The organism is Aeromonas sp. R7-4 (assembly GCF_040908055.1).
Classification (GTDB): domain Bacteria; phylum Pseudomonadota; class Gammaproteobacteria; order Enterobacterales; family Aeromonadaceae; genus Aeromonas; species Aeromonas sanarellii.
In genome coordinates this window covers 1-91,970 of record NZ_JBFODA010000004.1, presented here as the reverse complement: position 1 = coordinate 91,970, position 91,970 = coordinate 1, and the positions used below count along the sequence as shown (strand labels likewise).

Genomic DNA, 91,970 nt, shown 5'->3' with positions numbered 1-91,970 from the left:
GAGGGGTTCCCGAGCGGCCAAAGGGATCAGACTGTAAATCTGACGGCTCTGCCTTCGAAGGTTCGAATCCTTCTCCCTCCACCATTCAAGTGCGCACCATCAGGCAATGCCCCGTGGAGGGGTTCCCGAGCGGCCAAAGGGATCAGACTGTAAATCTGACGGCTCTGCCTTCGAAGGTTCGAATCCTTCTCCCTCCACCACTCTTCCAGAAAACCCGGCCTCGCGCCGGGTTTTCGCTTTTCCGGCTCCCCGCTCCCGACCGCGTCTCCCTCCCCGGGCAATAAAAAACGGGAGGCCCCTGGCCTCCCGTCTTCGCATCCCGCGTCCTCACAGGGTGAAGCGATAGAAGATGTCCACCGCCTGGGCCACCCCGCTCATGGCCTGCAGGTAGAGCCTGGGCATCAGCTCGTAGCGCAGCTTGAACTCGGCGATGGGGCTGAACACCCCGACCCCGTACTGGAACTGCAGGCCGGGCAGCAGGTAGGCCGACAGGGTGACCTGGGTATCGTCTCCGCTGCCGGCGGTGTCGAGGGCCACGTCGCTCATGCCGAGGGACTCCCCTATGCTGGAGACCACGCCACTCGCCTGGCTCACGGCCCCCGCCACCAGCAGGCCATTGAAGCCGCCATCCTCGCCGCTGGTCTGCAGCCCCTTGCCGCGCAGCAGGTAGGAGAGCTGCTCGGACTGCGCCATCTGCGGCTCGGAATAGACGGTGATCTTCGGCTTGGCGGCCGGCCCGGTCACCCGCACCCCGACGGTGACGTTGTCCTCTATGGTATCGGGATCCCGGTAGGTCTCGATGTTGAGATAGGGCTGATCGATGGGGCCGGAGAAGAGGATACGCCCCTCCTTGATGATGAGGTTCTGGCCATAGGCCTTGAAGCGCCCGTCTTTCAGCTCCAGCTGTCCATTGCCCGCCAAGGGTTTGGACGGATCCTGGCGAATGTTGAGCGCCCCCGTCACCTTGGTCTTGAGCCCCATGGCCTCCAGCCGGACATCGTCCCCGAGCCGTACGGCGAGCCTGATCTCCATGGGCAGCGGCGCCGCCTTGGGCACGGGAGGCAGATCGTCGTAGATGACGGTCACGTCATCGGACACCGCCACCGCGCTCTCGGGCAGGGTCTTGACCAGGATCCGCGACCAGGGGATGTCCACCTGGCCGGTGACCCGGGTCTCCTCACCCAGGGAGATGGCGATATCCGGTGTCACCCGCACCCGGCCCATGCCCGGATACTGGGCCTCCAGATCCTTGCCCTGGATGGTAAGACTGCCGGTGACGGGCTGCCGGGCCCAGCTCAGCCAGCCTCCCAGCGCCAGGGGCCCCTTGCCCACCAGCATGGAGCCGTCGAGTTCGGCGCGGTTGCCATCGATCTTGAGGCGGGTCACCAGCCTGGAGAGGGTCACCATGTCGGAGTGGGTTTGCACCTCCCCTTCCCGCAGATCCAGCTCGCCGTACAGCAGGGGCGCGGCCAGGGTGCCGTCGAAACGGGCATCCGCCGAGATGATCCCCTGCAGGGAGCGCACCTCGGGGATGAGGGGGGCGAAGGTGGTCAGCTTGAGATCGTCAAACCTGAGCTGGCCCGACAGCTGACCGCGACCGGCGGGCTCCCTGATCAGCAGATCGGTGTCGATATTGCCGATCTGTTGGGACGCGAAGTCGACCCGGATGGCGGCCTGCTGGCGCTCGAAGTCCACCCCCAGCTCCAGGCGCTGGTAGTCGGTCTTGAGCTCGTCGGCGACGAAGGTGCCCGGCGTGGTGCGCACCGTGGCGTGCAGGGTCGGCTGGCTGCCGCGCCAGCTGGCGCGCCCGTCCGCCGACAGCACCGCCTGCCAGCGGAAGTTGTCCGGCAGCCAGGGGCGCAGCCGCTTGAGATCGAACTGGCTCAGGGCAAACTCCAGGCTGCCCTGGGCCGGGGAGATGCGGCTGCCCTTGACGCAGAGGCTGGCCTTCTGGGACCCCAGGCAGAGATCCCCCATGGTCAGCTGCTGGCTCGGCAGATCCAGGTCCAGCGCCCAGGGGGCGGTCAGGGACCAGCGCTTGAGGGGGGTCTTCAGCCTAAGCTCTGAGAGGGCGCCACGCCAGCGATCCCCGCGCAGACTGCCATTCAGGCGCAGATCGGCGGCCACCGGCTCCCCCTTCATGGTCAGGGTCAGATCGTGTCGATTGAGATCGCCGCTCAGGTTCAGGGCGATCTGGGAGAGCGCGGTCGCCCCCTGCGCCAGGCTCGCCACCGTCACGCCCAGTTCGCCCGCAGGCTTGTCCCCCACCAGGGCATTGCCCCGGATGGCCGTCTCCTTGAGCACTGTCCCCGCATAGGAGAGGCGGCTCGACGCCAGATCCACGTTCACCCTTGGCGCCTGCTGGCTGCCGGTGACGCGCACCTGTCCCTTGAGATCGCCGCCAAGGCCGGGATAGATGCCGCCTAGCTTGGGGGCGTCGATCTGCGCATCCAGCTTCCAGGCCTGGGTCGTGAGGGAGCCCTTCGCCTGCAACTGGTTGGGGCCGCTTTGCAGCGCCAGGGCCGGGATGGTCCACTCCATCTTGTCGTTGCCGCTGAGGGCTCCCTTGAGCGCCAGAGGATACTGGTTGAGCTTGCCGTCAACCTTGAGCTCCGGCAGCGCCAGCTGCCAGTGGCCCGCCTCGTCCAGCTCGAAGCGGCTCGCAATCCTGCCCGCCAGCGTCCCCTTGATCTCCGGCACCAGCTCGGCCGGGTTGATCCCCTTGAAGTCCGTGGTGCCCTGCCACTGCACCCCCTTGTTCCAGGCCAGCTTGCCGTCGAGCCTGAGCTCCCCCTTGAGGGCACCCAGCAGCAGCTCGATGCTGCTGAGCTGGCCGAGATCCCCCTTGCCCGACAGGGCCACCTTGAAGGGCGGCACATCGGTGCCCTTGCCGGCGGTCTTCAGCACAAACTGGTAGCCGGAGAGCTTGCCCTTGGCGCTCAGGGTGCCCTTGTCCAGCCGGTAGCTGGGTTCATCCTTGGCAGGCTTGTGCAGCGGCCAGGCGAGGCTCTTCCACTCCAGCGCCAGATCAAACGGCAGATCCGGCTCGAGGGCCGAGAGCGATCCCTTGAGATTGGCGGTGACCGGCCCCTTGGCCTTGAGCGCCAGCCCCAGCTTGCCCACGGACCCCGCCAGAGTCAGGTTAGCCTGCTCCCCCTTGAGCTGGTTCTCCAGCAGCCCCTTGCGGGCCTTGGCATCCAGAGTCAGGGCGAGGGGATAATCCTCGACCAGGCGCACATGGCCGCTCAAGGCCAGATCCGCCATGGCGTGGCGCAGGGAGAGCTCCCGCACGTCGATGCGCTCATCCTGGGCCTTGGCCGACAGCAGCAGAGTGTCGAGCCCCTCGACGAGCTCCCCCTGCTGGTAGCGCAACCTGGTGGCGTTCAGGCCTTCCAGCTGGATGGGGAAAGGCAGGCGGATCTCGGGCAGCACTATGGGCTCGGGCTTGTTCGCGGCCTTGCCCTTGCCGCCCTTGTCAGCCTGGCGCCCCTCGGACGCCTTGGCCGCCACCTCCTTCGCCTTCTGCGGTTCGCCCTTGCCCTGCCCCTGCTTGGCGGGCTTCTTCCCCTTGTCGGCGGGGGGCTTGCTGCCGGCCTCCTTGGGGGCATCCGCCAGCACGATGTCGAGGCTATCGAGCACGGGACCGCGCACCATGAGCCCCTTGCGATCCAGGGTGGCGCCAATCTCCAGATCCTTGAGGGTCACCGCCACGCCGGGCACGGCCAGATCGAGGCCGGCCACCCTGAGGCTGTCCACCTGGATCTTGAGCGGCAGCGGGTGCCAGACGAAGGGCTCCGACGGCGCTTCCGGCACAGGTTCGGATTCGGCCACCCGGACCACGGGACGGGTGACCGCGAGAGACTTGATCCAGAGCTTGCCCTGCAAGAGCTTGCCGAGATCCCAGTCCAGCACCGCCCGCTCCACGGTGACATCCACCAGCTCGTCCTGCCAGCCGACCCCTTCCAGGGTCCAGCCATAGCCGAGCTGACCCGCCACCAGCTCCCCCTTGAGGGAGGGCAGCGCGCTCCTGGCCTGCTGCCACAGCCACTTGTTGCCTTGGTGGGTGAAGCCCAGCAGGCTGACGCCGATGAGCAGCAGGAAGAAGAGGCCCATGAGCCACAGGAAGATGCGTTTTACCCAGATCACGATGCAGACCCCTGCAAGGAGAGCAGCCGCAGCGGCCAGAAAAGAGAGCGAAGAGGACGAAGGCGTTCAGACCGGATCATAGCTCTGGCCCCAGCGCGAAATGCAGCCGCAGCGGCTTGTCTTCTTCGGAGATGCCCACCGCCAAGTCCAGCCTGACCTGACCGATGGGGGTCACCCAGCGCACCCCGACCCCGGTGCCTATCTTCCAGGCCTCGCTGTAGTCGACGGTGGCGGTACCGCCATCCACGAACAGGGCGCCGAGCCACTTGTCGCTGAAGCGGTAGTTGTATTCCAGGCTGCCCACGCTGGTGTAACGGCCCCCGGTGAGCTTGCCCTCCTCGTCCCTCGGCGAGACGGTCTCATAGCCGTAGCCGCGGATGGTCTGATCGCCGCCGGTGAAGAAACGCAGGGAGGGGGGCACCAAGGAGAAGTCATCCCCGACGATGGCCCCCTGCTCGACCCGCATCAGGAAGCGGTGATCCTCCCCCAGGGTGCGCAGCCACTTGCTGCGTCCCCACACCCGCATGAAGTTGATGTCGGAGCCCCAGTAGGGACTGGAGAATTCCATCGTCAGCTGCTGGCGATCCCCCCAGTCCGGCACCAGGCCGCCGCGCACCCGCAGCCGCGACCAGGAGACCCCGGGGATCAGCAGCAGGCTGTTCCCCTCGTCGTTGCCCTGCACATAGCGCTCGTTCTCCAGCCGCACGAAGACATCCCTGTCCCAGCTATCGGGTCGCCGCTTCCAGCGGTGCACGCCGAAGGTGGCCAGATCGGAACGGGTGTCGTTGTTGTCGGTGTACTGGTAGCCGGCCTGCAGGGAGTAGTAGTCCCGCAGCGGGTTGCCGACCGGGATCTGGTAGTCGAAGCTCAGCTCCGCCTCAGGGGCCGAGATCTTGGCGGTGCTGGAGAGGCTGTGACCGTAGCGGTTGACCCAGGGCTTCTCCCAGGTGGCGCTCAGGCGCGGCCCCACGTCGGTGGCATAGCCGATACCCGTCTCTATCTCGTGGTCGACCCGGTTGGAGAGGGTCACCTGCACCGGCACCCGGTTGTCCTCGGCCTGGCTGATCAGGGGCTTGATGTCCACCTGCTTGAACAGCTTGGTGGAGGAGACGTCCTGGGACATCTCGGCCAGCCGGATCGCCAGATAGGGGTCGCCAGTCTGGATGTTGATGAGCGGCCGGATGAGGCGCAGCGCCTCCGGCGTCGCGTCGTAGCGGATTTCGCCGAAGTGATAGCGGGGGCCGGAGCGAAACAGGATGTAGATCTCCGCCTTGCCCTGATCCGGGAAGACCTTGACCTGGCTCTTGCTGATCTTGGCGTCGAAGTAGCCCCGCGCCAGCCCCAGGCTGCCGAGATCCGCCTTGATGGATTCGTACTTGCCGTGGTTGAGGGGATCCCCCTCCTTCAGGGGCAGCTTGTCCAGCAGCTCGCTGTAGACCTCGTCGCTGCCCGCATCCCCCTCCAGCAGGATGTCGAGGCGCGAGATGATCACGGGCTCTCCCCGCTCGATCTCGATGACGACCCTGGCCGGGGATTTCTTGTCGCGGGTGAGGGTGATCTTCGGCTGGTAGTAGCCGTAGACCTGCAGGGCCTTCTGCACGCTCTCGGTGATCTTGGCGCGGGCGGGGCGGTACTGGCGCTCCTGGTAGACCGGCAGGGCATTGAGATAGGCCTCGACGTTATCCTTCTGCTCCCCCTTGACCCCCTTGATCTGATAGGTCAGCTTGGCCGCCATGGCGGGGGTGGCCAGCAACCAGAGGGCGAGGAGCAGCAGCAAGGTGCCGGGCCCGGGGCGACGGGATCGCCCGGATGAAGTGCTCCCGGCTGGAAAAGTAGGATAGCATCCTGTCAAACGTCAATTTCCCCGAATAACATGATTGAAAAGTTGTTCTATTCAGAACGATACCGGGACTCACCCCGGCCAAATGCCGCCCATCCTAGCACAATCCCCGTCGCGAGATCCCCCGATCGGGCCCAGTCCTGACCATGATGCCCGCCCCCGGGCCGCGACCCGAACGACGGCCATCGGGCTCGCCTCCCTGCCAGAGCGACCAGACTGCGCACTCTCTCGGCGAGGGTCGTACAAAAAACCGTCTCTTCAAACGTCCGCCGCCTGCCCGCACTCAGTGCCGTCTCCTGTACGCCGCCTCCCTCCGAGCGACAGTTCCTGTCGAATCACACCGGACTTTGCGAGGGGGGACGACCCGGCCGACTTGACGTCATCGTCTGGCTCCGCCGCCTTCCTGCCGGCGATTGCACCAGAAAATAAGTTTAAATCAATAACTTGATAGGAAGCACTAAAGCTTCGTTCAATTCAATCGATTTATCCCGCTGCCACTGATCTCCCGCCTGCCTCACACTGACTCCATTCATCGCAGGAGAGCTTCCATGACCTTACGCAGCGAACAACTGGCTGACTACATCGCCGACCGGCTCGAATTCATCACCTTCCTGGCCTGCTGCAGCGCCTTGCTGGCCCTGCTGACCGGGATGAACGGCCAGCAGGCCCTGGCCTTCACCGCCCTCAACCTGCCCTTCGGCCTCGCCCTGCTGCTGGGCATGGCCCTGCTGGCCCCGCTGCCGGCCCACTGGCGCCTGCCCGGGATCGTGCTGCTGCTGGTCGGCGGCGCCCTGCTGACACTGCAGCTGGGCGGCGACTGGCTCAATCCCCTAGCCATCTGGTGCCTCTACGCCCTGCTGGGGCTGGAGATCCTCTGGCAGTCACGCCCCAGGGGCCGCCTGGCAACCCATCCCCGCGGCTGAGCCTGCCAGCCATCTGCCGACGGCCAGGAGGACGCGCCATCAGGCTACCCCCGCAAGGGGCTGACCAATCAGGCTGCGCCCTCAAGGGGCTGACGCAGGGGCGCAATTGGAGTAATCTTGCGCCCCTTTACCGCCACCGAGGAGCGCCCCGATGAAAAAAGCCTGTGCCCAGCACATCCTGGTCAAGACCGAGAAACAGTGCCTCGAGATCAAGGAGAAGCTCGCCAAGGGCGCCGACTTCGGCCAGATGGCCAGGCGCTTCTCCACCTGCCCCTCCGGCAAGCGCGGCGGCGACCTGGGGGAGTTCTCCAAGGGGGACATGGTCAAGGCCTTCGACGATGCCGTATTCAAGGGGGAGCTGCTGACCGTGCTGGGGCCGGTGCGCACCAAGTTCGGCTTCCATCTCATCAAGGTGCTCTATCGCAGCTGAGGGCTGCTGCCCGGGGTCGGCCCCAGGTTCCCGGCCCCTGCAACCCAAAGACGCAACGATAATTTACTAACGTTATCAGGCAATTAAGTTTATCCTTCTGGGCATAGTTCCATCCTGACCAGTGGATCCGTCTTATGCACAGCTCTTTGTGGTGGCCCCTGCTGGCCTGGCTGCTGCCCCTGGGGGGCGCCCTCGGCAGCCGCGCCCACCTCTGGCCCTGGTGGCTCGGTTTCGCCCTCTGCATCGTGAGCGCCCTGATCGGCCTCTGGCTCCTGCTGCGCCTGCCCTGGCGCTATCGCAACGCCCCCACCCTGTGGCCCGACATCTGGGGCATAGCCCCCCTGGTGCTGCCCCTGCTGTTCCTCGTCCAGGCGCTGCGCTCGCCGCTCACCAACGACGTCAGCACGGATCCCCATCATCCTCCCCGCCTCCAGTGGGCCGAGCAGTTGAGAACGACAGAGGATCTCCCCGTCACCACCCCGCCCCTGCAAGTATTTCCCGGCAACCCCGGTCCTCTCTATACCTACGCCTCCCCCGCCGAGGTGCTCGCCGAAGCGGACGAGCTGATGACGGAGCTGGGCTGGCGGGTGCACCCGAGCCCGAATGGCCTCGAGGCGGTCGTCACCACCGGCTGGTTCGGCTTTCAGGATGACGTGGCGCTGCGGGTCTTCGCCGGGCCGAAAGAGACCCGGATCGACATGCGCTCCGCCTCCCGCCAGGGGCGCAGCGATCTGGGGGTCAACCGGGCGCGGATCCTGGACTTCCTGAACCGGCTGAACGAACGGCTGGGGGGCGCCTACAAGCCCAAGAGGCAGAAACTCGACGAGGAACAACATGCGCATTGAGGTCAAACCGGATCGAGCCTACGCCTGGTTCATCCGCCCCTTCTTCTGGCTGCAGCAACGCAACTACGGCCAGGTGCTGATCCCCGGCAAGTGCTGGGGCCGCTCTCCGCGCCTGTTCGCCGCCGTCGCCACCCTCTACGGTGTCATCAACCGCAGGCGCTCCCCCGTCGATCCCGTGCTGCGCTCCCTGGTGACGGTGCGGGTCTCCCAGCTCAACTGGTGCCGCTTCTGCGTCGACATCAACGCCATGACCCTGATCCAGCGGGCGGGGTCGAGCGACAAGGTGGAGGCGCTCGCCCAGTGGCGCACCAGCCCCCTGTTCGACGAGCGGGAGCGGGCCGTGCTCGATTACGCCGAGGCCATGACCGGCCTCGACGGGGTGAGTGACGAGCAGGTCGCCCGCCTCAAGCCCTGGTTCGATGACGACGCCCTGGTGGAGCTCACCGGCCTCATCGCCTTCCAGAACATGTCCGCCAAGTTCAACGCCGCCCTCGACATCCCGCCCCAGGGGTTCTGCCAGCTGCCGGTGCAGCCCGAGCGCCCCGCCAAACGGGATCGCCAATGACCAGGGCACGCCTCCTTCTGCTGCTGGTGATGGGCACCCTTGTCGGCGCCTTCTTCGCCCTGGATCTCGACGGTTACTTAAGCCTCGCCCAACTGCAGGCGCGGCAGGCCCAGGTCTCGGCCTGGGTGCAGGCGCACTTCGCCGCGGCAGCCCTCGCCTTCATGCTGATCTACGTGATCACCACCGCCCTCTCCCTGCCCGGTGCCAGCCTGCTGACCCTGGCGGGCAGCGCCGTCTTCGGCATCCCGTGGGGACTCTTGCTGGTCTCCTTTGCCAGCACCCTGGGGGCCACCCTGGCCTTTCTCAGCGCCCGCTTCCTGCTGCGGGACTGGGTAGCCGGGCGCTTTGGCGACAAGCTCGCCAGCGTTCAGGCCGGCATGGCGAAAGATGGCGCCTTCTACCTGCTGAGCCTGCGCCTCATCCCCCTCTTCCCCTTCTTCCTGGTCAACCTGGTGATGGGGCTCACCCCCATCCGGGTCAGCACTTACTACTGGGTCAGCCAGCTCGGCATGCTGCCGGGCACCTTCGTCTACGTGCTGGCGGGCAGCGAGCTCGCCACCCTCACCAGCACCGGCAACATCCTCTCCCCCGGGCTGGTGGCGGCCCTGACCCTGCTCGGCCTGATGCCCTGGCTGATGCGCTGGCTGCAGCGCCGTCTCGCCCTGCGCCGCCTGCACGCCCCCTATCGCAAACCCGCGCGCTTTGACTACAACCTCCTGGTGATCGGCGCCGGGGCCGGGGGGCTGGTCACCAGCTATCTTGCCGCGGCGATGAAGGCCAGGGTGGCGCTCATCGAGCAGCACAGGATGGGGGGGGATTGCCTCAACACCGGCTGCGTCCCCTCCAAGGCGCTGATCCGAAGCGCCCGCTTCGCGGCCGAGCAGCGCAGGGCCGGGGAGCTCGGATTCAGCCAGGGCACTTCCCGCGCCGACTTCGCCGTCGTGATGGAGCGAGTGGCTGCGGTGATCAGGGAGGTTGCGCCCCACGACTCCATCGAGCGCTATCAGGCCCTGGGGGTGGAGTGTATCCAGGGGCGGGCCCGCCTCGTCTCCCCCTGGGAGGTGGAGGTGAACGGCAGGCGCCTGTCGAGCCGCCACCTGGTGATCGCCACCGGCGCAAGGCCCCTGGTGCCCGAGCTGCCGGGGCTCGGTGACGTGCCCTACCTCACCTCCGACACCCTCTGGCAGCTGCGCGAGCCCCCCCGCCACCTGCTGGTGCTCGGCGGCGGCCCTATCGGCTGCGAACTGGCCCAGAGCCTGGCCCTGCTCGGCATCCCGGTCACCCTGGTGGAGCTGGCCGATCAGCTGCTGCCCCGGGAGGAGCGCGACGTGGCCGAGGCGCTGGCGGCGCAGCTTGCCCGCGACGGCGTACAAGTGCTCACCGGCTGGCGCGCCGAGCGGGTCGATGCCAGGCCGGTGGAGGAAGGCCTGCCCATCCGGCTGCACCTGCGCCGGGGCGACGAGGCCCGGGCCATCGAGGGGGATCAGCTGCTGCTGGCGCTGGGCCGGGTGGCCAACGTGAGCGGCTTCGGCCTCGAGGAGCTGGGGGTGGAACTCGCCCCGCGCGGTACCCTCAAGGTCGACGGCTTCCTCGCCACCAACTACCCCAGCATACTGGCGGTGGGGGACGTCGCGGGCCCCTACCAGCTCACCCACTTCGCCGCCCACCAGGGCTGGTATGCCGCCGTCAACGCGCTCTTCGGCCCCTTCAAGCGCTTTCGCGCGGACTACCGGGTGATCCCGGCCGCCATCTACACCAGCCCGGAAATCGCCCGGGTCGGCCTCAACCAGAGAGAGGCCGGGGCCCGGGGCATCCCCTTCGAGGTGACCCGCTTCGAGATGGCCGAGCTGGATCGCGCCATCGCCGACGGGGAGACCGGCGGCTTTATCGAGGTGCTCACCGCCCCCGGCAAGGATCAGATCCTGGGAGCGACCCTGGTGGGCGCTCACGCCGGCGAGCGGATCGCCGAGTTCGTGCTCGCCATGCGCCACCGGCTCGGCCTTGGCAAGATCCTCGCCACCGTCCACCCCTATCCCACCCTGACGGAGGGGAACAAGTACGTGGCCGGCGCCTGGCGCCGCGCCCGCCAGCCCGGACGCCTGCTGGCGCTGCTGGCCCGTTACCACGGTTGGCGCCGTGGCGCCTGACCCTTCACGAGATGAACACCATGATCAAGACCCGGCTTCGCGCCCTGCTCCGTTCCCTGCTCGCCGCCGCTCCCCTGCTGCTGGCGGCCCAGCCCCACGCCGCCGAGACGCCGTGGCAGCAGACCCTCGCCGAGGCGAAGGGCCAGACCGTCTATTTCAACGCCTGGGGCGGCAGCCCGGAGATCAACGCCTACCTGGTGTGGGCGGGGCAGGAGCTCGAGCGGCAGTACGGGGTCAGGCTGGTGCAGGTGAAGGTGGATGACATCGCCCAGAGCGTCAGCCAGCTGCTGGCCGCCAAACAGGCCGGCAAGCGAGACGGCGGCCCCATCGACCTGCTCTGGGTCAACGGCGAGAACTTCAAGGCGCTCAAGGAGCAGGGGCTGCTCGGCGCGCCCTTTACCCGGGAGCTGCCGAACATGGCGCTGGTGGACGGCACCCTGCCGGTGAGCGAGGACTTCACCGTGCCGGTGGAAGGGCTGGAGGCCCCCTGGGGCATAGGCCAGCTCAACCTCATGGTGGACGGCGACCAGGTCGAGACCCCGCCCGCCTCCGCAGCGGCCCTGCTCGCCTGGGTTCAGGCACACCCCGGCCGCTTCACCTATCCCAAGCCGCCCCAGTTTCACGGCTCCAGCTTCCTCAAGCAGATCCTGCTGGAACTGACCCCGGATCCCGCCCCCCTCTATCGGGAGGCCACCGATGCCGAGTTTGCCAAGGTGACAGCCCCGCTCTGGGCCTGGCTGGAACAACTGCACCCCGCACTCTGGCGCAAGGGCAAGCTGTTTCCCACCGGCGCCGCCGAGACCAGACAGCTGCTGGACGACGGCGAGCTCGCCATGGCCATCAGCTTCAATCCGGGAGAGGCCCAAAGCGCGGTGCAGAACGGCACCCTGCCCCCCTCGGTGAGGGCGGTGGCCATGAGCAAGGGGGCGCTCACCAACAGCCATTTCCTCGCCATTCCCTTCAATGCCAGCGCCCAGGCCGGGGCCAAGGTGGCGGCCAACTTCCTGCTGAGCCCGGCGGCCCAGGCCCGCAAGGCCGATCCCGCCTTCTGGGGCGATCCCAGCGTGCTGCGCCAGGAGGCCCTGCCGGGGGCGAGCCGGCCAGCCCTGCGCTTCAAGGCCAAGCCCGAGCCCCACCCCAGCTGGCAGCTCAGGCTGGAAGCGGCCTGGGCCGAGCGCTACGGCCACTGATCCATGCAGGCCAAGGCACGCCTCCTCGTCCTGCTGACGTGCGCCTGCCTGCTGGGCGCACCGCTCGCCGGCGGCCTGCTGCTGCTGGCGCGGGAGGGCATCGCTTCGGCCAATCTCGGCCTGCTGCTCGCCCAGCCGGGGCTCTGGCGCTCCGCGGGCCTTAGCCTCTGGGTGGCGGGGGCCTCCACCCTGGGGGCCCTGGCGTTCACCGCCCTGCTGCTCGCCCTGGGCAGCGGGCGCCCCTGGATGCGCAGGCTGCACCGTCTGCTCTCCCCCCTGCTGGCCCTGCCCCACGTCGCCTTCGCCATCGGCTTTGCCTTTCTGCTCGCCCCCTCCGGCTGGCTGCTGCGCCTCTTCGCTCCCCTGCTCGGCGTCGGCGACCTGCCGCCGGACTGGCAGACCCTGAGAGATCCCTGGGGGCTCGGCCTCATTGTGGCCCTCATCCTCAAGGAGACGCCGTTCCTGCTGCTGATGGCCCTGGCGGCGCAGGATCCCGCCAGGGTGGCGCGCCAGCAGTGGCTGGGGGAGAGCCTCGGGTTCAGCGGGCCCCAGTTGTGGTGGCGCCTGCTGCTGCCGGCGCTCTGGCCCGCCCTGCGCCTGCCCCTCTATGCGGTCGCCGCCTATGGCCTGGCGGTGGTGGATCTCGCCCTGCTGCTGGGCCCCGATGCCCCGCCCCCCCTGGCGGTGCGCCTCTGGCTCTGGTATCAGGACGCGGATCTGCGCTGGCGCGGCGCGAGCAGCAGCGGCGCCCTGCTGCTGCTCGCGCTCAACCTGCTGCTGCTTGCCGCCCTGCGGCTGCTGGAGTGGGGTCACGTGAACCTCGGCAAGGTCCGCTGGCTGGACGGCAAGCGCGCCGTGCCCTCCCCCTGGCCAGAGCGCTTCATCCGGGCCGGGGTCTGGGCCCTGCTCGCCATCAACCTGCTGGTGCTCGCCTCCCTGCTGCTCTGGTCCCTGGCCAGGCGCTGGTCCTTCCCCGCCCTCTGGCCGAGCGAATGGAGCGACCGCCACTGGCTGGCGCTGCTGCCCACCCTGGGACCCCTGCTGTGGCAGAGCCTGTGGCTGGCCCTGCTCTGCGCCGCCCTGTCGCTCCTGCTGGCGGTGCTCTGCCTGGAGGCGCAGCCGGGGCGCGGCCCCCGGGGAGCCTCCTGGTCCCTCTGGCTCGTCTGCCTGCCCCTGCTGCTGCCCCAGGCCAGCCTGCTGTTCGGGCTGCGCCTGCAGATAGACGGCCTCGGGCTCAGCGGCATAGGCCCGGGCTGGGTGCTCTGGAGCCAACTGGTGTTCGTGTTTCCCTACGTCTATCTCTGCCTGCACGGCCCCTATCGCCAGTTCGACGATCGCCTCACCAGGGTGGCCCTCAGCCTGGGCACCGGCCCCTGGCGAGCCTGGTGGCGGGTGAAGGGTCCCCTGCTGGCCCGCCCCCTGCTGTTCGCCTTCGGCGTCGGCGCCGCGGTGAGCCTGGCCCAATACCTGCCCACCCTGCTGTTTGGCGCGGGCAGGGTGGTCACCATCACCACGGAGGCGGTGGCCATCGGCAGCGGCCTCAACCGGCGGCTGGCGGGGCTCTACGGCTTGCTGCAACTGCTGCTGCCGCTTTTCATCTACGGTCTGGTACTCTGGCTGCCGCGCCGCATCAACCCCGCCTTGAGGCCCTGAACATGCTCCACACCACCCCGCTTTGCCTCTCTCTGGACGAGCGCCCCCTGCTGACGCTGCCCCCCCTGGCGGTGGCCCCAGGCGAAGTGCTGACCCTGATGGGCCCGAGCGGCTGCGGCAAGAGCTCATTGCTGGCGGCCCTGGCCGGGGTACTGCCCGGCGTGAGGGGAAGAGGCCGGTTCCGGCTGGAGGGAGAGCTTCGTCTGGATGGGCGCCGGCTCACCTCCCTGCCCCCCCAGGAACGGCAGATCGGCATCCTGTTCCAGGATGATCTGCTGTTTGCCCACCTGACGGTGGCCGAGAACCTGATGTTCGGCATGCCGGCCAGCGTCAGGGGTGCGGCGGCCAGAAGGGCGAAGGCGCTGGCGGCCTTGACCGAGGTGGGCCTGGCGAGTCAGGGGGACAAGCGTCCAGACCAGCTCTCCGGCGGCCAGAAGGCGCGGGTCGGCCTGCTGCGGGCCCTGCTCGCCGAGCCCCACGCCCTGCTGCTGGACGAGCCCTTCTCGCGCCTCGACAAGCCGCTGCGCTCGGCGTTTCGCACCCTGGTGTTCGCCCGCATAAAGGCGCTGGGCATCCCCGCCATTCTGGTGACCCACGACGAGGAGGATGCGCCGGGCGCCATACTGCATCTGATCCCACCCGCCACCGACGAAGAGGAGAGCGACCTTGTTTGACCGCCACCTGATCCCCCTTGTCCGCCGCCCCCTCGCCACCCTAGCGCGGCCCCTGTGCCGGGCCGGGATCAGCGCCAACCAGATAAGCCTCGCCGGCTTTGCCATCGGCATGCTGGCGCTGCCGCTGCTGGCCCTGGGGGCTCATGGCTGGGCGCTCGCCACCATCCTCTGCAACCGGCTGCTGGACGGGCTGGACGGCGCCGTGGCGCGAGAAACCGGGATCACCGACTGCGGCGGCTTCCTCGACATCACCCTCGACTTCATTTTCTATGCCGCCGTGGTGCTGGGCTTCGCCCTCGCCGACCCCGCCAACGCGCTGCCCGCCGCCACCCTGCTGTTCGCCTTCATGGGCACGGGCTCGAGCTTTCTGGCGTTTGCCGTCATGGCAGGCAAGCGGGGCATAGAGAGCCCCGTCTACCACCACAAGTCCCTCTATTATCTGGGCGGCCTCACCGAAGGGAGCGAGACCATAGCGCTCTTCGTGCTGATGTGCCTCTGGCCTGCCGCCTTCGTTCCCCTGGCCTACGGCTTCGCCCTGCTCTGCGCCATCACCACCCTGACCCGGGTCTGGAGCGGTTATCACACCCTGCGCTGACGGGTGTCGCGGGGAGCCGGCCCGGTACGGAACACTTGCGCATGGACGTCAATGTTTTACCATGACGGCACTCTTTTTCAGGCTCACGAGAACCCTATGCGTCGCCTTGTCTGTGTCCTCTCCCTGTTTCCCCTGCTCTATGGCTGCAGCAGCACGCCGGCGCCCAAGCCCGTGGTCAAACCCCAGCCCAACAGCGCCTTCATCAACCAGGCGCCTCCCGCCAAGCCGGTCTACCAGAGCGGGGGCGGTCTTGGCGTCAGCAAGGGGGATTTTTCCAACCGCAGCAACGTAGACAGGTTCGTGCAGCGCATGGTCGACAAGCACGGTTTCAACGGCGCCGAGCTGCACCAGCTGCTGGCCCAGGCCGAGCGCTATGACTGGATCATCCGGCTGATGGATGCCCAGGCGCCCACCCGCACGCCCCCCACCGGGCCCACCGGCGCCTGGAACCGCTACCGCGCCAAGTTCATCACCCCGGACAACGTGCAAAACGGCGTCAGCTTCTGGCGCGAGTACGAGGGCGAGCTCAACCGGGCGCAGCAGATCTACGGCGTGCCGCCCGAGATCATCGTCGGCATCATAGGGGTGGAGACCCGCTGGGGCCGGGTGATGGGCAAGACCCGCATCCTGGATGCCCTGGCGACCCTGGCCTTTGACTACCCGCGCCGCGCCGAGTTCTTCACCAGCGAACTGGAGGCCTTCCTGGTGATGACCCGGGACGAGGGGATGGATCCCACCGAACCCAAGGGCTCCTACGCCGGCGCCATGGGCTACGGCCAGTTCATGCCCTCCAGCTTCCAGCGCTACGCGGTGGACTTCGACGGCAACGGCCACACCAATCTGTGGGATCCGGTGGATGCCATCGGCAGCGTGGCCAACTACTTCAAGGCCCACGGCTGGGAGAAGGGGCAACCGGTGGCGGTGCGCGGTCAGGGGCAACTGCCGGGCTATGAGCACGGCTTCCAGACCCGCTATCCGGTCACCACCCTGCGCGGTGCCGGACTGGCCCCCATCGCCTCCCTTGGCAACCACAAGGAGGCGAGCCTGCTGCGCCTGGACGTGGGCACGGGCTACCAGTACTGGTACGGCCTGCCGAACTTCTACGCCATCACCCGCTACAACCACAGCACCCACTACGCCATGGCGGTGTGGCAGCTCGGCCTTGCCGTCAGGGATGCCCGCGGCGGTTACTGAGCCAGGCATACAGCCAACAAAAACGGGCCCGCGGGCCCGTTTTGCTATTCGTTTTCCAGCAGCCAGCGCTTGAGCAGGGCCGCCAGCTGCGCCTGCTCCTCCCCCGTCAGCGGGGCCAGCAGGCGGCGCTCATTGGCCAGGTGCCGCTCCACCGCCTCGTCCACCAGGGCCAGGCCCGCGTCGGTCAGGTTGACCAGCAGGCTGCGCCTGTCATCTGGGGCCGCCTGACGAGTGATCAGGCCGCGCTGCTCCAGCTTGTCGAGCCGGGCCGTCATGGCCCCCGAGCTCAGCATGGCGGATTGGTAGAGGGCGGTCGGGGTCAGGGGCTCACCGGCCCGGCGCAGGGTCGCCAGGATATCGAAATCCGAGCCGAGCAGGCCGCACTCCTTGAGCTCCTCGCTCACCTCGCGCCCGGCGATGGCCGCCATGCGCGCCACCCGTCCCAGCACCCCCATGGGCGAGCAGTCGAGATCCGGGCGCTGCCGCGCCCACTGGGCCAGCAGCAGGTCAACGTGATCACTGTCCATTCGGGCTCCCTTTTTATCTTTATAGAAAGATACTTGATAATAAACCAACTCGCGGCTAATTTATCTTTACTTAAAGATACTTGTTTGTGAGACAACCATGCCGCTGCTGATCGCCCTGCTCGCCCCCCTGCTGTGGGGCAGCACCTATGCCGTCGTCAGTCTCTACCTGACCGACTACTCCCCCTACTGGGTGGCCGTGTGGCGAGCCCTGCCCGCCGGCGTGCTGCTGCTGTTGATCCATCCCCGCTGGCCGCCGCTGACCTGGAATCGCCAGTGCCTGCTGGCGTTTTGCAACATCACCGCCTTCTTCGCCCTGCTGTTCGTGGCCGCCTTCCGCCTGCCGGGCGCCGTGGCGGGCACCCTGGGCGCCACCCTGCCGCTGGTCTTGATGGCGCTGGCCTGGTTGCAGGATGGCGTCAGGCCGTCCCTGAAATGGCTGCTGCTGGGGCTGATGGGGCTCGCCGGGGTGCTCCTGCTGCTCAACCCCTCCGCCAACCTGGACCCCGTCGGCGTGGCGTGCGCCCTGCTGGCCACCGTGCTCATCGGCCAGTCCAGCCGCTGGATGCAGCGCTGGCCGGTCAGCGATCTGCTGGCGCTCACCGCCTGGCAACTGCTGCTGGGCGGCCTGATGCTGATCCCGCTCGCCTGGTGGTTGGCGGGCCCCATGCCTGTGCCGCAACTGGCGAGTGCCCCCGCCTTTGGCTGGCTCATCCTGCTCAACACCGCGCTCGCCTACTGGGCCTGGCTGTGGGGGCTCAAGCGCCACGGTCCCGAGGTGATGGGCATGCTGGCCCTCACCAACCCCATGGTGGCGGTCTCCCTCGGCGTGCTGCTGGTGGGCGAGGCGCTGGACGGCCGCCAGTGGCTCGGCATCGGGGTGATCCTGCTCTCCCTCTTCCTGATGAAGCTGCCGGCCCGCCCCTTCTTCAAGCGCTGGCAGGCCCGCAAGGCTTGCCCCGAACACCCGGGAAACGGCTGATCGGTCGACCGACAGAAAAGCAAAGAGGAGCCGATACGGCTCCTCTTTTCCTGATGACGACGTCAGGCTGGCGCGGGCTCAGACGCCGGCTTTTGCCAGGGCGGCGGAGACGATCTGCTGGGCCTCCTGCTGGATGAGGTCCAGGTGTGCCTCCCCCTTGAAGCTCTCCATGTAGATCTTGTAGATGGACTCGGTGCCGGACGGGCGCGCCGCGAACCAGCCGTGCTCGGTCACGACCTTCAAACCGCCGATGGCGGCATCGTTGCCGGGGGCGCGGGTCAGCTTGGCGGTGATGGGGTCACCCGCCAGCATGGAGGCCTCCACCAGCGCCTGATCCAGCTTGGAGAGCACCGTCTTCTGTGCACTGTTGGCCGGGGCGTCGATGCGACGGTAGCTGGAGCGGCCGAACTTGGCCTCCAGGGCGTCGTAGTGAGCCTGGGGATCCTTGCCGGTGACGGCCAGGATCTCGGCCGCCAGCAGCGCCAGGATGAAGCCATCCTTGTCTGTGGTCCAGACGGTGCCATCCTTGCGCAGGAAGGAGGCGCCCGCGCTCTCCTCGCCGCCAAAGCCGAACTCGCCGCTATGGAGGCCATCCACGAACCACTTGAAGCCGACCGGCACCTCCTTGAGGGTGCGGCCGATCTCGCCAGCGACCCGGTCGATCATGGAGGAAGAGACCAGCGTCTTGCCGACGGCGGCCTTCTTCGCCCAACCGGTGCGGTGGGTGAACAGGTACTGGATGGCCACCGCTAGGTAGTGGTTCGGGTTCATCAGCCCCGCCTTGGTGACGATGCCGTGACGGTCGTAGTCGGGGTCATTGCCGAGCGCGATGTCAAACTTGTCCTTGAGCGCAATCAGGCTCGCCATGGCGAACGGGCTGGAGCAATCCATCCGGATCTTGCCGTCCTTGTCCAGGGTCATGAAGGAGAAGGTCGGGTCGACCTTGTAGTTGACCACCTCGATGTCGAGGCCGTAACGCTTGGCGATGACGTCCCAGTAGGCGACGCCGGAGCCGCCCAGCGGATCCACCCCGATCTTGATGCCGGCCTGCTTGATGGCGGCCAGGTCCAGCACGTTTTCGAGATCGTCCACATAGGGGGTGACATAGTCGTGTTCCACCACAAACTCGCTGGCCAGGGCCTCGGCGAACGGCATGCGCTTCACACCGACCAGGTTCGCTTCCAGAATCGCGTTGGCGCGGTCTTCCACCCACTTGGTGATCTCGCCCTCGGCGGGGCCGCCGTGGGGGGGATTGTACTTGAAGCCGCCATCTTCCGGCGGGTTGTGGGACGGGGTGATCACCACGCCGTCCGCCAGGGCAGCGGGTTTGCCTGCGTTGTGGCGCAGGATGGCGTGGGAGATGACCGGGGTCGGCGTGAAGCCAAGACCGGCCTGGATGCGGGTCTCGACGCCGTTGGCCGCCAGCACTTCCACCGCGCTGGCAAAGGCGGATTCAGAGAGGGCGTGGGTATCCATGCCGACGAACAGCGGGCCCGTGATGCCGGCCTGCTGGCGATACTCCACCAGGGCCTGGGTCACCGCCAGGATATGGGACTCGGTAAAGGCGCTGTGCAGGGCGCTGCCACGGTGGCCCGAGGTGCCGAAGGCAACCCGCTGTTCGGGGCGGCTCATGTCCGGCTTGTTGAGGTAGTAGGCGCTGACCAGACGGGGGATGTTGGTCAAATCGCAGAGACGAGCCGGCTGACCGGCGTGGGAATGCTGTGCCATGGCGTTTTCCTTGAGCTGAGCCTTGCCCGGCAAGGCCTTGAGTCGTTGATGCGTTAAACGGCGCCGCACACCCGAGCCGTCAGATCCTCGTCATAACCCATGCTGGTCATCAGCTGGGCCACCATGTTCTGCTTGCGACTGGTGTTGGTATTGGTGATCACCCAGAACGGGGTATCCGGCACCGGCTTGGGCTTGGTGGTGCTGCCACTGGCACGCAGCGCCTCGGGATCCCGGGAGAAATAGACGCGCTTGCGCCCCTTGATCTCGGTCGCCTGAGTGAAGCCCTCCGGGTTGTCCCGGTACAGGGTGCTCAATACCAGCATGAAGCGGTTGATGGACTTCTCTTCCTTCTGCAGCTCGCCGGAATCCAGCAGGGCCTCCAGCCCCAGCGCATCGGCCACCGGCTGGGGCTGAGACTGGGTCGGTGCCGCGACAGGGGCGACCGGGGTCAGCTGACCGGGTTGCTCCAGCAGACGGCGCAGGATATCGGACGCACTCTCGCCGATGTGCCGGGTCTGGCTCGCGATAAAGAGGTAGAGATCGTCATCAAGCTCGATGGTTTTCATAGGGATGCGCTGGACTCGTCGAAATTCGGATGCGGCGATTATACATAGGCAGACCCGGCAGCCCAAGGGAGGGGCTGGCAGATGTGCATGAATCTCCCCGAGAATACGGCATAATGGCGGGCCAAGTGTGTGATCCCCCGCACTGATAGCCGATCCCGGGGCGCTTTTTTTGGAAAAAAACCACAAAAAAATGCCCCATCAGGAATGAAATCCTTTTCTTTCAGTGTGTTAAAAAACCTGGCGACACAGCCCACGACCGACAAGGTGTCATTTTGCAACAAAACTCATTATTGAATTTCAAGGAGCAGGGCCAGGGGGCCCCCGTCGTGCTGATCCACGGCCTGTTCGGCAGCCTGGACAACCTCGGCCTGCTGGCGCGCCCGCTCGGCGAGCAATACAGGGTCATCAGCGTCGATCTGCGCAATCACGGCGCCTCCTTTCACTCGGACGAGATGAGCTACCCGGCCCAGGCGGCGGATGTCCTCGCCCTGCTGGACCACCTTGGGCTCGATCGGGTGGCCCTGGTGGGTCACTCCATGGGGGGCAAGGCCGCCATGCAGCTCGCCAAGCAGGCACCGGAACGGGTCAGCCAGCTGGTGGTGGCCGACATCGCCCCCGTGGCCTATCCCCACGCCCGCCACAAGAACGTCTTCGCCGGGCTCAACGCCACGCTCGAGCACGCTCCCCAAAGCCGCAGCGAGGCGGAAGCCATGCTGGCGGAGCACATCGAGATCGCCGGGGTGCGCCAGTTCCTGCTCAAATCCTTCGCCAAAGGGGAGTCAGGGTGGGGGTGGCGTTTCAACGTGCCGGCCCTCGAGCGCAACTACGCCAACATCATGGGCTGGCCAGATGACGAGCGCCGTTTCGAGGGGCCGACGCTCTTCATCAAGGGAGGAGAGTCGGACTACATGTTGCCCCCATACAGCGAGACGGCCCTGGCCCAGTTCCCGGCGGCCAGGGTGCGGGTGATCGCCGGAACCGGCCACTGGCTGCACGCGGAAAAGCCGGTTTTGTTCAACAAACTGGTTGTGGATTTCCTGTCGACAGGCGGTTAACAGTTTCAAATCCTTTGTGATATAGTGCGCCCGTCTTAAGGAGTGCGCGCAATCCATGCTGAGTGAACACATCGATCTCATCGAGAGTCTGGGCCTGAAGCTGTTCTTCGTGGCCATCTTCCTGCTGATTGGCCTGGCCATTCAGGATGTGCTCAAACGCGGCAACGTGCCCCGTTTTGGCCGCTTCGTCGTCTGGCTGGTGCTGTTTCTGGGTTGCGCGGGTTTTGTCGCCAAGGGGCTGATCGAAATGGGCTGGGAAGGCTCAGGGATCGGCTAACTACTTTTCATCTGTGATGTATGGCCAAACAGCAAACTGATCGAACAACACTGGATCTGTTCGCAACTGAGAAGCGCCCCGGCAGGCCAAAGACCAACCCACTCCCCCGTGAGACCCAGCTCAAGATCAACAAGCGCAACCAGCTCAAGCGCGATCGGGAGAACGGGCTGAAGCGGGTCGAGTTGAAGGTGGAAGCCGAGTTGCTGGAGCGCCTGAACCAACTTGCGCTGCAACAGAACGTCAGCCGAGCCGAGCTGATCCAATCTATCCTGAAGCAACAGATCGAGTCTGCTCGTGCAGCAGGCATCGCAATCTGAACCGTTAAGCATCAACACCAGATACGGGTAACTAAACACTATGGCTAGTGTAGGTCTGTTTTTCGGCAGCGATACCGGTAATACCGAAGCTGTCGCCAAGATGATCCAGAAAGAACTGGGCAAGCAACTGATTGAAGTCCGTGACATTGCCAAGAGCAGCAAGGCCGACATCGACAGCTTCGATCTGCTGATGTTCGGTATCCCGACTTGGTACTACGGCGAGGCCCAGGCCGATTGGGACGACTTCTTCCCCGAGCTCGAAGAGATCGACTTCACCAACAAGCTGGTCGCCATCTTCGGATGCGGCGATCAGGAAGACTATGCCGAGTACTTCCTCGACGCCATGGGCACCCTGCGTGACATCGTCGAAGCCAAGGGCGCCATCATCATAGGTCACTGGCCGACCGCCGGTTACGAGTTCGAAGCCTCCAAGGCCCTGGTGGATGACAAGCACTTCGTGGGTCTGGGCATCGACGAGGATCGCCAGCCGGAGCTGACCGCAGAGCGCGTCAAGGGCTGGTGCAAGCAACTGCACGAAGAGATGTGCCTGAGCGAGCTGGAGTGATCTCCCTCCCCTTTCCATGCAACAAGGGCCCCGACGGGGCCCTTGTTGCATCTGTCTTCCGCACTCAGCCGCCCCTGTGCTGGGGCTTGGATCTGACATAGAGGGTGCGCTTCACCTGGGCCACCAGCTCGCCCTGGCTGTCCTGCACCAGCACCTCGAACTCGGGGAAGTGCTTGTCTCCCCCCTCGGTCGCCGCCACGATCGACGCCAGCTTGCCGTCGGTCAGGGTGAACTCGGCCACCAGCTTGCCCTTGCCAGGCTTGATGAAGTTGATGCTGCCCGCCTTGTCCCAGACGTAATAGCGGTTCTTGAAATGACCCATCAGCATCAGCGGATAGATGGGATCCGTCATGGCGAACATGCTGCCACCGAACTGGGTGCGGTTGGCATTCTTGTTCCACCAGCGGGACTTGAGGGTCACCCGGCAGAAGCGAAAATCGGAACTCAATGTCTCTATCTTGATGCCGGCGCCCCAGAACGGGGGCCAGGCGTTGAGGGCACAGCGCACCCAGGCCGCGTTGCCAAAAAGCCAATCCATGGATCTCATCCGACCAGACTATGAAGAGATCACATAGTATCAACATTCTCTCGTGGAGCAAGCGGGCCGGATTAATCTTCCAGTGGGGTAAATGTACTAAACCCATTGAATTGCTGGGTTTATTTTTAACTTGGCTACGACCTATAATGACAGGCCAAGCGAGTTCGTGGTTGCCATTCCAGCGGCAGTCAATCAGAATAACCACACCTTCGAGAATGCGAATAAATAGAATATGGCAGACAACAACCAAGCGTTAAAAAAGGCCGGGCTCAAGATCACCTTGCCCCGCGTCAAGATCCTGGAAATCCTGCAACAGCCGGACTGCCAGCACACCAGTGCGGAAGATCTGTACAAACGGCTGATCGATCAGGGTGAGGAGATTGGTCTCGCCACCGTCTATCGCGTTCTCAACCAGTTTGATGATGCCGGTATCGTCACCCGTCACCACTTCGAAGGGGGCAAGTCGGTGTTCGAGCTGGCGACTCAGGAGCATCACGACCACCTGGTCTGCCTGGACTGCGGCAAGGTGATCGAGTTCTCCGACGAGGTGATCGAACAGCGTCAGCGCGACATCGCCAAGGCGCACAACATCCGCCTGACCAACCACAGCCTCTACCTGTATGGCCACTGCGCCAACGGTGACTGCAAGCACGACGAATAACCGCTTCGCCGCGCGTGTCATGAAAAAAGCCAGCATCACGCTGGCTTTTTTGTGTCCGTCATTTAGAACCCATTTACGGTCTTACTGCGAGGCCGTGATCAAGCCTCATGTGCTGCTCGGAATCCTCATGTGTACTTACACACTCCGGTTCCTGTGCTGCTCTTCACCTTGCTGACGACCTCTCCTCACAGATCGTAAACTGGTTCTCAGAGCAAAAGTGGCAGGGTCTCCCCTGCCCTCTCATATCAGGCCTCGGCCTTGCCCCAGACGTCCCGCAGGGCCACGGTGCGGTTGAACACCAGGTGCTCGGCGCTGGAGAGCTTGTTGTCGGCGCAGAAGTACCCTTCGCGTTCGAACTGGTAGGCAAACTCCGGCCTGGCGTCCTTCAGGGAAGCCTCCACTCGGGCCCCCTCGATGATCACCAGGGATTCCGGGTTCAGGGCCGCCTCGAAGTCATCCTCGGCGCCCGGGTTAGGCACCTTGAACAGACGGTCGTAGAGACGCACTTCGGCCGGCAGGGAGTGACTGGCGCTGACCCAATGGATCACCCCTTTCACCTTGCGGCCGTCCGCCGGATCCTTGCCCAGGGTCTCGGGATCGTAAGAGCAGTAGATGCAGGTGACCTTGCCGTCCGCATCCTTCTCGACCCGTTCGGCCTTGATGACGTAGGCGTTGCGCAGACGCACTTCCTTGCCCAGCACCAGACGTTTGAACTGCTTGTTCGCTTCCTCTTTGAAGTCCGCCTCGTCGATGAAGATCTCGCGGGAGAAATGCAGCTCACGGCTGCCCATCTCCGGCTTGTTCGGGTGCGCAGGCGCCGTCAGCACCTCGTCGGCCGCCAGGTTCTCGATCACCACCTTCACCGGGTGCAGCACGGCCATGGCGCGCGGGGCGTTCTCGTTGAGATCGTCGCGGATACAGGCTTCCAGCATGCTCATCTCGACGATGTTGTCCTGCTTGGTCACGCCGATGCGCTTGCAGAACTCGCGGATGGAAGCCGGGGTGTAGCCACGACGGCGCAGACCGGAGACGGTCAGCATGCGGGGGTCATCCCAGCCGCTGACGTGCCCCTCGGTCACCAGCAGGTTCAGCTTGCGCTTGGACATGACGGTGTATTCGAGGTTCAGACGGGAGAACTCGTACTGACGGGGGTGGCAATCGATGCTGATGTTGTCCAGCACCCAGTCGTACAGGCGGCGGTTGTCCTGGAACTCCAGGGTGCACAGGGAGTGGGTGATCCCCTCCAGGGCGTCCGAGATGCAGTGGGTGAAGTCATACATCGGGTAGATGCACCACTCGTCACCGGTCTGGTGGTGGTGGGCAAACTTGATGCGATAAATGACGGGATCGCGCATCACGATGAAGGGGGATGCCATGTCGATCTTGGCGCGCAGGCAGGCGCTGCCTTCGGCCATCTCGCCGTTCTTCATCTTGGCGAACAGGGCCAGGTTCTCTTCCACGCTGCGATCGCGGAACGGGCTGTTCTTGCCCGGCGCGGTCAGGGTGCCGCGGTATTCGCGCATCTGCTCCGGGGAGAGCTCGTCCACATAGGCCAGCCCCTTCTCGATGAGCTCGATGGCATAGCCGTGCAGCTTGTGGAAATAGTCGGAGGAGTAGCAGATCTCGCCGCTCCACTGGAAGCCGAGCCACTGCACGTCCTGCTTGATGGACTCCACGAACTCGATGTCTTCCTTCGCCGGGTTGGTGTCATCGAAGCGCAGGTTGCACTGGCCCTGGTAGTCGCGGGCGATGCCGAAGTTCAGGCAGATGGATTTGGCGTGGCCGATATGGAGATAACCGTTCGGCTCCGGCGGGAAACGGGTATGCACGCGGTTGTGCTTACCGCTGGCCAGATCTTCATCAATGATCTGACGAATAAAGTTAGTTGGGCTGTTCGCCTGACTCATGGCTCACCTCAAAAATGCGTCACTGGCGGACGTTGTGCCGGCTGGCACCCTCATACCCCCGCCGTCAAGCCGGGTATGATCCCTCATTACGCGCCCTGCCTCAACCTGAATTTGGCCAATTCGGGTCATTGGCGCACCAAAAACGGCGAAACGGGAGAAATTGCAGAGATCCTGGTCAAAAAAAGCCCCGCACGGGGCGGGGTCTCAAGTGATGAAAAACAGACAAAACACACACAACAAAGGTTCACACGCAGAGTCAACCTTTCCCAAGCCCGATGGCCTATCGCCCTTGGGAAAGGCGGGTCTTGCGACCCACCTTGCGTTATGGATTGAAGGCTAGCTATCAGTTCAGCTCGGTGACGCGGCTGGTGCGCTTACCATCGAAGCTGGTGGTGCGCAGGTAGACCTTGCCATCCACGCTCGGCTTGGCGGCGGCGTCATAGGCGGTCCAGGTGGTGCCGTCCAGGCTGTACTGGATGGGCAGACCCGGCAGATCCACGTTCGCTTCAAGCACACCGTTCACCACCTTGGCACCCGGTACGGAGAGGCGGTATTCCACCCCGGCCTGGTCGAGTTTGGGCAGCACGCGCTGACCCAGCACGTTGGCAAACTGGTTCCACTCCTTGTTCAGGGTGGTCTTGTTCACGTGCTTGGTGGTGCCGGAGAACTCGCGACCCTTCACGTAGTCGAGCTCGAAGCCGCCCTTGTGCCAGGCGCGCTCGGCCACGGAGAAGATGCGCGGATAGACCATGTACTCGTACTGGGCATCGGTGCGCACGGTTTCACTCCATTGCTGACCGGAGATCCCCTTGAACTTGACCGGATCCTGGTCACCCTTGGCCACGAAGGCGTTGCCGTCGCGGTCAACCGAGGTCTCGGCGTTCTGCGGCAGGTTTTCCGGGGCGAAGGCGAACACCTTGCGGGTGTCGTTGAAGCGGGTTGCCCAGTAGTAGCCGCGCTCGGCCGGGTGTACCTCGTTCGGGAAGTCGAAGTAGAGGTAATCCGGGTTGGAGAGCACCACCTCATAGCCCTTGTGCGCCCACTTCATCGCCTCGTTGAAACCACCCCAATAGAGGGTTTCCCAGAAGTTGACCCGGGTCTTGTCGGTGGCGAATACGCTGGCATCTGTGGCGTACTTCAGGCCATCTTCCCACGCCTGCAGGGTGGAGAAGCCGTGGCCCTTGACCATCTCGCTCACTTCCTTGGCAAAATGGACCGGCAGCTCGGCCACGTCCTTGATCTTGCCATCGTCGATCATCTTCTGGCACATCGGCGACTTGCCGAACGGCTTGTCCTGCTTGCTGGAGTCGACGTTGCCCTTCCAGGCCACCAGATCTTCTTTCTTGGTGACGGCCGGATCCTGGTAACCACCGCCCTGCATGATGTTCTTCGCCTCGTCACCACCGTAGTGCCAGGCGGTCAGCGGCTGGCCGGCGGCCTGGTGCATCTGGGCCACTTCGTCCATCACCTTGGCAACGAAGGTGGCGGCACCCGGCTGGCAGGGGTTGATGAAGGACATCTTGTCGTAGAACTGCACCGAGGTGACGTTGGAGGTATCGGCCGGGTCAGTCAGACGGAACTGGTTGGCCTCGGCTTCTTTGCCCTCGCTCATCAGACGCTTGTAGCGCGCCTCCATGGAGACCACGGCGGCACGGGCGTGGGCCGGCATGTTGATCTCGGGGATCACGGTCACACCGCGGGCCTTGGCATAGCGTACCAGGTCGATGTAGTCCGCCTTGCTGTAGAAACCGGAGCCCTGGTTGTCGCTGGTGGGGCCGGAGCCAAGCTGCGGCATCAGGCACTTGGTTTCGGACTCGTCGTGGCAACGCTGGCTGCCGACGTCGGTCAGCTCCGGCAGGCCCGGGATCTCCAGACGCCAGCCTTCATCGTTGGTCAGCCCCAGGTGCAGCACGTTGAGCTTCATGGCGGACATCTGGTCCACCAGCTTCTTCATGGTCTCCGGGCTTCTGAAGTGACGGGCCACGTCGGTCTGCATGCCCCGGTATTCAAAGCGCGGCGCATCCTCGACGCTCATCTGGCTCACCAGCTTGTCGTCAACCCCCAGCAGAGAGATCAGGGACTGGGCGCCCCAGAAGGCGCCGTCAACGTCGTGCCCCTGAATGACGGTGCCCTTCTGGCCTATGGTCATGTCGTAGCCTTCGGCCTGCTTGAGCTTGCTGCCGAGCTTGATGGTGACCGGGTAGCCGGTGTCGGAGAGGGTAACACCCAGCTTGGTCAGTTGCGCCTTCAGGGCCTCGACGCGATCGCTCGGCAGGTCAAGGGCATTGAGCTTGATGGTGGAGAAGTCGATTTGCGGGCCGGCCTTGACCACCTGCTTCATCGGGCTCGGCAGGATGCGGTCGTCAATCTTGCCGGCAGGCAGCAGGGTGCTGGTCTGGTTCGCGGCGAAACGGGTCTCGCTGTTCATCAGGATGTTGTTGTCATCCTTGGTGCGCTTCCAGCCGTCGGCCGGCATCGGCTTCTCGTAGGTGCTGGCATCGTCGATGTTGCTCATGCTGGCCAGCACTTTCGGCTCGGCCCCTTCGCTGGCGACATACCAGTTCGGCATGATGTCAGATTCGAACAGTACCCAGTATTCCACCACCAGGGGCACCTCGACCGTGGCGTCCTTGGCAAAGCCCTGGAACTTCTCGGTCGGCGTCAAACGATAGAGGTCGCCGGTCAGGTGGGTGATGGTGAACTGGTCGTTGTCCACCCGCTGGATGCGGCGGATGGAAGAGACATAGATGCTCCAGTCCTTGGAGGTGACGTCGGCCCCGGTATTGGTCAGGTGCAGCTTGGCAACGCCGCAGCTCGCCCACTCTGAGCCCAGTGCCTGGCAGTCGAGGCCGGCGCCGGCACCGTCATTGGTGACGACTTCGTACTTGACGACGAGGTTGCTGGCGAGGGCATCGACCACGGCTTGCTTGGCGGCATCGGCTGCCAGTGCTGGGCCGGCGAAAACGGTAGACATGGCAATGGCTAACAGAGAATGTTTCAAGTTCATAACTGCTGCTCTCGTTTGAAGTAAAGGTTGGATTTTCTTGGCTTTTTTTATATGGGGCCCCGAGGCGGGGCCCTTAGTTATGTCAACAATGGACTTAGACTTGAGGTGAGCGAGTCGCTCGATTAACGCAGGGCTTTCATCTCACCGGCGATGATCTCGGCCAATGGGCCCAGAATCACCTGCAGGTTCTGCTCACCGAGCTTGACCACACCGGCCGCGCCCAGGGCTTTGAGCTTGCGCTCGTCGACGATGCTGCGGTCTTTCAGGGTCAGACGCAGACGGGTGATGCAGGCGTCGATGGTCACCAGGTTGTCCTGGCCGCCCAGCACTTCCAGATACTGCTTGGCCAGCTCGGTGCGGTCGGTAGTTTGAGCCTGTACCGGCACGGCTTCGTCGTCTTCACGACCCGGGGTCTTCAGGTTGAACTTGGCGATCACGGCGCGGAAGACCACGTAGTAGAGGCCGAAGAACACCAGACCCTGTACCAGCAGCATGTACCACTGGGTGGCCAGCGGGTTGCGGCTGGAGAGCACCATGTCCACCAGACCGGCGCTGAAGCCGAAGCCGGCGATCCAGTGCATGCTGGAGGCGATGAACACGGACAGGCCGGTCAGCAGGGCGTGGATGACGTACAGTACCGGTGCCACGAACATGAAGGAGAACTCGAGCGGCTCGGTCACCCCGGTGAAGAAGGCGGCAAAGGCGGCGGCGATCATGATGGACGCAACCTTCTCTTTGTTCTCTTTCTTCGCGCTGTGGTAGATGGCCAGCGCGGCACCCGGCAGACCGAACATCATGATGGGGAAGAAGCCGGCCTGGTACATGCCGGTCACGCCCACGACGGCCTTGCCGGCGTCGATGGAGGATTGGCCACCCAGGAAGTTCGGGATGTCGTTGATGCCGGCCACGTCGAACCAGAACACGGAGTTCAGGGCGTGGTGCAGACCGACCGGGATCAGCAGGCGGTTGAAGAAGGCGTAGATGCCGGCACCGGTGGAGCCCAGGCTCACGATGGATTCACCGAAGGAGACCAGGCCACCGTAGATGACCGGCCAGACCGCCATCAGGATGAAGGAGACGACGATCATCACCACGGAGGTCACGATCGGCACCAGACGACGGCCGGAGAAGAAGGCCAGCGCCTTGTGCAGCTCCACGCTGCTGAAGCGGTTGTACAGCTCGGCCGCGATGACACCGCACAGGATGCCGACGAACTGGTTGCTGATCTTGGCGAAGGCTGCCGGTACCTGGTCGGCCGGGATGCCCTTGATCTGGGCCACGGCGCCCGGGCTCAGCAGGGTGGTGACCACCAGGAAGCCGACCAGACCGGCCAGCGCGGCGGAGCCGTCTTTATCCTTGGACATGCCATAGGCGACGCCCACGGCGAACAGAATGGGCATGCTGTCGATGATGGCGGCGCCCGCCTTGATCAGAAACGCAGCCAGAGGGCTTCCGCCACCCCAACCGTTCGGGTCAATCCAGTAGCCAATCCCCATCAGAATCGCTGCGGCAGGCAATACCGCCACCGGCACCATCAGGGCACGGCCGATCTTTTGCAAATAACCGAGAATGTTCACGGTTCCTCTCCTTAGTTGGTGTTTTTCTAGAAATTAAGTGCTTATCACGTTCGACGCATAAGCCATCAAGGCTTGATTGGCAGTCTAGGGCTTTTATTTCGCTGCGCAAATTAATAAACCCACATTCGTGATCATTATCACTCATCAGACATAAAGGTAGCGGATAGATGTGGCTTAGTTCGCAATCTTTATTTACGCTATAAAACAACTTGGATGTGTCTTTTAGTCTTGCCGTCAATAGACAGCTGCAACCCGTACAGAGGTATATAGAATGCGCCTGATCCCGTTGAAGTCTGCCAGCCAGGTGGGTCTCTGGTCCGCCCGTTACATCGTCGACCGCATCAATGCGTTCAAACCGACCAGCGATCGCCCCTTCGTGCTGGGTCTGCCCACCGGTGGCACGCCGCTCAACACCTACAAGCGCCTGATTGAACTGCACAAGGCCGGCGAGGTGAGCTTCCAGAACGTGGTCACCTTCAACATGGACGAGTACGTGGGGCTGCCCAAGGAGCACCCGGAGAGCTACCACAGCTTCATGTACAACAACTTCTTCAACCACGTCGACATTCGCCCGGAAAACATCAACATCCTCAACGGCAACGCGCCGGATCTGGTAGCCGAGTGCCAGCGCTACGAGGACAAGATCAAGTCCTACGGCAAGATCAACCTGTTCATGGGCGGGGTCGGCAACGACGGCCACATCGCCTTCAACGAGCCGGCCTCATCCCTGGCTTCCCGCACCCGGGTCAAGACCCTGACCGAGGACACCCGGATCGCGAACTCCCGCTTCTTCGGTGGCGACATGGAGCAGGTGCCCAAGCTGGCGCTGACCGTGGGCGTGGGCACCCTGATGGATGCCGAAGAGATCCTGATCCTGGTGATCGGTCATGCCAAGGCCCAGGCCCTGCAGGCCACGGTGGAAGGCAGCGTCAACCACATGTGGACCATCTCCACCCTGCAGCTGCATCCGAAAGGCATCGTCGTGTGTGACGAGCCCTCCACCATGGAGCTGAAGGTCAAGACGGTGCGCTACTTCCAGCAGCTGGAAGCCGACAACATCAAGCACCTCTGAGGAGCCGCCATGTACGCTCTGACTAATTGCACTATCTACACCGGCAGCTGCGTGCTGACCGGTTATGGCGTGGTGATCGATGGCGACCAGATCGTCGCCATCTCACGCCGGGCCGAGCTGCCCGCCGGCATCGAGCAGATCGACCTCAAGGGCGCCAACCTCAGCGCCGGCTTCATCGACGTCCAGCTCAACGGCTGCGGCGGCGTCATGTTCAACGGTCACATCACCGCTCAGACCCTGGCCACCATGCAGGCGGCCAACCTGAAATCCGGCACCACCAGCTTCCTGCCTACCCTGATCACCAGCCCGGATGCGGACATGAAGCAGGCCGTCGCCGTCACCCGCGACTACATGGCCGCCCACCCCAACGAGGTGCTGGGTGTCCACCTGGAAGGGCCCTACACCAACCTCAAGCGCAAGGGCATTCACCCGGCCGAGCAGATCCGCCAGCCCGCCGACGAGATGATCGACTTCTTCTGCGACAACGCGGACGCCATCGCCAAGATCACCCTGGCGCCGGAGCGCAACAAGCCCGAGCACATCCGCCGCCTGGTGGAGGCCGGCATCCTGGTCTCCGCCGGCCACACCGCCGCCAACTACGACCAGGCCATGGCCGGCTTTGACAACGGCATGCGCTTTGCGACCCACCTCTACAACGCCATGACCCCGACCCTGAACGGTCGCGAGCCCGGCGTGGTCGGGGCCATCTATGATCGCAAGGATGTCTATGCCGGCATCATCGTCGACGGCCACCACGTGCATTGGGCCAACGTGCGCCTGGCGCACAGGATGCTGGGGGAGCGGCTGGTGCTGGTCACCGATGCCACCGCCGCGGCCGGGGCACCGGAAGGCTTTGAGCAGTTTGATTTTTGTGGCGCAACCGTCTATTTCCGCGATGGTCAGTGCGTCGACGAGAATGGTACACTCGGCGGCTCCGCCCTCACCATGATCGAAGGGGTGGAAAATCTGGTCAAACAGGTCGGATTGCCGCTCGACGAAGCACTGAGAATGGCCACCCTTTACCCCGCGCGCGCCATTGGATGGGACTCACGTCTCGGTAGTATCCAGGTCGGAAAAATTGCCAACCTCACCGTCTTTGATCAGGCCTTCACGGTCTGCGGGACCGTGGTTAACGGACACTACACAACACAGTGACACTATGACTGGCGGACAAATAGCAAACGTAGATCTTATCAAGCAGGTGAACAGTGCGGTCGTCTATCGGCTCATCGACCTGCAGGGGCCCATCTCGCGGGTCAAAATTGCCGAGTTGAGTCAGCTGGCCCCGGCCAGCGTGACCAAGATCACCCGGCAACTGATCGAGCATGGCCTCATCAGGGAGACGTCACCCCAGGCATCGACCGGCGGACGGCGCGCCATCTCCCTGACCACCATCAAGCATCGCTTTCATTTTGTCTCCGCCAAGCTCGGTCGCGGCTATCTGCAGCTCTCCTTGTACGATCTCGACGGCAAGGAGCTCGATCAGCACGTCACCCAGGTGACCGAGATAGAGCAGCAACCCGTGATCGACATGCTGCTGCGGGAGATCGGCGCCTTCATCGACGCCAACAACGACCGCAGCCGCAACCTCATCAGCATCGCGCTCACCATGCCGGGCCTGGTCAACCCGGAATCCGGCATGGTCATCTACACCCCCACCTACCAGATCCGCAATCTGGGGTTGGCCAAGCTCCTGGAGCACCACTTCAACCTCCCCTGCTACGTGGGCAACGACACCCGCTCCCTGGCGCTGGCAGAGCACTTCTTCGGCGAGTCCCGCGACTGCATGGACTCCATCCTGGTGAGCGTCCATCAGGGGACGGGATCGGGCATCATCACCAAGGGCAAGGTGTTCCTCGGCCAGAACCGCAACGTCGGCGAGATCGGCCACATCCAGGTCGAGCCCCTCGGCAAGCGCTGCCACTGCGGCAACTTCGGCTGCCTGGAGACCATCGCCTCCAACGAGGCCATCGTCGACAAGGTGAAGGAGCTCATCAGCCGCGGTCACCTGAGCTCGCTGCAGGAGAAGCACATCACCATCCAGGAGGTGTGCAAGGCGGCCCTGGCCGGGGACGAGCTGGCCCGCAGCGTGATCGAGAACGTGGGGGAACACCTGGGCCGCGCCATCGCCATCACGGTCAACCTGTTCAACCCGCAGAAGGTGCTGATCGCCGGCGAAATCACCGCCGCCGAGGAGATCCTGATCCCGGCCATCCGCCGCTGTGTCGAGCACCAGTCCCTGCCAAGCTTCCACCGCGGCCTGCCCATCGTAAAGGCGCGCTTCCAGAATCAGCCCACCATCGGCGGCTTCGCCCTGGTCAAGCGCTCCCTGCTGGAAGGGGATCTGCTGCAGATCATCATGGAGCAGAAGTAAGGCTTCACCTTGCAAACCAAAACGGCAGCCAGTGGCTGCCGTTTTTTATTGATGGATGCTTCGAGCGTAGGTTCGATTAGCCGCGTAGCGGCGTAATCGGACGCCGTGGCTCACCCCGCCCGGCACGGCTTGAACAGATCCAGCTTGCCGTTACAGGCCTCGGTCTGCACATTCAGGATGCCGAGCATGGTGCGGGGCAACTGGTTGTCGTGTTCCATCCATCCGACTCACCCCGCTCTACATGGCTTGAACAGATCCAGCTTGCCGTCATACACCTGGGTCTGCACGTCCATGATGCCGAGCATGGTGCGGGGCAACTGGTTGTCGTGTTTCATCCATCCGACTCACCCCGCTCTACATGGCTTGAACAGATCCAGCTTGCCGTCATACACCCGGGTCTGCACATCCATGATCCCCAGAATTGAATGGAACAGGTTGTCGTGGGAGAAGCGCTTGCTGCTCGCCTCCTGCTGCAGGCAGTCCAGGTTCAGCTGGCGATCCGCCTGCAACTGGGGGGAGAACCAGGTCAGGAGCGGCACCCGGGTCTGATCGTCCGGCGCAAACTTGTAGGGAGTGCCGTGCAGGTAGAGCCCCATGGCCCCGAGGGATTCACCGTGATCCGACAGATAGACCAGGCCCACATCGTATTGGTCTTCCAGGGTCTTGAGCTTGTCGATCAGCTGGGCCAGCACCTTGTCGGTGTAGCGTATGGTGTTGTCATAGGTGTTCACCAGCTCCTCGTTGCTGCAGTTCTCGATGTCGCTGCGCGGACAGTCCGGCAGGAAGGCGCGGTCGGCGGCCGGGTAGCGTCGATAGTAGGTCGGACCGTGGCTGCCCATCAGGTGGAAGGCCACCAGCTTGCCGCCCTGCCCGCCCCGCATCCCGGCGATCTGCTCATCCAGCCCCTGCAGCAGGACCTCGTCATGGCAGGCATCCCCCTCGCAATATTGCGGGAAGGCCTTGGGCTCGATCTCTATGGTGGGCACATGCTTGCACACCCCCTTGCAGCCGCCGTCGTTCTCCTTCCAGAGCACGGAGACGCCGGCGTGTTGCAACACGTCCAGCAGGCCGTCCCTGGACTTGGCCAGGGTCTCGTCATAGCCGCGCCGCGTCAGGTTGGAGAACATGCAGGGCACCGAAACCGCGGTGGCGGTGCCGCAGGAGCGCACGTTGCGAAACGAGACCATGCCCGATTCCCTCGCGGTGAAGCTGTTGGTGGCCTTGCCGTAACCGTTGAGGGAGTAGTTCTGGCTGCGGGCCGTCTCCCCCACCACCAGGAACATCAGGGTCGGCTTGCCGCCCCTGGCCGTGATCCTGGCGTCGGTACCAATCTGCTCATAGGGAATGGGGGTCGCGAAGAGGATGTCCCTGGCATAGCGATAGACGCCGCGCACATAGTTGGAGGGCACTATCTCTTTGACGATGTTGTGGTTGTTGCGCCCGACCGAGGCGTAATCCTGATAGTAGAGGGCGGCGACCCCGAGCAGGAACAGCAGGGAGAGGCTGATGCCCCCGAGGCGCATGCCCAACCCCTTGTACCAGCGGCTCGGGTACTCCACCCGGATCCAGAGCAGGCAGAGCACCGGCAGCACGCCGGTGAGCAGGAACCAGAGCACCACGGAGCCGTTGAGGTAGGAGCCCGCCTCCCCGCTGTTGGTCTCGACCACGTTCTGCACCATGCCCACATCGAAGATGATCCCGTATTTGAGCATGGCGTAGCTGGCCAGGGAGCCGGTCAGGATCAGCAGGGTGAAGAAGGGCTTGAGCAGATACTTGAAGGTGAACGGCAGGAAGACGGCGTTGAGCGCGGCGATCAGCACGAAGGGAATGGAGAGCGCGAAGCCCGCCTTCACATGCTCGAGGGCGCTGAGGATCCGGTAAAAGTGCAGAAAGATGGGCCAGTTGAACACCAGTGCAAACAGCAGCACCAGCAACAGATTGACCTTGATCACTCCCAGAGTGGGACGCATAGAGAGACTCCGACAAACCAGTGATTCCTGAAGCCTTGCAAGGAGGCTCCGTTGTGCGCATCCCCTCCCTCTTCCCGAGCGGAGTGATGACCGGAGCGGCCAGGATGCAAGCTGATCCTAGAGGGGCAAACTTAAGCGGACATTAAGGGGGGGCGCGAAGCAAAGCGGGCGTTGGCAGAGTCTGGCGGATAAAAAAACGGCAGCCGGTGGCTGCCGTTGTTGGTGCAGGTTGCGAGGCCGGCGCTCAGGGGCGTTGCCGCCTCGCCGAAGGAGGATGCCGCCATTGCGGCCCTCCAGGGCGGGTTTACAGGGTTGCCGCCACTTCGTCGGAGATGGAGCCGTTGTGGTACACCTCCTGCACGTCGTCCAGATCTTCCAGCATGTCGATGAGGCGCATCAGCTTGGGGGCGGTCTCGGCATCCAGCTCAGCCTCGGTGGAGGCGATCATGGTCACTTCGGCGCTCTCGGGTTTGAAGCCGGCGGCTTCCAGACCGTCCAGCACGGTGCCGAAGTCGTTCGGGGTGGTGTACACCTCTATGGTGCCATCCTCTTCGGTCACCACGTCGTCGGCACCCGCCTCCAGGGCGGCATCCATCAGGGCGTCTTCATCGGCGCCCACGAAGGTCAGTACGCCCTTCTTGGTGAACAGGTAGGCCACGGAGCCATCGGTCCCCAGGTTGCCGCCGCACTTGCTGAAGGCGTGACGCACTTCGGCCACGGTGCGGTTGCGGTTGTCGGTCAGGCACTCCACCATGACGGCGGAACCGGCCGGGCCGTACCCTTCGTAGACGATGGTCTCGAGCTGTTCGCCGTCACCACCGCCGGCGCCACGCTGGATGGCACGGTTGATGGTGTCGCGGGTCATGTTGCTGGTCAGGGCCGCCGCCACCGCCGCACGCAGGCGCGGGTTGTTGGCAGGATCCGCATCACCCAGACGCGCGGAGGTGGTGATTTCGCGGATCAGCTTGGTGAAGATCTTGCCGCGCTTGGCGTCTTGCGCCGCCTTGCGGTGTTTGATGTTGGCCCATTTACTGTGACCTGCCATAGGGACTCTCCGTTATAGTTTGAAATTTCAGTAACACAGGTTGCGACTGCGCGAGGGAAAACGGGAAAGGCCGCATCGCTGCGGCCTTCGGTGCCTGTGAAGGCTTATTCGTCACCCTTGACGGTGGTCGCAATCGCCAGCTCGCCCAGTTGGGCCGGGTTGGCAAAGCTCGGGGCGTCCGTCATCAGACAGGCGGCCGCGGTGGTTTTCGGGAAGGCGATGACATCCCGAATGTTGTCGGTGCCGGTCAGCAGCATGCTGAGGCGATCCAGACCGAACGCCAGGCCGGCGTGAGGCGGGGTGCCGTATTTGAGGGCATCCAGCAGGAAGCCGAACTTCAGGCGCTGCTCGTCCGGGGTGATCCCCAGGATGTCGAACACGGTGGCCTGCATCTCGCTGTTGTGGATACGCACTGAACCGCCACCCACTTCGTAGCCGTTGATCACCATGTCGTAGGCGTTCGCGTAGGCACCCAGGGGGTTGGCCTTGAGCTCGCTCGGGCCCAGGTTGCTCGGCGCGGTGAAGGGGTGGTGCATGGCCGCCAGACCGCCTTCGCCGTCTTCCTCGAACATGGGGAAGTCGATGACCCAGAGCGGCTTCCAGACGTTTTCCACCAGACCCAGATCGCGGCCCACCTTGAGGCGCAGGGCGCCCATGGCGTCGCACACCACTTTCTTGGAGTCGGCGCCGAAGAAGAGGATGTCGCCGTCGGCCGCGCCGGTGCGGGCCAGGATCTCGCGCACGATGGCGTCGGAGAGGAACTTGGCCACCGGGGACTGCACGCCCTCGAGGCCGCTGGCCGCGTCGTTGACCTTCATCCAGGCCAGGCCCTTGGCACCGTAGATGCCGACGAACTTGGTGTACTCGTCGATCTGCTTGCGGGACAGCTCCGCGCCGCCCGGGACTTTCAGGGCTGCGACGCGGCCTTTCGGATCCTTGGCGGGGCCCGCGAACACGGCGAACTCCACCTCGGTCAAGAGGTCTGCCACGTCCACCAGCTCCATGGGCAGGCGCAGGTCCGGCTTGTCGGAGCCGAAGCGGCGCATGGCCTCGTCGAAGGTCATGATGGGGAAGTCGCCCAGATCCACGTTCAGGATGTGCAGCCAGAGCTTGCGGATCATCTCTTCCATGATCTCACGCACCTGGGGCGCGGTCATGAAGGAGGTCTCCACGTCGATCTGGGTGAATTCCGGCTGGCGGTCGGCACGCAAGTCTTCATCGCGGAAGCACTTGACGATCTGGTAGTAGCGGTCGAAGCCGGACATCATCAGCAGCTGCTTGAACAGCTGGGGGGACTGCGGCAGGGCGTAGAACTTGCCCTTGTGCACGCGGCTCGGCACCAGGTAGTCGCGGGCCCCTTCCGGGGTCGCCTTGGTCAGCATGGGGGTCTCGATGTCGAGGAAGCCGTGCTCGTCCATGAAGCGGCGCACGAAGGCACTGGCCTTGGCGCGGGTCTTCAGGTATTTGGCCATCTCGGGACGGCGCAGGTCCAGGTAGCGGTACTTGAGGCTCACCTCTTCGCTGTTGACCTGGTTGAAGTCCAGCGGCAGCGGCTCGGCACGGTTGATGATGGTGAGCTCGTGAGCGAACACCTCGATGGCACCTGTGGCCATGTCGCTGTTGCGCTGGGACTCGGGACGGGTGCGCACCACGCCGGTCACCTGGATGCAGAACTCGCCGCGCAGCTCGGAGGCCAGGGCGAAGGCGTCCGGCTTGTCCGGATCGAAGAACACCTGCACGATGCCCTCGCGGTCGCGCATGTCGATAAAGATGAGGCCGCCGAGATCGCGACGACGATGGACCCAACCGCACAATGTAATGGTCTGCCCGGCATGGGCCTCATTGACCTGTCCGCAATAGATAGAGCGCATGGACTTCTTCCTTCGAAATGGTAGAGAGACGGTTCATCTTGAGTCGCCGGGCACGACTGGCAAGCACCGTCCGTATCACAGCTGGCCAGATCCTGCTTCTTGCCCGGTTTGAAATCAGTCTCGTGTCATCCGGCTTCCCTGAGCCGGAATCTGGCCGCCAAGGCAGGCTGGTCCCCCGCTCCCGGCAGGGATGACGAGTGGGCGAGAAGCCATCGGCAAGCGTCGTTGTCTGGCCACTGCCGGGCCGCGATCACCGTCACCCGAGGGGCACGGTCGCGCGCATCACGACAATCTGGCAAACAAAAGGGTTGGCATTATAGAGGAAAACCTCCATTTGGGTAAAATGGCCCGCAGCCCCCTTTACCCTGTTTTTTGTTGTTCTGGCGCAAAAAGGGGGGATAAACGTGCGCCAAGCTGCCGACAGGAACCATCATGAGCCTCTATTTGGGCCTGCCCCAGTGGTCGCATCCGGCCTGGCCCGGTCAACTGCTGGGGATGGGCGCCAGGCCCGTCGAGCACCTCGCCCACTACGCCCGGGTGTTCAACACAGTGGAGGGCAACACCACCTTCTACGCCTCGCCGACCACCGAGACGGTGCGGCGCTGGGCCGATGCGGTGCCTGACCACTTTCGCTTCAGCTTCAAGTTTCCGAAAGAAATCAGCCACCAGAGCGATCTGGTGAGCGCGGACAAACAGGTGGTGGCCTTTATCCGCCTGCTCGAACCACTGCACCCCAAGCTCGGGCTACTCAAGCTGCAGCTGCCCGCCCGTTTCGGGCCCGACGGGCTTGCCCGCCTGACCGCCTTCCTCGAGCGGCTGCCGAAAGACTTCAGCTATGCCCTCGAGGTGCGCCACCCCGATTTCTTCGCCAAGGGGGAGGCGGAGCGCGCCCTCAACCGGATGCTGATGGAGAAGGGGGTGAACCGCATCATGCTCGACAGCCGCCCGCTCTTCTCGGTGCCCGCCACCTCGGCCGCCCTGGTGGACGCCCAGGGCAAGAAACCCAGGTTGCCGGTCCACCTGCTGGCCACGGCAAACAACCCTGTAGTGCGCCTGATAGGTCTGCCTCAACCCGAGGACAATCACCCCTTTTTGCCGTCCTGGTTGCCCCATTGGCAACAATGGCTCCGGGAGGGCAAGGATCTCTACCTCTTTGTCCACACCGCCGACAACGCCCGGGCCCCCGAACTCGCACGGCAGATCAGCCGCCTGCTCGGCCAGGAGATGGCCCCCTGGCCAGGAGAAAACGATCGCGCGCACCAGGGTGTGCTGCCCTTTTGAGCGGCGCTCTCCCCGCCCCTTCCCCGACGCTAAAAAAAGCCGTTTTTTTGTGGCCCCACGGGGCTTGGCGTCAAGACAAACGCCGACCTTTCCTCTACACTAGCGCCCCAAGTAAGGTCCCGGCCCTGGGTGCAGGCAATGCGCTGCCCACCAGTGCCCGGCACCAAGGCAGGGCCCGGACCATGGCCCGTTGCGAGCAGGGCAAGCCCGAAGGATCCCGGAGCAAGCCACCCCGTTCGTCAACCGGTGACGACGCCATTTCGATGCCCGTCTACCCAAGATTCAATTGAACAAAGCAGCCGTGGACCCCACCGGCTGCCAGGTTGCGTCAGCATGCACGATCAGATTTTTGCCGCCCCCATCGCCCGTCTGGGAGACTTCTGCTTTGACGAGCAGGTCGTCGACGTCTTCCCCGACATGATCCAGCGCTCGGTGCCCGGTTACAGCAACATCATCTCCGCCATCGGCATGATGGCCGCCCGCTACGCCCAGCCCCAGAGCCGCCTCTATGACCTCGGCTGCTCCCTGGGCGCCGCGACCCAGGCCATGCGCCGTCACGTCAATCAGCCCGGCTGCCGCATCACGGCGGTGGATCTCTCCCACCCCATGATAGAGCGGGCCCGCGCCCACCTCTCCGGCTTCAAGTCCGAGGTACCGGTGGAGCTCATCGAGGCGGACATCTGCGACATCGCCATCGAGAACGCCTCCGTGGTGGTGCTCAACTTTACCCTGCAGTTCGTCGCGCCCGAGAAGCGGGCCGCCCTGATCCAGCGCATCTTTGACGGCCTGCGCCCCGGCGGCATCCTCATCCTGAGCGAGAAGTTCCGCTTCGATGACGAGCAGGTCAACGAGTTGCTCATCGACCTGCACCTCGACTTCAAGCGGGCCAACGGCTACAGCGAGCTGGAGATCAGCCAGAAGCGCACCGCCCTTGAGAACGTGATGCGCACCGACACCCTGGCGGTCCATCAGGCGCGCCTGCGGGACGCCGGTTTCACCCATCAGGATCTCTGGTTCCAGTGCTTCAACTTCGGCTCCATGATCGCCATCAAAGCCAGCGACCCGACCCAGCCATGATCGACTTCGCCAACTTCTATCAACTGATCGCCAAGAACCGGCTGAGCCACTGGCTGCACACCCTGCCAGCCCAGCTGCACGCCTGGCAGCACGACAACCAGCACGGGGATCTGCCGCGCTGGAGCCGCGCCCTTGCCAAGTTGCCGATCATGCCCCCCGGACAGATCGAACTCAAAGAGCGGGTCGCCATCGGCGGGGCCGAGAGCCTGGGCGAGGGGGAGCGCAAGAAGACCGAGAGCCTGCTGCGCCAGCTCATGCCCTGGCGCAAGGGCCCCTTCCATGTGCACGGTATCCACATCGACACCGAGTGGCGCTCCGACTGGAAGTGGGATCGGGTGCTGCCCCACATCAGCCCCCTCGAGGGGCGCTATGTGCTGGACGTGGGCTGCGGCAGCGGCTATCACCTCTGGCGCATGGTGGGGGAAGGGGCGAAACTGGCTGTCGGCATAGACCCCAGCCCGCTCTTCCTCTGCCAGTTCGAGGCCATTCGCCACTTCGCCGGCAACGACCAGCGCGCCCACCTGCTGCCCCTCGGCATCCAGGAGCTGCCGGCACTGCGGGCGTTTGACACCGTCTTCTCCATGGGGGTGCTCTATCACCGCAAGTCCCCCATCGAGCACATCGAACAGCTGCGCAACCAGCTGAAAGACGATGGCGAGCTGGTGCTGGAGACGCTGGTGGTGGACGGCGACGAGAACGAGGTGCTGGTGCCCGCGGATCGCTACGGCAAGATGCGCAACGTCTGGTTCCTCCCCTCGAGCGCCGCCCTCAAGCGCTGGGTCGAGCGCTGCGGCTTCACCGAGGTGCGCATCGTCGACGAGAATATGACCAGCATCGACGAACAGCGTCGTACCGACTGGATGATTAACGAATCCCTGAGTGATTATCTGGACCCAGACAATCCCGCACTCACGGTCGAAGGATACCCGGCACCCAAGCGTGCCGTACTGATCGCCAGAAAGGCCAAAGACTAGCCGATGGCGGCTGTGGAAGTTACACTGACCCAATTCCAGGAAGCACAGTTAAATGAATGACATGAAAAGCAAATTAAAAGGAATGACCCTGCTCTCCCTGCTCAGTCTCGGCGGGTGTGTCAGTATGGAAAAAGCCCCCCCGGTCCCGACCCTGACGCTGGCCGAGCTGCGCAACGAGATTGCCCTGAGCGAGCAACGCCTGCAAACATCCATGGAACAGCAACAGAAGCAGTACGTGCAGCAACAGCACCTGCTGGTTCAGCTCAACACCGATGTCACCAACATGAAAGAGTCCGTGAACAAAGTCGACAGCAAGCTCGATCAACTGCCGCCAGAGCCGCCCAAGGCCATGCCCATCCCCACCGAGAAGTGCCCAGCCCCGAGCCAGGGTCACACGGTAGACGGCAAGCTGCTGGTGGGTGAAGCCGAGTGGATCTGGGTTGACGCCGCCAACGACGCCTTCCAGGCGCGGGTCGATACCGGTGCCACCACCTCCTCCATCAGCGCCCAGGAGATCACCATCTTCGAGCGCAACGGCAAGAACTGGGTGCGCTTCTTCCTGAGCCACCAGGAGATGGACGACAAGATCCAGATCGAGGCGCCCCTGGTGCGCCACGTGCGGGTGCGCCAGGCCTCCGCCGACGACCTCGACCGCCGTCCCGTGGTGCGCCTCACCGTGCGCATCGGCGACATGACCGAGAAGGCCGAGTTTACCCTGAAAGACCGCAGCGACATGACCTTCCCCGTGCTGCTGGGCCGTGAGTTCCTCAAAGACATCGCCGTGGTCGACGTGGCCCGCGAATATATCCAACCCAAACCCAAGCTCAAGGATGTGAAATAATCCATGGTTTCCCGTAAGCCGTTCTATCTGCTGGTCGCCCTGTTGTTCATCGTCGGCCTGGGAATGACGTTTTATCACCATGTCGCCCTGGACGTGCCCCTCACGCCCGGTGAAAAACGTCAGATCTGGTCCATCGAGGCCAAGCTCGAGTTCGAGGCGACCGGCGAGCCCGTCATCGCCTCCCTGGCCATTCCGGGCACCCAGCCCGGCTTCACCCTGATGAACGAGAACGCCGCGAGCCCGGGTTATGGCCTGTCGTTCGTGGAAAAGGACGGGGATGCCCGCGCCGAGTGGTCCATCCGCAGTGCCTCCGGCCGCCAGGAGCTCTACTACCGCGTCGACATGATGGCGGATGCCCACGCCAAGCCGGCCGCAAATCCGCAGCCGCCCGCCATCGAGAAGCAGATCGAGAGCGAGCCTTACGCCACCGCCATGAAGCAAATCCTGGAGCGCGCCCAGGAGCGTTCCGCCGACGGCTACACCCTGACCCGCGAGATCATCAAGGAGATCGAGAAGCAGGAGCAGAACGCCGAGCTGCTGAAATCCCACAAGAGCCGTGCCAACCTGATCGCCGAGCTGCTGAACAACGCCGACGTCCCGGCCCGCGTCGTCCATGCCCTGAGCCTGGAAGATGGCCGCCGCCGTCAGGAGCTGGTGGACTACCTTCAGGTGTTCAACAGCCCAACCGACTACAAGCTGTTCAACCCGCAAAGCGGTGAACAGGGTCAACCGGCCAACCTGCTGCTGTGGGAGTACAACTCCGGTGCCCTCTTGGACGTTACCGGCGGCCACAACTCCCGCGTCACCTTCTCGATGATCGAGCAGGAGCAGCCGGTGAACGTGGCCCTGGCCCAGAAGTTTGAAAAATCGGAGATGATGAACTTCTCCATCCACAGCCTGCCCCTGGAAGAGCAGGCCCTGTTCAAGGGGCTGCTGCTGATCCCCATCGGCGTGTTGATGGTGGTGTTCCTGCGGGTCATCGTGGGGATCAAGACCTCGGGCACCTTCATGCCGGTGCTGATCGCGGTCGCCTTCATCCAGACCTCCCTAGTCACAGGTCTCATCGGCTTCCTGCTGATCGTCGGCACGGGTCTGGTGATCCGCTCCTACCTCTCGCGGCTCAACCTGCTCCTGGTGGCGCGGATATCGGCGATCATCATCATGGTGATCTCGATGATCGGCATCTTCTCGGCCTTCGCCTTCAAGCTGGGGCTGACCGACGGCATGAAGATCACCTTCTTCCCGATGATCATCCTCTCCTGGACCATAGAGCGCATGTCCATCCTGTGGGAGGAAGAGGGCCCGAAAGAGGTGTTCCGCCAGGGCGGCGGCTCCCTGCTGGTGGCCGTCATCGCCTACCTCGCCATGGACAACGAGCTCATCCGTCACCTCACCTTCAACTTCCTCGGCCTGCAGCTGGTGCTGATGGCGACCGTGCTGTTGATGGGCAACTACACCGGCTACAAGCTGAGCGAACTCAAGCGCTTCAAGCCGCTGGTGGACGAGATGAAGTCTGGTGCCACCCCGGGTAAGGACAAGTAACAGATGTGGTTCTGGCAGAAATACACCAGTCCGTGGAGCCTGTCCCAGGCAGGCATCCTCGGCATGAACAAGCGCAACCACTCCTACATCAGCCGCTACAACCCGCGCCGTCTCTACCCGCTGGTGGATGACAAGCTCAAGACCAAGCGCATCGCGCTGGACGCCGGGGTGACGGTGCCGGAACTGATCGGCACCATCCGCGAGCAGCACGACGTGGGCCGCATCACGGCGCTGGTCAAGGAGTGGCCGGGCTTCTGCATCAAGCCGGCCCGCGGCTCCGGCGGCAAGGGGATCCTGGTGATCCTGCGCCAGGAGGACGGCCTCTTCTACAAGCCCAACGGCAGCGCCTGCAACGGCCAGGATCTGGAGCGCCATGTCTCCAACATACTGGCGGGCCTCTATTCCCTGGGCGGCAAGCCCGACGTGGCGCTGGTGGAAGGGCTCATCAACTTCGATGACGTGTTCGACGGCTACTCCTTCGAAGGGGTGCCCGATGCCCGGGTGATCATCTTCAAGGGGTTCCCGGTGATGGCCATGATGCGCCTCTCCACCTCGGCCTCCGACGGCAAGGCGAACCTGCACCAGGGCGCCGTGGGGGTGGGTCTGTGCCTGCGCACCGGCCGCGCCCTGCGGGCGGTGCAGTTTGGCAATCCGCTGCGCCACCACCCGGACACCGGCCTGGATCTCTACGAGCTCAAGGTGCCCCACTGGGACACCCTGCTGACGCTCGCAGCCTCTTGCTACGAGATGTCGGGCCTGGGCTACATCGGCACCGACATGGTGCTGGACAAGTTCCGCGGCCCCATGCTGCTGGAGCTCAACGCCCGCCCAGGCCTCGCCATCCAGATCGCCAACGGCCGCGGCCTGGTGCCGAACCTCAAGACCATAGAGAAGCTGGGCCAGGTCAAGATGAACGTGGAGCAGCGGGTCAACTTCGCCAAGGATCACTTCGGCATCTTCGACGAGTAGGCGATGACATCGTCCTTCCCTTGCAAAAACGCGCCCCTGGCGCGTTTTTTATGGCCGCTCCGCACCGGAGCCGGGGAAGGCCGATCCCCGTCACATCCCGTGGCGGCGCCCCTTCAACGACACGGCGCGAGGGGATAAGCTCCAGACGGGGGTAGCTGCCACGACCGCCCCGGGCGGGCGCCATCCCCCAGTTCCGTGAGGCACTGCGCCTGCCAGGAGGGTACCTAATGTCGGCGACAAAGCGGTCTCTCGATGGTAGATTAATCAAATCAAATAGATAGCATCGATCGGGTTTCTCCTATGCAACGTTGGCCCAGCCTGAAACAGCTGCAATATCTGGTCGCTCTGGACGAGCACAAGAACTTCAACCGCGCCGCCAAGGCCTGTCATGTCAGCCAGTCCACCCTGAGTACCGGGATCCAGACCCTGGAGGACATGATGAACCTGCAGCTGGTGGAGCGGGATCACAAGAGCTTCATCATGACGCCAGTCGGCATGGAGATAGTGGCGCGGGCGCGCAACCTGCTCTCCGACGCCCGGGATCTGATGGAGCTGGGGCAGCAGCAGGGGGGCGTCATGCACGGTACCGTCCGGCTCGGCTGCATCCCCACCATAGCCCCCTTCCTGCTGAGCAAGCTGCTGCAGGTGTGCGGCAAGGCCTATCCGGATCTGGAGCTGCTGCTGCGGGAAGACACCACCACCAACCTGCTCAAGCAGCTGGAGCAGGGCCAGCTCGACCTGCTGATCCTCGCCCTGCCGGTGGAGATCGGCGGCTTCCACAGCAAGATGGTGGGCATAGATCCCTTCCATATGGTGATGCCCTCCCACATGGCGGCGGGGCTGCACATGCCGTTCGACTACAAGGAGCTGCCCAACCAGAGCATCTTCCTGCTGGAGCGGGAGCACTGCCTGACCGAGCACGCGGTGAGCGCCTGCCGGCTGAGGGACAAGAGCAAGATCAACCCCTTCGCCGCCACCAGCCTGCACACCCTGGTGCAGATGGTGGGCGCGGGCCTTGGCACCACCTTCCTGCCCCAGATGGCCATAGATGCCGGCATCCTCGACAACTCGGATCTGGTGGCCATCCCCCTGCCCGGGGAGAAGCCCTATCGGGAGATAGGCCTGGTGTGGCGCCCCAGCACCACCCGGGTGCAGACCTTCTACAAGATTGCCGAACTGCTCACCCCCCTCATCAGCCCCAAGGCGGCGAGCTGAGGCCGGGATTGCCGGCGCCCCCTGCTAGGGGCGCCAATCCGCTATGCAGCCGTCATTCAGGTTCCAGGCAGGATCATCGTCTATGATGAATCCCGAACCCTATCAAGGAGTTGAGATGTTTCGCACCTTGCTGCTGTCCCTGCTGGCCCTGCTTGTCACCGCCTGCTCCAGCACGCCGGAGCCGCCCCCCCCCGCGCGCCAGAGCAGCGCCTTCGACAGCTTCTATCAGCAGTGGCGCGGCGTCCCCTATCGCATGGGCGGTTCGGATCGCGCCGGTCTCGACTGCTCCGCCTTCACCCAGCTCGCCTACAGCCAGGTGCTGGGCTTCACCCTGCCCCGCACCACGGAATCCCAGGCCAGCCTCGGCCGCCCGGTGGACAGATACCGGCTGCAGCACGGGGATCTGGTCTTCTTCAAGACCGGCTGGCAGCAGTACCACGTCGGGGTCTACACCGGGGCCGGAGAATTCATCCACGCCTCCACCAGCAAGGGGGTGATCCGCTCGCGCCTCGACAACGTCTACTGGAACAGCCGCTACTGGCAGGCCCGCCGCCTGATCCAATAGGCGATCCCCAACAGAAAAGGCCCCTCGGGGCCTTTTCATGTAGCTGCCGGTTCAGTGCTTGCGGTGCCAGCGGGGCGAGGTGGCACGCTCCCCCCAGGGGGTCGTGCAGGGCAGCAGGGCCCCCTCGATGACGCCATCATGACTCGCCAGCGCCAGGGCTATCTTCTCGTGGAGCAGGCGCAGCAGGTTTTTCTCCTGCGCCGCCAGGGAGTGGCCAGCGGCGAAATACTCCCGCTGATGCTGCAGCGCCAGCTTCTGGGCAAATTCATAGGTGGTGAAACTGTCCGGCATGCGCGCGATCACGTCGTCCAGCCGGGCCAGCAGGCAGTGCAATTCCCTGGTCATGTGCGGTTCTCCCTCTGAGTCGATGAGTCACAAATACCCCTTATTGGATATACAACCAATCGACATGCCCCAAAACTGTGGCCTCGAGCACAGTTCCACGGAAAGAGGCCCGCCCTCGGCCCACCCCGTGTCGCCAGCCGGTTTACAAGTTGGCAACGACCCGCTAGATTTGGACCGACTAATCAGTCGGTCATTTTATGCGCGGAGCCTGCCATGACCCCTCCTCTCTCCCCACCGGACAAATTCTCCCTGCCCGAGCAGCTGATCCGCCTCAGGCAGGCCTGTCAGGCCAACCCCATGCCGAGCCTGGCGCAGCGCCGCACCTGGCTGCTCGGGCTCAAGGGGGCGCTGCTCGCCCAGCGGCAGGCTCTGTGCGACGCCCTGGCCCTGGACTACGGCCAGCGCAGCGGCTATGACAGCCTGATCGCCGACATCCTGCCCTGCGTCATGCAGATCGACTACAGCCTGAGACGGCTCAAGGGCTGGATGAGGCCGGAGCGTCGCCACGCGGGCCTGCTGCTGGCGCCTGCCAGGGTCGAGGTGCACTACCAGCCCCTCGGCGTGGTCGGCATCATGGTGCCCTGGAACTTCCCGGTGATGCTGAGCCTCGGCCCCCTCATCACCGCCCTGGCCGCCGGCAATCGCGCCATGATCAAGCTCTCCGAGTTCACCCCCCACTCCAATGCCGTGCTGCGCACCCTGCTGGAGACGGTGTTTGACGACGACGAGGTGGTGGTCATCGAGGGGGACGCCGGGCTCGCGGCCGCCTTCAGCACCCTGCCCTTCGATCACCTGCTGTTCACCGGCTCCACCGCGGTGGGGCGCATGGTGATGGCCGCCGCCGCCCCCCAGCTCACGCCGCTGACCCTGGAGCTCGGCGGCAAGAGCCCCTGCCTCATCGCCCCCGACATGCCCCTGGCCCTGGCGGTGGAGCGGGTGATCTTCGGCAAGAGCCTGAACGCCGGCCAGATCTGCGTGGCCCCCGACTATGTGCTGCTGCCCAGGGGGCAGGAGCAGGCCTTTATCGAGGCCTATCAGGCGCACTTTCGCCGCCTCTACCCCAAGGGACTGGATAGCCCGGACTACGGCTCCATCATCAACGCGGTCCAGTATGAGCGGCTCACCACCTGGCTGGACGAGGCGAGGCAGGCGGGCGCCCAGGTGCACCCCTGCGCGACGCCCGCCCGGGATGACGGCGCCCACCGGCTGGTGCCCCACCTGCTGACCGAGGTGCCCGGCCACTGCCAGGTGATGCAGCAGGAGATCTTCGGCCCCCTGCTGCCCCTGGTGCCCTACGACGACATCGACGAGGCCATCGCCTATGTGGCGGCACGGCCCCGCCCGCTCGCACTCTATCTGATGAGCCTGGATGAGACGCTGCAGCGCCGCCTCATCCGGGAGACCCACGCCGGGGGCATGGCCATCAACGAGAGTCTGTTCCAGGCGGCGGCGGACGACGCCCCCTTCGGCGGCCTGGGCCCCTCCGGCATGGGTCACTACCACGGTCGCGAGGGCTTCCTCACCTTCTCCAAGGCGAAGACGGTGCTGCGCCGCGGGCGCTTCAGCACGGGCAGCCTCATTCACCCCCCCTATCGGCGCTGGTACCAGCGGCTGATGATGGCCCTGCTCCTGCGCTAGGAGGCGACATGCGAGACCCCATGACCGACAAACGCCGCCAGATCCTGGAGGCCGCCCTCGCCCTGTGCGCCGAAGACGGCCTGCAGGGTGCCGCCACCGCCCGCATCGCCAAGGCGGCCGGGGTCGCCAACGGCACCCTGTTTCACCACTTTCCCAGCAAGGAGGTGCTGATCCAGAGCCTCTATCAGGAGATCAAGGCGCGCCTGGGCGCCGCCATCAGCGAGGCCGACCCCGCGCTCCCCCTCGAGGAGCAGGCACGCCACTACTGGGGCCAGGCGATGGCCTGGATGCAGGCCCACCCCAGGGAGCTCAGGTTCGTGCTGGGCTTCTTCCACTCCCCCCTGCTGGCCCGCCCCCTGCGCAGCCAGATCCTGGGGGAGACCCTGCCCTTCCTGCCGCGCCTGCTGGCCCAGGGGCAGGCTTGCGGCCAGCTGACGCCGGCGCCCCCCGTCCTGATGCTGGAGGTGTGCCAGAGCCAGTTTCTGGCCTGCGCCTCCCTGTTCGTGGATCAGCCGGAGCTCGGGAAGGACCCCCACTGGCAGGAGAGCGCATTCACCCTGTTCTGGTCCGCCATCGCGGGAGGCCGCCATGGGCACTGAGCCCCTGCTCGTCACAGGCAGGCGCCTCTGGATGGGGGGCCTGCTCTGGATCATCGGCCGCACCCTGTGCCGCGCCGCCCGGGTCGACGAGGCGGTGCGCCGCGAGCTCGCGCCCCTGCCGGACGGCCTTGTCATCCGTCTGGAGGTGAGCGGCATGAGACGGGGGCTGACCCTGCACAAGTCGGGGGGCCGCTGGCAGAGCGGCGCGGCGCTCGATTCCGGCGGGCTGCCCCCGCTGCGAGTGCGCTTCAAGCACCCCGCCGTCGCCTTTCGCGTCCTCAGCTTTCGCCTCGGCATCAATCAGGCCTTCTGCGAGAACCGGCTGCAGGTGGAGGGAGATCCCGGCGCGGCCATGCACCTGGTGCGGGCGCTGGAGCAGCTGCAGGCCCTGATCCTGCCCGCCGTCATCGTGCGGCCTCTGCTGCGCCACTACCCGCACCCGCCCCGCAAGCTGGCACGGGCCTGCCACATCTACCTGGGTCTGTTGACCGGTTGAACACGAAGAGGAACACCATGAGCCGCTATTACGATTTCTTCTGCCCGGTCAAACTGATGGCGGGGGAGCAGGCGCTGGAACAGCTCCCGGACGAGCTGATGGCGCTGGGGGCGCGCCGCCCGCTGCTGCTCACCGACAAGGGGGTCGGCGGCACGGGCCTGGCCAACCTGCTGGCCGGGGTGCTGGCCGAGGGGGGGCTGCCGGTCGCCGCCATCTGGGACGAGATCCCGGCCGACTCATCCACCGCCGTGGTGGAGCGGATCGCCGCCCGGTGGCGGGAGCTCGGCTGCGACAGCCTGGTGGCCCTGGGGGGCGGCTCCGTCATCGACACCGCCAAGGCGGTCAATATCCTGGTCACCCTGGGCGGGGAGCGGCTGCTGGATCACGCCGGGGCGGGCTGCCTGACCCGGCCCCTCAATCCCCTGGCGGTGGTGCCCACCACGGCGGGTACCGGCTCGGAGGTGACTCTGGTGGCGGTGATCAGGGACGAAGGGAGCGGGCGCAAGGTGCCCTTCACCTCCCCCTTCCTGCTGCCCCGGCTGGCGGTACTCGACCCCCGCCTCACCCTGGGGCTGCCGCTGCCCATCACGGCCGCCACCGCCATGGACGCCATGACCCACGCCATCGAGGCCTTCATCGGTAACGGCAAGAACCCGGTCAGCGACGCCCTGGCCCTGATGGCGGTGGAGAAGATAGCCGACGCCCTGCCCAGGGTATTGCAGCAGCCGCAGGACAAGCGCCTGCGGCTGCAACTGGCGGAGGGCTCCACCCTGGCGGGCATGGCCTTCTCCAACTCCATGGTGGGACTGGTGCACGCCCTCGGCCACAGCCTGGGGGCGCGCTGCCACCTGCCCCACGGCCTGTGCATGAACCTGTTTTTGCCCACGGTGCTCGACTACAACAGGCCCGAGATCGATGAGGAGCTCGCCCGGTTGCTGCTGCCGCTCGCGGGACCGGAGCGCTTCGCAGCGACCCCACAGGCGCTGCGACCCCAGGCCAGCCTGGATGCCCTGAACCGCCTGCGGGACCACCTCTGGCAGACGGTGGGGTTACCGCGCACCCTGGCGGAGGCCGGGGTGACCGACCGCTCACTGCTCACCGAGATACGGGATCTCGCCATCGACGACGGCGCCCTGCTCTACAACCGCAAGGACGCGGACAGGGACCAGTTGCTGGCCCTGCTGGAGCGGGTGTGGGCCTAGCGGGGATCAGGGCGCCGGAGTGAAGACCCCGGTGGAGAGGTAACGATCCCCCCGATCGCAGATGATGGCCACCACCACCCCCTGTTTGAGCTCGGCCGCCACCCGCAGGGCACCGGCCACGGCGCCCCCCGAGCTGACACCACAGCAGATCCCCTCCTCCCGGGCCAGGCGGCGCATCGTGGCGAGGGACTCGTCGAGCGTCACGTCCAGCACCCGATCGACCCGCGCGGGCTCGAAGATGGCGGGCAGATAGGCCTCGGGCCAGCGGCGGATGCCGGGGATCTGGCTCCCCTCGGCCGGTTGCAGGCCGATCACCTGCACCGCCGGGTTCTGCTCCTTGAGGTAGCGTGAGACCCCCATGATGGTGCCCGTGGTGCCCATGGCCGAGACGAAGTGAGTGATTGCCCCCTCGCTCTGGCGCCAGATCTCGGGGCCGGTGGAGAGGTAGTGGGCATCCGGGTTGGCGGGGTTGTTGAACTGATCGAGTACCAGCCCCTCCCCCCGCACCTGCATGGCAAGGGCGAGATCCCGCGCGGCCTCCATGCCATCGTCCACCAGCACCAGCTCGGCACCATAGGCCTGCATGGCGTCGCGCCGCTCCTGGCTCATGGTGCGCGGCATGATGAGCCGCATCCGGTAGCCCCTGGCCGCCGCCACCATGGCCAGCGCTATGCCGGTGTTGCCCGAGGTGGCCTCGATGAGGCGGGCCCCGGGCGCTAAGTGACCACTCGCCTCAGCGCGCTTGATGAGGTTCAGGGCCGGCCTGTCCTTGACCGAGCCGGCGGGGTTGTTGCCCTCCAGCTTCACCAGCAGGGTCACGTCGGGATAGGGGTTGATGCGGCGCAGCGCCAGCAGCGGGGTGTTGCCGATCAGATCTTCCAGGGTGGCGAAGGCCATGGGGATCCATCCTCTGTCAATGTTCTATACCTTGCCTTGCGACCATTCGCAGGCTGGCCAGTGTAAGCGAGCCCGCCACGGCGGCAAAGAATGACATTGGCAAAGCGTGCCCGACATGTTCTGATCCCCCCATTCACCCAGAGAGGAGCCAAGATGAGCGACATTCTTCACCAGGCCGATCAGCAGCAGTTTGTCTGCACCGTGGACGGCAAGCTCGCCCGCCTCGCCTATCGCAGGCTGGACGCAGTCACCGTCGAAGCCTACAGCACCCAGGTGCCCGCCGAGCTGCGCGGACAGGGCATCGCCGACCGCCTGGCCCGCAACTTCTACGACTGGACCCAGGCAGAGGGGCTGACCATAGTGCCGACCTGCAGCTACATCGACGTCTGGTTGCGCCGCAATGCCGGCTGAGACAGGGGCGGCCCGAGAGGCGCACCTCCAGGCACAAACCGAAGCCCTGCTGCGGGTGGATGACCGGCGCATGGATTGCCTCCGGGCTGCGCGGGAGCTGGCCCTGCCCGACTGGGCGCTGGGGGCGGGGTTTGTGCGCAACCTCATCTGGGATCACCTGCATCGCAAACCGGCGCCGACCCCCCTCAACGACATCGATCTCATCTATCTGGACAGTGCTGATCCGACTGGATTGAAGGAGGCCGATCACGAAGCCTGGCTCAGCGCCCGCCTGCCTGAGCAGCGCTGGGAGGTGCGCAACCAGGCCCGCATGCACCTGCGCCAGCGGGTGCCTCCCTTTGCCAGCTCGCTCTCGGCCCTCGGCCACTGGGTGGAGGTGCCCACCTGCATCGGGGTCAGATTGCTGGCAGACGACGGGTTTGAGTGGCTGGCCCCCTACGGCTTTGCCCCCAACTGGTCCCTGCAGGTGGACCCCAACCCCCGCTGTCGCCAGGAGAGCCGGGTCTTTACCGAACGGGTCAGGGCCAAGGGGTGGCAGCAGATCTGGCCTGACCTGGTCGTGAACTGGCCATGACCGGATTGCAATATTTTGACAACCTTGGGCACACTAAGGAAAAGCTGTTTGTAACTCAATGGGTTAAATAATGCGCGACTTCTTCTCTCTCGAACGCTGGCTGCCGGGGCTCGCCGCCCTGCTGCAATACCAGCGGGCCTGGCTGATGCCGGATCTTCGCGCTGGCCTGTCGGTGGCGGCCGTGGCACTGCCCGTGGCCATCGCCTATGCGGAGCTCGCCGGGGTGGGCGCCATCGTCGGCCTCTACTCCTGCATCCTGCCCATGGTGGTCTACGCCCTCTTTGGCACCTCCCGCCAGCTGATCGTCGGCCCGGACGCCGCCACCTGCGCCGTCATCGCCGCCGTGGTGACGCCGCTCGCCGCCGGCGATCCCACCCGCCAGTGGCAGCTGGTGATGACCATGACCGCCATGACCGGCTTCTGGTGCCTCATCGCCAGCCGCTTCAAGCTGGGGGTGCTGGCGGACTTCCTCTCCCGCCCCATCCTGATGGGGCTGCTCAACGGGGTGGCCATCACCATCATGGTGGGCCAGCTCTCCAAGATCTTCGGCTTCACCTTCGACGAGCGCTACCTCATCGAGCGGATCCTCAACGGCACCGACTACCTCACCCAGACCCACCTGCCGACCCTGGCCATGAGTCTGGTCGCCCTGCTCACCCTGCTGCTGGCCAAACGCTACAAGCCGGCCTGGCCCTCCTCCATGGTGGCCATGGTGGTGACGGCGGCCCTGGTGTGGGCCCTCAATCTCGGCCAGTTCGACATCGCCACCCTGGGGACCATAGGCTCGGGCCTGCCCGCCTTCCAGATGCCGGAGTTCCCCCCCGGCCTGATGCGCGAGCTGGTGTTGCCCGCCCTCAACCTCGCCATGGTGAGCTTCGTCTCCATGATGCTCACCGCTCGCAGCTTCGCCGCCAAGAACGGCTACGAGATCGATGCGGACAAGGAGTTCCGGGCGCTGGGCATGGCGAACCTGGCGGCCGCCGCCTCCCAGGGCTTTGCCATCAGCGGGGCGGATTCGCGCACCGCGGTCAACGATGCCAACGGCGGCAAGAGCCAGCTGGTCTCCATCATCGCCGCCGCCGTCATCGCCCTGGTCACCTTCTACCTGACGGCGCCGCTGCAATACATCCCCACCGCCGCCCTCGGGGTGGTGCTGGTGATGGCCTCCCTGTCGCTGACCGATTTTCGCGGTCTCTGGGCCCTGCGCGACTCCGACCGCGCCGCCTTCTGGCTGGCCCTGGTCACCTTCGTCAGCGTGCTGGCCATGGGGGTCATTCCGGGGATCACCCTCGCGGTGCTGCTGGGCTTGTTCCAGTTCCTGCGCAACGTGATGCGCCCCACCGACCAGCTGCTCGGCATGGACGACGAGGGGGTGGTGCGCACCCTGGGGGACAACGAACAGGCCAAGGCCATTCCCGGCATCCTGGTCTACCGCTTCAACTCGCCGCTGACCTACTTCAACGCCCCCTACTTCAAGCGCCGGGTGCTGGCGCTGCTGGTACAGGATCCCCGCAGCCCCCAATGCCTGGTGGTGGATGCGGTGGCCTGCTTCACCCACCAGGACATCAGCGTGATGACCATGGTGGGGGAGCTGCACAAGGAGCTCAGGCGACGGGGCATCCACATGGTGATGGCCGGTCGCCACAGCCAGATGACCCACTGGCTGCAGCAGGCGGGGATCCGGGTCGGCGACGAGGGCATAGTCCTGTGCCCCGACATGTACCAGGCGCTGCGCCTGACCCGCTGCTACCGGGAGCCTGTGTTCAGGGATGACGAGGTGATGGAGAGCACCACGGACGCCCTGCTCACCCGCTGGCCGCGGGACGACGAGCTGCCCGATTCGGCGCGCCTCACCCATCCCTGCGAGCAGGAGGCGGGCGCCACCCCGGTCTGACACGGCGGGCCGGCGCCCTCCCGAGCGCCGGCCCGCACTCGCTTCCCCGAGAGCAGGATTGCACCCCGCCCCCGCTTGGTGTTAAATGCCCGTCCAGCTGGCCCTGGCGAGGGCCATCACCAGCATCCGGATATCCCATGCAGACTCAATCCCACGCCGGGCCGGGCACCCTCTTCGCCCTGACCTGGCCACTGTTCATCGATCTCGCCCTGCACTTCCTGACCGGGGCCCTGAACACCTTCATGGTGGGCCACGTCTCCTACCAGGGAGTGGCGGCGCTCGCGGTGGGCAACCAAGTGTTCGATCTCGCCATCACCCTGTTCAGCTTCGTCAGCATCGGCACCAGCGTGGTGATCACCCAGTACCTGGGGGCCGGCGACAAGGAGAAGGCCCGCGTCGTCATTCACACCGCCATCGGCTTCAACCTGCTGGTGGGGCTGGTGGCCGCGGTCGGCGTCATCGCCGGGGCCGGCACCATGCTGGCGCTGATGAACCTGCCCGCCCACCTGATGAGCGACGGCAGCCTCTACCTGCAGATCATCGGCCTGTGCCTGCTGCCGGAGGCGGCGGCCCTCTGCCTGGCCGCCACCCTGCGCGCCCACGGCCACACCCGCCAGGCCATGTACGTGACCCTCATCGTCAACCTCATCACCTTCGTCGGCAACCTGCTGTTGCTCTACGGCTGGTTCGGCCTGCCCCAGCTCGGGGTGGCCGGGGTCGCCATCAGCACGGTGGCGGGGCGCATCGTCGGGGTGGTGCTGCTGGTGTGGCTGGTGGCCCGCAAGACCGGCATCCGGCTGCGCCTGCCGGAGATCGTCCGTCCAAGCCGCGCCATGCTGGACAAGGTGCTGCACATCGGTCTGCCGGCGGCGGGGGAGAACCTCTCCTGGATGCTGCAGTTCATGGTGGTGACCGCCTTCGTCGGCCTGCTCGGCGACAAGGCGCTGGCGACCCAGTCCTACTTCTTCCAGATCTGCCTGTTCATCCTGCTGTTCGGCCTCTCCATCGGCCTTGGCAACGAGATCATCATCGGGCACCTGGCGGGGGCCAGACGCTTCGATCAGGCCTATCGCCAGCTGATGAAGAGCCTCAAGCTCGGCCTCATCGTCACCGCCGCCATCGCCATCGCCGCCGCCCTGAACGGCCGCGCCATCATCAGCCTGTTCACCGATGACGCCGACATCATCACCCAGGTGGCCCAGCTGTTCCTCATCAGCCTCATCCTCGAGCCCGGCCGCACCTTCAACCTGGTGGTGATCAACGCCCTGCGCGCCACCGGGGATGCCCGTTTCCCGCTCTACATGGGGCTCATCTCCATGTGGGGCATTGCCGTTCCCCTGGCCTATTTCCTTGGTATCATGCAGGGCTATGGCCTGGTAGGCATCTGGCTGGCCCTCGCCTGCGACGAGTGGGTGCGCGGTCTGGCCATGTTCTGGCGCTGGCGCAGTCGTCGCTGGCAAAACAAAATTCTTGTCGAAACATAAGCGGAATCACCATGAAGAAAATCGGACTCTTGTTGACGGCCATCCTGCTCAGCCCGCTCGCCATGGCGCAAACCGCCCCGGCGGCCCCCAAGGCGCAGGCGCCCCAGACCTGGTATGTGGCCCCCATCGTCATCGACGAGACCAGCGATGCCCAGAAGGCCCTGACCAAGGAGTTCATGGCCCAGATGATCAAGACCATCAAGATCAACGAGTACCAGACCGGCAAGGCGGTGGGCAAGACCAAATCGCCCAAGTGGCTGATCCGCACCAAGCTGATGCCCGCAAGCAGCGAGCCCCTGGTCGGCAAGAAGCACCCCCAGGGCCTGACCTACGGCAAGGGCATCCCCACCCAGGAGATCGTCGGCGAGCTCATCATGAACGGCACCCTGGTGGCCCATGTGGGTCAGGGCTGGCGCGAGCCTATAGTCCCGGGCACCCCGGTGGCCGAGAAGATCACCATCGCCAACTACCAGTACGCCATCGGCAACGAGGCCAAGGCCCCGGATCTGGAAGAGCTGGCGGCACAGATCGGCTTCGAGGTGGGCAAGGTGATCGCCCGAGGCGGTCAGCCTCTGCCGGAGAAGAAAAAGAAAAAAGAGTAAACACCACTCCTGTTAGCAAAAAGGGGCCTCGCGCCCCTTCTTGCTGTCCGCCGCCCGTCCTTTCCCCGTTTTCCCCAGTGCAATAATGTGAACAGGATCCCGGTTTTATCCTCTCCTGCCCACCATTTATCCGCCAATCTGCTTGTGATTCAAACAGTTAAAAATCGGCGCCTCCATGCCGCAAAACGATGGCCCCGAATTGGATCGGGATCACGTTTATCTCCCGATGGAAGGGGTAGTTTGAAGGCCAAGGCACATCAAACGACAACAAGGAGGCTTCATTACATGTTTCCGGAGTACAGAGATCTCATCTCGAAACTGAAGAGCAGTGATGTCCAATTCCAAGAGAAGTTTGACTTGCACACCGACCTGGATGCGGAGATCCGGAAGCTGGAGAAACACCATGCCAGCGACTACAGCGCCGAGGTGAAGGATCTGAAAAAACAGAAACTCAAACTGAAAGAGGAGATATACGACATCCTCAGACAACATCCACACTAGACGCCTCGACGAATACCCGGATAAGCAACTTATCCCCCAGCCCGGCCCGACGCCGGGCTTTTTGTTGGCCGCCCCAAGACACGGCGACGGCCACTTCCCTTGGCACCGAAAAAAGAAGCGGGCCCCTGGCCCGCTTCTTTGTGCGCCCTCACCAATTATTCATCACACCGGCGGATGGAACTGGCTGGCCTCGCGGGTGGCCATCTCCTCGTAAGTGGCCCACTTCTGCCACGCCACCTGCTGCGCCACCTGCATCAGATGCTCCGCCTCCTTCGGATGGCTCTGGGCCAGCACCCGATAACGGGTCTCCTCCTGGCGGTATTCAGCGAGGGGAATGGAGGGGCGCAGGCTGTCGAGGCTGAAGGGGTTCTGCCCCGCACTGCGCAATACCGGGTTGTAGCGCATCAGCGGCCAGTGACCGGAGGCCACGGCGCGTTTTTGCTGAGTAAGTCCCTGCTCCATGTCGATGCCGTGGGCGATGCAGTGGCTGTAGGCGATGATCAGCGACGGGCCCGGATAGGCCTCAGCCTCACGCAAGGCCTGCAGCGCCTGCTGCGGGTTGGCCCCAAAGGCGATGCGGGCAACATAGACGTTGCCGTAGGAGATGGCCTGCAAGGCCACATCCTTCTTGGCCAGCGTCTTGCCCCCCGCCGCGAACTTGGCGACGGCGCCGAGCGGCGTCGATTTCGACATCTGGCCGCCGGTGTTGGAGTAGACCTCGGTATCCATCACCAGCACGTTCACGTCGCGTCCGGAGGCGAGCACATGATCGAGCCCCGCCGAGCCGATGTCATAGGCCCAGCCATCGCCGCCGACGATCCAGACCGAGCGGCGCACCAGCTGATCGATAAGCGATAACAGCTCGCGGGCCTTGCCGGATTTCACCTCTTCCAGCCGCTCCCGCACTTGGGCCACCCGGGTGCGCTGGGCGCGGATCTCCGACTCCAGCCGCTGCGGGGCGCTGACAAGCGTCTCGACCAGCTCTGCGCCAAGTTCCCCCTTCATCGCTTCGAGGGCCGCCACCGCCTGACCGCGATGCTGATCGGCGGTGAGGCGGAAGCCAAAGCCGAACTCGGCGTTGTCCTCGAACAATGAGTTGGACCAGGCCGGCCCCTTCCCCTCACCGTTCTTGGCCCAGGGGGTGGTCGGCAGGTTGCCGCCATAGATGGAGGAGCAACCGGTGGCGTTGGCCACCAGCATGCGGTCACCAAACAGCTGGGTCAGCAGCTTGAGATAGGGGGTCTCGCCACAGCCGGCGCAGGCACCGGAGAACTCGAACAGAGGTTCGAGGAACTGGGCACCGCGCACGGTGGAGAAGTCCACCCGCTCGCGGGCAGGCCAGGGCAGGCTCTCGAACCAGCGCAGCGCCTGTTTCTGGCCGGCCAGATGCGGCCCCTTGTCCAGCATGGTGATGGCGCGCTCGCCCTCATGGCTTTCTCCTTCTGCACTCTCGCCTTGATGGCGGGCATCCACTCCGGCCCGCACCGGACAAGCCTGCACGCACTGGCCGCAGCCGGTGCAATCCTCCGGATAGAGCTGCAAGGTGTAGCGACTGTCGGGGAAACCCTTGGCGGTGACGGGCACCGACTGGGCCGCCTCGGGGGCGGTTGCCAGCCAGTCCTGATGGTAGAACTTGGCCCGCAGCGCCGCGTGGGGGCAGACAAAGACGCAGTTGCCGCACTGGATGCAGATATCCGAGTGCCAGACTGGGATCTCGCGGGCGATGTCCCGCTTCTCGAAGCGGCTGGTGGCGGTGGGGTAAGTGCCATCCACCGGCAGCATGGAGACGGGGATCAGATCGCCGCGCCCCGCCAGCATCTCGCCAGTGACCCGCTGGACAAACTCGCTGCCGCCGGGAGCCAATGGCAGCGGATAGTCGCTGATCTGCTCCTCACCGGCCGGGATGGCCACCTGATGGAGGTGTGCCAGGGTATCGTCCACCGCCGCGAAGTTGCGCTCAACCACTTCGGGCCCCTTGCGGGCATAGCTCTTCTCGATGCTCTCCTTGATCAGCGCAATCGCTTCGTCCCGCGGCAAGATGCCGGCCAGGGCGAAGAAGCAGGTCTGCATGATGGTGTTGATGCGATTGCCCATGCCGTTTTGCTCGGCTACCCGATCCCCATCGATGCAGTAGAGCCGGATATCGAGGGCGCGGATGCGGGCACGCAGCCGCTCGGGCAGCTCGGCCCAGACCCGGTCAGCCTCATGGGGGGCATTGAGCAGCAGGGTCGCCCCCTCGGCGGCATGTTCCAGCAGATCGACCGATTCGACAAAGCCCCACTGGTGGCAGCCGATAAAGCTCGCCTGCTCGATAAGCCAGGGGGCGTCGATGGGCTCGGGGCCAAAGCGCAGGTGGGAGACGGTGCGCGAGCCCGACTTCTTGGAGTCGTATACGAAGTAGCCCTGGGCGTGGAACCCCTCCAGCTCGCCGATGATCTTGATGCTGTTCTTGTTGGCGCCGACCGTGCCGTCGGCGCCGAGGCCGAAGAAGAGCGCTCGTACCCGGCTGGCGGGCTCCAGATCGCCGATGGGGTGCCAGGCCAGACTGAGGCCCGACACATCGTCCACTATCCCCACGGTAAAGCGCGGACGCGGCGCATCGGAAGCTAGCTCCTCGAACACCGCCGCGCACATGGCCGGGGTGAACTCCTTGGAGGAGAGGCCGTAGCGACCGCCGCTGAGCCAGGGCAGCCGCTTGAGCAGGCCGCGCTGCAAGCCGTCGATCAGCGCGCTCTGCACATCCAGCAGCAGCGGCTCACCGCTGGCCCCCGGCTCCTTGGTGCGATCCAGCACGGCGATGCGGCGCACGCGCTTGGGCAGGGCGTCCAGCAGCGCCTGTACCGGGAAGGGGCGATAGAGGCGCACCACCAAGACACCTGTCTTGCGATCCTGCCGGTTGAGCCAATCCACAGTGGTGCGGGCGGTGGCCGCCCCCGAGCCCATCAGCACGATGACGTCGGTGGCATCGGATGCGCCGTGGTACTCCACCAGCTTGTAGTGGCGGCCGGTCAGCTTGCCGAGGCTCTCCATGCACTGCTGCACCCGCGCCGGCACCGCCTCGTAGAAGGGGTTGACGCTCTCGCGGGACTGGAAATAGGTATCCGGGTTCTGGGCGGTGCCGCGCATCACCGGATAATCCGGGTTGAGCGCCCGGGCGCGGTGGGCACGCACCCAGTCGTTGTCGATAAGGGCGCGGATCTCGTCCCGATGCAAGGCGGTGATCTTGTTCACCTCGTGGGAGGTACGGAAGCCGTCGAAGAAGTGGATAAAGGGCACCCGGCACTGCAGGGTGACGCTGTGAGCGACCAAGGCCAGGTCCTGCGCCTCCTGCACCGAGCCGGAGGCGAGCATGGCAAAGCCGGTGCTGCGCGCCGCCATCACATCCTGATGGTCGCCAAAGATCGACAGCCCCTGCGCCGCCAGCGATCTGGCAGCCACATGGAACACCGCCGAGGTCAATTCGCCTGCGATCTTGTACATGTTGGGCAGCATCAGCATCAGCCCCTGGCTGGCGGTGAAGGTGGTGGCGAGTGCCCCCGCCTGCAGGGCGCCGTGTACCGTGCCGGCCGCCCCCCCTTCGCTCTGCATCTCCACCACTGTGGGGATGTTGCCCCACAGGTTGCGCTGCCCCTCGGCCGCCCAGGCGTCGGCCAGTTCGGCCATGGTCGAGCTCGGGGTGATGGGGTAGATGGCACAGACTTCGCTCAGCTGGTACGCCACCCGGGCCGCGGCTTCGTTGCCGTCGACCATGATCAGTTCGTGTTTCATAGGGACACCTCAGGTTGGCGCAGCAGGATGGCGTGGCAGGGGCACTGGTCGTGGCAGGCGCCGCAGCCGGTGCAGCGCGCCGCATCCACCCGATAACCCAGACCCGGCCCCAGCTTGACGATGGCCTGCTCGGGGCAGCTGCCGTAACAGCCGTCACACTCGAAGCAGTTGCCGCAGGAGTAGCAGCGCGCCGCCTCGTAGCGGGCCGCCGTCTCGTCCAGTCCGCCGATGATCTCGCCAAAGTCGTCCCGCGCCGAGGGCGGTTTGACCGGCTGGCTGCTGGCAGGTGCCTGGGTCTGGAACCAGAGCTGCAACTGCTCTGGCCCCACCAGGGGGTGGGCGTCCGGCTTGCGATACTGCCCCCCCCTCAGCCAGGCATCCATATGGCGCGCCGCCTTCTTGCCGTGGCCGGTGGCGATGGTGACGGTGCGCTCACTCGGCACCATGTCGCCGCCGGCAAAGAGGCCCGGCACGTCCGTCATCAGGTTCTCGCCAACCTGCACCACCCCCTCCTGGTTGACCCGCACGCCGGGGATGCTCTCCAGCACGCTCAAGTCCACCTCCTGACCCAGCGCCAGAATGAGGGAGTCCGCTTCGAGGGTTTCAAACTTGCCGGTGGGCACCGGCTTGCCCTCGGCATCCAGCGCCATCACCTCCACTTCAATACTGGTGCTGTCGAGCTGGCGGATGGTGCGCAACCAGTTGATCTTGATCCCCTCCTCCTCGGCCTCAAGGGCTTCGAAGGCATGGACCGGCATATGATCCCGGTCGCGGCGGTAGATGATCATCGCCTCCTCGACCCCGAGGCGGCGGGCGGTGCGGGCCGCGTCCATGGCGGTGTTGCCGCCGCCGTAGATGGCCACCCGCCGTCCCAGCTTGGGTGGCGGCAAGCCCTGCTCCTCGGCCAGGCTGGCCTGCTCGAGGAAGCTCACCGCATCGAGGATCTTGCCCGCCTCCCGGGCCGGAATGTCGACCCGCTTGGCCAGATGGGCGCCGATGGCCATGAAGACGGCGTCAAAGCCCCCCTCATCCCGCTCGCGCAGCACATCCTCCACCTTGTGGTTGAGGGTGAGGGTGACGCCAGCGGCGACGATGCGGGCTACCTCCCGATCCAGCACGTCGCGGGGCAGGCGGTAGGCGGGAATGCCGAAGCGCAGCATGCCACCGGCGAGCGGGCCCGCCTCACGGATCTCCACCTGATGGCCGAGCCGATTGAGGTGCCAGGCGCAGGAGAGGCCGGAGGGGCCGGCACCGATCACCAGCACCTTCTTGCCGCTGGCGGGTGCAGGCGGCGCAGGCTGCCAGCCCCGGGCCAGCGCCTCGTCGCCGAGGAAGCGCTCGATGGCGTGAATGGAGACGGCATCATCCACCTGGGCCCGGTTGCAGGCCGTTTCGCAGGGGTGATAACAGACCCGCCCGTGGACCGCAGGCAGGGGATTTTCTTCGATAAGTCGCTGCCAGGCCGCCTCGAAGCGGCCTGCCTCGGCCAGGGCAAGCCAGGCCTGGATATTCTCGCCAGCCGGGCAGGCGTGGTTGCAAGGTGGCAGGGCCGCCCGCCAGACGGGCAGCCGGGTACGGACCGGGCCCGTCCCCGTCTTCTGGGAGAGATCCGGCTGTGGGGTCATGTCCAGTTGTTTGCTCATAGATTGCTTTCTTCTTTCTGGGTGACAGGCCCCACCCGAATGCACTTGATACCGTGTCGCCTGGGCGGACGGTGGCCGGAGGGGAAGAAGCGAAAGCGTCAGAAACTGGAAGCTGGTTCGATGATGGGCCGTTTTTTGTTCGACATGGCGGATCAGGATCAATAAATGTTGCATTTTATGGTGCCCGGTCCCCACAACCGGATCCCGATCACAGGGCGGGGCGGCAGAGGCCATGCGCCGTCCCCCATCATGGGGGGGAAGAGAGGATTGCCGCTCGGGGCAGGAATCGTTATCTTCCCCTCTTCACCGGATTCGCCACAGCACAAGGACCAAGACATGCCGACCCTCGCCAGCATACATCTCTACCCCATCAAGTCGACGGCCGGCATGCCGCTGAGTCGCGCCCAGGTCACCGAAGAGGGTCTCGCCGGGGATCGCCGCTACATGGTGGTCAAGCCGGACGGCAGCTTCATCACAGCCCGCACCCATCCGCAGCTGCAACAGGTGGTGGCGACCCCCATGGACGGCGGCCTGCAACTGCACTATCCGGGCCTTGAGCCCCTCATCCTGCAAGAACGGGATTTTTCCCGCACCCCTCGGGCCACCGGAGTCTGGAGCGACCATTTCACCGCCCTGCATACCACGCCGATCGCCGACAGCTGGCTAAGCCGGGTGGCTGGCGAACCGGTTGCGCTGCTCTGGCTCGGCGAGGAGTCCACGCGTTTCCGGGAGAAGACCGGCACCCGGGTGAGCTTTGCCGACGGCTATCCCCTGCTGCTCATCAGCCAGGGTTCGCTTGAGGATCTCAACCTGAGATCCGACGCCTTGCACCAGATGAGCCAGTTTCGCACCAACCTGGTGGCGAGCGGCACCCGCCCCTTCGAGGAGGACGGCTGGAAGCGGATCCGCATCGGCGAGGTGGAGTTTCGGGTCGCCAAACCGTGCAGCCGCTGCATCATGACCACGGTGGAACCGGGCACGGATCGCTTCAACGCCCTGAAAGAGCCGCTCGCCACCCTCAGCCGCTATCGCCGTGGCGAGGATGGGGAGGTCTACTTCGGCCAGAATCTGGTGGCCCTGAACGAAGGGTGGATCGAGGCGGGCAGCGAGATCGAGGTGCTGGAGCGGGTGCGCCCGCCTGTCTACCCCAACGCCGCCCCCAAAAAACGCGAGCTGGTGTGCGTGGCCCGGGAGCCCCTGGCGCGGGATCTGGAGACCTTCTGGTTCGAGGCTGCCGACGGCGAGCCCCTGCCCGACTACCTGCCGGGCCAGCACCTGCCCATCAGCCTCGACATCGGCCAGGGAATCAAGATGGAGCGGGTCCAGCGCCGCTATACCCTGAGCTCCACCCCGGAGCGGCCCGAGCGTTACGGCATCAGCGTCAAGAAGCTGGCCGATGGCCGCCTCTCCCCCTGGCTGCACCGGCAGTTGCAGGTGGGTGACCGCCTGCTGGCGGCCGCCCCTGCCGGCGAGTTTCACCTGGGGGCCGAGCGCGCCCTGCTGCTGCTCTCGGCGGGATCCGGCGTCACCCCCATGCTCTCCATTGCCCGCACCCTGGCCCTGCGCGGGGAGCTGGATGACGTTCACTTCATGCACCTGTGCCGCGGCGAGGCGGACATCCCCGCCGCCGCCGAGCTGCACGCACTGGCGCGGCAGGGGATGACCCTCACCCTGATCCTGAGCCAGCCCGAGGCGCACTGGCAGGGGCTCAAGGGACGGCTGGATGACAGCCACCTCGGCCAGGTCAAGGGGCTGGCCGGACGAGAGGTGTTCGTCTGCGGTCCCCAGGGCTTTATGGCCGACGCGGCCAACCGGCTGACCGCCCTCGGCGTGCCCGCCGATCGCATCCGCCAGGAGAGCTTTGGCGGCGCCATCCTCTCGGTGGCACGCCCCCACCAGGCGGTGCGGCTGCGTATCGGGGAGCGGGAGTTTGCCGGCAACAACCAGGGTACAGTGCTGGATCAGGCCAACAAGCAGGGGGTGGAGCTGCCCTGGAGCTGCCGCGCCGGCATCTGCGGCAGTTGCAAGCAGACGCTGTTGTCGGGAGAGGTGGATCACCCGGATGCACCGGCCATCACAGCCGCCGAGCGGGCCCAGGGCAAGTTCCTCGCCTGCTGCGCCGTGCCCCTGACGGATCTCGTGGTCGAATAGGGTGATCGGGGGGCAAAACGCCCCGCCCCGAAAAGCAAAACGGCTGCCCCTGGGCAGCCGTTTTCTTGTGGTGTCTGGCAATCAGCCACGCAGGGCGGCGATGCGCTGCTCGATGGGCGGGTGGCTCATGAACAGCTCGCTCATGGAGCGCTTGCCGTTGATGCCGAAGGCCATCATGGAACCTTCCAGCTGCGGCTCGGCACCGCGGGCGAGACGCTGCAGGGCGGCGATCATCTTGTCACGGCCGGCCAGCTTGGCGGCACCGGCGTCGGCGCGGAACTCGCGCTGACGGCTGAACCACATGACGATCATGGAGGCCAGCACGCCGAAGATCATCTCCAGCACGAACACGGTGATCATGTAGGCGAAGCCGCCGGAGCTGCTGCTCTCCTCGTCGTTGTTGGAGCTGAAGACGTTGCTGATGACGCCGGCCACGATGCGGGCGAAGAACATCACGAAGGTGTTCACCACCCCCTGGATCAGGGTCAGGGTCACCATGTCACCGTTGGCCACGTGGCTCACCTCGTGGGCCAGCACGGCTTCCGCCTCGTCGCGGCTCATGCTGTAGAGCAGGCCGGACGACACGGCCACGAGGGAGTCATCGCGGCGGGCACCGGTGGCAAAGGCGTTCATCTCGGGGGAGTCGTAGATCCCCACTTCCGGCATCTTGATGCCAGCCTCACGGGCCTGACGGGCGACCGTGCTCACCAGCCAGTGCTCGGTCTCGTTGCGGGGCTGCTCGATGACCTGGACGCCATAGCTGCGCTTGGCCATCCACTTGGACATCAGCAAGGAGATAAAGGAACCCCCAAAACCGAACACGGCGCAGAACACCAACAGCCCGGAAATGCTGGACTTGTTGATCCCCAGAACCGAGAACAGGATATTGAGCACCACCCCCAGCACCAGCATGACGGCCAGGTTGGTCACCAGGAATAGCATAATTCGCTTCATATTGACTCCTTGTGAGATATGGATGCATGGCTCGGGTCACCCCAGGGGCGACCGATGCCACACTTGCCCCAGATAATAGACAGACACGATGAATGATTGCTGAATGTCTGGCCTCAGAGCAGGGGCGAGATGTCGAGGCAGTCGCGCAAGTCCGTCTCGTGCGGTGCCTCCACGAAGGGTATCTCACCCAAAAATGGGGCCGGCAGCAAGGCTTTCAAGGTCGCCAGGTTCTCCGGATAACGATTCATGTGCGGATCCACCCGGTTGGACACCCAGCCCGCCAGGGTCAGCCCCTGCTGGCGAATGGCGGAGACGGTGAGCAGGGCATGGTTGAGGCACCCCAGCCTCGCCCCCACCACCAGGATCACCGGCAACCGCTCAAGGGCGACCCAGTCCGAGAGCAGATGCTGGTGATCCAGCGGCAGCAACCAGCCCCCCGCCCCCTCGACGATCACGAGATCGGCCCCGCTCGCCTCTATCTCCCGCAGCCCCGCCGACAGGCCGGCGAAGGGGATGCTTTCCCCCGCCTCCCGGGCGGCGATATGGGGGGCTATGGGGGGCTCGAAGGCATAGGGATTGACCTTCTCGTAGGGCAGCGCAACCGTGGCCGCCTGCTGCAACAGCAGGGCATCCCGATTGCGAAGCCCCTCCGGGGTGCGGGTGCAGCCAGCCGACACCGGCTTGTAACCGGCGCAGACTATCCTCTGGGCGGCGAAGGCGTGCAGCAGGGTGCGGGCCACCAGGGTCTTGCCCACATCGGTGTCCGTGCCCGTGATGAAATAGGATCTGGTCATGATGACTCCTCGGCGCGATGGCGGGCGACATGCCTGCCTGCGCGCATTGACGATGTTCGGTGACAAGATCGGGCCGCGTTGAGCTGCGGACCCGGTGATGACGCTTGGTTGGCGAACGGCTTATGCCCGGATCAGGCGCCCGAGGCAAACCTCGTAGCTGGCGGCCAGCAGGCCGTCGGGCTGGCGATAACGCTCGTAGGCCTCCCCCAGGCGCACCAGACGCTGGCGATGACCCAGGCCCGCGGGCCGCTCGTCGTTGACCTGACTCGCGCCTATCCCCTTGAGATCGCGCAGCAGTCCGCTGAGCGCCGGGTAGGCGAGGGACCAGGTAAGGGGGCAGAGCGCCGGGGCCTCGAAGCCCCCGTCACGTGCCGCCTGCTGCAACTGGGGCAGCGTCAGGAAGCGATTGACGTGGGCGCGGCCATCGACGGCGCGCCAGGCCTCCCGCAGTTGCCACAGGGACCCCGAAAGCAGGGTCGAGAAGAAGACCTGACCACCGGGTTTGAGCACCCGGTGCAGCTCGGCAAAGGCCTGGGCCGGACGCTCGCACCACTGCAGCGCCAGGCTGGAGAAGACCCAGTCCAGACTCTGGTCGGCGAAGGGGAGCGCCTCCGCATCGCCGCACACCAGGCGGGCGCCACTGCCGCGAAGGGCGGCCTGGGCCAGCATGCCGGGGGCGAGATCCAGCCCGGTCAGCGTCTCGCAGCGCGGCGTCAGAGCAGGCAGAAAGAAGCCGGTGCCGCAGCCGAGATCCAGCCCGCTCCCTGAGCGCACCTCTTTCACGCCCCCCTCGTCCATGCGCACCAGCAGCGCCTGCCCCACCTCCTGCTGGAAGCGGGCGTGGGCGTCGTAGTGACGGGCCGCCGCCCCGAAGCGGCGGGCGAGCTGCGCCTTGTCCACCCACTGGAAACGCTCATGGAGCATGGTCGCCCCCTCTCTCGTCAGTGGATGGGCGAGGACCCAGGGCCTCGAGCAGGCGATCCACGTCGTCCTCGCAGTGGGCAGCACACAGGGTGATGCGAAGGCGCGCCGTGCCGACCGGCACCGTCGGCGGGCGGATGGCCCCGGCCCAGACGCCGCGCTCCCGCAGCCGCTCGGCCAGTTGCAGGGCAGCGCCGCTCTCCCCCACCAGCAGCGGCTGGATGGGGGTGTCGCTTGCCCCCAGCTGCCAACCCAGGGACCGCGCCCCCTGCCGAAAGCGGGCGACAAGGCGAGCAAGGTGGGCACGGGCCTCGTCGGCGGCGCGCACCAGCTCGATGCTCTGGCGCACGGCGCACGCCTGGGCGGGGGGCATATGGGTGCTGTAGACGTAGTGGCGGGCGAAGTTGACCAGATACTCCACCAGCTCGCGGCTGCCGCCCACGAAGGCACCGGCCACCCCGAGCGCCTTGCCAAAGGTCCCCATCTGGATGTGCACGCTGGCAGGATGAACCCCCTGGGCCGCCAGGGTGCCGCGCCCCTCGGCCCCCAGCACCCCAATACCGTGGGCATCGTCGATCATCAGCCAGTTGCCGCTCTGGGCAGCCAATGTTGCAAGTTCAACCCAGGGGCCCTGATCCCCGTCCATGCTGAAGACCCCTTCCGAGACGATCAGGCCCCGGTTTGACTCAAGCAGCCGTTCCAAAGCCGCCATGTCGTTATGACCGAAGCGCTTCATCCTGCAGGGGAGCTGGCTGCCCATCTCCTGCAGGGAGGCATGGTTGAGCCTGTCCTGCCACAGCAGATGCTCCTTGCCGAGCAGGGCCTTGAGCACCGCCTGGTTGGCGGAGAAGCCGCAGTTGAACAGCAGCACCGCCTCCACCCCGAGCCAGTCGGCCAGCGTCTCCTCCAGTTGCTGGTGAGCGCGGCTGTAGCCGGTCACCAGGGGCGAGGCGCCGGCGCCCGCGCCATATTGCGCCACGCCCGCCGCGAAGGCGGCCTTGATGGCGGTATGGCCCGCGAGCCCCAGGTAGTCGTTGCCAGAGACGTTGAGGTAGTCCCGCCCCCCGACCCGGATCCGCCCGCCGCTCGCGGCCTCCACCGGGGTGCGGCGGCGCAGCAGGGCGGCCTGCTCACGCTCGGCCAGGGCCTGCCCCAGGGCAAAGGGGCCGGTGACAACGGGCGTCATCATGTACGGACGGCTTCTGTGCGGGGACGAGTAGCGTCGTAGAAGAGCTCGCTGGGCTCGCTCTGGCGACTCACCTCGGCCAGCAGCTCCTCCTCTTGAACCTGATCCGGCTTCTGGGCCCGCTGGGCGGGGCGGATGCCGAGGCGCTTGAAGAGCTGCATGTCGCTGTTCTCGTCCGGATTGGGAGTGGTCAGCAGCTTGCAGCCATAAAATATCGAATTTGCCCCCGCCATAAAGCACATGGCCTGCATCTGCTCGTTCATCTTCTCCCGCCCGGCGGAGAGGCGCACGTGGGAGGCGGGCATCATGATGCGTGCCACGGCGATGGTGCGGATAAATTCGAACGGGTCCAGGTTCTCCTGGTTCTCCAGGGGCGTTCCCTTCACCTTGACCAGCATGTTGATGGGCACGCTCTCCGGGTGGCGCGGCAGGTTGGCGAGCGCCATCAGAAGGCCCGCCCGATCCTTGGCCTGCTCGCCCATGCCGACGATGCCGCCGGAGCAGACCTTCATCCCGGCGCCGCGCACGTGCTCCAGGGTATCGAGCCGGTCCTGATAGGTGCGGGTGGTGATGATGTCGCCGTAAAACTCCGGCGAGGTGTCGAGGTTGTGGTTGTAGTAATCCAGCCCCGCGGCCCCGAGACGCGCCGCCTGATCGGCAGTCAGCATCCCTAGCGTCATGCAGGTCTCCATGCCGAGCCCGCGCACCTCTTCAATCATCCGGATGATGTAGGGCATGTCCTTCTCCTTGGGGTTGCGCCAGGCGGCCCCCATGCAGAAACGGGACGAGCCGTTGGCCTTGGCTTCCCGGGCCCGCTCCAGCACCTTTTCCACCTCCATCAGCCGCTCGGTCTCGAGCCCGGTGTGATAGCGGGCGCTCTGGGGGCAGTATTTGCAATCCTCCGGGCAGGCGCCGGTCTTGATGGAGAGCAGGGTGCTCACCTGCACCTCGTTCGGGTCAAAATGGGCGCGGTGCACCGTCTGGGCCTGGAACAGCAGATCGTTGAATGGCAGGGCAAAGAGAGCCTGAACCTCGGTCAGGGTCCAGTCGTGACGAAGGGCGTGGGCGCCCGCGGTGAGAGCATTCATACATGGCTTCCGGTTGTTATAGGTGGGATCCTGCGCCGCGCTCATGGAGAGATGGCCGCAGAACCCGCCAGCTGGACTATGCACCGCAAGGGCGTGCGCGAAGCCAAGTGGCTGAAATTGTTGGCTAGTGTAGAGAGCGCGCGTAGACTGTCAACACCGACCAGATCAAATTAATTGACAACAGAACATAAAATGACCAATCAAGAATTCGACCTGCACCACGTCTGGCATCCCTATACCTCCCTCACCCATCCCCTGCCCTGCTACGAAGTGGCCAGCGCCAAGGGGGTGACCCTCACCCTGACGGACGGGCGCGAGCTGGTGGATGGCATGAGCTCCTGGTGGGCCTGCGTGCACGGCTACCAGGTGCCTGAGCTCGACGCGGCCGCCACCGCCCAGCTCGGCAAGATGTCTCACGTGATGTTTGGCGGCCTGACCCATGCCCCGGCGGTCGAGCTCTGCCGCAAGCTGGTTGAGATAACGCCAAAGGGGCTGGATCGGGTCTTTCTGGCGGACTCCGGCTCGGTGGCGGTGGAGGTGGCCCTCAAGATGGCCCAGCAGTACTGGCACGCCAAGGGGACGCCCCGCGCCAAATTCGTCTCCCTGCGGGGCGGCTATCACGGTGACACCTTCGGCGCCATGAGCGTCTGCGATCCCGACGGCGGCATGCACGAGCTCTACAAGGGCTTCCTGCCCGAGCACCATTTCGTGGAAGCCCCCGGCTGCCGCTTCCACGCCGAGTGGGACGAGCAGTGCGTGGTGGAGCTCGCCACCCTGGTGGCGGATCATCACGAGGAAATCGCCGCCATCGTGCTCGAACCCATAGTCCAGGGGGCGGGTGGCATGCGCTTCTATCACCCCCGCTACCTGCAGTGGGTGCGCGCCCTGTGCGACGAGTTCGGCCTGCTGCTGATTGCCGACGAGATAGCCACCGGCTTTGGCCGCACCGGCCAGCTCTTCGCCTGCGACTGGGCGGGGATCAGCCCCGACATCATGTGTCTGGGCAAGGCGCTCACCGGGGGCTATCTCACCCTGTCGGCGACCCTGACCACAGAGCATGTCGCCCGCACGATTTGCGATGGGAAAGCGGGGGTCTTTATGCACGGCCCCACCTTTATGGGCAATCCACTGGCGTGCGCCGTCGCCAACGCCTCCATCGAGCTGCTGCTCGCCTCCCCGTGGCAGGCGCGGGTGCAAGCCATCGAGCATCAGCTGCGCACCGAGCTGGTGGAGCTGACCCTGCACCCGGCGGTGGCCGATGTCCGGGTGCTCGGCGCCATCGGGGTGGTGGAGATGAAGGAGCGGGTGGATGTGGCGCGCATCCAGCGCAAGTTCGTGTCGCTTGGGGCCTGGATCCGCCCCTTCGGCAAGCTCGTCTACCTGATGCCTCCCTTCGTCATCACCACCGAGGAGCTGCGGGTATTGACCTGCGCCATCCGCGAGGCCATCACCGCCGGGGAGTTCTGAGCCAGAAGAGGCTAGGCACAAGACCCCGTCACAATGGCCCCGTCATGGCGACGGGGCCTTTTGGCTCTTTTTCATCAGAATGTGAGCAAGTCATCAAAACCCGTCCGGCGAGGAGAGTAGACTGCGCGGGTTTTACCCAACAGATGTACCAGTCCCATGCGCCTCTCCATTGCTGCCAAGATCAATTTCTTCCTACTCTTCATCTTCTCCATGGTATTGGTGTTTTCCGCAGCCTATCAGGCGGTGCGCGAGCGGGATCTCATCCTGACCCTCATCAAGGAGCAGAGCCGCGAGCAGACCGAGGCCTACTTCGACGGTCTCAACATGCTGATGCTGACCGGCAAGATGGACGCCCGCGACACCCTGCACGCCAAGTTTCTCGATCACGCCCACGTGGAGGATGCCCGCATCGTGCGCGGGGCGGCGGTCAACAAACAGTTCGGGCCGGGCCGTGACGTGGAGGCCCCGAAAGACAGATTTGACGCCCTGGCCCTGGCGGGCAAGGGCTGCCTGGAGGTGGAGCATGACGGCATGCACAGCCGGCTGGTGGTGACCCGCCCGTTGCTGGCGCAGAAGGATTTTCGCGGCACCGACTGCACCAGTTGCCACCAGGTGCCGGAGAATACCGTGCTGGGGGCGGTGCGCTTTGACTACTCCCTCGACTCCCTGTTCACCCGGGTCGAGCAGAACATCCTCACCTCGGCGCTCAGCCTCACCCTCATCTTCGGGCTGGGGCTGCTGCTCACCCTCTGGGTCATCCGCACCTGGATAGTTCGCCCCCTCAACCAGCTGACCCGCTCCATGGAGGAGGCTACCGATCGCAACGACTTCGGCCATCGGCTGGAGGGGGATGAAGGGGACGAGATTGGCCGGGTGGCACTCGCCTACAACCAGATGCTCGACAGCGTGGAGCGCCAGCTCGGCAAGCGCTCGGTCGCCCCGCCGCAGGACGAGCCGTCAGACTATCACCCCAGGTAGTAGAACAGCAGGCTGGCGGCCAGGATCAGCAGCAGGATCAAGAGATTGATGTGCAGCGCATCCTCTTGCAGTAGGCTGCGCCTGCGCTCCAGCGCCCCGGCGCAGAACGAGCCGTCAGACTATCACCCCAGGTAGTAGAACAGCAGGCTGGCCACCAGGATCAGCAGCAGGATAAAGAGGTTGGCGTGCAGGGCATCCTCCTGCCGGCGGCTGCGGCCGCGCTCCAGCACCAGGACCACCAGGGTCATCAGGCAGCAGGCCCAGAGCCCGCGCTCCAGCCAGGGAGTGAGGGCGGGATCCCAGCTTTGGCGCACCCTGACCCCGCCATAGACCAGAAAACCATAGACGGTCTGCGGCCTGGCGAAGTGATAGAGGGAGAGCAGGGCGATGAAACCGCCCCAGCAGAGGATCACCAGCCCCCTCAGTAGCCGTACCCGGCCATCCGGCCCCCGCCTGCGCTCCTTCACCCTCACCCCCGTCCAACCGTCAGGATCCATGCAGGATGCATGGGGAAATCCCCGCAAGGGTCCGACATTTTTGCTTGTTTATCAAACCCGCGCGGGTAAGATGAACGGCTTAGTCTGCCATGGTGGGCCAACTGTGCCCGGGCCAGACCCCTAGTGTTGCAAATAGCGCTGCAAGAACAAGCTGGAGACAATATTTCGATGACGCACGCATCCGTAGTAGATGTGCTGGCCGGTAAGTATTCGGTCGGCACCACCCAGACAGTGAAAGGGTGGATCCGGACCCGCCGCGATTCCAAGGCGGGGATCTCATTCTTGGCCATCTCCGATGGCTCCTGCTTCCATCCGGTGCAGGCAGTCGTCCCCAATTCCCTGGCCAATTACGAGAATGAAGTGCTGCGTCTGACCACAGCCTGCTCGGTGGAAGTGACCGGTCTGGTGGTCGAATCCCAGGGCAGCGGCCAGGCGTTCGAGCTGCAGGCCACCGAGGTCAAGGTGGTGGGCTGGGTCGAGGATCCGGACACCTACCCCATGTCCGCCAAGCGCCACAGCATCGAATACCTGCGCGAGCAGGGCCACCTGCGTGCCCGTACCAACATCGTCGGCGCCGTGACCCGGGTGCGCAACTGCCTCTCCCAGGCCATTCACCGCTTCTTCCACGAACAGGGCTACCTCTGGATCGCCGCGCCCCTCATCACCGCCTCCGACACCGAAGGGGCCGGCGAGATGTTCCGCGTCTCCACCCTGGATCTGGAAAACCTGCCGCGCACCCCCGAAGGCAAGGTGGACTACGACAAGGACTTCTTCGGCAAGGAGACCTTCCTGACCGTCTCCGGCCAGCTCAACGTCGAGACCTATGCCTGCGCCCTGTCCAAGGTCTACACCTTCGGGCCCACCTTCCGCGCCGAAAACTCCAACACCAGCCGCCACCTGGCCGAGTTCTGGATGGTGGAACCGGAAGTGGCCTTCGCCAACCTGGAAGACAACGCCGCCCTGGCCGAAGCCATGCTGAAGTACGTCTTCAACGCCGTGCTGGCGGAGCGCCGCGACGATCTGGAATTCTTCGCCCAGCACGTGGACAAGGACGCCATCGGCCGTCTGGAGCGCTTCGTCGCCTCCGACTTCGCCCAGATTGACTACACCGACGCCATCGAAGTGCTGAAGAACTGCGGCAAGAGCTTCGAGTTCCCGGTCTCCTGGGGTATCGACCTCTCCTCCGAGCACGAGCGCTACCTGGCCGAGGAGCACTTCAAGTCCCCCGTGGTGGTGAAGAACTACCCGAAGGACATCAAGGCCTTCTACATGCGCCTCAACGACGACGGCAAGACCGTCGCCGCCATGGACGTGCTGGCCCCGGGGATCGGCGAGATCATCGGCGGCTCCCAGCGCGAGGAGCGTCTCGAGGTGCTGGATGCCCGTCTGGCCGAGATGGGCCTGAACAAGGAAGACTACTGGTGGTACCGCGACCTGCGCCGCTACGGCACAGTGCCGCACTCCGGCTTCGGCCTGGGCTTCGAGCGTCTGGTGGTCTACGTGACCGGCATGGGCAACGTGCGCGACGTCATCCCCTTCCCCCGTACCCCCCGCACCGCCGAGTTCTAAGGCGACCGCCTGCTCGCACAGTGCAAGAGCCGACCTCTGGGTCGGCTTTTTTATGCCTGTCGTTTCCCCCTTGTCTCCCTCCTTCCCACGACCCAGGCCCGGTTTTGACTTTGGTAAAGCGGGTTGGCCGTAGTTTTTATGCACTTAAATCGGAAAAAAGCAGGTTGTTGAAGCAACGCAAATTTTTACCCCTTTAGGGGTGACAGAATATCCATAACCCTTCAGGGGTAATTAATGACAGCGGATCCCGGGCAGCTGGCCGATGGGGACATGGATAAAACACACGAGGTAATGGAATGATCTTGATGGAATTTTTGGTGGTACTCGGCTGCTTGCTGCTGGGTACCCGCTTTGGGGGCATGGGGCTTGGTCTCATCAGCGGCATCGGCCTCTTCCTGCTGACCTTCGTCTTCGGCCTGGTGCCGGGCGAGCCGCCGGTGCAGGTGATGCTGACCATACTCGCGGTGATCGGCTGCGCCGCCACCCTGCAGACTGCCGGCGGCCTCAACCTGATGATGCAGGTGGCCGAACGCCTGCTGCGCCGCCACCCCCAGTACATCACCCTGCTGGCGCCGCTCACCACCTGGACCCTCACCTTCCTGTGCGGCACCGGCCACGTGGTCTACACCATGTTCCCCATCATCGCCGACATCGCGCTGCAGAAGAACATCCGCCCGGAACGCCCCATGGCGGTGGCATCCGTCGCCTCCCAGATGGCCATCTGCGCCTCGCCGGTCTCGGTGGCCGTGGTCTCCATGGTCTCCATCCTGGCGGCGGCCCACGGCGTGGGTCAGGCCTATGGCCTGCTCGACATCCTGATGATCGCCATCCCCTCTTCCCTCACCGGTGTCATGGTGGCGGCCCTCTGGAGCCTGCGCCGCGGCAAGGATCTGGACAAGGACGAGGAGTTCCAGGCCAAACTCAAGGACCCCGCCCAGCGCGACTTCATCTACGGCGGCGGCGAGACCCTGCTCAATACCAAGTTCCCGAAAGAGGCCTATTGGTCCACCTGGATCTTCTTTGCCGCCATCGCCGCCGTGGTGCTGCTGGGTGCCGACGAGGCGCTGCGCCCCGTCTTCACCATCAAGGACAAGACGGGCCCCCTCTCCATGAACCTGGTGATCCAGATGATGATGCTGATCGCCGGTGCCATCATACTGATGCGCTGCAAGGTCAAGCCGGGGGAGATCGCCAACGGCGCCGTCTTCAAGGCGGGCATGGTCGCCATCTTCTCCGTGTTCGGGGTTGCCTGGATGAGCGAGACCTTCTTCCAGGCCCACATGCCGCTGCTCAAGGAGTCCCTCTCCCACGTGGTGCAGGCCCAGCCCTGGACCTACGCCCTGGTGCTCTTCCTCATCTCCAAGCTGGTGAACAGCCAGGCGGCGGCGCTCACCGCCATCGCCCCCATGGGGCTGGCGCTGGGGGTGGAGCCCAAGCTGCTTATCGCCTTCCTGCCGGCGAGCTACGGCTACTTCGTGCTGCCGACCTACCCGAGCGATCTCGCCTGCATCGGCTTCGACCGCTCCGGCACCACCCGCATCGGCAAGTTCATCATCAACCACAGCTTCATCCTGCCCGGCCTCATCGGGGTAGTGACCTCCTGTACCCTGGGCTTCATCCTGACCAGCATACTGCTGTGACAGGCCCCCAGTTCGAACGGCTCCCGCACGGGGGCCGTTTTTTTATCCCCCGCCACCGGCCCGCGCTTTGCCAACCGCCCGTACTCTGGGTAGCATGAGCCCTCTTTTTCTTTGCGGAATCTCCCCATGTCTCGCGTCATCCTGCTCTGGAGCGGCGGCAAGGATGCCATGCAGGCCCTCTGCCATGCCCGCGAAGCGGGTCATCAGGTGGTGGCCCTGGTCACCTTTGCTCCACCCGAACCCCGTTTCCTCGCCCATCCCCTGCCGCTGGTGCGCCGTCAGGCGGCGGCCCTCGGCCTGCCTCACCAGCTTGTCACCATAGAGGCACCGTTCGAGCTGGGTTATGAGCGGGCGCTGATACGGCTCAAGGAGCAGTGGCACCTCGATGGGGTGGTCACCGGCGATATCGACAGCGTGGGCGGTGCGCCGAACTGGATCCGCGAGCGCTGCCGCCCCCTTGGGATCAAAGTCCACACCCCGCTCTGGCAGCAAACCCGCGAGGCGCTGCTGGCGGACCTGCTGGCACGCGGCATCGTCGCCCACCTCTCCTGCGTCGATACCCGGGTGCTGGCCCCCGACTGGGTCGGACGCAGGCTCGATGCCGCCACCCTGGCCGAGTTGCAGCGGCTCGCCAACGCCCAAGGATTCGATGCCTGCGGCGAGCAGGGGGAGTACCACACCATGGTGACCGACGGCCCGGGCTTTGCGGCGCCCGTGCACCTCGGCCCCTGGCGGGTCGCCCGTCAGGATCACCTGGCCTATCTGGCGCAGGAATAGCCCTGACAGGACGCGGGCCACCGTCACCACGCCCGGACAAGGTGGAGCTGGCTCATACCGACCCGCACCGCCTGCGGGTCGCCGAACGTGGCCCTCCCGTGGGGATAGCTCCGGTCTTCTTTGACCGCCCACCATAAAAGTTACCAAACCGCACATTAATGGATGTAAATTCCATAAATAAACAAAACAACGATATTTAACGCCAACCCGGAGGCGCTAGAATGTGCCCCAGGGTATCCCTGACCGACAACCTCCACTTTGTTTGCGTTGGATCAACATCCATCCGGGGTGAACTGGCCAAGATGCCCGTCGACACAGAGCGACCATTTCGCACCGGAGAGAGTTATGACAAACCAAGCCACCGCGGGCACCTCGGCCTGCGACTACAAGCTGTGGGACATCCTCGTCGAGTCTGCAAAGGAACGCACCACCATTCGTTACTCCAAACTGGCCAAGCAGGCCGGACTGGAGCAGTGCCAGGATGAACTGCGCACCCTGCTGCAACGCATTCGCATGTACTGCACCGAGAACAACCTCCCCATCCTCTCCGCCATCGTGATGGATGACGTGGGCAAGTACACCGGCCTATCCTCCAGCCTGCCGGATGCGCCCTGGGAGCGGGCCAGGGTCTTCGACCACGCGTGGACCACACTGCACTAATAGCCTTCTTCCCCCAAAACGCGCCCGTCGGCGCGTTTTGGCTATCTGCCTCCCGCCAATCCCCCACCAGCCTCACTGGTAAAACCAGCCCATCCGGCCATCAGCGTTGCCATGGCTGGGCCACAATGCCAGAATCGGGCCCTTGCACGATTTCACGTTTGGATTTCAGGGCCCCGGGCCCGCAGATATAGGATCTCCCATGGCCACCACCCTCTATGGCATCAAGAACTGCGAGCCGTTTTTAGTAGAAGAGCCACATGAGCGAAAGGAACATCACTCATGACCATCACGATGTACGGCATTCAACTTGCGGGTAGTTTTTTAGAAGCGATGGCAGATAGCATTGTGAATTTCTATTTTTACCTTTGATAGAATTGATCATCACACCGTATTTCTGTAATACTGGCATGAAATTTCAGGGAAGAGTTGAAAACCATGAAAAGCAGTAATCCCATCAATGTGAAAGCAATTTATATCCTTCTCGTATTCATCATGAATATAGCTTACGCAAATCCTCAGGTGGATGTATTGGCGAAGCAGCTTGGTTTTAATAGCGAGGCACACTATCAACGCAATAAAGCCTATTGCTTAGACCTCTTTTCAAATGAAGTTACTTCAAAATCAAATACGAACTGTGGAACAAATATGCAGTGTTATCAATCTGATGCTGCCATGATGAATCAACGTTTTGCCTCTCTTATGCGTTCAAAAAACTGGAGCGATTTTGGCTGTGATATTATTATGCAAGTTGAGGCTGGTAGCAATACACGTTCCTCTGGCGACTATTACGAAATAGAAGTAGCCTATAATGATGAGTTTTTCGTTATAAATAGCGAAAAATTTAAAGCCCAAACGTACTGTCTCGGATGGGAGGAAGGTGATCAGGTTAAGTTTCTTGATGGTAGCCCTGATGGTATTTGTACAAGTGCAGAACTCCTTAACATAGACCGCAACAATGACACTTGTGACGTATGGTGTGAGTAAGTATTAGCCCACACATGTGGGCCATAGTTAGAAGTCAAGCCACTCTTAGATATAAATGGATGACTAAGGTTGCTTTTTATTGAAACAACACCGCAACTCTTATTCACAACTAAACTGTAGGTTGACCGTACCACCTTCAAAATGGCCATAACCTTCACTTTGCTCAAGCAATTTTAATTTTCTCCCTTCTTTTTGACAGTGGACAGTTGCTTCTTCCAATGCCATTTTTCGTGCACCAGCTCGGCCACCTAATTCCCATGTAGCACGAGTTGATATTTCATACTTATTTTCCCCTGTTCTAAAAACGCCAGAGCTATTTGAACAGGCCATCAATAATATAGGACTTAGGAGGATTAATATTTTAGTTTTCATTAAAATCTCACAATATTACATAATGGAGTCACCGTGCCAGAATAACCATTCTGTGAACACTTGATACACTAATCCCTAATTGTTTGGCAACGGATGCTTTGGTAGCACCTTCAGAGAGCAGACTAAGCACCTCATCCCGTTTCTCCATCGCCGTCGGCTTGCGGCCCTTGTAGATCCCCTTTGCCTTCGCCAGTGCGATCCCCTCTGCTTGCCGCTCCAGCATGATCTCCCGCTCGAATGTGGCGATGGCCCCGATCATGGTCAACATCAGCTTGCCAGTAGGGGTCGCCGTGTCGATGCCAAGATTCTGGATCTGCAAGGTTACACCTTTTGCATGTAGCTGGTCTGTGATCTCCAGCAGATGCCGGGTGTTCCGAGCCAGTCGATCCAGCTTGGTCACTTTCAGCACGTCCCCGGAGCGGGCAAATTCGAGCATTGCCTGTAGTTGCGGCCTATCCGTCTTGCTCCCGCTGATCTTCTCTTGAAAAACTTTTTCGCAGCCTGCCAGAGCGGTCAGTTGCTGCTCCAGCGATTGCCCTGTGGTTGAGACACGGGCGTATCCGATGATTGCCATGATGGCCTCCCAATAGGCTCAAGACCCTGCAAGAAAAACGTGTCAAAACTCATAATCCAACCCGTGTGATAGGGGTTGCCGGGGGGCTTCCGGTCTGTCACACGGGCATGGCCTATTGAACGTCCGGCTCCTTCGGCGGGCTGGGCGGTGTCTGCATCGAGTTGACGGCCTCCTTGATAAGGACGCCCAAGGCTGCCAGCAGTGCCGCCTCCAACGCTTTCAGTAACGGGTTTCCTTGCTCACTCATACGCCTTCTCCTTGTTGGATGGCTCCCGACAAGGGGCCAGATGTGATGTATTCCATGGGGTTCTCCTATGGTGTTGTTCTCATCTGGCTTATACCGGCGTAGGGTCTCAATATTGCCTGCTCGATTTCCTTATGCTGGCGGGGTTTGGAATAGTTTTTTTATGGCATCCAACGGGGCTGGATCGTTGCCATCTTCTTGATCTTGCTCCTCCGGGTGGCTGGTAGGTTCCCCCCTCGGTGCAGTAAATGAATAGTGAATAGGTGGTGTGTCCATAAGTGGATATATAAATGGGGGTGACACAGCACACACACCGCACACAACCGCCCGAAAAGCCCATGAACACGTTCCGATATGTGTGCGTGGGACTCAAGGTGACCACACACATCGACCCAAAATGTGTCAGCGGGTGGTCGGTTGGGGAACGGTCAGGCGGTGATAGGCCCGCTTCCCGCTGTGCCTTGGGGGACCCAACCGCCAGCCAAGCCGCTCCGCTATCCGCTTCAAATCCCGTCCGGGTTGGGCGGGATAACGCAGATACCCGGCAGGATCGCAGGTATAAGCACTCTGGGCAGACTCCCGCGTAATGTCGATATGCCGCCCCTCATTCGGCTCGGCCATCGCCCCCAGCAGCCCTTGCAGGTACTCCTCAAAGCTCAGGATACGTCCATGAGCCCGACAAGCGGTGGCCCATAGCTCTTGCTCCTCGTGGCGTATTCTGAGTGGTCTGAGGCCCGTTTGCCGCTCGATCTCTTCATCACGCAGCTGGTCTGCACGGTGGTTCACTGGTTCCTGATGATAGGCCTCGTCAAACTCCAGCAGATAAGCCTCCTGCCGGATCGGTTTGTCGAAATACTTCCCGTTCGGGTCGAACCACTGCATATTCACTCGGAAATCCACCCGGTAGGAGCCACAGGCAAACTGCGGGATCACCTCTGTTCGCAAACCCGGCTGTGTTTCTGCAAAGCCGACAAGCAACGGGGCCAGGTACTCCATGTAAAACGCAGCCTCATAGCGGCTCTGCCGTTCATCTCGTGGCAATGCTTGCCCGGTAAGCCTTTCGATTTCCGCTATCAGCTCCACGTTTAGGTGGCAGCTGGGGCCATAGGTTAATACCGCCAAGGCTTGCAGGGGCGACCACCAGCCCAACCCATTATCAGGTTCAGGTACTTCCGGCAGATCGAGCCCCTGAACCTGCCGAATATTGCCTATCGCCCGCCTGACATACTGGCTGTACCGCCCGTTGAAGCCGGGCATCCGCGAAAGCAGCTCCTTTGGATCGATAAGGCCTTGTGCAGGAGGCCCGATAAAAATCCCTTCCACGTCCAATGTTCCCCCCTACGGAACCTTTACTTCGACTCCTCCGAGCTAAAGTCCTCGAAATCATCGTCAAACTCGGATTCAGATTTGTTATGGATAGACTCGAACTCGTCGATCTCGGCCTTCACCCAGTCGGCATCTATGTAGGGAGCCTCGGCTGTTGTTCTGAGCAACTCTTCACCATATCTGTCTCGAATGCTACTCCCGGCCAGCTTGGGCTTAAACGCCTGCTCTAACATGAACTGGCCATCAAGATCCTTGAAGACAGCAGCCACTGAGTCGCCAGTACTGATAAAGCTGATTTCCTTAACAGCAGCCTTTAGTTGGCTGTTTAATCGTTGCCGCTGGTCTGTACTTTTCTTCAAGTTATCCGGCACAATCATCTTTCCGAGTGATTTCTCAGATAACTCTCGACCCATGATGTCATTCTCAAGCTGGCGGATTTCTCCCTCTAAGGCTTGGCAATTAGTCTTGCACTGCGTAAACAGCTCTCGGAAGACTGCATCGTCATCAAGCTCCAGCATGGATTGGGCCGCTTTATTTCTCTTCTTGACCTCCAGCTCTAGCTTTCTTTGCAAAATTGCCAACTCATCCTTCAGAGCAAGTGTTTTTTCCGTTGTAGCTCGCCTTTTCCCCATCACCTCAGATAACAGGCTGACTGCCTGCAATAGCTGAGGTTCAACCTTGTCATAGAGCATATTCGGCAGGTTGCACCCAGTAATATTCTGCTTGGGACAAACAAGATAATTGCGAGGGCTCCCTGCTCGGCCCTTGTTTTGGTAACGTAACGATTCACCACATTGACAGCGAAGCACACCGCTAAAAAGGTTGTTATAGGTGCCTTTACGATAGGAGCCGCTATGGTTGTTTCTCTTGCCGATAAGGTGCTGCACCTCGTCAAACAAGGAAGGGGACACTATCGTAGGGTAATACCCCAAAATCGGATCACCATCAGGCACCCGCTCACCGTTCTCGAAAATATGTGGCTGGAAGACACCAATCACCGCTTGGCTCTTGATTACCGCCTGAATACCTGCCGGGCGCCAGTCAGCCTCTTTGCCGAACGTCTTGTAGCCCTTTTCCAAGAACACCTTGGCGATCTGTTCGTAACCGCAACCCGCCTTCGCCATCTCGAACATCTCATTCACGATGGCGGTACGCTCTGGGATAGGAATTATCTGCTCCCCCTCCCTAGTTAGCCATGATGGCAGACGGGCATTTACCATCACTTTGTTGTTTTCTCTGGCCTCTCTGCGGCCATTTGACCATGCGGCACGACTTCGGCGGCTCTTCATCTCAGACTCATCGTTTGCACGTGCCATGTATACGATTGAGACTATCAACTTGGTGAAATCCACCTGACCTTTGCGGAATACCTGTTTATCGGAGAGCGTCACGATGACCACCCCCGCTCTAACAATGGCTAGGAATTGTTCCAGAGCCTCTTCTACTGCTTGCCTGCTCAGACGGTCTACTGACTCAACTAACAGGTAAGAACCCTGTTCAATCTCATCGCTTTTCACCGCCTCAATGAAGCGGCCCAAAGCTCCCTCAGCCATGTTAGCCCCACGAAACGCACTCGTCCCAAAGTCATCAATGGTCTTCTCGTCAAGCTGAAGATTGTTCTCGGCACAGTAATCTATGGCTTGCTGAAGCTGACGGCGATAACTGTCTCCCTGTGCCTGCTTTGGGGTACTGAACCGAATGTAGGAATACGCCTTCGGGGGACGACTCATGACAACTCCTATGCATTGGCCCACATCAAGGAACAGGTGAGCACGGCAGAAAACTAAGATGTGGTGAGCCTATCAGCAATGCGGCACTTTACACAATATGTAAATCAGGTTATTTTTACCGAAATAATCCACGCCCTGACAGAACATGCCATCTGTCAGATGACCAGCCCAAAGCGGTCTCGTTTCCCTACATGGTGATCGCCTGTATGCTACTGTCCATCAAATGGAACACGGTGAACCCCATGGAAAATAAGACCGAATGCAGGGTTGTGCTTTACGGCATTTCTCCCAAAAACTGCGACACCATCAAGAAGGCCCGCAAGTGGCTGGAGGAAGCGGGCATCGACTACCGCTTCCACGACCACCGCGCCGACGGCCTGGCTCCCGAGCAGCTCGATAGCTGGCTGGAGCGCCTCGGCTGGGAGGCCCTGCTCAACACCCGCGGCACCACCTTCCGCGCCCTGCCGGACGAAGCCAGACAGGATCTCGACACCGCCAAGGCGCGCGCCCTGCTGCTGGCCCACCCGGCCATGATCAAGCGCCCCTTGCTGGACAAGGACGGCGAACTGACCCTGGGCTTCAAGGCCGATCACTACCAATCCCTCTTCTCTCGTTAAGGAAAAACGATGTCGGATGTCATCGCACTGGCCAAGGATCTGATCCGCCGCCCCTCCGTTACCCCGCTGGATGAAGGGTGCCAGACCCTGATGGCGGAGCGCCTCGCACGCCTCGGTTTCGTCATCGAGCCCATGGTGTTCGAAGACACCACCAACCTCTGGGCCCGCCGCGGCAGCGAGGGGCCGCTGTTCTGCTTCGCCGGCCACACCGACGTGGTGCCCGCCGGCCCGCTGGAGAAGTGGCACACCCCGCCGTTCGAACCGACCATCCAGGAAGGCGTGCTGTACGGGCGCGGCGCCGCCGACATGAAGGGGTCCCTCGCCGCCATGGTGGTGGCCACCGAGCGCTTCGTGGCCGAGCATCCGGATCATTCGGGATCGATTGCCTTCCTCATCACCTCGGATGAGGAGGGGCCCTTCATCAACGGCACGGTGCGCGTCATCGACACCCTGGAGGCGCGCAACGAGAAGATCACCTGGTGCATCGTCGGCGAACCCTCCTCCACTGCCGTGGTGGGGGACGTGGTGAAGAACGGCCGCCGTGGCTCCATCACAGGGGATCTGGTGGTGCGCGGGGTGCAGGGCCACGTGGCCTATCCCCATCTGGCGGACAACCCCATTCACAAGGCGGCCCCGGCCCTGGCCGAGCTCGCCGCCACCGTCTGGGACGAGGGCAACGCCTACTTCCCCCCCACCAGCTTCCAGATCGCGAACATCCAGGGCGGCACCGGCGCCTCCAACGTCATCCCGGGGGAGCTGCATGTCCAGTTCAACTTCCGTTTCAGCACCGAGCTCACCGATAGTGCGATCCGCGAGCGGGTCGAAGCCCTGCTGGATCGTCACGGCCTCGACTACCAGATCAAGTGGACTCTCTCCGGCCAGCCCTTCCTGACCGACACCGGCGCCCTGCTGGAGGCCACAGTGGCCGCCGTGGCAGCGGTCAATGGTCAGCAGCCGGCCCTGCTCACCACGGGGGGAACGTCCGATGGACGCTTCATCGCTCCGACCGGGGCGGAAGTCATCGAGCTGGGCCCGGTCAACGCCACCATCCACAAGGTGAACGAGTGCGTGAAGGCGGACGATCTGGATCTCCTGGCCGACATGTACCAGGGAGTGCTGGCCCGGCTGCTGGCATGAACGCCTTTCACCGCCTGGCCGCACAGCCCAAGAGGGAGACCATGCAACCATGACCCAGGATCAACTGCTTGGACTGGATGAGAGCCACCTCATCCTGGTGGGGCGTGGCCCCCATCGCCTGACCGCCGCCACCGCGGCGGCCTTCAACGACATGCAGGTGGCCGCCGCTCACGCGGGGTTCAACCTGCAGGCCGCCTCCAGCTGGCGCAGCTTCGAGCGCCAGCTCGCCATCTGGAACGGCAAGTGGCGCGGGGAGCGCCCCCTGCTGGATGCGGACAACCAGCCCCTCGATGCGCTGCAGCTCGGCGATATGGAGCGGCTGCACGCCATCCTGCGCTGGAGCGCCCTGCCCGGCACCAGCCGCCACCACTGGGGCACGGATCTCGACATCTACGATCCGGACTGCCTGCCCGCAGGCACCAAGCTCGCGCTGGAGCCCTGGGAGTATGAGGCGGGCGGCTGGTTTGCCGACTTGAGCGAGTGGCTGGACGATCACATGAACGACTTCGGCTTCTTCCTGCCCTATGCCAGGGGGGAGCAACCGGGTCAGGGGGTGGCCTACGAACCCTGGCACCTGAGCTTCGCCCCCGAGTCCGACGAACTGGCCCTGGATCCGGCGGCGCTGGCGCTTTGCCTGCAAGGGGCGGATATTGAAGGCAAGGCGTGCATACTGGCCCATCTCGACGAGATCCTGGCCCGTTATGTCACCCTGGCACACCACGAAAGGAGGATCTGATGAGCTTGTGGTTATGGATAGGCCTGCCGCTGCTGTTTCTGCTCGGCCTGTTTCTCAATGCCATCAAGGACATGAAACAGCTCGAGAAGCAGTTGCCCAAGTACAGGGACAAGATCCGCGACGTCAAGGACGACGAGGACGACTGACCCCTTCGCAGGAGCCCGCTGGCGCTCCTGCATCCCGACACGGCCAGGGGCCGATAAAGGCCTCTCGTCACCCTGATTTTGCCCCTCAATCCCGCGCCGATTGCCTCCTTTTTATCCCCTCCCCCTCCCCGAACGCCCGATCGCGGCCGGCGCCTGAAAACGACGCTGAAAACGTAAAAAACTGCAAAACGATGCACAATTAAGCCACACAAGGGGGATCAAACTGCATATAATGTGCCTGTTTTGCCGACCGCTACGAGGAGTTCGCCATTGGATGCCACCACCATCAACAGTTTCTTCTTTATCGGTGCCCTGTTGGTGGGAGCCAGTGTCCTGTTGAGCGCACTCTCGTCCCGGGTCGGCATCCCCATCCTGGTCATCTTCCTCGCCGTCGGCATGCTGGCCGGTGAGGATGGCCCCGGCGGCATCCACTTCGCCGACTACTCGGTCGCCTACCTGGTGGGCAACCTGGCGCTCGCCATCATATTGCTCGATGGCGGCATGCGCACCCGGGTCTCCTCGTTTCGCGTGGCGCTCTGGCCCGCCCTGTCGCTGGCCACCGTCGGGGTGGCCATCACCACAGGCCTGACGGGTCTTGCCGCCGCCTGGCTGTTCGATCTCAACCTGCTGCAGGGGATGCTGATCGGCGCCATCGTCGGCTCCACCGACGCGGCGGCGGTCTTCTCACTGCTCGGCGGGCGCAGCCTCAACGAGCGGGTCAGCGCGACCCTGGAGATCGAATCGGGCAGCAACGATCCCATGGCGGTCTTCCTCACCGTCACCCTGATCGAGGTGCTGGCCACCGCCCAGCAGGGGCTGGACGCCGGCTTCCTGCTGCTGCAACTCATCAAGCAATTCGGCCTGGGCGCCGGCATCGGTCTCGCGGGGGGCTGGCTGCTGTGGAAACTCATCAACACGGCCCGCCTGGCCCCGGGCCTCTACCCCCTGCTCACGGTGAGCGGTGGCCTGCTCATCTTCGCCCTCACCACGGCGGTGGGGGGCAGCGGCATCCTCGCCATCTACCTTACCGGCCTGCTGCTCGGCAACCTCTCCCTGCGCAGCCGCAGCACCACCCTCTCCGTACTGGACGGTCTGACCTGGCTCAGCCAGATCGGCATGTTCCTGGTGCTGGGGCTGCTCGCTACCCCGAGCAACCTGCTGCCCATCGCCCTGCCGGCCCTGGCGCTGGCCACCTGGATGATCCTCTTTGCCCGCCCGGTGTCGGTGTGGATCGGCCTGCTGCCGTTCAAGAACTTCGCCCCCCGGGAGCGCTGGTTCATCTCCTGGGTGGGACTGCGCGGCGCCGTGCCCATCATCCTCGCGGTCTTCCCCATGATGGCGGGACTGCCGGGCGCCCAGCTCTACTTCAACGTCGCCTTCTTCGTGGTGCTGGTCTCCCTCATCCTGCAGGGCAGCTCGCTGCCGCTCGCCTCCCGCCTCGCGCGGGTCGAGGTGCCGGCCCCGCCCTCCCCCATCAACCGCTCGGGCCTGGAGATCGATCTCGACAGCCAGTGGGAGACCTTCGTCTATCGCCTGAGCGCCGAGAAGTGGTGCATCGGCTCCCCCCTGCGGGAGCTGCGCATGCCCCAGGGGACCCGCATCTGTGCCCTGTTCCGCGGCCAGGAGCTGCTGCACCCCTCGGGCAGTACCCGGCTGCAGTCCGACGACATCCTCTGCGTCATCGGCCACGAGCGCGATCTGCCCGCCCTCGGCCAGCTGTTCAGCCAGGCCCCCGAGCAGGATCTGGGCCCGCGCTTCTTCGGCGACTTCCTGCTGGAGGCCGCCGCCAGGCTGGTGGATCTGGCCCCCCTCTACGGGCTGGATGTGAGCGAGGTGGCGGATCAGACCCTCGGCGATTTTATTGCCCATCAGTTGGGCGATAATCTGGTTGTCGGTGACCACGTCGCCTGGCAGGGCCTGCTCTGGACCGTGGCGGAAATGGAAGAGGGCGAGCCCCGCAAGATAGGGGTGCGCTTCCTGGAAGAAGACCCCGTCTAGGCACCGGCCATAAGTTGCCATTACTCAGTGAGAAGGGAGTGACCCATGCCTTATCAAACCCTGTTGTCTGGTCTGTATCCTCCCTCGCCCAAGCTGGGCCTTATCGAGGGCTTCTTCGGCAAGGGCTGGAGCTGGGAGGCCCGCGCCCGCTATGCCCAGTGGCTGCCCCGCCACGGCTACGGCTTCTACCTCTACGCCCCCAAGGAAGACGGCTACCTGCGCAAGCACTGGGCCCAGCCCTGGCCCGCCAACCAGCTAGAGGCGCTGCGTCGCCTCGCCGGGCAGTGCCGGGACAACGGGCTCGCCTTCGGGGTGGGTCTGAGCCCCATGGGCGCCCATCACGACTATGAGCGCCAGCGCCCCGCCCTGCTGGAGAAGGTGCGGCTCATCGAGCAGGAGCTCAAGCCCGACATCCTGGCGATCCTGTTTGACGACATGAAGGGGGATACCCCGGATCTCGCCCACTGGCAGCTCACCATCACCCACGACATCGCGGCCCACACCGGTGCAGGCCGGCTGCTGTTCTGTCCCAGCTACTACTCGACGGATCCCGTGCTGGAGAAGGTGTTCGGCGCCATGCCCCCCCATTACCTCACCGACCTCGGCCAGGGGCTGGACAGGCGCATCGACATCTTCTGGACGGGCCCCAGGGTCTGCTCCACCGAATACCCGGCGGCGCACCTCAGGCAGGCGGCCGACTGGCTGCACCGCAAGCCGTTCCTGTGGGACAACTACCCGGTCAACGACGGCAGCAAGGCGAGCAGCTTCCTGCACCTGCGCGCCTTCGAGAACCGCCCGGCAGAGCTCGCGGATCTCACCGCCGGCCACGCGGTCAACCCCATGAAGCAGGCCGCCCTCTCGGTGCTGCCACTCGCCACCCTGCCCATGAGTTACCGGCTCGGCCGCCAGTACGATCCGGACAAGGCGCTGCACGCCTCCCTCAACGCCACCTGCGGGCCGCAGATCTCCGCCATGATCCAGGCCGACCTGCCGCTGTTCCAGGACATCGGCCTGGCCCAGCTCACGGCTGATCAGGTGAGCCATCTCAAGACCCGCTACCTGCCGTTCCAGGATCAGGCCTGCGTCGCCGAGATCCTGCGCTGGCTGGACGGCGAATACGTGTTCGATCCCGACTGCCTGACCGACTGACACCTCGCCAAACGCCCAATAAAAATGCCACCTCCCCTTCACCAGGGGAGGTGGCATTTTTCATTCCGAGAGCCTCAGCCGAAGGCGAGCCAGACGCCCACAAACAGCATGAGCGAGCCCGCGATCCGGTTCATCAGGGTGACGTTGCCGCTCCTGGCGAGGAAGTGGCGCAGGGTGCGGCCACCGCTCGCGTAGAGCAGCAGGCAGGAGAACTCGATGACCAGGATGAGCGTCACCAAGGCCCCTATCTGGGGTGCCATGGGCTTGGCCGCGCTGATGAAGGGGGGCAGCAGGGAGACCATGAAGGCCCAGCCCTTGGGATTGGCGATGGCGGTGACGAACCCCTGCAGCGCCAGCCCGAGCGGCCTGGTCTCCTGTTCCGCCGACAGGTCGGCCGGGATGGCCATCTTGCCCTTGGCCTGCCACATCTGGATGCCGAGCCAGACCAGATAGGCGCCCCCCACGTACTTGAACGCCGAGAAGAGGGCCGGATAGTTGAGCATGACCGCCGCCACCCCGACCACGGAGAGCACGGAGACCAGACCGACGCCGATGAGCTCGCCCCACATCATGTGCAGGGTACGGCGCACCCCCAGGCTCATGCCCAGGGTCATCGCCAGGGTCATGCACATGCCGGGGGTCACGGAGACAAAGAAGAACGTGGGAACAAAGAGCGCCAAGATGGCGGGATCAATCCAGTCGGACACACTACACCTCCAGGTAACAAGCAGACGATCATGCCCAGCACACTCTTTTAACACAAGAAAAACCTTTTCGTTCAGCCCGAATTCAGACTAAAAAACCCTGTGACAAGGATTGTCGCACCTGTGTAAGATGCGGCCTTGTTCCTCTTTCGGGTTAGGATCTTTCATGTCTTTGAACAATCTCTCCATTCGCCTTCAAGTGCTCATCCCTCTGCTGCTTGCCAGCCTGCTGATGCTGCTGATGGCCGTTGTCAGCAAGCAGGAGATAGACGGTGCGATCGGTGACATGAACGACACCACCGCCAGCGTCACCCGCCACAAGGACGACATCGCCGCCCTAATCCACGCCACCTACCGGCTGCGCACCAACGCCATCTACGGCCTCTACGATCAGGCGCGCTTCGCCCAGTTGCCGGCCCAGCTCTCCGCCGCCGAGCAGGAGATAGGCACCATACTGTCACGGCTGGTGATCCCGGGGGCCGAGCAGGACAACACCCAGGTGGCCGCAGCCCTGCAGGCCTACCTCGGCCACACCCGCAGCAACATGCTGCCGCTGCTGGCCGCCAAACATCAGGGCAGCGGCGAGCCCGCCGGCTATGAGCAAGCCAGGCTGCGCTTTCGCGATCTGGGGGAGCAGCTCATCAAGCAGATCGACACCCTGTCGGCCCACATCAGCCAGCTGAGCCAGCAGGAGATCGCCCTGGAGCAGGCCCACTACCACGCCACCCTGCTGCAGACCCTGCTGCTGATGGGAGCCACCCTGGTGGCGGCGCTCTGCGGCGGCTGGTGGCTCTCCGGGCGCATCGTCCAACCCATCGGCCAGCTGCAGGAGGTGATGCACGCCGTCGCCCTCGGCCGCTTCAACGTGCGCGCCAGGGCCGAGGGCGACAACGAGCTGGGCCAGCTCGCCAGGGATATCAACCAGACCCTGAGCCAGCTTGGCAACACCATTCAGACCCTGACCGGCATCAGCGGCAACGTGGCCTCCGCCGCCACCGAGCTGGCCGCCGTCATGACCCAGTCCGAGGCCAATGCCCAGCAGCAGCGCAGCGAGACCGAGCAGGTGGCCTCCGCCGTCACCGAGCTGGCCAGCACCGCCGACAACGTCAACCACAATGCCGCCCTGGCCGACGAGCTGGCGCGGGACGCCAACCGCCGGGTCGAGCAGGGGCTGGCGCTCTTTACCGAGAGCATCCAGGCCAACGGCCGCATGGCGGGCAGCCTGGAGCAGGCCGCCACCGTGGTGGCCAGACTCAAGTCCCAGTCCGAGCAGATCGGCAAGGTGATCGAGGTGATTCAGAGCATCTCGGAGCAGACCAACCTGCTGGCCCTCAACGCCGCCATCGAGGCCGCCCGCGCCGGCGAGACCGGTCGCGGCTTCGCCGTGGTGGCCGACGAGGTGCGTCTGCTGGCGGCCCGAACCCAGGACTCCACCAAGGAGATCCAGGTCATCATCGAGCAGTTGCAGAGCCAGTCCCTCTCCGCCAACAGCGGCGTGCAAGAGACCCTGGAGATCCTCGGCCACAACCAGCGCCTCTCCGCCGAGGTGCAGGATCTGCTGGGGGGCATCACCGAGGCGGTCAACCAGATCAATGGCGCCAACGCCCAGGTGGCGACCGCGGCGGAGGAGCAGTCCTGCGTCACCGCCGACATCAGCCGCAACCTCACCAACATCCACGAGATAGTGAACCAGAACGCCGCCGGCATCAGTCAGAGCGCCGCCGCCAGTCACGAACTGTCACAGCTCGCCGAACAGCAGCGCAGGCAGCTCGCCCAGTTCCAGCTGTAATACTCCCCTCTCGTTGACAGACTCCGGGCCCCGCCCCGGGGTCTGCCCCCTCACGTTTAAAACGGTTTTTTGCCTTTAAGGTGTCATTGGGGGCTGGGCTGCATCCGCAAATATGGGTATGGTAGAGGCACGTCACTCCCCCTCACCCAGAGAACACCATGAGCCTCAAGTTCAAGAAACCCGCTTTTGTCGCGCTCGGCCTCATCGCCCTGCTCTCCGCACTCTGGCTCGATTTCTATCTGCCGGAGCACACCATCGCCACCATCACAGGGGTCGAGGTGAAACGCACCGACAAGGACGGCCCCATCAGCCAGAAGAACCCGGCCGACGGCCCCACCGTGGATGTCTATTACATCTATACCGAGCGCCCCGGCGAGAAGATCCGGGTATTCCGCAACGAGGATACCCTCTGGGGCTGGCCCTTCTACTTCAAGTTCAACGCCGCCGACGTCCAGGCCAAGGCCAAGTCCATGGAGTTCGAGAAACGCCTGGCCATGATCACCTCCTACGGCTGGCGGGTGAACATGTTCTCCCTCTTCCCCAACGTCACCAAGATCGAGAGCGCCGAGCCCGATGCCTCCACCTGGAGCTTCTTCCGCTGGTTCTGGTTCGGCGTCTGGGCCCTGGTGATGGGCAAGGCCGCCATCGCCACCTGGCGCTACTTCGATCGCCTCGAGGACGAGATATGAGCGAGCCGAGCAAGACGCGCACCAGCTTCTACCGCCGGCTCTACGTGGCTCACCTCATCAGCCAGGGCACGGATACGGTGCCCGCCATCATGGCCGCCACCGGCATGCCGCGCCGCACCGCCCAGGACACGCTCAGCGCCCTGGCGGAGCTCGACATCTGCTGCGCCTTCGAGCAGACCGAGGGGGCCCGCCATCTCCAGGGTCACTATCGCATCAGCGACTGGGGGCCCATCAATCCTGACTGGATCAAGGCCCAGCTGCCCGTCATCAAGCAGACCCTGGGTTATCCCTGATTTCCAGGCCCCTGGTCTGCCTCCCATAGAAAGGGGCCAGCCTT

General features: G+C 64.2%; 82 protein-coding genes and 1 tRNA gene. 55 read left to right on the top strand and 28 right to left on the bottom strand.

Going from position 1 to position 91,970, the window contains the following annotated elements; all coding sequences use genetic code 11:
* Positions 1-115 precede the first annotated feature (115 nt).
* A tRNA-Tyr gene (locus AB5Y72_RS00780) sits at positions 116-200 on the top strand.
* 127 nt (positions 201-327) lie between these two features.
* Here the strand turns inward: AB5Y72_RS00780 and AB5Y72_RS00775 are convergent.
* Positions 328-4,146 (bottom strand): translocation/assembly module TamB domain-containing protein, encoded by a 3,819-nt coding sequence (locus AB5Y72_RS00775; protein ID WP_325782472.1) that lies wholly within the window; start codon positions 4,144-4,146, stop codon positions 328-330.
* 76 nt (positions 4,147-4,222) lie between these two features.
* A complete protein-coding gene (locus AB5Y72_RS00770; protein ID WP_368198420.1) occupies positions 4,223-5,998 on the bottom strand; it encodes an autotransporter assembly complex family protein in 1,776 nt (591 codons plus the stop codon).
* A 536-nt stretch (positions 5,999-6,534) separates the two neighbouring features.
* Here AB5Y72_RS00770 and AB5Y72_RS00765 point away from each other — a divergent pair.
* The 10 genes from AB5Y72_RS00765 (at position 6,535) to mltB (ending at position 16,202) form a co-directional block, all read left to right on the top strand.
* Complete coding sequence (locus AB5Y72_RS00765; protein WP_219143922.1) at positions 6,535-6,909, top strand: hypothetical protein; 375 nt, start codon at positions 6,535-6,537, stop codon at positions 6,907-6,909.
* Between the two features lie 151 nt (positions 6,910-7,060).
* Complete coding sequence (locus AB5Y72_RS00760) at positions 7,061-7,339, top strand: peptidylprolyl isomerase (protein WP_209793545.1); 279 nt, start codon at positions 7,061-7,063, stop codon at positions 7,337-7,339.
* A gap of 134 nt (positions 7,340-7,473) precedes the next feature.
* Positions 7,474-8,184: a DUF1499 domain-containing protein gene (locus AB5Y72_RS00755; RefSeq protein ID WP_325782474.1), complete on the top strand. Its 711-nt coding sequence runs from the start codon at positions 7,474-7,476 to the stop codon at positions 8,182-8,184.
* Positions 8,174-8,749, top strand: a complete 576-nt coding sequence (locus AB5Y72_RS00750; protein WP_209793544.1) for a carboxymuconolactone decarboxylase family protein — start codon at positions 8,174-8,176, stop codon at positions 8,747-8,749. Before AB5Y72_RS00755 ends, AB5Y72_RS00750 begins: the two co-directional genes overlap by 11 nt.
* Positions 8,746-10,896: an FAD-dependent oxidoreductase gene (locus tag AB5Y72_RS00745; protein ID WP_325782475.1), complete on the top strand. Its 2,151-nt coding sequence runs from the start codon at positions 8,746-8,748 to the stop codon at positions 10,894-10,896. The genes AB5Y72_RS00750 and AB5Y72_RS00745 overlap by 4 nt, the downstream gene beginning before the upstream one ends.
* Before the next feature lie 20 nt (positions 10,897-10,916).
* Positions 10,917-12,086, top strand: a complete 1,170-nt coding sequence (locus tag AB5Y72_RS00740; protein WP_325782558.1) for an ABC transporter substrate-binding protein — start codon at positions 10,917-10,919, stop codon at positions 12,084-12,086.
* A 3-nt stretch (positions 12,087-12,089) separates the two neighbouring features.
* Positions 12,090-13,739 (top strand): ABC transporter permease, encoded by a 1,650-nt coding sequence (locus AB5Y72_RS00735; RefSeq protein ID WP_325782476.1) that lies wholly within the window; start codon positions 12,090-12,092, stop codon positions 13,737-13,739.
* 2 nt (positions 13,740-13,741) lie between these two features.
* A complete protein-coding gene (locus tag AB5Y72_RS00730; protein WP_325782477.1) occupies positions 13,742-14,413 on the top strand; it encodes an ATP-binding cassette domain-containing protein in 672 nt (223 codons plus the stop codon).
* A complete protein-coding gene (locus AB5Y72_RS00725; protein ID WP_325782478.1) occupies positions 14,406-15,008 on the top strand; it encodes a CDP-alcohol phosphatidyltransferase family protein in 603 nt (200 codons plus the stop codon). Before AB5Y72_RS00730 ends, AB5Y72_RS00725 begins: the two co-directional genes overlap by 8 nt.
* 96 nt (positions 15,009-15,104) lie before the next feature.
* The gene (gene mltB, locus AB5Y72_RS00720; RefSeq protein ID WP_325782479.1) at positions 15,105-16,202 is read left to right on the top strand and encodes a lytic murein transglycosylase B; all 1,098 of its coding nucleotides are present in this window, start codon (positions 15,105-15,107) and stop codon (positions 16,200-16,202) included.
* 44 nt (positions 16,203-16,246) lie between these two features.
* Here the strand turns inward: mltB and AB5Y72_RS00715 are convergent, their stop codons facing one another.
* Positions 16,247-16,729, bottom strand: coding sequence for a MarR family winged helix-turn-helix transcriptional regulator (locus tag AB5Y72_RS00715; protein WP_042077345.1), 483 nt, complete (start codon positions 16,727-16,729; stop codon positions 16,247-16,249).
* A 97-nt stretch (positions 16,730-16,826) separates the two neighbouring features.
* Here AB5Y72_RS00715 and AB5Y72_RS00710 point away from each other — a divergent pair, with 97 nt between their 5' ends.
* On the top strand, positions 16,827-17,708 hold the full coding sequence (locus AB5Y72_RS00710) for a DMT family transporter (protein WP_042077344.1): 882 nt from the start codon (positions 16,827-16,829) through the stop codon (positions 17,706-17,708).
* 78 nt (positions 17,709-17,786) lie between these two features.
* Here AB5Y72_RS00710 and pgm read toward each other — a convergent pair whose 3' ends face one another.
* Positions 17,787-19,436 carry a phosphoglucomutase (alpha-D-glucose-1,6-bisphosphate-dependent) gene (pgm, locus tag AB5Y72_RS00705; protein ID WP_368198419.1) on the bottom strand — a complete coding sequence of 550 codons (1,650 nt, stop codon included), beginning with the start codon at positions 19,434-19,436 and terminating at the stop codon, positions 17,787-17,789.
* 53 nt (positions 19,437-19,489) lie between these two features.
* Positions 19,490-20,002, bottom strand: coding sequence for a replication initiation negative regulator SeqA (seqA, locus tag AB5Y72_RS00700; RefSeq protein WP_201996801.1), 513 nt, complete (start codon positions 20,000-20,002; stop codon positions 19,490-19,492).
* A gap of 290 nt (positions 20,003-20,292) precedes the next feature.
* Between seqA and AB5Y72_RS00695 the strand changes: the two genes are divergently transcribed.
* Genes AB5Y72_RS00695 through fldA form a run of 4 tightly spaced genes read left to right on the top strand, consistent with a single transcriptional unit; the run spans position 20,293 to position 22,216 of the window.
* Positions 20,293-21,057: an alpha/beta fold hydrolase gene (locus AB5Y72_RS00695; protein WP_368198422.1), complete on the top strand. Its 765-nt coding sequence runs from the start codon at positions 20,293-20,295 to the stop codon at positions 21,055-21,057.
* A gap of 55 nt (positions 21,058-21,112) precedes the next feature.
* The gene (locus AB5Y72_RS00690; RefSeq protein ID WP_042077338.1) at positions 21,113-21,334 is read left to right on the top strand and encodes a DUF2788 domain-containing protein; all 222 of its coding nucleotides are present in this window, start codon (positions 21,113-21,115) and stop codon (positions 21,332-21,334) included.
* 20 nt (positions 21,335-21,354) lie between these two features.
* Positions 21,355-21,651 carry a LexA regulated protein gene (gene ybfE / locus AB5Y72_RS00685; RefSeq protein ID WP_325782481.1) on the top strand — a complete coding sequence of 99 codons (297 nt, stop codon included), beginning with the start codon at positions 21,355-21,357 and terminating at the stop codon, positions 21,649-21,651.
* Positions 21,652-21,691: 40 nt separating this feature from the next.
* A complete protein-coding gene (fldA, locus tag AB5Y72_RS00680; protein ID WP_042077336.1) occupies positions 21,692-22,216 on the top strand; it encodes a flavodoxin FldA in 525 nt (174 codons plus the stop codon).
* 64 nt (positions 22,217-22,280) lie between these two features.
* On the opposite strand, the gene AB5Y72_RS00675 is transcribed toward fldA, so the two are convergent.
* The gene (locus AB5Y72_RS00675) at positions 22,281-22,754 is read right to left on the bottom strand and encodes a DUF4442 domain-containing protein (protein WP_042077334.1); all 474 of its coding nucleotides are present in this window, start codon (positions 22,752-22,754) and stop codon (positions 22,281-22,283) included.
* 232 nt (positions 22,755-22,986) lie between these two features.
* Here AB5Y72_RS00675 and fur point away from each other — a divergent pair, with 232 nt between their 5' ends.
* The gene (gene fur, locus AB5Y72_RS00670) at positions 22,987-23,415 is read left to right on the top strand and encodes a ferric iron uptake transcriptional regulator (RefSeq protein ID WP_042077333.1); all 429 of its coding nucleotides are present in this window, start codon (positions 22,987-22,989) and stop codon (positions 23,413-23,415) included.
* Between the two features lie 245 nt (positions 23,416-23,660).
* On the opposite strand, the gene glnS is transcribed toward fur, so the two are convergent.
* The 3 genes from glnS to nagE form a co-directional block, all read right to left on the bottom strand.
* The gene (glnS, locus tag AB5Y72_RS00665) at positions 23,661-25,322 is read right to left on the bottom strand and encodes a glutamine--tRNA ligase (RefSeq protein WP_325782482.1); all 1,662 of its coding nucleotides are present in this window, start codon (positions 25,320-25,322) and stop codon (positions 23,661-23,663) included.
* Between the two features lie 343 nt (positions 25,323-25,665).
* Positions 25,666-28,329, bottom strand: coding sequence for a beta-N-acetylhexosaminidase (locus AB5Y72_RS00660; RefSeq protein WP_368198418.1), 2,664 nt, complete (start codon positions 28,327-28,329; stop codon positions 25,666-25,668).
* A gap of 122 nt (positions 28,330-28,451) precedes the next feature.
* Positions 28,452-29,906 (bottom strand): N-acetylglucosamine-specific PTS transporter subunit IIBC, encoded by a 1,455-nt coding sequence (nagE, locus tag AB5Y72_RS00655; RefSeq protein WP_325782484.1) that lies wholly within the window; start codon positions 29,904-29,906, stop codon positions 28,452-28,454.
* 271 nt (positions 29,907-30,177) lie between these two features.
* Between nagE and nagB the strand changes: the two genes are divergently transcribed.
* The 3 genes from nagB to AB5Y72_RS00640 are packed head-to-tail and all read left to right on the top strand — an operon-like array spanning position 30,178 to position 33,352.
* Positions 30,178-30,978, top strand: coding sequence for a glucosamine-6-phosphate deaminase (gene nagB / locus AB5Y72_RS00650; protein ID WP_209793533.1), 801 nt, complete (start codon positions 30,178-30,180; stop codon positions 30,976-30,978).
* Positions 30,979-30,987: 9 nt separating this feature from the next.
* Positions 30,988-32,133, top strand: coding sequence for an N-acetylglucosamine-6-phosphate deacetylase (nagA, locus tag AB5Y72_RS00645; protein WP_219143913.1), 1,146 nt, complete (start codon positions 30,988-30,990; stop codon positions 32,131-32,133).
* Positions 32,134-32,137: 4 nt separating this feature from the next.
* Positions 32,138-33,352, top strand: coding sequence for an ROK family protein (locus AB5Y72_RS00640; protein ID WP_042077322.1), 1,215 nt, complete (start codon positions 32,138-32,140; stop codon positions 33,350-33,352).
* Positions 33,353-33,696: 344 nt separating this feature from the next.
* On the opposite strand, the gene AB5Y72_RS00635 is transcribed toward AB5Y72_RS00640, so the two are convergent.
* From AB5Y72_RS00635 to aspS, 3 genes are all read right to left on the bottom strand, one after another.
* The gene (locus AB5Y72_RS00635; RefSeq protein ID WP_325782485.1) at positions 33,697-35,322 is read right to left on the bottom strand and encodes a phosphoethanolamine--lipid A transferase; all 1,626 of its coding nucleotides are present in this window, start codon (positions 35,320-35,322) and stop codon (positions 33,697-33,699) included.
* Positions 35,323-35,626: 304 nt separating this feature from the next.
* The gene (locus tag AB5Y72_RS00630) at positions 35,627-36,367 is read right to left on the bottom strand and encodes a YebC/PmpR family DNA-binding transcriptional regulator (protein WP_042077319.1); all 741 of its coding nucleotides are present in this window, start codon (positions 36,365-36,367) and stop codon (positions 35,627-35,629) included.
* A 104-nt stretch (positions 36,368-36,471) separates the two neighbouring features.
* Positions 36,472-38,238: an aspartate--tRNA ligase gene (gene aspS, locus AB5Y72_RS00625; RefSeq protein ID WP_318162907.1), complete on the bottom strand. Its 1,767-nt coding sequence runs from the start codon at positions 38,236-38,238 to the stop codon at positions 36,472-36,474.
* A 432-nt stretch (positions 38,239-38,670) separates the two neighbouring features.
* Here aspS and AB5Y72_RS00620 point away from each other — a divergent pair, with 432 nt between their 5' ends.
* From AB5Y72_RS00620 to AB5Y72_RS00585, 8 genes are all read left to right on the top strand, one after another.
* Positions 38,671-39,519 (top strand): DUF72 domain-containing protein, encoded by an 849-nt coding sequence (locus AB5Y72_RS00620; RefSeq protein WP_266139546.1) that lies wholly within the window; start codon positions 38,671-38,673, stop codon positions 39,517-39,519.
* 333 nt (positions 39,520-39,852) lie between these two features.
* Positions 39,853-40,596, top strand: a complete 744-nt coding sequence (cmoA, locus tag AB5Y72_RS00615) for a carboxy-S-adenosyl-L-methionine synthase CmoA (protein WP_209793528.1) — start codon at positions 39,853-39,855, stop codon at positions 40,594-40,596.
* A complete protein-coding gene (gene cmoB / locus AB5Y72_RS00610) occupies positions 40,593-41,570 on the top strand; it encodes a tRNA 5-methoxyuridine(34)/uridine 5-oxyacetic acid(34) synthase CmoB (protein ID WP_325782486.1) in 978 nt (325 codons plus the stop codon). The genes cmoA and cmoB overlap by 4 nt, the downstream gene beginning before the upstream one ends.
* Before the next feature lie 82 nt (positions 41,571-41,652).
* Positions 41,653-42,411 (top strand): ATP-dependent zinc protease, encoded by a 759-nt coding sequence (locus AB5Y72_RS00605; RefSeq protein WP_197068412.1) that lies wholly within the window; start codon positions 41,653-41,655, stop codon positions 42,409-42,411.
* A gap of 3 nt (positions 42,412-42,414) precedes the next feature.
* On the top strand, positions 42,415-43,953 hold the full coding sequence (locus AB5Y72_RS00600; RefSeq protein ID WP_219143907.1) for an inactive transglutaminase family protein: 1,539 nt from the start codon (positions 42,415-42,417) through the stop codon (positions 43,951-43,953).
* Between the two features lie 3 nt (positions 43,954-43,956).
* A complete protein-coding gene (locus tag AB5Y72_RS00595; RefSeq protein ID WP_325782487.1) occupies positions 43,957-44,922 on the top strand; it encodes an alpha-L-glutamate ligase-like protein in 966 nt (321 codons plus the stop codon).
* 300 nt (positions 44,923-45,222) lie between these two features.
* Positions 45,223-46,137, top strand: a complete 915-nt coding sequence (locus tag AB5Y72_RS00590) for a hydrogen peroxide-inducible genes activator (protein WP_209793526.1) — start codon at positions 45,223-45,225, stop codon at positions 46,135-46,137.
* A 115-nt stretch (positions 46,138-46,252) separates the two neighbouring features.
* Positions 46,253-46,702 (top strand): C40 family peptidase, encoded by a 450-nt coding sequence (locus AB5Y72_RS00585; RefSeq protein ID WP_209793525.1) that lies wholly within the window; start codon positions 46,253-46,255, stop codon positions 46,700-46,702.
* 51 nt (positions 46,703-46,753) lie between these two features.
* Here AB5Y72_RS00585 and AB5Y72_RS00580 read toward each other — a convergent pair whose 3' ends face one another.
* Entirely contained in the window at positions 46,754-47,047 is a 294-nt protein-coding gene (locus tag AB5Y72_RS00580; RefSeq protein WP_042077302.1) for a hypothetical protein, read from the bottom strand.
* A 213-nt stretch (positions 47,048-47,260) separates the two neighbouring features.
* Between AB5Y72_RS00580 and AB5Y72_RS00575 the strand changes: the two genes are divergently transcribed.
* Genes AB5Y72_RS00575 through AB5Y72_RS00560 form a run of 4 tightly spaced genes read left to right on the top strand, consistent with a single transcriptional unit; the run spans position 47,261 to position 50,982 of the window.
* Positions 47,261-48,685, top strand: coding sequence for a coniferyl aldehyde dehydrogenase (locus AB5Y72_RS00575; protein ID WP_325782488.1), 1,425 nt, complete (start codon positions 47,261-47,263; stop codon positions 48,683-48,685).
* An 8-nt stretch (positions 48,686-48,693) separates the two neighbouring features.
* On the top strand, positions 48,694-49,284 hold the full coding sequence (locus AB5Y72_RS00570) for a TetR/AcrR family transcriptional regulator (protein WP_209793523.1): 591 nt from the start codon (positions 48,694-48,696) through the stop codon (positions 49,282-49,284).
* Complete coding sequence (locus AB5Y72_RS00565; RefSeq protein ID WP_325782489.1) at positions 49,274-49,780, top strand: hypothetical protein; 507 nt, start codon at positions 49,274-49,276, stop codon at positions 49,778-49,780. The genes AB5Y72_RS00570 and AB5Y72_RS00565 overlap by 11 nt, the downstream gene beginning before the upstream one ends.
* Before the next feature lie 17 nt (positions 49,781-49,797).
* The gene (locus AB5Y72_RS00560) at positions 49,798-50,982 is read left to right on the top strand and encodes an iron-containing alcohol dehydrogenase (protein ID WP_042077294.1); all 1,185 of its coding nucleotides are present in this window, start codon (positions 49,798-49,800) and stop codon (positions 50,980-50,982) included.
* A 6-nt stretch (positions 50,983-50,988) separates the two neighbouring features.
* Here AB5Y72_RS00560 and cysM read toward each other — a convergent pair whose 3' ends face one another.
* Complete coding sequence (cysM, locus tag AB5Y72_RS00555) at positions 50,989-51,879, bottom strand: cysteine synthase CysM (RefSeq protein ID WP_209793520.1); 891 nt, start codon at positions 51,877-51,879, stop codon at positions 50,989-50,991.
* A 153-nt stretch (positions 51,880-52,032) separates the two neighbouring features.
* On the opposite strand from cysM, the gene AB5Y72_RS00550 reads away from it, so the two are divergent.
* The 6 genes from AB5Y72_RS00550 to AB5Y72_RS00525 all read left to right on the top strand — a co-directional run bounded on the left by AB5Y72_RS00550 (position 52,033) and on the right by AB5Y72_RS00525 (position 57,345).
* Positions 52,033-52,290, top strand: a complete 258-nt coding sequence (locus tag AB5Y72_RS00550) for a GNAT family N-acetyltransferase (RefSeq protein WP_219143900.1) — start codon at positions 52,033-52,035, stop codon at positions 52,288-52,290.
* Positions 52,280-52,864, top strand: coding sequence for a nucleotidyltransferase family protein (locus AB5Y72_RS00545; protein WP_325782492.1), 585 nt, complete (start codon positions 52,280-52,282; stop codon positions 52,862-52,864). Before AB5Y72_RS00550 ends, AB5Y72_RS00545 begins: the two co-directional genes overlap by 11 nt.
* Before the next feature lie 70 nt (positions 52,865-52,934).
* Positions 52,935-54,758 (top strand): SulP family inorganic anion transporter, encoded by a 1,824-nt coding sequence (locus tag AB5Y72_RS00540; RefSeq protein ID WP_325782494.1) that lies wholly within the window; start codon positions 52,935-52,937, stop codon positions 54,756-54,758.
* 137 nt (positions 54,759-54,895) lie between these two features.
* Positions 54,896-56,242: an MATE family efflux transporter gene (locus AB5Y72_RS00535; protein ID WP_161653425.1), complete on the top strand. Its 1,347-nt coding sequence runs from the start codon at positions 54,896-54,898 to the stop codon at positions 56,240-56,242.
* Between the two features lie 11 nt (positions 56,243-56,253).
* On the top strand, positions 56,254-56,844 hold the full coding sequence (locus tag AB5Y72_RS00530) for a hypothetical protein (protein WP_209793516.1): 591 nt from the start codon (positions 56,254-56,256) through the stop codon (positions 56,842-56,844).
* A 285-nt stretch (positions 56,845-57,129) separates the two neighbouring features.
* Entirely contained in the window at positions 57,130-57,345 is a 216-nt protein-coding gene (locus AB5Y72_RS00525; protein WP_042077281.1) for a DUF465 domain-containing protein, read from the top strand.
* A 162-nt stretch (positions 57,346-57,507) separates the two neighbouring features.
* On the opposite strand, the gene nifJ is transcribed toward AB5Y72_RS00525, so the two are convergent.
* Complete coding sequence (nifJ, locus tag AB5Y72_RS00520; protein ID WP_368198416.1) at positions 57,508-61,113, bottom strand: pyruvate:ferredoxin (flavodoxin) oxidoreductase; 3,606 nt, start codon at positions 61,111-61,113, stop codon at positions 57,508-57,510.
* Positions 61,110-62,756 carry an NAD(P)-binding protein gene (locus AB5Y72_RS00515; RefSeq protein ID WP_325782497.1) on the bottom strand — a complete coding sequence of 549 codons (1,647 nt, stop codon included), beginning with the start codon at positions 62,754-62,756 and terminating at the stop codon, positions 61,110-61,112. Before AB5Y72_RS00515 ends, nifJ begins: the two co-directional genes overlap by 4 nt.
* A gap of 336 nt (positions 62,757-63,092) precedes the next feature.
* Between AB5Y72_RS00515 and AB5Y72_RS00510 the strand changes: the two genes are divergently transcribed.
* Positions 63,093-64,907: an MOSC N-terminal beta barrel domain-containing protein gene (locus tag AB5Y72_RS00510; RefSeq protein ID WP_325782498.1), complete on the top strand. Its 1,815-nt coding sequence runs from the start codon at positions 63,093-63,095 to the stop codon at positions 64,905-64,907.
* A gap of 81 nt (positions 64,908-64,988) precedes the next feature.
* On the opposite strand, the gene htpX is transcribed toward AB5Y72_RS00510, so the two are convergent.
* From htpX to bioB, 5 genes are all read right to left on the bottom strand, one after another.
* Complete coding sequence (gene htpX, locus AB5Y72_RS00505) at positions 64,989-65,861, bottom strand: protease HtpX (RefSeq protein WP_025326323.1); 873 nt, start codon at positions 65,859-65,861, stop codon at positions 64,989-64,991.
* Between the two features lie 113 nt (positions 65,862-65,974).
* Positions 65,975-66,655: a dethiobiotin synthase gene (gene bioD / locus AB5Y72_RS00500; protein ID WP_325782499.1), complete on the bottom strand. Its 681-nt coding sequence runs from the start codon at positions 66,653-66,655 to the stop codon at positions 65,975-65,977.
* Positions 66,656-66,775: 120 nt separating this feature from the next.
* A complete protein-coding gene (gene bioC, locus AB5Y72_RS00495) occupies positions 66,776-67,579 on the bottom strand; it encodes a malonyl-ACP O-methyltransferase BioC (protein WP_325782500.1) in 804 nt (267 codons plus the stop codon).
* Positions 67,569-68,765, bottom strand: a complete 1,197-nt coding sequence (bioF, locus tag AB5Y72_RS00490; protein WP_325782501.1) for an 8-amino-7-oxononanoate synthase — start codon at positions 68,763-68,765, stop codon at positions 67,569-67,571. The genes bioC and bioF overlap by 11 nt, the downstream gene beginning before the upstream one ends.
* Positions 68,762-69,850, bottom strand: coding sequence for a biotin synthase BioB (gene bioB, locus AB5Y72_RS00485; protein WP_325782502.1), 1,089 nt, complete (start codon positions 69,848-69,850; stop codon positions 68,762-68,764). The genes bioF and bioB overlap by 4 nt, the downstream gene beginning before the upstream one ends.
* A gap of 192 nt (positions 69,851-70,042) precedes the next feature.
* On the opposite strand from bioB, the gene bioA reads away from it, so the two are divergent.
* Together bioA and AB5Y72_RS00475 are read left to right on the top strand one after the other, a co-directional pair.
* Positions 70,043-71,317: an adenosylmethionine--8-amino-7-oxononanoate transaminase gene (bioA, locus tag AB5Y72_RS00480; protein ID WP_368198415.1), complete on the top strand. Its 1,275-nt coding sequence runs from the start codon at positions 70,043-70,045 to the stop codon at positions 71,315-71,317.
* A gap of 156 nt (positions 71,318-71,473) precedes the next feature.
* A complete protein-coding gene (locus AB5Y72_RS00475) occupies positions 71,474-72,295 on the top strand; it encodes a HAMP domain-containing protein (RefSeq protein WP_368198413.1) in 822 nt (273 codons plus the stop codon).
* A gap of 122 nt (positions 72,296-72,417) precedes the next feature.
* Here the strand turns inward: AB5Y72_RS00475 and AB5Y72_RS00470 are convergent, their stop codons facing one another.
* Positions 72,418-72,720 (bottom strand): hypothetical protein, encoded by a 303-nt coding sequence (locus tag AB5Y72_RS00470; protein ID WP_325782560.1) that lies wholly within the window; start codon positions 72,718-72,720, stop codon positions 72,418-72,420.
* Positions 72,721-72,960: 240 nt separating this feature from the next.
* Between AB5Y72_RS00470 and asnS the strand changes: the two genes are divergently transcribed.
* The 5 genes from asnS to AB5Y72_RS00445 all read left to right on the top strand — a co-directional run bounded on the left by asnS (position 72,961) and on the right by AB5Y72_RS00445 (position 78,422).
* Positions 72,961-74,361, top strand: coding sequence for an asparagine--tRNA ligase (asnS, locus tag AB5Y72_RS00465; RefSeq protein ID WP_042077266.1), 1,401 nt, complete (start codon positions 72,961-72,963; stop codon positions 74,359-74,361).
* A 296-nt stretch (positions 74,362-74,657) separates the two neighbouring features.
* A complete protein-coding gene (locus AB5Y72_RS00460) occupies positions 74,658-76,001 on the top strand; it encodes an anaerobic C4-dicarboxylate transporter (protein WP_143237313.1) in 1,344 nt (447 codons plus the stop codon).
* Positions 76,002-76,127: 126 nt separating this feature from the next.
* Positions 76,128-76,778, top strand: a complete 651-nt coding sequence (locus tag AB5Y72_RS00455) for a hypothetical protein (protein ID WP_325782506.1) — start codon at positions 76,128-76,130, stop codon at positions 76,776-76,778.
* Between the two features lie 345 nt (positions 76,779-77,123).
* Positions 77,124-77,438 carry a hypothetical protein gene (locus AB5Y72_RS00450; protein ID WP_325782507.1) on the top strand — a complete coding sequence of 105 codons (315 nt, stop codon included), beginning with the start codon at positions 77,124-77,126 and terminating at the stop codon, positions 77,436-77,438.
* 435 nt (positions 77,439-77,873) lie between these two features.
* Positions 77,874-78,422, top strand: coding sequence for a hypothetical protein (locus AB5Y72_RS00445; RefSeq protein WP_200164669.1), 549 nt, complete (start codon positions 77,874-77,876; stop codon positions 78,420-78,422).
* A gap of 99 nt (positions 78,423-78,521) precedes the next feature.
* On the opposite strand, the gene AB5Y72_RS00440 is transcribed toward AB5Y72_RS00445, so the two are convergent.
* From AB5Y72_RS00440 to AB5Y72_RS00420, 5 genes are all read right to left on the bottom strand, one after another.
* The gene (locus AB5Y72_RS00440; protein WP_200164668.1) at positions 78,522-78,794 is read right to left on the bottom strand and encodes a hypothetical protein; all 273 of its coding nucleotides are present in this window, start codon (positions 78,792-78,794) and stop codon (positions 78,522-78,524) included.
* A 28-nt stretch (positions 78,795-78,822) separates the two neighbouring features.
* A complete protein-coding gene (locus AB5Y72_RS00435) occupies positions 78,823-79,368 on the bottom strand; it encodes a recombinase family protein (RefSeq protein WP_368198412.1) in 546 nt (181 codons plus the stop codon).
* Between the two features lie 112 nt (positions 79,369-79,480).
* Entirely contained in the window at positions 79,481-79,615 is a 135-nt protein-coding gene (locus AB5Y72_RS00430; protein WP_368198411.1) for a hypothetical protein, read from the bottom strand.
* A 399-nt stretch (positions 79,616-80,014) separates the two neighbouring features.
* The gene (locus AB5Y72_RS00425; protein ID WP_368198410.1) at positions 80,015-80,935 is read right to left on the bottom strand and encodes a hypothetical protein; all 921 of its coding nucleotides are present in this window, start codon (positions 80,933-80,935) and stop codon (positions 80,015-80,017) included.
* Between the two features lie 26 nt (positions 80,936-80,961).
* A complete protein-coding gene (locus AB5Y72_RS00420) occupies positions 80,962-82,668 on the bottom strand; it encodes a recombinase family protein (protein ID WP_368198409.1) in 1,707 nt (568 codons plus the stop codon).
* 242 nt (positions 82,669-82,910) lie between these two features.
* Here AB5Y72_RS00420 and AB5Y72_RS00415 point away from each other — a divergent pair, with 242 nt between their 5' ends.
* The 6 genes from AB5Y72_RS00415 to AB5Y72_RS00390 all read left to right on the top strand — a co-directional run bounded on the left by AB5Y72_RS00415 (position 82,911) and on the right by AB5Y72_RS00390 (position 88,451).
* On the top strand, positions 82,911-83,285 hold the full coding sequence (locus tag AB5Y72_RS00415) for an ArsC family reductase (protein ID WP_368198408.1): 375 nt from the start codon (positions 82,911-82,913) through the stop codon (positions 83,283-83,285).
* A gap of 9 nt (positions 83,286-83,294) precedes the next feature.
* A complete protein-coding gene (dapE, locus tag AB5Y72_RS00410) occupies positions 83,295-84,422 on the top strand; it encodes a succinyl-diaminopimelate desuccinylase (protein ID WP_325782508.1) in 1,128 nt (375 codons plus the stop codon).
* 49 nt (positions 84,423-84,471) lie between these two features.
* Positions 84,472-85,158, top strand: a complete 687-nt coding sequence (locus AB5Y72_RS00405; RefSeq protein ID WP_325782509.1) for a M15 family metallopeptidase — start codon at positions 84,472-84,474, stop codon at positions 85,156-85,158.
* Positions 85,158-85,304 (top strand): hypothetical protein, encoded by a 147-nt coding sequence (locus AB5Y72_RS00400; RefSeq protein ID WP_084202797.1) that lies wholly within the window; start codon positions 85,158-85,160, stop codon positions 85,302-85,304. The genes AB5Y72_RS00405 and AB5Y72_RS00400 overlap by 1 nt, the downstream gene beginning before the upstream one ends.
* Positions 85,305-85,574: 270 nt before the next feature.
* On the top strand, positions 85,575-87,302 hold the full coding sequence (locus AB5Y72_RS00395; RefSeq protein ID WP_042076910.1) for a potassium/proton antiporter: 1,728 nt from the start codon (positions 85,575-85,577) through the stop codon (positions 87,300-87,302).
* A 45-nt stretch (positions 87,303-87,347) separates the two neighbouring features.
* The gene (locus tag AB5Y72_RS00390) at positions 87,348-88,451 is read left to right on the top strand and encodes a beta-N-acetylglucosaminidase domain-containing protein (protein WP_042076908.1); all 1,104 of its coding nucleotides are present in this window, start codon (positions 87,348-87,350) and stop codon (positions 88,449-88,451) included.
* Positions 88,452-88,525: 74 nt separating this feature from the next.
* On the opposite strand, the gene AB5Y72_RS00385 is transcribed toward AB5Y72_RS00390, so the two are convergent.
* Complete coding sequence (locus AB5Y72_RS00385) at positions 88,526-89,158, bottom strand: LysE family translocator (protein ID WP_318162885.1); 633 nt, start codon at positions 89,156-89,158, stop codon at positions 88,526-88,528.
* A 163-nt stretch (positions 89,159-89,321) separates the two neighbouring features.
* Between AB5Y72_RS00385 and AB5Y72_RS00380 the strand changes: the two genes are divergently transcribed.
* The 3 genes from AB5Y72_RS00380 to AB5Y72_RS00370 all read left to right on the top strand — a co-directional run bounded on the left by AB5Y72_RS00380 (position 89,322) and on the right by AB5Y72_RS00370 (position 91,926).
* The gene (locus tag AB5Y72_RS00380) at positions 89,322-90,944 is read left to right on the top strand and encodes a methyl-accepting chemotaxis protein (protein WP_209793499.1); all 1,623 of its coding nucleotides are present in this window, start codon (positions 89,322-89,324) and stop codon (positions 90,942-90,944) included.
* Positions 90,945-91,102: 158 nt separating this feature from the next.
* Entirely contained in the window at positions 91,103-91,633 is a 531-nt protein-coding gene (locus tag AB5Y72_RS00375; protein WP_042076902.1) for a DUF1523 family protein, read from the top strand.
* Positions 91,630-91,926: a helix-turn-helix domain-containing protein gene (locus tag AB5Y72_RS00370; protein ID WP_042076901.1), complete on the top strand. Its 297-nt coding sequence runs from the start codon at positions 91,630-91,632 to the stop codon at positions 91,924-91,926. Before AB5Y72_RS00375 ends, AB5Y72_RS00370 begins: the two co-directional genes overlap by 4 nt.
* The last annotated feature ends 44 nt before the right edge of the window (positions 91,927-91,970 follow it).

What these genes read in the sequence shown, in the direction of transcription:
- AB5Y72_RS00765 (WP_219143922.1), top strand. Translation starts at nt 6,535, where the DNA reads ATGACCTTACGCAGCGAACAACTGGCTGACTACATCGCCGACCGGCTC.
- AB5Y72_RS00760 (WP_209793545.1), top strand. Translation starts at nt 7,061, where the DNA reads ATGAAAAAAGCCTGTGCCCAGCACATCCTGGTCAAGACCGAGAAACAG.
- AB5Y72_RS00755 (WP_325782474.1), top strand. Translation starts at nt 7,474, where the DNA reads ATGCACAGCTCTTTGTGGTGGCCCCTGCTGGCCTGGCTGCTGCCCCTG.
- AB5Y72_RS00750 (WP_209793544.1), top strand. Translation starts at nt 8,174, where the DNA reads ATGCGCATTGAGGTCAAACCGGATCGAGCCTACGCCTGGTTCATCCGC.
- AB5Y72_RS00745 (WP_325782475.1), top strand. Translation starts at nt 8,746, where the DNA reads ATGACCAGGGCACGCCTCCTTCTGCTGCTGGTGATGGGCACCCTTGTC.
- AB5Y72_RS00740 (WP_325782558.1), top strand. Translation starts at nt 10,917, where the DNA reads ATGATCAAGACCCGGCTTCGCGCCCTGCTCCGTTCCCTGCTCGCCGCC.
- AB5Y72_RS00735 (WP_325782476.1), top strand. Translation starts at nt 12,090, where the DNA reads ATGCAGGCCAAGGCACGCCTCCTCGTCCTGCTGACGTGCGCCTGCCTG.
- AB5Y72_RS00730 (WP_325782477.1), top strand. Translation starts at nt 13,742, where the DNA reads ATGCTCCACACCACCCCGCTTTGCCTCTCTCTGGACGAGCGCCCCCTG.
- mltB (WP_325782479.1), top strand. Translation starts at nt 15,105, where the DNA reads ATGCGTCGCCTTGTCTGTGTCCTCTCCCTGTTTCCCCTGCTCTATGGC.
- AB5Y72_RS00715 (WP_042077345.1), bottom strand. Translation starts at nt 16,729, where the DNA reads ATGGACAGTGATCACGTTGACCTGCTGCTGGCCCAGTGGGCGCGGCAG.
- AB5Y72_RS00710 (WP_042077344.1), top strand. Translation starts at nt 16,827, where the DNA reads ATGCCGCTGCTGATCGCCCTGCTCGCCCCCCTGCTGTGGGGCAGCACC.
- pgm (WP_368198419.1), bottom strand. Translation starts at nt 19,436, where the DNA reads ATGGCACAGCATTCCCACGCCGGTCAGCCGGCTCGTCTCTGCGATTTG.
- seqA (WP_201996801.1), bottom strand. Translation starts at nt 20,002, where the DNA reads ATGAAAACCATCGAGCTTGATGACGATCTCTACCTCTTTATCGCGAGC.
- AB5Y72_RS00690 (WP_042077338.1), top strand. Translation starts at nt 21,113, where the DNA reads ATGCTGAGTGAACACATCGATCTCATCGAGAGTCTGGGCCTGAAGCTG.
- ybfE (WP_325782481.1), top strand. Translation starts at nt 21,355, where the DNA reads ATGGCCAAACAGCAAACTGATCGAACAACACTGGATCTGTTCGCAACT.
- fldA (WP_042077336.1), top strand. Translation starts at nt 21,692, where the DNA reads ATGGCTAGTGTAGGTCTGTTTTTCGGCAGCGATACCGGTAATACCGAA.
- AB5Y72_RS00675 (WP_042077334.1), bottom strand. Translation starts at nt 22,754, where the DNA reads ATGGATTGGCTTTTTGGCAACGCGGCCTGGGTGCGCTGTGCCCTCAAC.
- fur (WP_042077333.1), top strand. Translation starts at nt 22,987, where the DNA reads ATGGCAGACAACAACCAAGCGTTAAAAAAGGCCGGGCTCAAGATCACC.
- glnS (WP_325782482.1), bottom strand. Translation starts at nt 25,322, where the DNA reads ATGAGTCAGGCGAACAGCCCAACTAACTTTATTCGTCAGATCATTGAT.
- AB5Y72_RS00660 (WP_368198418.1), bottom strand. Translation starts at nt 28,329, where the DNA reads ATGAACTTGAAACATTCTCTGTTAGCCATTGCCATGTCTACCGTTTTC.
- nagB (WP_209793533.1), top strand. Translation starts at nt 30,178, where the DNA reads ATGCGCCTGATCCCGTTGAAGTCTGCCAGCCAGGTGGGTCTCTGGTCC.
- nagA (WP_219143913.1), top strand. Translation starts at nt 30,988, where the DNA reads ATGTACGCTCTGACTAATTGCACTATCTACACCGGCAGCTGCGTGCTG.
- AB5Y72_RS00640 (WP_042077322.1), top strand. Translation starts at nt 32,138, where the DNA reads ATGACTGGCGGACAAATAGCAAACGTAGATCTTATCAAGCAGGTGAAC.
- AB5Y72_RS00635 (WP_325782485.1), bottom strand. Translation starts at nt 35,322, where the DNA reads ATGCGTCCCACTCTGGGAGTGATCAAGGTCAATCTGTTGCTGGTGCTG.
- AB5Y72_RS00630 (WP_042077319.1), bottom strand. Translation starts at nt 36,367, where the DNA reads ATGGCAGGTCACAGTAAATGGGCCAACATCAAACACCGCAAGGCGGCG.
- aspS (WP_318162907.1), bottom strand. Translation starts at nt 38,238, where the DNA reads ATGCGCTCTATCTATTGCGGACAGGTCAATGAGGCCCATGCCGGGCAG.
- AB5Y72_RS00620 (WP_266139546.1), top strand. Translation starts at nt 38,671, where the DNA reads ATGAGCCTCTATTTGGGCCTGCCCCAGTGGTCGCATCCGGCCTGGCCC.
- cmoA (WP_209793528.1), top strand. Translation starts at nt 39,853, where the DNA reads ATGCACGATCAGATTTTTGCCGCCCCCATCGCCCGTCTGGGAGACTTC.
- cmoB (WP_325782486.1), top strand. Translation starts at nt 40,593, where the DNA reads ATGATCGACTTCGCCAACTTCTATCAACTGATCGCCAAGAACCGGCTG.
- AB5Y72_RS00605 (WP_197068412.1), top strand. Translation starts at nt 41,653, where the DNA reads ATGACCCTGCTCTCCCTGCTCAGTCTCGGCGGGTGTGTCAGTATGGAA.
- AB5Y72_RS00600 (WP_219143907.1), top strand. Translation starts at nt 42,415, where the DNA reads ATGGTTTCCCGTAAGCCGTTCTATCTGCTGGTCGCCCTGTTGTTCATC.
- AB5Y72_RS00595 (WP_325782487.1), top strand. Translation starts at nt 43,957, where the DNA reads ATGTGGTTCTGGCAGAAATACACCAGTCCGTGGAGCCTGTCCCAGGCA.
- AB5Y72_RS00590 (WP_209793526.1), top strand. Translation starts at nt 45,223, where the DNA reads ATGCAACGTTGGCCCAGCCTGAAACAGCTGCAATATCTGGTCGCTCTG.
- AB5Y72_RS00585 (WP_209793525.1), top strand. Translation starts at nt 46,253, where the DNA reads ATGTTTCGCACCTTGCTGCTGTCCCTGCTGGCCCTGCTTGTCACCGCC.
- AB5Y72_RS00580 (WP_042077302.1), bottom strand. Translation starts at nt 47,047, where the DNA reads ATGACCAGGGAATTGCACTGCCTGCTGGCCCGGCTGGACGACGTGATC.
- AB5Y72_RS00575 (WP_325782488.1), top strand. Translation starts at nt 47,261, where the DNA reads ATGACCCCTCCTCTCTCCCCACCGGACAAATTCTCCCTGCCCGAGCAG.
- AB5Y72_RS00570 (WP_209793523.1), top strand. Translation starts at nt 48,694, where the DNA reads ATGCGAGACCCCATGACCGACAAACGCCGCCAGATCCTGGAGGCCGCC.
- AB5Y72_RS00565 (WP_325782489.1), top strand. Translation starts at nt 49,274, where the DNA reads ATGGGCACTGAGCCCCTGCTCGTCACAGGCAGGCGCCTCTGGATGGGG.
- AB5Y72_RS00560 (WP_042077294.1), top strand. Translation starts at nt 49,798, where the DNA reads ATGAGCCGCTATTACGATTTCTTCTGCCCGGTCAAACTGATGGCGGGG.
- cysM (WP_209793520.1), bottom strand. Translation starts at nt 51,879, where the DNA reads ATGGCCTTCGCCACCCTGGAAGATCTGATCGGCAACACCCCGCTGCTG.
- AB5Y72_RS00550 (WP_219143900.1), top strand. Translation starts at nt 52,033, where the DNA reads ATGAGCGACATTCTTCACCAGGCCGATCAGCAGCAGTTTGTCTGCACC.
- AB5Y72_RS00545 (WP_325782492.1), top strand. Translation starts at nt 52,280, where the DNA reads ATGCCGGCTGAGACAGGGGCGGCCCGAGAGGCGCACCTCCAGGCACAA.
- AB5Y72_RS00540 (WP_325782494.1), top strand. Translation starts at nt 52,935, where the DNA reads ATGCGCGACTTCTTCTCTCTCGAACGCTGGCTGCCGGGGCTCGCCGCC.
- AB5Y72_RS00535 (WP_161653425.1), top strand. Translation starts at nt 54,896, where the DNA reads ATGCAGACTCAATCCCACGCCGGGCCGGGCACCCTCTTCGCCCTGACC.
- AB5Y72_RS00530 (WP_209793516.1), top strand. Translation starts at nt 56,254, where the DNA reads ATGAAGAAAATCGGACTCTTGTTGACGGCCATCCTGCTCAGCCCGCTC.
- AB5Y72_RS00525 (WP_042077281.1), top strand. Translation starts at nt 57,130, where the DNA reads ATGTTTCCGGAGTACAGAGATCTCATCTCGAAACTGAAGAGCAGTGAT.
- nifJ (WP_368198416.1), bottom strand. Translation starts at nt 61,113, where the DNA reads ATGAAACACGAACTGATCATGGTCGACGGCAACGAAGCCGCGGCCCGG.
- AB5Y72_RS00515 (WP_325782497.1), bottom strand. Translation starts at nt 62,756, where the DNA reads ATGAGCAAACAACTGGACATGACCCCACAGCCGGATCTCTCCCAGAAG.
- AB5Y72_RS00510 (WP_325782498.1), top strand. Translation starts at nt 63,093, where the DNA reads ATGCCGACCCTCGCCAGCATACATCTCTACCCCATCAAGTCGACGGCC.
- htpX (WP_025326323.1), bottom strand. Translation starts at nt 65,861, where the DNA reads ATGAAGCGAATTATGCTATTCCTGGTGACCAACCTGGCCGTCATGCTG.
- bioD (WP_325782499.1), bottom strand. Translation starts at nt 66,655, where the DNA reads ATGACCAGATCCTATTTCATCACGGGCACGGACACCGATGTGGGCAAG.
- bioC (WP_325782500.1), bottom strand. Translation starts at nt 67,579, where the DNA reads ATGCTCCATGAGCGTTTCCAGTGGGTGGACAAGGCGCAGCTCGCCCGC.
- bioF (WP_325782501.1), bottom strand. Translation starts at nt 68,765, where the DNA reads ATGATGACGCCCGTTGTCACCGGCCCCTTTGCCCTGGGGCAGGCCCTG.
- bioB (WP_325782502.1), bottom strand. Translation starts at nt 69,850, where the DNA reads ATGAATGCTCTCACCGCGGGCGCCCACGCCCTTCGTCACGACTGGACC.
- bioA (WP_368198415.1), top strand. Translation starts at nt 70,043, where the DNA reads ATGACCAATCAAGAATTCGACCTGCACCACGTCTGGCATCCCTATACC.
- AB5Y72_RS00475 (WP_368198413.1), top strand. Translation starts at nt 71,474, where the DNA reads ATGCGCCTCTCCATTGCTGCCAAGATCAATTTCTTCCTACTCTTCATC.
- asnS (WP_042077266.1), top strand. Translation starts at nt 72,961, where the DNA reads ATGACGCACGCATCCGTAGTAGATGTGCTGGCCGGTAAGTATTCGGTC.
- AB5Y72_RS00460 (WP_143237313.1), top strand. Translation starts at nt 74,658, where the DNA reads ATGATCTTGATGGAATTTTTGGTGGTACTCGGCTGCTTGCTGCTGGGT.
- AB5Y72_RS00455 (WP_325782506.1), top strand. Translation starts at nt 76,128, where the DNA reads ATGTCTCGCGTCATCCTGCTCTGGAGCGGCGGCAAGGATGCCATGCAG.
- AB5Y72_RS00450 (WP_325782507.1), top strand. Translation starts at nt 77,124, where the DNA reads ATGACAAACCAAGCCACCGCGGGCACCTCGGCCTGCGACTACAAGCTG.
- AB5Y72_RS00445 (WP_200164669.1), top strand. Translation starts at nt 77,874, where the DNA reads ATGAAAAGCAGTAATCCCATCAATGTGAAAGCAATTTATATCCTTCTC.
- AB5Y72_RS00440 (WP_200164668.1), bottom strand. Translation starts at nt 78,794, where the DNA reads ATGAAAACTAAAATATTAATCCTCCTAAGTCCTATATTATTGATGGCC.
- AB5Y72_RS00435 (WP_368198412.1), bottom strand. Translation starts at nt 79,368, where the DNA reads ATGGCAATCATCGGATACGCCCGTGTCTCAACCACAGGGCAATCGCTG.
- AB5Y72_RS00430 (WP_368198411.1), bottom strand. Translation starts at nt 79,615, where the DNA reads ATGAGTGAGCAAGGAAACCCGTTACTGAAAGCGTTGGAGGCGGCACTG.
- AB5Y72_RS00420 (WP_368198409.1), bottom strand. Translation starts at nt 82,668, where the DNA reads ATGAGTCGTCCCCCGAAGGCGTATTCCTACATTCGGTTCAGTACCCCA.
- AB5Y72_RS00415 (WP_368198408.1), top strand. Translation starts at nt 82,911, where the DNA reads ATGGAAAATAAGACCGAATGCAGGGTTGTGCTTTACGGCATTTCTCCC.
- dapE (WP_325782508.1), top strand. Translation starts at nt 83,295, where the DNA reads ATGTCGGATGTCATCGCACTGGCCAAGGATCTGATCCGCCGCCCCTCC.
- AB5Y72_RS00405 (WP_325782509.1), top strand. Translation starts at nt 84,472, where the DNA reads ATGACCCAGGATCAACTGCTTGGACTGGATGAGAGCCACCTCATCCTG.
- AB5Y72_RS00400 (WP_084202797.1), top strand. Translation starts at nt 85,158, where the DNA reads ATGAGCTTGTGGTTATGGATAGGCCTGCCGCTGCTGTTTCTGCTCGGC.
- AB5Y72_RS00390 (WP_042076908.1), top strand. Translation starts at nt 87,348, where the DNA reads ATGCCTTATCAAACCCTGTTGTCTGGTCTGTATCCTCCCTCGCCCAAG.
- AB5Y72_RS00380 (WP_209793499.1), top strand. Translation starts at nt 89,322, where the DNA reads ATGTCTTTGAACAATCTCTCCATTCGCCTTCAAGTGCTCATCCCTCTG.
- AB5Y72_RS00375 (WP_042076902.1), top strand. Translation starts at nt 91,103, where the DNA reads ATGAGCCTCAAGTTCAAGAAACCCGCTTTTGTCGCGCTCGGCCTCATC.
- AB5Y72_RS00370 (WP_042076901.1), top strand. Translation starts at nt 91,630, where the DNA reads ATGAGCGAGCCGAGCAAGACGCGCACCAGCTTCTACCGCCGGCTCTAC.